This window comes from Paracoccus jeotgali, assembly GCF_002865605.1.
Taxonomy (GTDB): domain Bacteria; phylum Pseudomonadota; class Alphaproteobacteria; order Rhodobacterales; family Rhodobacteraceae; genus Paracoccus; species Paracoccus jeotgali.
The window spans coordinates 375870-490021 of sequence record NZ_CP025583.1; the positions used below are offsets into that span (position 1 = coordinate 375870).

Annotated in this window: 106 protein-coding genes, 3 tRNA genes and 1 pseudogene (2 of these 110 cut by a window edge); 63 read left to right on the forward strand and 47 right to left on the reverse strand. The window is 66.9% G+C overall.

Features of this window, described 5'->3' with window-relative positions; genetic code table 11:
* Window positions 1-889: the 5' end (the start) of an SLC13 family permease gene (locus CYR75_RS01905; RefSeq protein WP_318778992.1), read on the reverse strand. The gene continues 920 nt to the left of window position 1, outside the view; only the first 889 of its 1809 coding nucleotides appear in the window; its start codon is at window positions 887-889; the stop codon falls past the left edge of the window.
* Between the two features lie 82 nt (window positions 890-971).
* On the opposite strand from CYR75_RS01905, the gene trmB reads away from it, so the two are divergent.
* Complete coding sequence (gene trmB / locus CYR75_RS01910; RefSeq protein ID WP_101498594.1) at window positions 972-1676, forward strand: tRNA (guanine(46)-N(7))-methyltransferase TrmB; 705 nt, start codon at window positions 972-974, stop codon at window positions 1674-1676.
* A 51-nt stretch (window positions 1677-1727) separates the two neighbouring features.
* Here trmB and mazG read toward each other — a convergent pair whose 3' ends face one another.
* Window positions 1728-2564: a nucleoside triphosphate pyrophosphohydrolase gene (gene mazG, locus CYR75_RS01915; protein ID WP_101498595.1), complete on the reverse strand. Its 837-nt coding sequence runs from the start codon at window positions 2562-2564 to the stop codon at window positions 1728-1730.
* A gap of 192 nt (window positions 2565-2756) precedes the next feature.
* Here mazG and yajC point away from each other — a divergent pair, with 192 nt between their 5' ends.
* Genes yajC through CYR75_RS01960 form a run of 9 tightly spaced genes read left to right on the forward strand, consistent with a single transcriptional unit; the run spans window position 2757 to window position 8846 of the window.
* Complete coding sequence (gene yajC, locus CYR75_RS01920) at window positions 2757-3089, forward strand: preprotein translocase subunit YajC (RefSeq protein WP_101498596.1); 333 nt, start codon at window positions 2757-2759, stop codon at window positions 3087-3089.
* 12 nt (window positions 3090-3101) lie between these two features.
* Window positions 3102-4766, forward strand: a complete 1665-nt coding sequence (gene secD / locus CYR75_RS01925; RefSeq protein ID WP_101498597.1) for a protein translocase subunit SecD — start codon at window positions 3102-3104, stop codon at window positions 4764-4766.
* A gap of 9 nt (window positions 4767-4775) precedes the next feature.
* Window positions 4776-5750, forward strand: coding sequence for a protein translocase subunit SecF (gene secF, locus CYR75_RS01930; RefSeq protein ID WP_101498598.1), 975 nt, complete (start codon window positions 4776-4778; stop codon window positions 5748-5750).
* Window positions 5751-5752: 2 nt separating this feature from the next.
* Window positions 5753-6109 (forward strand): Mth938-like domain-containing protein, encoded by a 357-nt coding sequence (locus CYR75_RS01935; protein WP_101498599.1) that lies wholly within the window; start codon window positions 5753-5755, stop codon window positions 6107-6109.
* Window positions 6106-6738 carry a heme ABC exporter ATP-binding protein CcmA gene (ccmA, locus tag CYR75_RS01940; protein WP_101498600.1) on the forward strand — a complete coding sequence of 211 codons (633 nt, stop codon included), beginning with the start codon at window positions 6106-6108 and terminating at the stop codon, window positions 6736-6738. Before CYR75_RS01935 ends, ccmA begins: the two co-directional genes overlap by 4 nt.
* On the forward strand, window positions 6735-7391 hold the full coding sequence (ccmB, locus tag CYR75_RS01945) for a heme exporter protein CcmB (RefSeq protein ID WP_101498601.1): 657 nt from the start codon (window positions 6735-6737) through the stop codon (window positions 7389-7391). The genes ccmA and ccmB overlap by 4 nt, the downstream gene beginning before the upstream one ends.
* Before the next feature lie 39 nt (window positions 7392-7430).
* Complete coding sequence (locus CYR75_RS01950) at window positions 7431-8156, forward strand: heme ABC transporter permease (protein WP_101498602.1); 726 nt, start codon at window positions 7431-7433, stop codon at window positions 8154-8156.
* On the forward strand, window positions 8153-8317 hold the full coding sequence (gene ccmD, locus CYR75_RS01955; RefSeq protein ID WP_101498603.1) for a heme exporter protein CcmD: 165 nt from the start codon (window positions 8153-8155) through the stop codon (window positions 8315-8317). The genes CYR75_RS01950 and ccmD overlap by 4 nt, the downstream gene beginning before the upstream one ends.
* On the forward strand, window positions 8307-8846 hold the full coding sequence (locus CYR75_RS01960) for a DsbE family thiol:disulfide interchange protein (RefSeq protein ID WP_225972799.1): 540 nt from the start codon (window positions 8307-8309) through the stop codon (window positions 8844-8846). Before ccmD ends, CYR75_RS01960 begins: the two co-directional genes overlap by 11 nt.
* Before the next feature lie 6 nt (window positions 8847-8852).
* Here the strand turns inward: CYR75_RS01960 and CYR75_RS01965 are convergent, their stop codons facing one another.
* From CYR75_RS01965 to CYR75_RS01990, 6 genes are all read right to left on the reverse strand, one after another.
* Window positions 8853-11237, reverse strand: a complete 2385-nt coding sequence (locus CYR75_RS01965; RefSeq protein WP_101498604.1) for an ATP-dependent helicase — start codon at window positions 11235-11237, stop codon at window positions 8853-8855.
* Window positions 11238-11313: 76 nt separating this feature from the next.
* Window positions 11314-12312, reverse strand: a complete 999-nt coding sequence (gene folE2, locus CYR75_RS01970; protein WP_225972902.1) for a GTP cyclohydrolase FolE2 — start codon at window positions 12310-12312, stop codon at window positions 11314-11316.
* Between the two features lie 74 nt (window positions 12313-12386).
* Window positions 12387-13562 carry an O-succinylhomoserine sulfhydrylase gene (gene metZ / locus CYR75_RS01975; RefSeq protein ID WP_101498606.1) on the reverse strand — a complete coding sequence of 392 codons (1176 nt, stop codon included), beginning with the start codon at window positions 13560-13562 and terminating at the stop codon, window positions 12387-12389.
* Window positions 13563-13630: 68 nt separating this feature from the next.
* On the reverse strand, window positions 13631-14236 hold the full coding sequence (locus tag CYR75_RS01980; RefSeq protein ID WP_101498607.1) for an inner membrane-spanning protein YciB: 606 nt from the start codon (window positions 14234-14236) through the stop codon (window positions 13631-13633).
* A gap of 20 nt (window positions 14237-14256) precedes the next feature.
* The gene (locus tag CYR75_RS01985) at window positions 14257-15159 is read right to left on the reverse strand and encodes a DMT family transporter (RefSeq protein ID WP_101498608.1); all 903 of its coding nucleotides are present in this window, start codon (window positions 15157-15159) and stop codon (window positions 14257-14259) included.
* A 57-nt stretch (window positions 15160-15216) separates the two neighbouring features.
* The gene (locus CYR75_RS01990) at window positions 15217-16218 is read right to left on the reverse strand and encodes a DUF1223 domain-containing protein (RefSeq protein ID WP_101498609.1); all 1002 of its coding nucleotides are present in this window, start codon (window positions 16216-16218) and stop codon (window positions 15217-15219) included.
* 228 nt (window positions 16219-16446) lie between these two features.
* Here CYR75_RS01990 and acnA point away from each other — a divergent pair, with 228 nt between their 5' ends.
* Window positions 16447-19215 (forward strand): aconitate hydratase AcnA, encoded by a 2769-nt coding sequence (gene acnA, locus CYR75_RS01995; protein ID WP_101498610.1) that lies wholly within the window; start codon window positions 16447-16449, stop codon window positions 19213-19215.
* Between the two features lie 86 nt (window positions 19216-19301).
* Here acnA and CYR75_RS02000 read toward each other — a convergent pair whose 3' ends face one another.
* Both CYR75_RS02000 and CYR75_RS02005 read right to left on the reverse strand, forming a co-directional pair.
* Window positions 19302-20090: a 23S rRNA (adenine(2030)-N(6))-methyltransferase RlmJ gene (locus CYR75_RS02000; protein WP_101498611.1), complete on the reverse strand. Its 789-nt coding sequence runs from the start codon at window positions 20088-20090 to the stop codon at window positions 19302-19304.
* A gap of 413 nt (window positions 20091-20503) precedes the next feature.
* Window positions 20504-20728, reverse strand: coding sequence for a DUF1127 domain-containing protein (locus CYR75_RS02005; protein WP_376780373.1), 225 nt, complete (start codon window positions 20726-20728; stop codon window positions 20504-20506).
* 965 nt (window positions 20729-21693) lie between these two features.
* Between CYR75_RS02005 and mraZ the strand changes: the two genes are divergently transcribed.
* From mraZ to murD, 8 genes are read left to right on the forward strand one after another with little or no spacing between them, the layout of a single operon-like run.
* On the forward strand, window positions 21694-22209 hold the full coding sequence (gene mraZ, locus CYR75_RS02010) for a division/cell wall cluster transcriptional repressor MraZ (protein WP_158644554.1): 516 nt from the start codon (window positions 21694-21696) through the stop codon (window positions 22207-22209).
* Between the two features lie 3 nt (window positions 22210-22212).
* A complete protein-coding gene (gene rsmH, locus CYR75_RS02015) occupies window positions 22213-23199 on the forward strand; it encodes a 16S rRNA (cytosine(1402)-N(4))-methyltransferase RsmH (protein WP_101498613.1) in 987 nt (328 codons plus the stop codon).
* Window positions 23196-23585 (forward strand): cell division protein FtsL, encoded by a 390-nt coding sequence (gene ftsL / locus CYR75_RS02020; protein ID WP_101498614.1) that lies wholly within the window; start codon window positions 23196-23198, stop codon window positions 23583-23585. The genes rsmH and ftsL overlap by 4 nt, the downstream gene beginning before the upstream one ends.
* A complete protein-coding gene (locus tag CYR75_RS02025) occupies window positions 23585-25393 on the forward strand; it encodes a peptidoglycan D,D-transpeptidase FtsI family protein (RefSeq protein WP_101498615.1) in 1809 nt (602 codons plus the stop codon). The genes ftsL and CYR75_RS02025 overlap by 1 nt, the downstream gene beginning before the upstream one ends.
* A gap of 10 nt (window positions 25394-25403) precedes the next feature.
* Window positions 25404-26888: a UDP-N-acetylmuramoyl-L-alanyl-D-glutamate--2,6-diaminopimelate ligase gene (locus CYR75_RS02030; RefSeq protein ID WP_101498616.1), complete on the forward strand. Its 1485-nt coding sequence runs from the start codon at window positions 25404-25406 to the stop codon at window positions 26886-26888.
* Window positions 26888-28279, forward strand: coding sequence for a UDP-N-acetylmuramoyl-tripeptide--D-alanyl-D-alanine ligase (locus CYR75_RS02035; RefSeq protein ID WP_101498617.1), 1392 nt, complete (start codon window positions 26888-26890; stop codon window positions 28277-28279). The genes CYR75_RS02030 and CYR75_RS02035 overlap by 1 nt, the downstream gene beginning before the upstream one ends.
* Window positions 28280-28282: 3 nt before the next feature.
* Entirely contained in the window at window positions 28283-29365 is a 1083-nt protein-coding gene (mraY, locus tag CYR75_RS02040) for a phospho-N-acetylmuramoyl-pentapeptide-transferase (RefSeq protein ID WP_101498618.1), read from the forward strand.
* A 33-nt stretch (window positions 29366-29398) separates the two neighbouring features.
* Entirely contained in the window at window positions 29399-30793 is a 1395-nt protein-coding gene (murD, locus tag CYR75_RS02045; RefSeq protein WP_101498619.1) for a UDP-N-acetylmuramoyl-L-alanine--D-glutamate ligase, read from the forward strand.
* Between the two features lie 84 nt (window positions 30794-30877).
* On the opposite strand, the gene CYR75_RS02050 is transcribed toward murD, so the two are convergent.
* On the reverse strand, window positions 30878-31441 hold the full coding sequence (locus CYR75_RS02050) for an SH3 domain-containing protein (RefSeq protein ID WP_101498620.1): 564 nt from the start codon (window positions 31439-31441) through the stop codon (window positions 30878-30880).
* 188 nt (window positions 31442-31629) lie between these two features.
* Here CYR75_RS02050 and parC point away from each other — a divergent pair, with 188 nt between their 5' ends.
* Entirely contained in the window at window positions 31630-33888 is a 2259-nt protein-coding gene (gene parC, locus CYR75_RS02055) for a DNA topoisomerase IV subunit A (protein WP_101498621.1), read from the forward strand.
* A gap of 75 nt (window positions 33889-33963) precedes the next feature.
* On the opposite strand, the gene CYR75_RS02060 is transcribed toward parC, so the two are convergent.
* The 3 genes from CYR75_RS02060 to CYR75_RS02070 all read right to left on the reverse strand — a co-directional run bounded on the left by CYR75_RS02060 (window position 33964) and on the right by CYR75_RS02070 (window position 36086).
* Window positions 33964-34575, reverse strand: a complete 612-nt coding sequence (locus tag CYR75_RS02060; RefSeq protein WP_101498622.1) for a cytochrome b/b6 domain-containing protein — start codon at window positions 34573-34575, stop codon at window positions 33964-33966.
* Window positions 34572-35033 (reverse strand): c-type cytochrome, encoded by a 462-nt coding sequence (locus CYR75_RS02065; protein WP_101498623.1) that lies wholly within the window; start codon window positions 35031-35033, stop codon window positions 34572-34574. Before CYR75_RS02065 ends, CYR75_RS02060 begins: the two co-directional genes overlap by 4 nt.
* A gap of 81 nt (window positions 35034-35114) precedes the next feature.
* The gene (locus CYR75_RS02070; RefSeq protein ID WP_101500818.1) at window positions 35115-36086 is read right to left on the reverse strand and encodes a tellurite resistance TerB family protein; all 972 of its coding nucleotides are present in this window, start codon (window positions 36084-36086) and stop codon (window positions 35115-35117) included.
* 207 nt (window positions 36087-36293) lie between these two features.
* Here CYR75_RS02070 and tuf point away from each other — a divergent pair, with 207 nt between their 5' ends.
* From tuf to CYR75_RS02140, 14 genes are all read left to right on the forward strand, one after another.
* A complete protein-coding gene (tuf, locus tag CYR75_RS02075; protein ID WP_101498624.1) occupies window positions 36294-37469 on the forward strand; it encodes an elongation factor Tu in 1176 nt (391 codons plus the stop codon).
* 321 nt (window positions 37470-37790) lie between these two features.
* The gene (locus CYR75_RS02080; protein WP_101498625.1) at window positions 37791-39716 is read left to right on the forward strand and encodes an ABC transporter ATP-binding protein; all 1926 of its coding nucleotides are present in this window, start codon (window positions 37791-37793) and stop codon (window positions 39714-39716) included.
* Between the two features lie 76 nt (window positions 39717-39792).
* Window positions 39793-39868: transfer RNA gene (locus CYR75_RS02085), tRNA-Trp, on the forward strand.
* A 120-nt stretch (window positions 39869-39988) separates the two neighbouring features.
* The gene (locus CYR75_RS02090) at window positions 39989-40849 is read left to right on the forward strand and encodes a hypothetical protein (protein ID WP_101498626.1); all 861 of its coding nucleotides are present in this window, start codon (window positions 39989-39991) and stop codon (window positions 40847-40849) included.
* A gap of 51 nt (window positions 40850-40900) precedes the next feature.
* Complete coding sequence (gene secE, locus CYR75_RS02095; RefSeq protein WP_101498627.1) at window positions 40901-41092, forward strand: preprotein translocase subunit SecE; 192 nt, start codon at window positions 40901-40903, stop codon at window positions 41090-41092.
* Window positions 41093-41244: 152 nt separating this feature from the next.
* On the forward strand, window positions 41245-41784 hold the full coding sequence (gene nusG / locus CYR75_RS02100) for a transcription termination/antitermination protein NusG (RefSeq protein ID WP_101498628.1): 540 nt from the start codon (window positions 41245-41247) through the stop codon (window positions 41782-41784).
* A 76-nt stretch (window positions 41785-41860) separates the two neighbouring features.
* Complete coding sequence (gene rplK / locus CYR75_RS02105) at window positions 41861-42313, forward strand: 50S ribosomal protein L11 (protein WP_101498629.1); 453 nt, start codon at window positions 41861-41863, stop codon at window positions 42311-42313.
* Window positions 42314-42317: 4 nt separating this feature from the next.
* Window positions 42318-43019, forward strand: a complete 702-nt coding sequence (gene rplA / locus CYR75_RS02110) for a 50S ribosomal protein L1 (protein ID WP_101498630.1) — start codon at window positions 42318-42320, stop codon at window positions 43017-43019.
* A gap of 380 nt (window positions 43020-43399) precedes the next feature.
* Complete coding sequence (gene rplJ, locus CYR75_RS02115; RefSeq protein WP_101498631.1) at window positions 43400-43915, forward strand: 50S ribosomal protein L10; 516 nt, start codon at window positions 43400-43402, stop codon at window positions 43913-43915.
* 66 nt (window positions 43916-43981) lie between these two features.
* Window positions 43982-44356 (forward strand): 50S ribosomal protein L7/L12, encoded by a 375-nt coding sequence (rplL, locus tag CYR75_RS02120; RefSeq protein WP_101498632.1) that lies wholly within the window; start codon window positions 43982-43984, stop codon window positions 44354-44356.
* Window positions 44357-44596: 240 nt separating this feature from the next.
* Window positions 44597-48748 carry a DNA-directed RNA polymerase subunit beta gene (gene rpoB, locus CYR75_RS02125; RefSeq protein ID WP_101498633.1) on the forward strand — a complete coding sequence of 1384 codons (4152 nt, stop codon included), beginning with the start codon at window positions 44597-44599 and terminating at the stop codon, window positions 48746-48748.
* A gap of 143 nt (window positions 48749-48891) precedes the next feature.
* Window positions 48892-53112 (forward strand): DNA-directed RNA polymerase subunit beta', encoded by a 4221-nt coding sequence (rpoC, locus tag CYR75_RS02130; protein WP_101498634.1) that lies wholly within the window; start codon window positions 48892-48894, stop codon window positions 53110-53112.
* 184 nt (window positions 53113-53296) lie between these two features.
* On the forward strand, window positions 53297-55711 hold the full coding sequence (gene lon / locus CYR75_RS02135; RefSeq protein WP_101498635.1) for an endopeptidase La: 2415 nt from the start codon (window positions 53297-53299) through the stop codon (window positions 55709-55711).
* A 117-nt stretch (window positions 55712-55828) separates the two neighbouring features.
* Window positions 55829-55903, forward strand: a tRNA-Val gene (locus tag CYR75_RS02140).
* 38 nt (window positions 55904-55941) lie between these two features.
* Here CYR75_RS02140 and CYR75_RS02145 read toward each other — a convergent pair.
* From CYR75_RS02145 to CYR75_RS02175, 7 genes and pseudogenes are all read right to left on the reverse strand, one after another.
* The gene (locus CYR75_RS02145) at window positions 55942-56994 is read right to left on the reverse strand and encodes a lysine-2,3-aminomutase-like protein (RefSeq protein ID WP_101498636.1); all 1053 of its coding nucleotides are present in this window, start codon (window positions 56992-56994) and stop codon (window positions 55942-55944) included.
* An 11-nt stretch (window positions 56995-57005) separates the two neighbouring features.
* A complete protein-coding gene (gene hspQ, locus CYR75_RS02150) occupies window positions 57006-57332 on the reverse strand; it encodes a heat shock protein HspQ (protein WP_101498637.1) in 327 nt (108 codons plus the stop codon).
* 86 nt (window positions 57333-57418) lie between these two features.
* Window positions 57419-58773: pseudogene (locus CYR75_RS16725) on the reverse strand (AI-2E family transporter).
* Between the two features lie 62 nt (window positions 58774-58835).
* On the reverse strand, window positions 58836-60059 hold the full coding sequence (locus CYR75_RS02160; protein WP_101500819.1) for a saccharopine dehydrogenase family protein: 1224 nt from the start codon (window positions 60057-60059) through the stop codon (window positions 58836-58838).
* Between the two features lie 17 nt (window positions 60060-60076).
* On the reverse strand, window positions 60077-61174 hold the full coding sequence (locus CYR75_RS02165; RefSeq protein WP_101498638.1) for a carboxynorspermidine decarboxylase: 1098 nt from the start codon (window positions 61172-61174) through the stop codon (window positions 60077-60079).
* Window positions 61175-61282: 108 nt separating this feature from the next.
* Window positions 61283-61765 carry an ATP-binding protein gene (locus CYR75_RS02170; protein WP_101498639.1) on the reverse strand — a complete coding sequence of 161 codons (483 nt, stop codon included), beginning with the start codon at window positions 61763-61765 and terminating at the stop codon, window positions 61283-61285.
* Entirely contained in the window at window positions 61762-62088 is a 327-nt protein-coding gene (locus CYR75_RS02175) for an STAS domain-containing protein (protein ID WP_101498640.1), read from the reverse strand. Before CYR75_RS02175 ends, CYR75_RS02170 begins: the two co-directional genes overlap by 4 nt.
* A gap of 78 nt (window positions 62089-62166) precedes the next feature.
* On the opposite strand from CYR75_RS02175, the gene CYR75_RS02180 reads away from it, so the two are divergent.
* Window positions 62167-63474, forward strand: a complete 1308-nt coding sequence (locus CYR75_RS02180) for a carboxylesterase family protein (RefSeq protein ID WP_101498641.1) — start codon at window positions 62167-62169, stop codon at window positions 63472-63474.
* Window positions 63475-63544: 70 nt separating this feature from the next.
* Here the strand turns inward: CYR75_RS02180 and rplT are convergent, their stop codons facing one another.
* The 4 genes from rplT to pyk form a co-directional block, all read right to left on the reverse strand.
* A complete protein-coding gene (gene rplT / locus CYR75_RS02185) occupies window positions 63545-63904 on the reverse strand; it encodes a 50S ribosomal protein L20 (RefSeq protein ID WP_101498642.1) in 360 nt (119 codons plus the stop codon).
* Window positions 63905-63919: 15 nt separating this feature from the next.
* Window positions 63920-64120, reverse strand: a complete 201-nt coding sequence (rpmI, locus tag CYR75_RS02190; protein WP_101498643.1) for a 50S ribosomal protein L35 — start codon at window positions 64118-64120, stop codon at window positions 63920-63922.
* Between the two features lie 110 nt (window positions 64121-64230).
* Window positions 64231-64440, reverse strand: a complete 210-nt coding sequence (locus CYR75_RS02195; RefSeq protein WP_101498644.1) for a hypothetical protein — start codon at window positions 64438-64440, stop codon at window positions 64231-64233.
* Between the two features lie 44 nt (window positions 64441-64484).
* Window positions 64485-65930 (reverse strand): pyruvate kinase, encoded by a 1446-nt coding sequence (pyk, locus tag CYR75_RS02200; RefSeq protein ID WP_101498645.1) that lies wholly within the window; start codon window positions 65928-65930, stop codon window positions 64485-64487.
* Between the two features lie 132 nt (window positions 65931-66062).
* Between pyk and CYR75_RS02205 the strand changes: the two genes are divergently transcribed.
* The gene (locus CYR75_RS02205) at window positions 66063-66833 is read left to right on the forward strand and encodes an N-formylglutamate amidohydrolase (protein WP_101498646.1); all 771 of its coding nucleotides are present in this window, start codon (window positions 66063-66065) and stop codon (window positions 66831-66833) included.
* 21 nt (window positions 66834-66854) lie between these two features.
* Here the strand turns inward: CYR75_RS02205 and CYR75_RS02210 are convergent, their stop codons facing one another.
* From CYR75_RS02210 to CYR75_RS02220, 3 genes are read right to left on the reverse strand one after another with little or no spacing between them, the layout of a single operon-like run.
* Window positions 66855-67991: a GNAT family N-acetyltransferase gene (locus CYR75_RS02210; protein ID WP_101498647.1), complete on the reverse strand. Its 1137-nt coding sequence runs from the start codon at window positions 67989-67991 to the stop codon at window positions 66855-66857.
* On the reverse strand, window positions 67988-68719 hold the full coding sequence (locus CYR75_RS02215) for an LrgB family protein (protein WP_101498648.1): 732 nt from the start codon (window positions 68717-68719) through the stop codon (window positions 67988-67990). Before CYR75_RS02215 ends, CYR75_RS02210 begins: the two co-directional genes overlap by 4 nt.
* The gene (locus tag CYR75_RS02220) at window positions 68709-69101 is read right to left on the reverse strand and encodes a CidA/LrgA family protein (protein ID WP_101498649.1); all 393 of its coding nucleotides are present in this window, start codon (window positions 69099-69101) and stop codon (window positions 68709-68711) included. The genes CYR75_RS02215 and CYR75_RS02220 overlap by 11 nt, the downstream gene beginning before the upstream one ends.
* 234 nt (window positions 69102-69335) lie before the next feature.
* Here CYR75_RS02220 and CYR75_RS02225 point away from each other — a divergent pair, with 234 nt between their 5' ends.
* Window positions 69336-72785: a chromosome segregation SMC family protein gene (locus tag CYR75_RS02225; protein WP_101498650.1), complete on the forward strand. Its 3450-nt coding sequence runs from the start codon at window positions 69336-69338 to the stop codon at window positions 72783-72785.
* Window positions 72786-72930: 145 nt separating this feature from the next.
* Here the strand turns inward: CYR75_RS02225 and CYR75_RS02230 are convergent.
* Window positions 72931-73004, reverse strand: a tRNA-Gly gene (locus tag CYR75_RS02230).
* A gap of 41 nt (window positions 73005-73045) precedes the next feature.
* Window positions 73046-73468 (reverse strand): DUF1489 family protein, encoded by a 423-nt coding sequence (locus CYR75_RS02235; RefSeq protein ID WP_101500820.1) that lies wholly within the window; start codon window positions 73466-73468, stop codon window positions 73046-73048.
* Here CYR75_RS02235 and CYR75_RS02240 point away from each other — a divergent pair.
* The 4 genes from CYR75_RS02240 (at window position 73457) to CYR75_RS02255 (ending at window position 79450) form a co-directional block, all read left to right on the forward strand.
* Entirely contained in the window at window positions 73457-74707 is a 1251-nt protein-coding gene (locus tag CYR75_RS02240; protein WP_225972800.1) for an AI-2E family transporter, read from the forward strand. The two genes, CYR75_RS02235 and CYR75_RS02240, sit on opposite strands and share 12 nt — an antisense overlap.
* A 3-nt stretch (window positions 74708-74710) precedes the next feature.
* Window positions 74711-75619: a P-loop NTPase family protein gene (locus CYR75_RS02245; RefSeq protein WP_318778993.1), complete on the forward strand. Its 909-nt coding sequence runs from the start codon at window positions 74711-74713 to the stop codon at window positions 75617-75619.
* A gap of 72 nt (window positions 75620-75691) precedes the next feature.
* On the forward strand, window positions 75692-77857 hold the full coding sequence (locus CYR75_RS02250; RefSeq protein WP_101498652.1) for an RNA degradosome polyphosphate kinase: 2166 nt from the start codon (window positions 75692-75694) through the stop codon (window positions 77855-77857).
* Window positions 77858-77923: 66 nt separating this feature from the next.
* Window positions 77924-79450, forward strand: coding sequence for a Ppx/GppA family phosphatase (locus CYR75_RS02255; RefSeq protein ID WP_101498653.1), 1527 nt, complete (start codon window positions 77924-77926; stop codon window positions 79448-79450).
* Window positions 79451-79804: 354 nt separating this feature from the next.
* On the opposite strand, the gene groL is transcribed toward CYR75_RS02255, so the two are convergent.
* Window positions 79805-81454, reverse strand: a complete 1650-nt coding sequence (gene groL, locus CYR75_RS02260; RefSeq protein ID WP_101498654.1) for a chaperonin GroEL — start codon at window positions 81452-81454, stop codon at window positions 79805-79807.
* Window positions 81455-81508: 54 nt separating this feature from the next.
* Window positions 81509-81796: a co-chaperone GroES gene (gene groES / locus CYR75_RS02265; RefSeq protein ID WP_101498655.1), complete on the reverse strand. Its 288-nt coding sequence runs from the start codon at window positions 81794-81796 to the stop codon at window positions 81509-81511.
* A gap of 193 nt (window positions 81797-81989) precedes the next feature.
* Between groES and CYR75_RS02270 the strand changes: the two genes are divergently transcribed.
* The 6 genes from CYR75_RS02270 to CYR75_RS02295 all read left to right on the forward strand — a co-directional run bounded on the left by CYR75_RS02270 (window position 81990) and on the right by CYR75_RS02295 (window position 87546).
* Window positions 81990-83036, forward strand: a complete 1047-nt coding sequence (locus CYR75_RS02270) for a TraB/GumN family protein (RefSeq protein ID WP_225972801.1) — start codon at window positions 81990-81992, stop codon at window positions 83034-83036.
* A gap of 103 nt (window positions 83037-83139) precedes the next feature.
* A complete protein-coding gene (locus tag CYR75_RS02275; protein ID WP_101498656.1) occupies window positions 83140-84057 on the forward strand; it encodes a manganese-dependent inorganic pyrophosphatase in 918 nt (305 codons plus the stop codon).
* A 75-nt stretch (window positions 84058-84132) separates the two neighbouring features.
* A complete protein-coding gene (locus CYR75_RS02280) occupies window positions 84133-84999 on the forward strand; it encodes a TIGR01459 family HAD-type hydrolase (RefSeq protein WP_101498657.1) in 867 nt (288 codons plus the stop codon).
* A gap of 131 nt (window positions 85000-85130) precedes the next feature.
* Window positions 85131-86060, forward strand: a complete 930-nt coding sequence (locus CYR75_RS02285; protein ID WP_101498658.1) for a bifunctional riboflavin kinase/FAD synthetase — start codon at window positions 85131-85133, stop codon at window positions 86058-86060.
* Window positions 86060-86500 carry a YcgN family cysteine cluster protein gene (locus tag CYR75_RS02290; RefSeq protein WP_101498659.1) on the forward strand — a complete coding sequence of 147 codons (441 nt, stop codon included), beginning with the start codon at window positions 86060-86062 and terminating at the stop codon, window positions 86498-86500. Before CYR75_RS02285 ends, CYR75_RS02290 begins: the two co-directional genes overlap by 1 nt.
* Window positions 86497-87546 (forward strand): threonine aldolase family protein, encoded by a 1050-nt coding sequence (locus CYR75_RS02295; protein ID WP_101498660.1) that lies wholly within the window; start codon window positions 86497-86499, stop codon window positions 87544-87546. Before CYR75_RS02290 ends, CYR75_RS02295 begins: the two co-directional genes overlap by 4 nt.
* A gap of 3 nt (window positions 87547-87549) precedes the next feature.
* On the opposite strand, the gene CYR75_RS02300 is transcribed toward CYR75_RS02295, so the two are convergent.
* Window positions 87550-88335, reverse strand: coding sequence for an alpha/beta fold hydrolase (locus CYR75_RS02300; RefSeq protein WP_225972802.1), 786 nt, complete (start codon window positions 88333-88335; stop codon window positions 87550-87552).
* The gene (locus tag CYR75_RS02305) at window positions 88332-88928 is read right to left on the reverse strand and encodes a 2-hydroxychromene-2-carboxylate isomerase (protein ID WP_101498661.1); all 597 of its coding nucleotides are present in this window, start codon (window positions 88926-88928) and stop codon (window positions 88332-88334) included. Before CYR75_RS02305 ends, CYR75_RS02300 begins: the two co-directional genes overlap by 4 nt.
* Before the next feature lie 96 nt (window positions 88929-89024).
* Here CYR75_RS02305 and CYR75_RS02310 point away from each other — a divergent pair, with 96 nt between their 5' ends.
* Window positions 89025-90044, forward strand: a complete 1020-nt coding sequence (locus tag CYR75_RS02310; protein WP_101498662.1) for a ribose-phosphate pyrophosphokinase — start codon at window positions 89025-89027, stop codon at window positions 90042-90044.
* A 36-nt stretch (window positions 90045-90080) separates the two neighbouring features.
* Here CYR75_RS02310 and CYR75_RS02315 read toward each other — a convergent pair whose 3' ends face one another.
* The 9 genes from CYR75_RS02315 to CYR75_RS15930 all read right to left on the reverse strand — a co-directional run bounded on the left by CYR75_RS02315 (window position 90081) and on the right by CYR75_RS15930 (window position 96495).
* A complete protein-coding gene (locus CYR75_RS02315) occupies window positions 90081-90596 on the reverse strand; it encodes a SixA phosphatase family protein (protein ID WP_101498663.1) in 516 nt (171 codons plus the stop codon).
* A gap of 151 nt (window positions 90597-90747) precedes the next feature.
* Entirely contained in the window at window positions 90748-91647 is a 900-nt protein-coding gene (gene argB / locus CYR75_RS02320; protein ID WP_101498664.1) for an acetylglutamate kinase, read from the reverse strand.
* A 128-nt stretch (window positions 91648-91775) separates the two neighbouring features.
* Window positions 91776-92129: a hypothetical protein gene (locus CYR75_RS02325; RefSeq protein WP_101498665.1), complete on the reverse strand. Its 354-nt coding sequence runs from the start codon at window positions 92127-92129 to the stop codon at window positions 91776-91778.
* Window positions 92126-92512, reverse strand: coding sequence for a response regulator (locus CYR75_RS02330; protein ID WP_101498666.1), 387 nt, complete (start codon window positions 92510-92512; stop codon window positions 92126-92128). The genes CYR75_RS02325 and CYR75_RS02330 overlap by 4 nt, the downstream gene beginning before the upstream one ends.
* Complete coding sequence (locus tag CYR75_RS02335) at window positions 92509-93366, reverse strand: CheR family methyltransferase (RefSeq protein ID WP_101498667.1); 858 nt, start codon at window positions 93364-93366, stop codon at window positions 92509-92511. Before CYR75_RS02335 ends, CYR75_RS02330 begins: the two co-directional genes overlap by 4 nt.
* Window positions 93363-93830: a chemotaxis protein CheW gene (locus CYR75_RS02340; protein WP_101498668.1), complete on the reverse strand. Its 468-nt coding sequence runs from the start codon at window positions 93828-93830 to the stop codon at window positions 93363-93365. The genes CYR75_RS02335 and CYR75_RS02340 overlap by 4 nt, the downstream gene beginning before the upstream one ends.
* Window positions 93831-93834: 4 nt before the next feature.
* The gene (locus CYR75_RS02345; protein WP_101498669.1) at window positions 93835-95850 is read right to left on the reverse strand and encodes a chemotaxis protein CheA; all 2016 of its coding nucleotides are present in this window, start codon (window positions 95848-95850) and stop codon (window positions 93835-93837) included.
* Window positions 95851-95857: 7 nt separating this feature from the next.
* A complete protein-coding gene (locus tag CYR75_RS02350) occupies window positions 95858-96223 on the reverse strand; it encodes a response regulator (protein ID WP_101498670.1) in 366 nt (121 codons plus the stop codon).
* Window positions 96220-96495: an STAS domain-containing protein gene (locus tag CYR75_RS15930; protein WP_158644555.1), complete on the reverse strand. Its 276-nt coding sequence runs from the start codon at window positions 96493-96495 to the stop codon at window positions 96220-96222. The genes CYR75_RS02350 and CYR75_RS15930 overlap by 4 nt, the downstream gene beginning before the upstream one ends.
* Window positions 96496-96816: 321 nt before the next feature.
* Here CYR75_RS15930 and rpsB point away from each other — a divergent pair, with 321 nt between their 5' ends.
* The 7 genes from rpsB (at window position 96817) to CYR75_RS02390 (ending at window position 102836) form a co-directional block, all read left to right on the forward strand.
* Window positions 96817-97593: a 30S ribosomal protein S2 gene (gene rpsB / locus CYR75_RS02360; protein ID WP_101498672.1), complete on the forward strand. Its 777-nt coding sequence runs from the start codon at window positions 96817-96819 to the stop codon at window positions 97591-97593.
* Between the two features lie 69 nt (window positions 97594-97662).
* Complete coding sequence (gene tsf / locus CYR75_RS02365; protein WP_101498673.1) at window positions 97663-98541, forward strand: translation elongation factor Ts; 879 nt, start codon at window positions 97663-97665, stop codon at window positions 98539-98541.
* 152 nt (window positions 98542-98693) lie between these two features.
* The gene (locus CYR75_RS02370) at window positions 98694-99296 is read left to right on the forward strand and encodes a (d)CMP kinase (RefSeq protein WP_101498674.1); all 603 of its coding nucleotides are present in this window, start codon (window positions 98694-98696) and stop codon (window positions 99294-99296) included.
* Between the two features lie 195 nt (window positions 99297-99491).
* Window positions 99492-101168, forward strand: coding sequence for a 30S ribosomal protein S1 (rpsA, locus tag CYR75_RS02375; RefSeq protein WP_101498675.1), 1677 nt, complete (start codon window positions 99492-99494; stop codon window positions 101166-101168).
* Window positions 101169-101408: 240 nt separating this feature from the next.
* Entirely contained in the window at window positions 101409-101693 is a 285-nt protein-coding gene (gene ihfB / locus CYR75_RS02380; RefSeq protein ID WP_101498676.1) for an integration host factor subunit beta, read from the forward strand.
* 45 nt (window positions 101694-101738) lie between these two features.
* Complete coding sequence (locus tag CYR75_RS02385) at window positions 101739-102167, forward strand: DUF1049 domain-containing protein (RefSeq protein ID WP_192876673.1); 429 nt, start codon at window positions 101739-101741, stop codon at window positions 102165-102167.
* A gap of 18 nt (window positions 102168-102185) precedes the next feature.
* On the forward strand, window positions 102186-102836 hold the full coding sequence (locus CYR75_RS02390) for a phosphoribosylanthranilate isomerase (protein ID WP_101498677.1): 651 nt from the start codon (window positions 102186-102188) through the stop codon (window positions 102834-102836).
* On the opposite strand, the gene CYR75_RS02395 is transcribed toward CYR75_RS02390, so the two are convergent.
* On the reverse strand, window positions 102833-103345 hold the full coding sequence (locus CYR75_RS02395) for a hypothetical protein (RefSeq protein ID WP_101498678.1): 513 nt from the start codon (window positions 103343-103345) through the stop codon (window positions 102833-102835). The two genes, CYR75_RS02390 and CYR75_RS02395, sit on opposite strands and share 4 nt — an antisense overlap.
* Before the next feature lie 120 nt (window positions 103346-103465).
* Between CYR75_RS02395 and CYR75_RS02400 the strand changes: the two genes are divergently transcribed.
* On the forward strand, window positions 103466-103876 hold the full coding sequence (locus CYR75_RS02400) for a SufE family protein (protein ID WP_101498679.1): 411 nt from the start codon (window positions 103466-103468) through the stop codon (window positions 103874-103876).
* Here CYR75_RS02400 and CYR75_RS02405 read toward each other — a convergent pair.
* From CYR75_RS02405 to CYR75_RS02415, 3 genes are all read right to left on the reverse strand, one after another.
* Complete coding sequence (locus tag CYR75_RS02405) at window positions 103873-104619, reverse strand: sulfite exporter TauE/SafE family protein (RefSeq protein WP_101498680.1); 747 nt, start codon at window positions 104617-104619, stop codon at window positions 103873-103875. The two genes, CYR75_RS02400 and CYR75_RS02405, sit on opposite strands and share 4 nt — an antisense overlap.
* Before the next feature lie 46 nt (window positions 104620-104665).
* Window positions 104666-104944, reverse strand: coding sequence for a hypothetical protein (locus CYR75_RS02410; protein WP_225972803.1), 279 nt, complete (start codon window positions 104942-104944; stop codon window positions 104666-104668).
* 85 nt (window positions 104945-105029) lie between these two features.
* The gene (locus CYR75_RS02415) at window positions 105030-106895 is read right to left on the reverse strand and encodes a nitrite reductase (protein WP_101498681.1); all 1866 of its coding nucleotides are present in this window, start codon (window positions 106893-106895) and stop codon (window positions 105030-105032) included.
* Between the two features lie 180 nt (window positions 106896-107075).
* On the opposite strand from CYR75_RS02415, the gene CYR75_RS02420 reads away from it, so the two are divergent.
* The 7 genes from CYR75_RS02420 to CYR75_RS02450 all read left to right on the forward strand — a co-directional run.
* Window positions 107076-109217 (forward strand): NosR/NirI family protein, encoded by a 2142-nt coding sequence (locus tag CYR75_RS02420; protein WP_101498682.1) that lies wholly within the window; start codon window positions 107076-107078, stop codon window positions 109215-109217.
* The gene (locus tag CYR75_RS02425; protein ID WP_101498683.1) at window positions 109214-110404 is read left to right on the forward strand and encodes an NnrS family protein; all 1191 of its coding nucleotides are present in this window, start codon (window positions 109214-109216) and stop codon (window positions 110402-110404) included. Before CYR75_RS02420 ends, CYR75_RS02425 begins: the two co-directional genes overlap by 4 nt.
* Window positions 110401-111282: an FAD:protein FMN transferase gene (locus CYR75_RS02430; RefSeq protein ID WP_101498684.1), complete on the forward strand. Its 882-nt coding sequence runs from the start codon at window positions 110401-110403 to the stop codon at window positions 111280-111282. The genes CYR75_RS02425 and CYR75_RS02430 overlap by 4 nt, the downstream gene beginning before the upstream one ends.
* Before the next feature lie 96 nt (window positions 111283-111378).
* Window positions 111379-111831: a c-type cytochrome gene (locus CYR75_RS02435; protein ID WP_101498685.1), complete on the forward strand. Its 453-nt coding sequence runs from the start codon at window positions 111379-111381 to the stop codon at window positions 111829-111831.
* A 13-nt stretch (window positions 111832-111844) separates the two neighbouring features.
* Window positions 111845-113233 carry a cbb3-type cytochrome c oxidase subunit I gene (locus CYR75_RS02440; RefSeq protein WP_101498686.1) on the forward strand — a complete coding sequence of 463 codons (1389 nt, stop codon included), beginning with the start codon at window positions 111845-111847 and terminating at the stop codon, window positions 113231-113233.
* A 3-nt stretch (window positions 113234-113236) separates the two neighbouring features.
* Complete coding sequence (locus CYR75_RS02445) at window positions 113237-114052, forward strand: CbbQ/NirQ/NorQ/GpvN family protein (protein WP_101498687.1); 816 nt, start codon at window positions 113237-113239, stop codon at window positions 114050-114052.
* A 37-nt stretch (window positions 114053-114089) separates the two neighbouring features.
* Window positions 114090-114152, forward strand: partial view of a nitric oxide reductase activation protein NorD gene (locus CYR75_RS02450; RefSeq protein ID WP_225972804.1) — the 5' end (the start) only. Its footprint extends 1902 nt past the window's final position; the window shows 63 of its 1965 coding nt (coding positions 1-63); its start codon is at window positions 114090-114092; its stop codon lies off the right edge, out of view.

Below are 114152 nucleotides of genomic sequence, written 5' to 3' on the forward strand. Positions count from 1 at the left end.
CGGGCGGGTAGGACAGGCCAAGGTCCAGCCGGAAATCCTCGATCGCTTCGGGCGGGGCCTCGATGATCAGCCGGTCGCCTTCATGCAGCACGATCATCCGTGAGGTGCGGTAATAGCGCGTGCCCTCGCGCTCGACGGCGAGGATGGTGACGGACTCGGAATCGGTGGCGATCTCGCCCAGGGTCTTGCCGACCGCGCTGCTGCCCTGCGGCAGCAAAAGCTGGGCCACATAGTCGCGCAGCGCGACCTGCCCGGCGGCCGCGCTGGTGTCGCTAGCGTGACGCGGGATCAGCCGCCAGCCGATCAGCGCGATGAACAGCACCCCCACCACCGCCACCGCGCCGCCGACCGGCAGGAACTGGAACATGCGGAACCCGGTGCCGGTCTCGGCCGCGCGGAACTGCGAGACGAGCAGGTTCGGCGGCGTCCCGATCAGCGTGGTCATGCCGCCCAGGATCGTCGCGAAAGCCAGCGGCATCAGGGTGGGCGACGCGCTGCGCCCGGCCTTGCGCGCGGTCTGCACGTCGATGGGCATCAGGATCGCCAGCGCCGCGACGTTGTTCATGAAGCCCGAAATCGCCGCGCCCACCGATCCCATGATCGCGATATGCACCGGGACCGACCGTTTCGCGCCCGACAGGATGCGCGTCAGCCGCGCCACCACGCCCGATCGCTGCAGCCCCGCCGTCACGATCAGGATCAGCGCGACGGTGACGGTGGCGGGGTTGGAAAAGCCGGAAAACGCCTGTTCGCTGGGCACGATGCCGGTCAGCACGCCGGCCACCAGCCCGGCAAAGGCCACCACGTCATAGCGCCACCGCCCCCAGATCATCAGCACGATCACGACCGCGAAGATGGCAAATAGCAGCAGTTGATCGGGGGTCATCATCGCTCCTGTCGGGGAATGGCGCGATCCTGTCATGCGCGCGCGGTCTTGACCAGAGCCCGCGCTTGCGGGCATGGGACCGGCCATGTCAGATCATGAATTCGACCCGAATCCCGCCCGCCGCAACTTTTACGGCCGCCGCCACGGCAAGACCCTGCGCCGCAGCCAAAAGGGCTATCTGGCCGAGGATCTGGGCGCGCTGCGTCCGCGCGGCGTGACCATGGACGACAACCCCGACCGCACGCCCATCGACCCCGGCGCGATCTTTGGCGATGCGCGGCCGCTCTGGCTCGAGATCGGCTTTGGCGGGGGCGAGCATATGGTCCATATGGCCGCCCGCTATCCGCAGGTCGGCATCATCGGCTGCGAGCCCTTCATCAACGGCGTCGCCATGCTGGTCGGCAAGATCCGGGCGGCGGGGGTGCAGAACGTCAGCGTCCATCCCGGCGATGCGCGCGATCTGATGGATGTGCTGCCCGATGCCAGCATCGCGCGGGCGTTTCTGAACTATCCTGACCCCTGGCCCAAGACCCGCCACCATCGCCGCCGCTTCGTTACGCCCGAGCATCTGCTGCCGCTGCACCGGGTCATGGCACCGGGGGCAGAGTTCCGGGTCGCGACCGACATTCCGTCCTATGTCCGGCAGACGCTGGTCGAGCTGCCCAAGGCCGGGTTCGAACTGATCAGCCACCGCGCCGAGGCTTGGCCCGACTGGCTGTCCACCCGCTATGAACAAAAAGCCCTGCGCGAGGGGCGGCTGCCGGCCTATCTCAGCTATCGTCGGGTCTGATCTCGCCGGGTTTGGTCTCGGCGGGTCAGGCGTTGGCGGGTCGCGGCGCGCTCAGCCGCGCTCGGCGGCCTTGGCGGCGTTCCACAGCGCGTCCATCTGGGCCAGGTCCGAATCCTCGGGGCGCTTGCCCTGCCGGGCAAGGGCGGATTCGATGGACTGGAAGCGGCGGGTAAACTTGGCATTGGCGTTACGCAGCGCCTCTTCGGGGTCGATCTCCAGATGCCGGGCCAGATTGGCCATGACGAACAGCAGATCGCCGAATTCCTCGGCCAGATGGGCGGGATCGGCGGCCTCGCGCGCCTCGACCAGCTCGGCGGTCTCCTCGGCCAGCTTCTCCAGCACATCGGCCGCGCCGGGCCAGTCGAAGCCGACCCGCGCCGCGCGGTTCTGCAGCTTGACCGCGCGGGTCAGCGCCGGCAGCCCCATCGCCACCCCGTCCAGCACGCCGCGTTCGGCTCGCTTGGCGCGTTCGGCGGCCTTGATCGTTTCCCAATCCTTGACCTGCTGGGCGGCGGATTTGTCACGCGACTCCGGGCCGAAGACATGGGGATGGCGGTCGATCAGCTTGTCGGAAATCCGCGCCGCGACATCGGCGAAATCGAACATTTGCCGTTCCTGCGCCATCTGCGCGTGGAAGACGACCTGCAGCAGCAGATCGCCCAGCTCGCCCGGAAACTCGTCCCAGGCCTCGCGCTGGATGGCGTCGGCGACCTCGTAGGCCTCTTCGATGGTATAGGGAGAGATCGAGGCGAAATCCTGTTCGATATCCCAGGGACAGCCGGTTGCCGGGTCGCGCAGCGCGGCCATGATCTCGATCAGGCGCGCGATCTCGGTCTGGTTGCGGTCGGACGCGGCGGCGGCAGAGGGGCGGGACAGGCTGTCTGGCATGGCGTTTCTCCTTGTCGGGAAAGCCGTGCCACAGGCAAAAGCCGGTGTCCACGCCGCGTCACGTCCTTGTGGGGCGACGGGGTGGACGCGGTTTCTTGCCATTGCCCGTGCCGGTCATTAGGTTGCGCCGCAATTCCGATGTGCGCGCGGCCCGCGCCGCTTCCCAGACCCGCCTTTCCGAAAGGACCGCAGATGTTCGTTTCCCCTGCCTATGCTCAAGCCGCCGGTGGTGCCGGTGGTGCCGGCGCGATTGCCCAGTTCATCCCGCTGATCCTGATCTTCGTCATCATGTATTTCCTGATTCTGCGCCCGCAGCAAAAGCGCGCGCGCGAACATCGGGACATGGTGGCGGCGCTGAAGCGGGGCGATCAGGTGGTCACCAATGGCGGGCTGATCGGCAAGATCACCGACGTCAAGGACGAGGAACTGACCGTCGAGGTCGCGCAGGGCGTCAAGGTGCGGATCGTGCGCGGTTCGGTCGCGCAGGTCGTCTCGACGGTCAAACCCGTCGCCGCCAACAGCTAAGGCAGGCAATTCATGCTGCACATCCCGCTTTGGAAGCGCGTCCTGATTCTGGCCGTCTTCGTCATCGGCCTGCTCTGGGCCGCGCCGAACCTGTTCTATGCAAGGGTCGAGGCGCATAACGACGCGCTGGTCGAGGCCGAAAAGGCGGGATTCGTCAGCGACGCCCAACAGGCCGCGATCAAGCTGTGGCCGAACTGGATGCCCAGCGGTCTGGTCAATCTGGGCCTCGATCTGCGCGGTGGCGCGCATCTGCTGGCCGAGGTCCATACCGAGGATGTGTACAAGGCGCGGATGAGCTCGCTGTGGCCGGAACTGCGCCGGGCGCTGGCCGATCAGCGCGAGGTGCTGGGCGCGGTCCGCCGGCTGCCCGGTCCCGCCGATCAATTGCAGGTCGAGATCGAGAACCCCGACCAGATGGCCAAGGCGGTCGAGATCGCCCGCAGCCTGTCGACGCCCGTGGTCACGCTGACCGGGGCAGGGCAGTCCGATCTGGCGATCTCTGCCTCGGGCAAGGTGCTGACGATCCAGCTTTCCGATGCCGAGAAAAGCGCCACCGACGACCGCACCATCCAGCAATCGCTGGAAATCGTGCGCCGCCGGGTGGACGAGGTCGGCACCCGCGAACCCACCATCCAGCGGCAGGGCGCCGACCGCATCCTGATCCAGGTGCCGGGGATCGGGTCCGCCGCCGAACTGAAAGAGCTGATCGGCACGACCGCGAAACTGACCTTCAACCCGGTCATCGGCCGCAGCAACGACGCCAATGCGCGGCCCGGCGTGGGCAATGTGCTGCTGCCCTCGCAGGACGAGCCGGGGGTCTATTACATCCTTGAAGACACCCCCGTCGTCAGCGGCGAGGAGTTGACCAACGCCCGCCCCAGCTTTGACCAGAACGGCCAGCCGGCGGTGGACTTCACCTTCAACCCGGCCGGCGCGCGCAAATTCGGGGCCTATACGGCGGCCAATATCGGCCAGCCCTTCGCCATCGTGCTGGATGACGAGGTGATCTCCGCCCCGGTCATCCGCGACGCGATCACCACCGGGTCGGGGCAGATCTCCGGCTCGATGGATGTCGCGGGATCGACCCAGCTGGCGGTTCTGCTGCGGGCAGGCGCCCTGCCGGCCGAGATGACCTTCCTGGAAGAGCGCACGATCGGCCCGGAACTGGGGCAGGACAGCATCGACGCCGGCCGCATCGCCTCGATCGTCGCGATCATCGCGGTGGTGGCCTATACCATCGCCAGCTATGGGCTGTTCGGGGTGTTCGCCTCGATCGCGGTGGTGACCAACGTGATCCTGCTGCTGGCCTGCATGTCGGCCATCGGGGCCACGCTGACCCTGCCGGGCATCGCGGGCATCGTGCTGACCGTGGGCACCGCCGTCGACGCCAACGTCATCATCTTTGAACGCATCCGCGAGGAATTGCGCCGCGGCCGCCGCGTCGCTGCCGCCATCGACAATGGTTTCCAAGAGGCCATGTCGGCGATCATCGACGCCAACGTGACCACCTTTATCGCCGGGCTGGTGATGTTCTTCATCGGCTCTGGCCCGGTCAAGGGCTTTGCCGTGACGCTGACCATCGGTCTGGTCACCTCGGTCTTTACGGCGATTTACCTGACCCGGTTGATGATTGTGGTGTGGTATGAATGGCGCAAGCCGAAGCAACTGGTTCTGTAAGGGGCACCCATGGCATTCCGTCTGAAGATCGTTCCCGACGTAACCAACTATAACTTCTTCCGCTGGCAGTCGCTGACCTTTGGCATCTCTGCGGTGGCGGTGACGATTTCGGTCGTGCTGCTGCTGACCATGGGGCTGAATTTCGGCATCGACTTCCGCGGCGGCACCACCATTCGCACCGAAAGCCCGACCGCCTTCGAAGTCAGCGATTACCGCACCGCGCTGAGCGATCTGGATCTGGGCGAGGTCTCGATCACCGAGGTCTTCGACCCCAGCTTCGGCGAGAACCGGCATGTGGCCCAGGTCCGCATCGGTGCGACCGAGGACACGCAGGCGATGACGCCCGAACAGATCGCCTCGGTCGAGGCGGCGCTGAAGACCGTCGATCCCGAGATCCGGTTTGCCGCCGTCGAATCGGTCGGGCCCAAGGTCTCGGGCGAACTGATACGGACCGCGATCTATGCGGTGGTGGCGGCCTCGGCGGGCATCCTGCTGTATATCTGGCTGCGCTTCGAATGGCAGTTCGCGGTCGGGGGCGTGGCGGCGATCGTCCATGACGTCGTGGTGACGATGGGGATTTTCTCGCTGCTGCAACTGCGCTTCGATCTGTCCACCATCGCGGCGCTGCTGACGATTCTGGGTTATTCCATCAACGATACCGTCGTCGTCTTCGACCGGCTGCGAGAGAACCTGATCAAGTTCAAGTCCATGCCGCTGATCGACGTCATGAACCTGTCGGTGAACGAGACGCTGTCGCGGACCGTGATGACCGCCGTGACCACCGCGCTGGCGCTGACCGCGCTGCTGGTGCTGGGCGGCGACGTGATCCGGGGCTTTGTCTTCGCGATGCTGTGGGGGGTGCTGATCGGAGCGTATTCGACCATGTATGTGGCCAAGAACATCGTGCTGTGGCTGGGCGTCAAGCGTGACTGGTCCAAGCCCGACCCCGACGCGCTGCCCGACCAGTTCACGACGCAGCCCTAGACATGAAACTGACCGAGGCCGCATATCCGTCGGGCCGGGTGCCGGTCGAAGGCTATGGGCCGGGATTTTTCCGCGTCGGCGGCACCGTGCATGAGGGCGGGATCATTCTGTCCGCGCGCGGGGTCAGCCCGTGGGCCGGGCCGCAGGACCGCGCCGCGCTGCTGGCGCTGGCCGATGATGCCGATGTGCTGCTGCTGGGCATGGGCGCGCAGATCGCGCTGCCGCCGGCCGAGTTGATTGCCGCACTGGCCGAAGGCGGGCTGATGGCCGAGGCGATGTCCTCGCCCTCGGCCGCACGCAGCTACAACGTGCTGCTCTCCGAAGGCCGGCGCGTGGCGGCGGCGCTGCTGCCGGTATGAGCCTGCTGTCCGTTGTCGATCTCGCCGTCGCCCGGGGCGGGCTGCGCACGGTCGAGGGCGTGTCCTTCACCGTCGACGCAGGCGCGGCGCTGATCCTGCGCGGCCCCAACGGCATCGGCAAGACGACGCTGCTGCGCTGCCTCGCGGGGCTGCAACCGCCGCTCGAGGGGCGGGTGATCGCAGCGCCGGACAGCATCGCCTATGCCGCCCATGCCGACGGGCTGAAGACGATGCTGAGCGTGGCCGAGAATCTGCGCTTCTGGGCGCGGGTCTTTGACCGGGACGAGATCGACGCGGCGCTGGAGGCGATGAACCTGCGCGATCTGGCCGAGCGCCCGGCAGGCGCGCTGTCGGCAGGGCAGAAGCGGCGGCTGGGGCTGGCGCGTCTGCTGGTCACCGGGCGCCCGGTCTGGCTGCTGGACGAACCGACGGTGTCGCTGGATGCGGATTCGGTCGCGCTGTTCGCGGCGGTTATTCGCGGCCATCTGGCGGCGGGCGGGGCGGCGGTCATGGCGACGCATATCGAACTCGCGCTGCCCGAGGCGGCGATCCTGGACCTTGGCGGCTATCGCGCCCGGCCGCGCGCCGCAGGGCTGCGGCCCGCCGGTTTCAACGAGGCCTTCGCATGACCGCGCTGCTGCTGCGCGACCTGCGGCTGGCCATCCGCGCCGGCGGCGGCTTCGGGCTGGGGCTGGCGTTTTTCCTGATCCTCTGCACGCTGGTGCCCTTTGGCGTCGGCTCGGACGGCGACATTCTGGGCCGCATCGCGCCGGGCATCCTGTGGGTGGGGGCGCTGCTGGCCTGCCTGCTGTCGCTGGACCGCATCTTTGCGCTGGATCACGAGGACGGCTCGCTGGACCTGCTGGCGACCGCCCCCATCCCGCTCGAGGGCGCGGTCGCGGCCAAGGCGGGCGCGCATTGGCTGACCACCGGTCTGCCGCTGGTCGTCGCTGCGCCGCTTTTCGGGCTGCTGCTGCATCTGCCGCTGCAGGCGGTGCCGAACCTGCTGATCTCGCTGCTGATCGGCACGCCCGCGCTGTCGATGCTGGGTGCCTTCGGGGCCGCGATCACGGTCGGGCTGCGGCGCGGCGGGCTGCTGCTGTCGCTGCTGGTCCTGCCCTTGTATGTGCCGACGCTGATCTTCGGGGCCGAGGCCGTGCGGCGCGGCGCGGCCGGGATGGACGCCACCACGCCGCTGATCTTTCAGGCCGCGATTTCGCTGTCGACGCTGGCGCTGATCCCCTTTGCCGCCGCTGCGGCATTACGTATCAATCTGCGCTGACCCCTTCACCCGCCGCCCGCCAACAGCTAGGAACGCGTCATGTCGATCTGGGAATATGCAAACCCCGTCAAGTTCATGCGCCTGTCGGGCGCGGTGCTGCCGTGGCTGGTCCCGCTGGCGGCGATCTGCCTGCTGGGCGGCTTGATCTGGGGCTATTCGACGCCGCCCGATTACCGGCAGGGCGCCTCGGTCAAGATCATGTTCCTGCATGTGCCGTCGGCCATGATGGCGATCAACATCTGGATCATGATGCTGGTCGCCTCGCTGATCTGGATCATCCGCCGCCACCATGTCAGCGCACTGGCCGCCAAGGCCGCGGCCCCCATCGGCGCGGTGATGACGCTGATCGCGCTGGTGACGGGCGCGGCCTGGGGGCAGCCCACCTGGGGGACGTGGTGGGAATGGGACCCGCGTCTGACCTCGTTTCTGGTGCTGTTCCTGTTCTATCTGGGCTATATCGCGCTGTGGGAGGCGGTCGAGAACCCTGACAGCGCCGCCGATCTGACCGGGGTGCTGTGCCTTGTCGGTTCGGTCTTTGCGCTGCTGTCGCGCTATGCGGCGCATTTCTGGACGCAGGGGCTGCATCAGGGCTCGTCGCTGTCCGTCGCCCCGGGAGAGCGGATGAGCGCGGTCTATCGCTACCCGCTTTACGTCTGCATGATCGGGTTTTTCCTGCTGTTCCTGATCCTGCTGCTGGTCCGCACCCGGACCGAGATCCGCATTCGCCGCACCGCCGCCCTGCAAGCCCGCGAGGCCCGCCCATGATGGAACTTGGCAAATACACGCAATCGGTGCTGACCGCTTACGGCGTGTCGGTCGTGGCCATTGTCGGGCTGATCGTGCAAAGCCTGTGGCGCAATGCCCGCGCCCGCGCGGCGCTGAACCGGCAGGAACAATCGACGAAAGGGGGTCGCGATGCGCGTTAAGCCGCTGATGCTGCTGCCGCCGGTGCTGTTTCTGGCGCTGGCGCTGACCTTCTGGTGGGGGATGCAGCGCGAGGACCCGAACAACCTGCCCTCGACCATGATCGGGCGCGAAGCGCCGAGCCTGCCCGAAACCGCGCTGAACGACAACGAACTGCTGACCGCCGAGATGCTGCGCCAGCCGGGCGTCAAGCTGGTCAATTTCTGGGCCAGCTGGTGCCCGCCCTGCCGGGCCGAGCATCCGACGCTGATGGCGCTGGCCCGCGACATGCCGGTCTACGGCGTCGATCTGAAGGACAATCCCGACGACGCGCAGCGCTTTCTGGACAAGGACGGCAACCCCTATGCCGCGATCGCCGCCGATCCGCGTGGTCGCGCCGCGATCGACTGGGGCGTGACCGCCCCGCCCGAGACCTTCATCATCGACGGCAAGGGCCGCATCCTGCACCGCCATGCCGGCCCGCTGATCCGCGAGGATTACACCAACCGCTTCCTGCCCGAGCTGCAAAAGGCGCTGGCCGCCGAGAAGTGACGCCGCCTAGAACGGCACGTCATCCACGCCGCCCGCGGGCTGGACATAGCCGGCCTTGACGTTCTTGAAGCCGGCCTCGAACTGGATCGTCAGCGTATCCTCGGCAATGCCCATGATCGTGCCATCGCCGAACTTGGCGTGGGTCACGGTGTCGCCGACGCTGAATCCCACCGCCTCGGCATCGATGACCACGGCGGCCGGCGTCCGCGGCTTGGCCCGCTGATCCCCGCGCGAGGCCATGCGCTTCCAGCCGGGCGAGTTATAGACATCCGCCGTCGCCGCCCGGTCCTGCATCGCCGCGCCGAAATCGGCGCCGCCCATCATCGCCGCCGCCCCGAAGCCCTGCCCGTAAAGGCCGGGCGCGGTCAGCACCTCGACATGTTCCTCGGGCAGTTCATCGACGAAACGCGACGGCAGCGAGCTTTGCCACTGCCCATACATCCGCCGGTTTCCGGCAAAGCTGATCGTGGCCAGCGTCTCGGCCCGGGTCAGGCCGACATAGGCAAGGCGGCGCTCTTCCTCGAGGCCCTTCATGCCCGATTCGTCCATGCTGCGCTGGCTGGGGAACAGCCCGTCCTCCCACCCCGGCAGGAAGACGATGGGGTATTCCAGCCCCTTGGCGGCGTGCAGGGTCATGATGCTGACCGCGTCCTGCGCCTCGTCATTGTCGCGGTCCATGACCAGCGCCACATGTTCCAGAAAGCCCTGCAGATTGTCGAATTCCTCAAGCGCCTTGACCAGTTCCTTGAGGTTTTCCAGCCGGCCCGGCGCTTCGGGCGATTTGTCGTTCTGCCACATCGCGGTATAGCCGGTCTCGTCCAGAATCCGCTCGGCCAGTTCGACATGGTTGACGCGGCTGTCCAGCACATCGGCGTGGAACCGGCCCATCGCATCGACGAATTCGCGCAGCTTCGCCGCCCCCTTGCCGCCCAGCAAGGCGTTGGCGACCACCGACTGCGCGCCGATCAGCAGGGGCTGGCCCAACTGCCGCGCCTCGGTCTGGATGGTCTGCACGGCCTTGTCGCCAAGGCCGCGCTTGGGCGTGTTGACGATGCGTTCAAAGGCCAGATCGTCGGTGGGCGAGACGGCCAGCCGGAAATAGGCCATGGCGTCGCGGATTTCCTGCCGCTCGTAGAAGCGCGGGCCGCCGATGACGCGATAGGGCAGGCCGATGGTCAGGAAACGGTCCTCGAAGGCGCGCATCTGGTGGCTGGCGCGGACCAGGATGGCGATGTCGTTCAGCTCTCGCCGGCCGATGCTGCGGCGGGTGCCGGCGTGGAAATCCTCGATCTCTTCGCCGATCCAGCGGGCCTCGGCCTCGCTGTCCCAATGCCCGATCAGCCGCACCGGGTGCCCGGCCTCGGCCTCGGTCCACAGGGTCTTGCCCAGCCGGCCCTTGTTGGCCGCGATCAGCCCCGAGGCCGCGCCCAGGATCTGCGGGGTCGAGCGGTAGTTCTGTTCCAGCCGGATCACCTGCGCGCCCGGAAAATCGCTTTCAAAGCGCAGGATGTTGCCCACCTCGGCCCCGCGCCAGCCATAGATCGACTGGTCGTCATCGCCCACGCAGCAGATGTTGCGGTGCCCCTGCGCCAGTAGCCGCAGCCACAGATATTGGGCGACGTTGGTGTCCTGATATTCGTCGACGAGGATATAGCGGAAGCGGTCCTGCCACAGTTTCAGGATGTCGGGATGGGCCTGGAACAGCGTCACGCAATGCAGCAGCAGATCGCCGAAATCGACGGCGTTCAGCTCCAGCAGGCGGCGCTGATAGGCGCGGTACAGCGCCACCCCGCGGCTGTCGAAAGCGGCGCTGTCGGCGCGCGGCACCCGATCGGGCGTCAGCGCGCTGTTCTTCCAGCCGTCGATCAGCCCGGCAAGCTGTCGCGCGGGCCAGCGCTTTTCGTCGATATTCTCGGCCTGGATCAGCTGCCGCAGCAGGCGCAGCTGGTCATCGGTGTCGAGGATGGTGAAGCTGGGTTTCAGATGCAGGTGATCGGCGCCGATCAGTTCGGCATGGCGGCGCAGGATCTTGACGCTGATCGAGTGGAAGGTGCCCAGCCACGGCATCCCCTCGACCGTCTCGCCCAGCAGCCGCGCGATGCGTTCGCGCATCTCGCGCGCGGCCTTGTTGGTGAAGGTGACGGCCAGGATCTGGCGCGGCGCGGCGCGGCCGGTGGCGATCAGATGGGCGATTCGCGTGGTCAGCGCCCGCGTCTTGCCGGTCCCGGCCCCGGCCAGCATCAGCACCGGCCCGTCCAGATGTTCGACCGCCCGCCGCTGCGGCGCGTTCAGCCCGTCCATATAGGGCAGGTTCTGCATGGTCACGCCCATGGCGCGCTGCGAGAGGCTGGGCTTGCGTTCGGCCAGCTCGAAGGGATCGTCGTCACTCATGCCGCGATCCTAGCGCCGAATTGCGGCGCGCAAAAGGGGTTGTTCCATGATTGTTCTATAGTTGCTTAACACCCGCCTAGGCCCGGTGCTGCAGACCCGAGAACAGCGCCGGATCAAGACTGTCGCTGGCGAATGTCGGCCCCTGCACCAGCATGCTGACAGCGTCGTGGGAATGCAGCGATTCCTGATGGCTGGCCATGACCCGGAAATCGCCGATGCGGGGATCGGACAGCAGTTGTTCGGCGAAGCTGCGGACCGCATCCTCGACAAAGACCGGGTTGGCGGCGTTCAGTTCCGCAAAGGCCTGCTCGTCCTCGCGCTTGACCATGACCTGCGTTTCGGTCGGCACGGCGCGGCGGCAGAGGTCGATCATGTCCTCGAACCACAGCCGTTCGCCGGGCTGCATCACCACCGACAGCCGCGCCACCGAGCGCTGCGAATGTGGCGTCGCGAGCCGGCCCCGGCCCTGGCGGGCATGTTCGGCCAGCTCCAGCGAGCAGGGGCAGGTCGAGGAATAGACGTAATCGACATGCATGATGCGCCGCTGCCGGCCCTGATGTTCGATCAGCTCCAGCGCGATGTCGTAATACTGCCAGCCAGACAGGCCCGAGCGCAGCGACGAGACCCGGATCGGATAGGAGAACCGCATCTGGATGCGCGCATCCATGCTGTCGAGATCCTGTTTGTAATCGTCCAGCGCGGCGGCCAGCACCTCGATGCTGAAATGCTTGTCGGAATGGGTGTAGAAGCTGCGCATGATCCGCGACATGTTGATGCCCTTGCGGTCGGCCTCCAGGCTGACGGTGCCGGTGACGCTGGTTTCCAGCGTGACCTCGCCCCCGTCCTTGGTCCGATAGCGGATCGGCAGGCGGAAATTCGAGATCCCGACATGCTGGATGGCGACATTCGCGCCCACGATCAGGCTCGCCGGACCGTTCTGCAGGTCGGGCATGCTGGCGCGGTAGGCCGCGTCCACCGTGAAATCGGCATCATAGCTGCGGTCGAGGACCGGATAGGCAGTCGGGCTGAGCGGCGAGTTCAAGGCATGCTCCTGTTCTGGCGGCCTGGCACCGATATAGGCGGTTCCGCCGAAAACGAAAGGGCGAGGGGGCTTTAGCCGGCGGACAGCCGCCCGCCCGCCGCTGGCGGTCAGTCCAGGGCCTGCCGCAGATCCGCGATCAGGTCGTCGGGATGTTCCAGCCCGACCGACAGCCGGATCAGCCCCGGCGTGATGCCCAGCCGGGCGCGGTCTTCCTCGGACAGGCGCTGATGGGTGGTGGTCGCGGGATGGGTGACGATGCTTTTCGCGTCGCCCAGATTGTTCGAGATCAGGATCAGCCGCAGCCGATCCAGCATCCGGAACGCGCCGTCCTGACCGCCTGCCACCTCGAGCGCCAGCATGGTGCCGCCCTCGGCCATCTGCCGGACCGCCAGATCGTGCTGAGGGTGATCGGTCAGGCCGGGATAGATCACGCGGGTCAGGCCGGGATGGGATTGCAGCGCCGTGGCAATGGCCAGCGCGCTGCGCGACATCTCGCGCACGCGCAGGTCCAGCGTGGTCAGGCCGGTCAGCAGCAGCCAGCTGTTGAACGGGCTGATCGCCCCGCCGGAATGCTTGACGTAAGGCTCGACCGTCTCGCGGATGAACTGGCGCGTGCCGCAGATGACGCCGCCCAGACCGCGCCCGGCACCGTCCATGTGCTTGGTCGTGGAATAGATCACCACATCGGCGCCCTGCGCTGCGGCCTGCGAAAAGACCGGCGTGGCAAAGACGTTGTCCACCATCACGATGGCGTCATGGGCGTGGGCGATGCGGGCGACCGCCTGAATGTCGATGATCTCGAGCGTCGGGTTCGAGACGGATTCGAAGAACACCGCCGTCGTGCCGGGGCGGACGGCGCGGCGCCACTGGTCCAGATCGGTGCCGTCGACCAGCGTGACCTCGACCCCGAAACGGGTCAGCAGGTCCAGCAGATACAGGTTCGACCCGAACAGCGCCCGCGCCGCGACGATGTGGCTGCCGGCGCGGCAGACCGACATCAGCGCGCCATTGACCGCCGACATGCCGGAATTGGTGGCGAAGGCGTCCTCGGTCCCTTCCAACGCCGCGATGCGGTCCTCGAACATGCGGTTGGTGGGGTTGCCATAGCGGGCATAGATGAACTCGTCCGGGCCGGATTTCTGGAAGCGGGCGGCGGCTTGCTCGGCGCTGTCATAGACAAAGCCCTGGGTCATGAACATCGCCTCGGCCATCTCGCCATACTGGCTGCGGCGGGTGCCGGCGTGGATGGCGAGGCTGCGCTTATGCAGGGGACGTTCGGTCATGATCGGGCCTGTCTGCTGGGGCTTTCGCGTTACGCCCGGCCGGGCGGAATTTCAAGCGCCCGCCGCGCCTAGTCCTGCCGGTCGGTGCCGTAATGCGAGAACAGCCGGGCATTGGCCATGAAGAAGACGAACATGATGATCGGCAGGCCGAAGGTCTTGAAGTTGACCCAGGCGGTGTCGGTCATCGTCCGCCACACCACCTCGTTCGCGACGGCGAGGCCCAGAAACAGCAGCGCCAGCCGCTGCGTCAGCTTCATCCAGCCCTCGTGGCGCATCGGCAGCACCTCGCCCATCACCAGTTCCAGCCAGTTGCGCCGCAGGGCGAGGCCAAGGCCAAGGATGCCGGCGAAGATCGCATAGATGAAGGTGGGCTTCATCTTGAAGAACCGCTCGTCATTCAGCCAGACGGTCAGCCCGCCGAAGGTGACCACCAGCACCAGCGTCAGCAGTTGCATCACCGACAGCTTGCCGGTCAGCCGCCACATCAGCAGGTTCGACAGCGCCAGCACCGGCACGAAGACCATCGTCGCCACGATGAAGCCGCCATATTCGCGCCCGCCCAGCGTCACCATCCGGTCGCGCATGACCATGAAGGCCAGGAAGAACACGATCAGCGGCCCATATTCGAGCGCGATCTTCAGGCCGGGCGACAGGGGTTTGGGGGTTTGAGGCATCGGGTCTTTCGCTTTCTGGGCTAGTGGGCGCCGAATTCCATGATGACGGCCCCCGCGGCGATCAGCGCCATCAGCGCGGCACGGCGCGGCCCCACCTTTTCGCCCAGCACGAGCCAGCCGACAAGGGCCGCGAAGACGGTCGAGGTCTCGCGCAGCACAGCGGCGCGTCCGACCTCGTCGATGCGGGTGGCGAGCATGATCGAGCCGAAGCTGGCAAACGCCACCACCGCGCCGATGATCCCGCGCAGGGCCAGGCCGCGCCACTCCGCCATCGGCAGGGCGCGCAGGCGGTGGCGGGCCAGGATCGGCATGAACAGCCCGTCGAACAGGAAGAACCAGACGAGGAAGGTGAACGGGTCCTGCGCCTGCCGGATGCCCCAGGCGTCAAAGGTCGTATAGCCGGCGACGAACACGCCGGTCAGCACCGCCCAGCCAAGCGCCGGCACCAGCGTCGCCCGCCCGGTTTCCAGCTTGCGATAGTTGTAGACGCCAAGCCCAAGAATGCCCGCCACTAGCGTCGCCACGCCCAGCCATTGCGTCAGGTTGTAACGCTCGCCAAAGACCACACCCGCCGCCAGCACCGTGACCAGCGGCCCGGTGCCGCGCACGACCGGATAGACCACGGTATAGGCGCCGCGCTGATAGGTCTGCGCCTGCGACCATTTATAGGCCATGTGAATCGCCATGACGCCCAGAAAGATCGGCCACAGCGCCGGTTCCGGCCAGGGCACGACGAACAGCGCCAGCGGCAAGGCCAGCACCAGCACCGAGATGTCGATCGCCGCCCGGCTGATCCAGGGATCGTGGCGGCCCTTTTGCAGCGCGCCGAAGATCGCGTGCAGCACCGCCGCCGACAGGGCCAGCATCGAGGCGATGCGCGCGCCTTCGGGGGTGCCGGCGATGCTGTTGATCCATTCGGTCATCCGCGCTTCATAGCCCGACGGCGCGCGGGGTCCAGCCTTGAACGCGGCGCGGTCTGGTCAGTCGAGGATCAGCGCCGCGAAGATCTCGCCCGGATGGTTGCCATGCATCTGCTGGACCAGCAGCGCGTGGCGCGTGTCCTCGGGCAGGTCGCCGGCCGCACCCGCCCCCAGCGTCACCCGCAACCGCAGCGGCGCCTTGCCGTTCCAGCTGGCCAGCACCTCGCTGGCAGCGACGACGTTGCGCAGCTTCAGATGCCGGCCGCGATTCTCGCCCGCGGTGACCAGCACCTCGCGCCGGGGGACGAATCGGACCAGCTGCACGACCATGCCGGCGGGCAGGGGGCCGCGGGGGGTCAACTCCATCGCCAGCTGCGCGCCGTCCTGCTGGCGGGTGATGGTCAGGCGGTCGGGTTCGGCCAGATCGTGCTTGACCGCGCGCATCACCTCGGCCGGGGCCGGGCGGGCGATGGCGGTCTTCCCGCCGATGACGAATTGCGGCGTGAACAGCGACCGCGCCCCGCGCAGCAGGTTATAGCCGCGCTGCCGGGCGCTGAACTCCGGCCGGGCCAGATCGTCCGGCCAGCCGAGGTAATCCCAGTAATCGACATGCCAGCTGAGGGCGAGGACATCGCTGCGCTGCGCTAAATCGGACAGCATGTCCTCGGCCGCGACGCAATCGGCGCAGCCCTGCGCGGTGAACAGTTCGACCACCACGGGCGAGGGGATATGCGGCCCGGCCCGGTCGCGGCTGCGCGTGGCGCGTTCGCCGCCAGTCGTGGCGCGGGCGGGATCGGGCGCACCCTCGCTGCGGGGGGCGGGCGTGGTCTCGGCAGCCTCGGGCGGGGTCTCTGCGTGCTCGCGCAGTTCGGTCATGCCGATGGCGTCGAGGACCGCGTTCACATCCTCCATCACCTCGCCCATATCGACCTGCGCCACGCGGTCATGGCTGTCCTCGGCCGCGACATGCGACGCATCGCCCGCGACCGGATCGGCGTGGACGGCAGGGGCCAACAGCGAAAGGCCAAGCAGGATGAGGGCAAGATGTCTGATGTTCGGCATCCCGGAATGTCTGACAACGGATCGGTTGATACGGGATCGGGCCGGGAAACCCAAATCAAGGCCGCGTGACGGGCCGATGCGGCAATGGGCGTTGCTCTTGCGCCACAAGGCCGGTTGCGGTATACGTTCGCATACAAAGCGTGGCCCTCCCCCTTGAAAGGGTGGCCCGAATGGGGCATCTGGTCCCCGACGCCCCGCCATACCCATCCAACCGACAGGGAGGCCCCTATGCCCATCGTAACCGGAACCGACAACGCCAAGACGCGCCGCAGCCTGAGCGCCGCCGGTCAGAGCGTGGACTATTATTCGATCCCCGCCGCGACCGAAGCCGGTCTTGGCGATTTCTCGAAGCTGCCCGCCTCGCTGAAGGTGGTGCTTGAGAACATGCTGCGTTTCGAGGATGGCGGCCGCACCGTTTCCGTCGATGACATCAACGCATTCGCCGAATGGGCGCAGAATGGCGGCCGCAACCCGCGCGAGATCGCCTATCGTCCGGCCCGCGTGCTGATGCAGGACTTCACCGGCGTCCCGGCGGTGGTCGATCTGGCGGCGATGCGCGACGGCATCATGGCGCTGGGCGGCGACCCGCAGATGATCAACCCGCTGAACCCGGTCGATCTGGTCATCGACCACTCGGTCATGGTCGATGAATTCGGCACGCCGCGCGCCTTCCAGTTCAACGTCGAGCGGGAATACGAGCGCAATATCGAACGCTACACCTTCCTGAAATGGGGGCAAAGCGCCTTCAACAACTTCCGCGTGGTGCCGCCCGGCACCGGCATCTGCCATCAGGTGAACCTGGAATATCTGGCCCAGACCGTCTGGACCGACGAGGATCAGACCGGCAAGCAGGTGGCTTACCCCGACACGCTGGTCGGCACCGACAGCCACACCACCATGGTCAACGGTCTGGCCGTTCTGGGCTGGGGCGTCGGCGGGATCGAGGCCGAGGCCGCGATGCTGGGTCAGCCGATCTCGATGCTGATCCCCGAGGTCGTCGGCTTCAAGATCAGCGGCGCGCTGCGCGAGGGCGTCACCGCCACCGACCTGGTGCTGAAGGTCGTCCAGATGCTGCGCCAGCACGGCGTCGTCGGCAAGTTCGTCGAGTTCTACGGCGAGGGTCTTGACCACATGCCGCTGCCCGATCGCGCCACCATCGCCAACATGGCCCCGGAATACGGCGCCACCTGCGGCTTCTTCCCCGTCGATGACGAGACCCTGCGCTATCTGCGCCAGACCGGCCGGGACGAGGACCGCATCGCGCTGGTCGAAGCCTATGCCAAGGCCAACGGCATGTGGCGCGACAAGGATTATGCGCCGGTCTATACCTCGACGCTGGAACTCGACCAGTCGAGCGTCGTGCCCGCGATCTCGGGCCCGTCGCGCCCGCAGGATCACGTCGCGCTGACCGAGGCGGCGTATGAGTTCAGCAAATACGTCTCGGGCGACCGCGAACTGCCCGAACCCTCGCGCACCGAACGCAAGGTGTGGAAGGCCGAAGGCGGCGCACCGGCGCCGGACCATCTGCCCGGTCACCTGAACGGCTTCAAGGAAGCGGCCGTCGAGGGCGAGAACTACAAGCTGCATGACGGCTCGGTCGTGATCGCGGCGATCACGTCCTGCACCAACACCTCGAACCCCTATGTGATGATGGCGGCGGGTCTGGTGGCGCGCAAGGCGCGTGCGCTGGGCGTCACCCGCAAGCCCTGGGTCAAAAGCTCGCTGGCCCCCGGTTCGCAGGTGGTCGAGGCCTATCTGAACGCCGCCGGCCTGCAAGAGGATCTGGACGCGCTGGGCTTTGATCTGGTCGGCTTCGGCTGCACCACCTGCATCGGCAACTCGGGTCCGCTGGAACCGGCGATCTCGAAGGCGATCAACGACAACGACCTGATCGCGACCGCCGTGCTGTCCGGCAACCGCAACTTTGAAGGGCGGATCAGCCCCGATGTGCGCGCCAACTATCTGGCCAGCCCGCCCCTGGTCGTGGCCTATGCCATCGCCGGCGACATGAACATCGACGTGACCAAGGACCCGCTGGCCTTCACCGACGAAGGCAAGCCGGTCTATCTGAAGGACATCTGGCCGACCTCGAAAGAGGTCTCGGACATGGTCGAAAGCGTCGTCACGCGCGAGATGTTCCAAGAGAAATACGCCGACGTCTTCAAGGGCGACGAGCGTTGGCAGGCGGTCGAGACCACCGACAGCGAGGTCTATGACTGGCCGGCCAGTTCGACCTATATCCAGAACCCGCCCTATTTCCAGAACATGTCCAAAGAGCCGGGCGTGATCGAGGACATCAAGGGCGCGCGGGTGCTGGCGATGCTGGGCGACATGATCACCACCGACCACATCAGCCCCGCCGGTTCCTTCAAGCCGACCACGCCGGCCGGGAAATACCTGATCGAACGTCAGGTCGCGCCCAAGGATTTCAACAGCTATGGCTCGCGCCGTGGCAACCACGAGATCATGATGCGCGGCACCTTCGCCAATATCCGCATCCGCAACGAGATGCTGGACGGGGTCGAGGGCGGCTATACCAAGGGTCCGGATGGCGAGCAGCTGCCGATCTATGACGCGGCGATGCAGTATCAGGCGCAGGGCACCCCCACCGTCGTCGTCGGCGGCAAGGAATACGGCGCCGGTTCGTCGCGCGACTGGGCGGCCAAGGGCACCAACCTGCTGGGCATCAAGGCGGTCATCGCCGAAAGCTTCGAGCGTATCCACCGCTCGAACCTGATCGGGATGGGCGTCATCCCGTTCGAGTTCACCGGCGGCGACACCCGCAAATCGCTGAACCTCAGCGGCGACGAGGAAATCACCATCGAGGGTCTGGCCGATGTGCAGCCCCTTCAGGTGGTCGATGCGACGGTGAAATACCCCGACGGGACCGAGCATGTCATCAAGCTGAAGGCGCGGATCGATACCGAGGTCGAGATCGACTACCTCAAGAACGGCGGCGTGCTGCATTACGTGCTGCGCAACCTCGCCGCGGCCTGATCGCCGTCACAGCCTGAACCGAAAACCCCCGACCGCAAGGCCGGGGGTTTTTTCATGTCAGCGGGTTTCGGGGCGATTCTGGCCTGTCAGCCCGCTGTCGATGCGCCCGCGAACAGCGCCGCGATCCGCTCGGCCTCTGCCGCAAGACCAAAGGGCGGGTTGACCACGAACATGCCGGACCCGACCATGCCATGCCCCGCGCGCGCGGGCGGAAAGCGCGCCTCGGCACGCAGGGCGTCGGGAAAGGCCTGCTCGAGCCGCGCCAGCATGGGTGCGTGGCGGCGATCGGGCAGGATCGGATACCACAGCGCCAGAATCCCGACATTCCATTTCCGCGCCACCTCTTGCAGGAAGGCGGGGATGCGGGCGTAGTCCTCTTTCACCTCATAGCTGGGATCGACCAGCATCAGCCCCCGGCGCGGGGTCGGCGGGGCCACGGCCAGCGCCATCTGGAAGCCGTCCCGAGGATAAAGCGTCGCCCGGGGCAGGGCCGATTGCAGCGCCTGATATTCGCCCGGATGCAGCTCGGCCAGATGGATACTGTCACCCCGGCGCAGCAGGTTGGCCGCGATCAGCGGCGATCCGCCATAGGCGCCGTCGCCATGGCGGGTGCGGATCTGCGTCAGAACGCGGCGCAGCGGGTGGTCGGGAGACAGCCAGTCCTCTGCCTCGGCGCGCAGGATGCCGGCGCGGGCCTCGTCGGTCTTTTTCGCCTCTGCCGCGGTCAGGTCATACAGACCCCGCCCGGCATGGGTTTCCAGATAGCTCAGCGGCTTGGGCTTGGCGGTCAGGTAATCCAGCATCCACGCCAGCAGCGTGTGCTTGTGCAGGTCGGCCGCGTTTCCGGCGTGATAGATGTGCTGATAGGACAACATGCGGGTTTATCGCGCGCCTGCCCCGAAAAGGAAAGCGGCGGCGCCCAGGGAGGAGGGGGCGCCGCCGCATCAACGCTGGCCCAGGGAGGAGGAGGGGCCGCGTATGGGGTGCGGTGCCGGCAGGGAGGAGGACGCCTGCACCGCAAACACGGACCCCGAGGGAGGAGGAGGGGGCCGCGTATTGTCTGCGCCATTCCGGTTCGGAACGCACAGGCCGGCCCTTTGCGAAGGTCCGGCGGTCATCTGTTATGCGGCGACCCCACAGGGAGGAGGAGGCAGGGTCGCCGCAGCACCAACGAAGCAAGGGAGGAGAGAGCTTCGTTGTATTCAGCGGTGACGCCCCAAGGGAGGAGGAGGAGGGGCGTCACCTGAACCCTGACCCGAGGGAGGAGGAGGGTCGGGGATGGGAATTCTTACTTGCCCCAGGCGGCTTCGGTTGCGATCCTGGTGATCATGCTGCGATGAATGCCGAGATCGGCGAGTTCACGGTTCGACAGATGCGACAGCTCGGTCACGGTCTGGCGATAGACGGCACGACGTGCGCGGGCTTCCTGCAGGCGCATGATCATCCCCAGGATACCGGTTCCGGCGTCACGCTGGGTGCGAGCGGTTTGGTGAAGGGTGTCGGTTGCGGCCATAATACTAACTGTTCTTCTTTTTCTGGTTCATCTGGTCGGTGCGGGGTTCCGCGCCGTTGGGATAAAGATGGGGCAAATGCTGCGGGTGCACAACGCATATTCCCTCAATGCTGCCATGCGGCATCTGCAAGCCGCCCCGAAGATGAGCCGATAAGTTAACGGGTTTGTTACATAAAATTTCAGCGTTTCCGTGTTAGCGCCTGACAAATGATGGGATTTGTCGGTTGTTCGGGGCTTTGGCCGCTGTCAGATGCGGACAAATGTCGCAGTGCAGCATTTGACGCTGCGTTACACCCTTGAATCCGCAACCGGGATGGAACCCTCGATTTAGGGGCGCGGGAAAGGGTGGGACTGGGACGGCCCGCCACCGCGCTGAAGATCTGGGAGAGCATGGGAATGACTCGGAACAGGCGAATCACCGGCCCGTGATCGGGTGTGAGTCGAGGGTGTAAAACCGCTCGACGGACAACCTTGGCGGAGGGTGGGGCGGGCCTGCGGACGGTTTTGGGAAAACTGGGGATTTTGTGCCACGCTTGGCAGGAACGCTATATCTGGTGGGTCGTGCCGGAAAATTCCCCAGACCTGCGCCTGCCCACGGCGAGGTCAGCCGACGTTCACAGGATGTTCGCCGCAACTCGCCTTTAGATTGTTTTTGCCGACCCAAGAATATCCATTGCTTCCCATGAATTCCCATGCCATCAGGGGTTCACGGAGACGGGCTTCAAGGGGCGACCAAGACCCCGAAGGCGAAAAGCAGGCTTCATACAGGCACCCGCTTCCGAAAGACGATCCCGGACGTGCGAGCAGCACCTCCCCCAAGGTGGCACAAGGGATCTGCCCGCCAACGATGCGGGCCCCAGCGATGGGAACGAGGGCGGCGGATCGGGCGGTGGCAGCGGCCCGGTCCGCCTTTCTTTTCCGGTCAGGCCGGAGGGGAAAGACAGGATCGGAAAAGGGGCGGGCCCGTGGCGCGCAAGTTCAGAGGCTCGGAAGAGGTCAAGGTGGATAGCAAGGGTCGCATGTCGATCCCGGCCCGCTTTCGCCGAGTCTTCGAAGCCGGTGACCCCGATTGGAGCCCTGCCGAACGCACCCATATCGTCATCGTCTATGGCCCCGCGGACTGGAAGCGGCTGGAGATTTACACCGTCGCCGCCACCGAGCGCATCGACGCCGAGATCGACCAGCTTCCCCGCGCGACCTTCCAGCGGCAGTGGCTTGAAACCCTGATGAACGGTCACGCCACCGACGCCGAGATCGACACCGAGGGCCGCCTGGTCCTGCCGCAGAAGCTGCGCGACAAGATCGGCCTGCAGAACGAGGCGTTTCTGACCTCGAAAGGCGATTACATCGAGGTTTGGAGCCCGGACAACTATTCCGAGGCCAGCGGCTCGCTGCAGGACTTCATGTCGCAATATCCCCCGGATTTCGACCCGCGCAGCTTCCTTGGCCAGCCGATCGCGCCAGAGCAGGGCAAGGTCTAGGCCATGCCCGCAGCCGATCCCAATGCCCCGCATCTTCCGGTCCTGATCGACCCGCTGATCCGCGCCGTCGGGCCGGTGGGCGGCGTCTGGGTCGATGGCACCTTCGGCGCGGGCGGCTATGCCCGCCGGCTGCTGGATGCGGGGGCCGCGCAGGTCATCGGCATCGACCGCGATCCCAGCGTGTTTCGCATGGCTGAAGACTGGGCCGGCGCCTATGGCGACCAGCTGCGACTGGTCGAGGGGCGGTTTTCGGACCTTGACGCGCTGGCCGGCCAGCCGGTCGACGGGGTGGTGCTGGATCTGGGCGTCAGCTCGATGCAGCTCGATCAGGCAGAGCGGGGGTTCTCCTTCCTGCGCGACGGGCCGCTGGACATGCGGATGGGCGAGACCGGCCCGACCGCCGCCGAACTGCTGGACGCCGCGACCGAGGCGCAGATCGCCGATGTGCTGTATCACTTCGGCGAGGAACGCGCCGCCCGCCGCATCGCGCGGGCCATCGTCGCCGCGCGCCCGCTGGACACCACGGCTCAACTGGCCGAGGTGGTGGCCAGCCAGCTTCCCCGTCCCAAGCCGGGGCAGAGCCACCCCGCGACGCGCAGCTTTCAGGCCATCCGCATCTGGGTGAACGACGAATTCGGCGAGCTGGCACAGGGTCTCGCCGCTGCCGAACGCGCGCTGAAACCGGGCGGCAAGCTTGCCGTGGTCAGCTTTCACTCGCTGGAAGACCGGGTGGTGAAACGCTTTCTGCAATCGCGGGCGGCGACGGCGGGGGGCGGTTCGCGCCACGCGCCGGTGGCCGAGATGGACCCGCCAACCTTCACCCTGCCGTTCCGCCGCGCCATCGGCGCCGACGAGGCGGAACTGGCCGTCAACCCGCGCTCGCGCAGCGCCTTTCTGCGCGTCGGCATCCGCACCGACGCCCCCGCCCGGCCCATCGACGGCGACAGCCTGGCCCTGCCGCGCCTGCCGCAAAAGGGGGTGGGGCGATGAAATCGCTGTTCTACCTGCTGGTCGCGATGACGGTCATGTCGCTGGCCTTCTGGGCCTATCGCGAGAACTATCGCACCCAGGACGCGCTGAGCGAGATGGAGGCGGTGCAGCGCGACATCGCCGGTCTGCGCGAAGAGCTGTTCGTGCTGCGCGCGGAATGGGCCTATCTGAACCGGCCCGAGCGTCTGCGCGAGCTGGTCGGGCTGAACGCCGAGCGCCTGAATCTTAACCCCATCACCGGCGAGCAATTCGTCGGCGCCGCCAAGATCCCCTATCCGCCACCGCCCGTCCGCCACCCGCCCCGCCGCCCCGACGACTTCGTGCCGCCCACCGACGGCGCGATCACCGATCAGGACCCTACCCCGTCCGAACAGGAGCCTCAGTGATGATCCGCAAGCCGCTTCGTCCCCTTGCCCGTATCCTGCGCGCCCGCGAAACCGGGCAGGACCCCGACGCCATCGAGGCCGAGAACCGCGCCGAACGTCAGGCCGCCATTCAGGACCGCGCCCGCAAGCGCGCCGAAGGGCGGCTGCTGTTCATGGCGATGGGCTTCATCTTCGCCTTTGCGCTGGTGGGGCTGCGGATGGGGGCGCTGGCCGCGTCCGAACCGGCCGAGCCGCGCGCCCATGCCAGCGGCACCCAGATCCTCAGCCAGCGGGCCGACATCACCGACCGGCGCGGGCGGGTGCTGGCGACGAACATGCTGACCCACTCGCTTTACGCGCAGCCCAACCAGATGGTCGATGGCGCGGGCGCGGCCGAGGCGCTGGCGCGGATCTTCCCCGATCTCGACGGGGCGCGGCTGAAGAAGGATTTCACCGATCCGGCCCGCAAGTTCCTGTGGGTCAAGAAGAAACTCAGCCCCGAACAGATGCAGGCGGTTCATGACATCGGAGAGCCGGGGCTGCTGTTCGGCCCGCGCGAGATGCGGCTTTATCCCAACGGCCATATCGCCAGCCACATCCTGGGCGGGTCGGCCTTTGGCGCCGAGGGCGTCAACAGCGCCGAGGTGATCGGGACCGCGGGCGTGGAGAAAGCCTTTGACGGCTGGCTGCGCAACCCGGCGAATGAAGGCGCGCCGCTGACGCTGTCCATCGACCTGACCGCCCAGACCGCGATGGAAGAGGTGCTGTCCGCCGGCAAGCGCCGCATGAACGCCAAGGGTGCCGCCGGCGTCCTGCTGGAAATCGAGACCGGCGAGATCGTCGCCATGGCGAGCCTGCCCGATTTCGACCCCAACGACCGCCCGCGCCCGGCGCTCAAGGGCGATCCCTCTGACAGCCCGCTGTTCAACCGCGCGGTGCAGGGGCAGTATGAACTCGGCTCGACCTTCAAGATCTTCCCGGTCGCGCAGGCGATGGACCTGAAGCTGGTCAACCCCAACACCCATATCAACACCACCACGCCGATGAAGATCGGCAAATACTCGATCCGCGATTACCACAATTACGGCGCCAGCCTGTCCGTGTCGGACATCATCGTGAAATCCTCGAACGTCGGCACGGTGCGGATCGCGCAGATGATCGGGGTCGAGCGGCAAAAGGCGTTTCTGGAACGTCTGGGCCTGTTCGACCCGACCCCGGTCGAGATGGTCGAGGCATCGACCGGGCGGCCCATCGTGCCGCAGCGCTGGCCCGCGGTGACGGCGGCCACGGTCAGCTTCGGCCACGGTCTCGCGGCCAGCCCGCTGCATCTGGCGGCGGCCTATGCGACGCTGGCCAATGGCGGCCACAAGGTCACGCCGACGCTGGTCCACGGCAAAAGCCGCGCCCGGGGCGAGCGTGTGGTGTCGGAACAGGCCGCCAAGCTGGCGCTGTCCATGTTGCGCGAGGTGGTGCTGCGCGGCACCGCGCGGGCGGGCAATGTCGAGGGCTATCAGGTCGCCGGCAAGACCGGCACCGCCGACAAGCCGCGTCCGGGCGGCGGGTATTACCAGAACAAGGTGGTCGCGAACTTTGCCGCCGTCTTCCCCTATGACGCGCCGAAATATGTGCTGGTCGTGACGCTGGACGAACCCAGCATCAATGCCGGCGGCGGCGAAAGCCGCGTGGCCGGTCTGACCGCCGTGCCGGTCGCCGCCGATGTGATCCGCCGCCTCGCGCCGGTGCTGGGCGTGCGTCCGGTCGATGACAAACCGCTGCCGGACATTGATGCGCCCCCGAAAAGCAGGCTAAAGGTCGCCGCGAACGACTGACGGAGCAAACATGACCGAGGCTGTCAAACCGCTGTCCCGCTTGGGGCTGGGCGCAATCGGCGGGCGCGACCCTGACATCACCGGCATCTCGGTCGACAGCCGGACGGTGCGGCCGGGGCATCTGTTCGCGGCGCTGCCCGGCTCGGCCCTGCATGGCGGCGAGTTCATCCAGTATGCGCTGCGCATGGACGCGGCGGCGGTGCTGACCGATGCCGCCGGGGCCGCGCTGGCCGCCGATGTGCTGCGCGGCTGGCCCGGCGCGCTGATCGTGGCCGAAGACCCGCGTCAGGCGCTGGCCGGCGCGGCGGCGCTGTTCTATGAACGCCAGCCCGAGAAGGTGGTGGCGGTGACCGGCACCTCGGGCAAGACCTCGGTCGCGACCTTCACCCGCCAGATCTGGCAGACGCTGGGGCATCAGGCGATCAGCCTCGGCACCATGGGGGTCGAGGGCGATTACGAGGCGCGGCTGGCCCACACCACCCCAGAACCCGTCACCCTGCACCGCATCCTTGCCGCCGCCGCGCAGGCGGGCGTCACCCATGCCGCGATGGAGGCGTCGTCCCACGGCCTCGATCAGCGGCGGCTGGACGGGGTCCGGGTCATGGCGGCGGCCTTTACGAATTTCAGCCAGGACCATCTGGATTATCACGCGGGCTTCGACGAATATTTCGCCGCCAAGGCGCTGCTCTTTACCCATATCCTGTCGGCGGGCGATGCCGCTATCATCAACGTCGACGGCGAACGCGGCCGCCAGATGGCCGATATCGCGCGCGAGGCGGAACTGCTGGTCACCACCATCGGCACCGATGCCGCCTGCGATTTCCGCATCCTCGCCCAGCGCTATGACGCGACCGGGCAAGAGCTGCGCTTTGCCCATGCCGGGCAGTCGCATCTGATCCGGCTGAACCTGATCGGCGGCTTTCAGGCGGAAAACGTGCTGGCGGCGGCGGGGCTGGCGATGGCCGCGGGCGATCAGGCGGGGCCGGTGATCGCGGCGCTGCCTTCGCTGCAGACGGTGCGCGGGCGGATGCAGCTTGTGGCGCAGCGGGCCAACGGCGCGGCGGTGTTCGTCGATTACGCCCACAAGCCCGGCGCGGTGATCGCGGCGCTGCAATCGCTGCGTCCGCATGTCATGGGGCGCATCATCGTGGTGCTGGGCGCGGGCGGCGACCGCGACCGGGGCAAGCGTCCGCTGATGGGGCAGGCGGCGCGCGAGAATGCGGATCTGGTCTATGTCACCGACGACAACCCCCGCACCGAGGACCCGGCCGCGATCCGGGCCGAGGTCATGGCCGGCGCCGGTCCCGAGGCGATCGAGGTCGGCGACCGGGCCGAGGCGATCCTGCGCGCGGTCGATTCGCTGGAACCGGGCGACGCGCTGCTGATCGCGGGCAAGGGTCACGAGACCGGGCAGATCATCGGCGGCGACGTGTTTCCCTTTGACGATGCCGAACAGGCCTCGGTCGCGGTCGCGGCGCTGGACGGCAAGATCTGATGCCGCTCTGGATCGACAGCGAGGCCGGGCGGGCGACCGGCGGACGCAGCACCGGGCCGTGGCAGGCCCACGGCGTCAGCATCGACACGCGGACCATCCAGCCCGGCGATCTGTTCGTGGCGCTGCAGGCGGCGCGGGACGGGCATGATTTCGTGGCCCAGGCGCTGGCCAAGGGCGCGGCGGCCGCGCTCGTCAGCCGGGTGCCGGACGACGTGGCCCCCGACGCGCCGCTGCTGATCGTCGATGACGTTCTGGCGGGGTTGCAGGCGCTGGGTCAGGCCGGGCGGGCGCGCATGACGGGCAAGGTGATCGCGGTCACCGGCTCGGTCGGCAAGACCTCGACCAAGGAAATGTTCCGCAGCGCCCTGTCCGGGCAGGGCCGCATCCACGCCGCCGAGGCGTCCTATAACAACCATTGGGGCGTGCCGCTGACGCTGGCGCGGATGCCCGCCGACACCGACCATGCGGTGATCGAGATCGGCATGAGCAACCCCGGCGAGATCGCGCCGCTTGCCGTGCTCGCTCGCCCCGACGCCGCGTTGATCACCACCATCGCCCCGGCCCATATCGGCGCCTTTGACGGTCTGGACGGGATCGCGCATGAAAAAGCCGCGATCTTTCAGGGGCTCGTGCCCGGCGGCGCGGCGATAATTCCGACCGGGCTGACGACGACGCCGATCCTGCTGGATGCCGCGCAGGCGGCGGGCGCGCGTGTGTTGGGCTTCGGGACCGAGGGCGACGCGGCGCTGGTCGCCTCTGACCCGCGGAGCATGGACACCGGCGAGGTGCTTGAGGTGCAGGGCCGGATCGACGGCCGCTACCTGCGATTCACCCTGCGCTCGGTCGGGCCGCATTTTGCGCTCAACGCCATTGGCGTTCTGGCGACGCTGTCGGCGCTTGGCGCGGATCTGGAACTCGCGGCCGAACGCTTGGCCAACTGGACGCCCCCCGCCGGGCGCGGCGCGGTCGAGGCGTTGGGCGCGCTGCGGCTGATCGACGACGCCTTCAACGCCAACCCGGCCTCGATGCGGGCCGGGCTGGGGACGCTGGCCCGGCTGACCGGGACGCGGCGGGTGGCCATTCTGGGCGACATGCTGGAACTGGGGCAGGGCGAGGTGCAGGCCCATGCCGATCTTGCCCGCGATCCCGCCATGGCGCGGATCGACCTGGTCCATTGCGCCGGGCCGTTGATGCGGCATCTGCATGACGCGCTGCCGCCCGAAAAGCGCGGGCTGTGGTCACAATCCGCCGATGGGCTGACCGACCGACTGGACGAGATGCTTCGTCCCGGCGATACGGTGCTGGTCAAGGGGTCCAAGGGGTCGCATGTCAGCCGCGTGGTGGACGCGCTGCGAAACACCGGGAATATGGCCCGCTTCACGGGGACATGACGCATGCTATACTGGCTATATGAACTGACCGGCGGGCAGGGTCCGTTCAACCTGTTTCGCTATATCACCTTTCGCGCGGGGGCGGCGTTCTTCACGGCGCTGATCTTTGCCTTCCTGTTCGGCCGGCCGCTGATCGCCTATCTGCGGCGGGTTCAGAAAAAGGGCCAGCCGATCCGCGATGACGGCCCAGAGGGGCATTTCGTCAAGGCCGGCACCCCCACCATGGGCGGCATCCTGATCCTGTCGGCCCTGCTGGCCGGGACGCTGCTGTGGGCGCGGCTGTCGAACCCCTATGTCTGGATCGTGCTGATGGTCACCTATGGCTATGCCGCGATCGGCTTTGCGGATGACTATGCCAAGGTCTCCAAGCACAACACCAACGGCGTCTCGGGGCGCATCCGCATGGGGCTGGGGCTGCTGCTGGCGCTGATCGCCTCGGCCTGGACGATGTATCTGCATCCTCCGGCGCTGTCGGGGCAGCTGGCGTTTCCGGTGTTCAAGGACGCGCTGCTGAACCTGTCGCTGTTCTTCATCCCCTTTGCCATGATCGTGATCGTGGGCGCGGCCAATGCGGTGAACCTGACCGACGGGCTGGACGGGCTGGCGATCATGCCGGTGATGATCGCGACCGCGACCTTCGGCGTCATCGCCTATATGGTCGGCAACGCCAATTTCGCCGATTATCTAGGCCTGCATGGTGTGCCGGGGACGGGCGAGCTGGTGATCTTTGTCGCGGCCCTGATCGGGGGCGGGCTGGGGTTTCTGTGGTATAACGCTCCGCCGGCCGCCGTCTTCATGGGCGACACCGGCAGCCTGGCCCTTGGCGGCGCCTTGGGTGCCATCGCCGTGGTCACCAAGCACGAGATCGTGCTGGCCATCGTCGGCGGGCTGTTCGTGGTCGAGGCGCTGTCGGTCATCATCCAGGTGCTCTACTTCAAGCGCACCGGCAAGCGGGTCTTCCTGATGGCCCCGATCCACCACCATTTCGAGAAGAAGGGCTGGAAGGAAAGCCAGATCGTCATCCGCTTCTGGATCATCGCCCTTGTGCTGGCCCTGATCGGGCTGTCGACGCTGAAGCTGCGCTAGCCCCCTGTCCGACCTGCTGAAAGGTATCCCCACATGATCCCCGTACAAGGCGTCAACGGCCAGACCATCGCGGTTCTGGGGCTGGGCAGGTCCGGGCGCGCCACGGCGGCGGCGCTGGCGGCGGGCGGGGCGCGGGTGGTCGTCTGGGATGACGGCCACGACGCCCGGCTGAATGCCGAGGCCGAGGGGCTGGAACTGCGCGACCTGACCGGCGCGGCGGGCTGGGACGACATCGCGGCGCTGATCACCTCGCCCGGAATCCCGCATCTCTATCCGCATCCGAACCCGGTGATCGCGGCGGCGCTGCAGCGCGGGATTCCGGTGGATAACGATATCGGCCTGTTCTTCCGCAGCTTCGCCACCCCGGAGTGGCAGGATTTCGATGTGACGCCGCGGGTGATCGCGGTCACCGGCTCGAACGGGAAATCCACCACCACGGCGCTGATCCACCATGTGCTCGACAGCGCCGGGCGGCCCTGCCAGATGGGCGGGAATATCGGGACCGGGGTGCTGTCGCTCGACCCCGCGCAGGATGGCGAGGTGGTGGTGATCGAGCTGTCATCCTATCAGACCGAGCTTGCGCGCGCGCTGACGCCGGATGTGGCGGTGTTCACCAACCTCTCGCCCGACCATCTGGACCGCCACGGCGGCCCCGGCGGCTATTTCGCGGCCAAGCGGCGGCTGTTTTCCGAAGGCGGGCCGGATCGCTGCGTCATCGGCGTGGACGAGGTCGAGGGGCGGTTTTTGGCCAACCAGATGGGGCAGGGGCCGGGCGATGACCGCGTCATCCGCATCTCGTCGGGGCAGAAGCTGGACGGCTTCGGCTGGTCGGTCTTTGCCCGCAAGGGGTTCCTGACCGAGACCCGCAAGGGGCGGCAGATGGCCTCGGTCGATCTGCGCCAGATCGCGGGGCTGCCGGGGGCGCATAACCACCAGAACGCCTGCGCGGCCTGGGCGGCATGCCGGGGCGTGGGCCTGGCCCCGCGCCAGATCGAGGCGGGCTTTCGCACCTTCGCCGGGCTGCCGCATCGCAGCCAGACGGTGCGAGAGCTGAACGGCGTGCGCTATGTCAATGACAGCAAGGCCACCAATGTCGACGCCGCACGGCAGGCGCTGCAGGCGTTCACGCGCATCCGCTGGATCGCCGGGGGTCTCGGCAAGGAAGGCGGGCTGACCGATCTGGCCGGGCAGATGGGGAATGTCGTCAAGGCCTATCTGATCGGCCATTCGGCCCGCGAGTTCGCCCTGCAACTGGGCGCCATCCCGCATGAGGTGGTCGAGACCATGGCCGAGGCCGTCGCCCGCGCCCATGCCGAGGCGGAACCGGGTGAGACCGTGCTGCTGGCCCCCGCCGCTGCCAGCTTTGACCAGTATCCCGATTTCGAGAAGCGGGGCGATGATTTCGTCGCGCGGGTCAACACGCTGTAGGGGATTGGCGGGATCGGCCTCGCCCGAGGGTGTGACCATGCGGCCGCTAGCCCTACCGGACGCCTTTACCACCAGCCCCGCAGGTCAGGGCGCGTCAGGTGACAGGAACTGCGCCGAGATGAAGCCGCGTCGCCCCTGGGCGTCCCTGATTTCGACCCAATCGCCGTCGAGCGGGCCAAGCGGCGTCACCTCGGCCCCGCGCCGCAGGGCACCTATCACGCTGTCCGAGGTCGAGGGACCGGCGCGGAAATTGACCGAATTGCCGGTGACATAAAGCGTGTCGCCCGGTTCGGCGGCGCTGGCCTCGGCCAGAGGCTCGGGCGCGGGCGTGTCGGCATATTGCGGCGACGGGCGCAGGGGCGGGCCCGGCATGTCGGGCTGATCGGCCTCGGTCGTGGTTGGGGCGTCGGGGGCGGTGCCGGGCACGATCCCGGCCTGACCTTCCGGGTCCACCTCATCGCGCAGCAGCTCGGGCGCGGGTTCGGGCGTCTCGGCTGGCGCCGCGCTGGCGGGCGTGGGTGGCGCCGCGCTGGGGGGCGTCGGCGGCGCGACGGTGGCGCGGGTCGGTTCGGGCGCATCGCCGGTCACGGCCAGCACGGCCATGATGACCAGAAACGCGGCCGCGGTCAGGATTATCAGTCGGATCATGTCGCCCCGTGGCTCGCCCTGTGGTCGGTTTCGTCCGGCCGTTGCCAGGACCTGCAACCAAGGGAACGCCGCCGGTGCGTGGCTGTTCCCGATCATCTGCCCCGTCGCCGCTTTCCGGCCCCGGCAATTTCCGCCGGCGCAATTTTTACCGCTGGACCGGGGCGCGGGCAGGGCCTAAGTCCGGTGCCATGTCAGACGATCCCATTCCCGAGCCGACCGAAAACCTCAGCCTCGAACCGCTGTCGCGCGCCATCGGCGAGCGCTACCTGACCTATGCGCTGTCGACGATCATGAACCGCGCGCTGCCCGATGCGCGCGACGGGTTGAAGCCGGTGCATCGCCGGATCCTTTACGCCATGCGGGAATTGCGGCTGGCGCCGAATGGCCCGTTCCGAAAATCGGCCAAGATCTCGGGCGATGTGATGGGGAATTATCACCCGCATGGCGATTCCGCGATTTATGACGCCATGGCGCGGCTCGCGCAGGATTTCGCGATGCGCTATCCGCTGGTCGACGGGCAGGGCAATTTCGGCAATATCGACGGCGACAGCCCCGCCGCCCCCCGCTATACCGAGGCCCGGCTTGCCAGCCCCGGCGAGGCGCTGATGGTCGGTCTGGCCGAGGACTCGGTCGAGTTCCGGCCCAATTACGACGGCACGCTGACCGAACCTGTGGTGCTGCCGGCGGCGTTTCCGAACCTGCTCTGCAATGGCTCGTCGGGGATCGCGGTCGGCATGGCGACCAACATCCCGCCCCATAACCTGCACGAGGTCGTGGACGCCTGCCTGCATCTGATCAAGACCCCCGACGCGCGGGACGAGACGCTGCTGAACTTTGTCCAGGGCCCCGATTTCCCCACCGGCGGCGTGCTGGTCGAGGATGCCGAGACGCTGCGCGAGGTCTATCGCACCGGGCGCGGCAGCCTGCGCCTGCGCGCGCGCTGGCAGCAAGAGGATCTGGGCCGCGGCACCTGGCAGATCGTCGTCACCGAAATCCCCTATCAGGTGCAGAAATCGCGCCTGATCGAGCGGCTGGCCGAGCTGATCCAGACCCGCAAGCTGCCGGTGCTGGCCGATGTCCGCGACGAATCCGCCGAGGATGTGCGGATCGTGCTAGAACCGCGCACCCGCAGCGTCGATCCGGCGCAGCTGATGGGGGCGCTGTTCAAGGCGTCCGATCTGGAAATCCGCTTCGGCGTCAACATGAACGTGCTGCTCGACGGGCGGGTGCCCAAGGTGTGCTCGCTGAAAGAGATGCTGCGCGCCTTTCTGGACCACCGACGCGACGTGCTGCTGCGCCGCTCGCAGTTCCGGCTGGGCAAGATCGCCAGCCGGCTCGAGGTGCTGGACGGCTATATCATCGCCTTCCTGAACCTCGACCGGGTGATCGAGATCATCCGCTATGACGACGACCCCAAGGCCGGGCTGCTGGCCGAGGACTGGGCCGCGCCCGGCGATCCCGCCCCGGTCCACCTGACCGAAGTGCAGGCCGAGGCGATCCTGAACATGCGCCTGCGCGCCCTGCGCCGGCTGGAAGAGATCGAGCTGCGCGCCGAACGCGACGCGCTGCTGGCCGAGCAGTCAGAGCTTGTCGCGCTGGTCGCCGATGAGGGGCTGCAATGGACCCGGATCAAGGAAGAGCTGCGCGAGGTCCGCGACCGCTTCGGCAAATCCGCCCCCGGCGGGGCGCGGCGGACCGATATCTCGGCCCGCGTCGATGTGCAGCCGCTGGACATGGATTCGATGATCGAGCGCGAGCCGGTGACGGTGATCCTGTCGCAGATGGGCTGGATTCGGGCGCTGAAGGGCCATCAGCCGCTGGATGCCGAGGTCAAGTTCCGCGACGGCGACGGCCCCTTCATGTCGCTGCATGCCGAGACGACGGACAAGCTGATGCTCTTCGGCTCGAACGGGCGGTTCTATACGCTCAACGCCCATGAACTGCCCGGCGGCAGGGGTCTGGGCGAGCCGGTCCGGCTGCTGGTCGATCTGCCCAATGACGCCGCCATCGTCGATCTGTTCCCGTGGCGCGAGGGGCGGAAATACCTGATCGCCTCGCGCCCCGGCGACGGGTTCATCGTCAATGCAGGCGATATTCTGGCGCAGACCAAATCCGGCAAGCAGGTTCTGAACGGCGAGGCGCTGCTGTGCCGCAAGGTCGAGGGCGACCACGTCGCCTGCGTGGGCCAGAACCGCAAGATGCTGGTCTTTGCCCTGTCCGAGCTGCCCGAAATGGCGCGCGGCAAGGGCGTGCGGCTGCAAAAATTCAAGGATGGCGGGCTGTCGGATGCCGTCTGCCTGACGCTGGCCGAGGGGCTGCGCTGGCGCGAATCCGGTGGGCGCACGCGGACCGAGCCGGACCTGACCGAATGGCTGGGCAAGCGCGCCACCGCTGGCCGCATGGCGCCGCGCGGTTTCCCCCGCGACAACCGCTTCGATCCGGTCTAGGGCGCGGTGTAGCCAAGGCATCCGCGATCTGAAACGCAGCAAAGCCGAGCCTGACAGCGCGGCTTTGCGGTTCGCTCAACGTTCGTCGCGGCGACGCACCAGCTTGGCGCCGGTCAGCATCGGGCGCACCAGATCCTCGCGCTTCCACCAGCGGTAAAAGGCGATGATCCCGACATGCAGGACGGTCAGGATCAGGATCGCCAGCGCGCCCAGATGATGCCAACCCACTGCGGCCCGACTGGTCGAGCGGCTGACCTCGGACGCGAGGGGGCCGACATTGATATAGTCGTCGGGGTCCGAGACCAGCCCCGTCGCGGCCTGCAGGATCAGCACCGCCAGCATCGCGATCACCGACAGCGCACCAAGCGGGTTGTGGCCTGGCCAGTAGCTGGGCTCGCGGCGGAACATGTGGCCCAGATAGGACCGCACCGCCCCCGGCCCGCGAATGAAGCTGGTAAAGCGGGCATGGCGCGGCCCGACCAGACCCCAGATCAGCCGGAACACCACCAGCCCGATGATCGCGTAGCCGAACCAGAAATGCAGCCACATGTTCGCCGGGCCGAATTTGCCCAGCAACCATGTGGTGACGACGCAGAAGGCGAGCAGCCAGTGGAACGTCCGTAGCAGCGGGTCCCAGACCGGCTGAACCTCGACCCCTGCGGGCAGATCGGGGTCAGGCCGGGTCATTTCTTGCGGTAGTTGTCGTGGCAGGCCTTGCACGCGCCGCCAAGCTGCTGGACCACCGGCCCGACATTCTGCTGGCCGCCCTTGACCGCCTCGCCCACGCCGACGGCGGCCTGCTGCAGGCCAGCGAATTTTTCCTTCACGCCGTCCAGATCGTCCCAGATCTTGGGCAGCGCGCCGGTGTTTTCCATGTCATCGGTCGAGGTGCCGGGCACGAAATGGATGGGCAGGTAATAGCGGGTCAGGGATTCGATGTTCGAGGCGTGCAACACAGCGGTCGCCTCGTCATAGGGCATGTCGCCCTTGGCCATCGCGGCCAGCGGACCCATGTTCAGCGACAGCATTTCAAAGAACCCCTGCCGCGCCTTGACGTTCAGTTCTTCGGGCGTCGGATCGGCGAAAGCGGTCGCGGGGATAAGGGGAACGGCGGCAAGAAGGCTGGCGAGAATAAGCTTGCGCATGTCTGTCTCCGGTCGATGAAAGGGCACCGCAGGCTGTGCGGCATGGCTGCCTGCGCAGACTGCGGTCCCTTGGCCGTGACGTCAACCATACAGGTTCTGCGCGCCCACCTGTTCATGGATGCCGTTGACCGACTGCTTGGGCAGGCCAAGCGCCTGCGCCAGCTTGTGCAGATATTGCGCCTCTTCCGCGCTGTCGAAGTCGATGGCCAGCAGCGACATCAGATAGACCTGCGCTTCCAGCCCCTTGGGGACATCGCGAGCCAGTGCCTCGGCATCGACCGGGGCGGCCATCTGCTCGCGGATGAAGCTGCGTTCCTGGTCGTCAAGATCGCCCAGTTCCGACATCAGGCGCTGCCGCTCGGCGTCGTCAATCTTGCCGTCGGCCTTGGCGGCCTGGATCATCGCCCGCAGCATCAGCCCGGCCACGGCGTTCTGTTCGGGCGTGGGCGCGACCTCGGGCTCTCCGCCCCGGGTCAGCGAATCGTTCAGCAATTCGCCAAAGGACGCGTCGTTGCTGGCCTGCGCGCCCTTGCTGGCCAGCGTTCCGCCAGCCGCGCCACCCAGCAGCCCGCCCAGCAGATCGCCCAGTCCGCCCGAGGACTGCCCGGCCTGGCTTGTCTTGGTCCCGCCGCGAAGCTGGTCGAGGATCGAGCCGAGCCCGCCGCCGCCCGACTGCCCGCGCGCGCTGTTGGTCAGTTGGTCGAGAATGCCGCCCAGACCGCCGCTGGCGCCCGCCGAGTTCGGCCCGCCGTAAGGGCGCCCGGTGCCGGCGCCGCGCGTTGTGCCGCCGGTGTTCGAGCCGCCGCCCAGCACCTGCCCCAGAATGTCGCCGATCCCGCCGCCCGAGCCTGTACCGCCTGAGCCTGTACCGCCCGAGCCTGTGCCGCCGCTGCGGCCCTGCGTCGCCTGCCGGATCTGGTCCAGCAGACCGCCGCCGCCGCGGGTATCGGTCCGGGTGTCGGGGCGTTGCTGGCGGTTCTTCATCATCTCGCTCATGCCCTTGGCGACAAGGACGCCGGCCGCGACGCGGGCCAGGGATTTCATCAAGCTCATCTGTTCGGCCTTCCGTTCAAAATGCGCCGCCATCGGGGGCGGCGCGGGTCCAGCAGGGAACGTGTCGCAGCGGTCGCGGTTCCGCCGCGGGCACATTTGGCCAACCCCTCCGGCTGCCCTTGATTTTTACCGATTCTGAATCTATCTCCGCCCCCGATACGAAAACCGGGGAACGGACCGCCATCTGCCCCGATCAAGGAGGCCCCTATGGCAAAAGCAAAGTTTGAACGGAACAAGCCGCACGTCAACATCGGCACGATTGGCCATGTCGACCACGGCAAGACGACGCTGACCGCTGCGATCACGAAGTATTTCGGCGATTTCAAGGCCTATGACGCGATCGACGGGGCGCCCGAGGAAAAGGCGCGCGGCATCACCATCTCGACCAGCCATGTCGAGTACGAGACCGAGAACCGCCACTACGCCCATGTCGACTGCCCCGGCCACGCCGACTACGTCAAGAACATGATCACCGGCGCGGCGCAGATGGACGGCGCGATCCTGGTCGTGAACGCCGCCGACGGTCCGATGCCGCAGACCCGCGAGCACATCCTGCTCGGCCGTCAGGTCGGCATCCCCTACATGGTCGTCTACCTCAACAAGGTCGACCAGGTGGATGACGAGGAACTGCTCGAGCTGGTCGAGATGGAGGTCCGCGAGCTGCTGTCCTCCTACGACTACCCCGGCGACGACATCCCGATCATCAAGGGCTCGGCGCTGGCCGCCCTGGAAGGCCGCGACCCGGAAATCGGCGAGAACTCGATCCGCGAGCTGCTGAAGGCGGTGGATGAATACATCCCGACGCCCGAGCGCGCCGTCGACCTGCCCTTCCTGATGCCGATCGAGGACGTGTTCTCGATCTCGGGCCGAGGCACCGTGGTCACCGGCCGGGTCGAGCGTGGCGCGGTCAACGTGGGTGACGAGCTGGAAATCGTCGGCATCCGCCCGACGAAAAAGACCATCTGCACCGGCGTCGAGATGTTCCGCAAGCTGCTCGACCGCGGGGAAGCGGGCGACAACATCGGCGCGCTGCTGCGCGGCATCGACCGTGACGGCGTCGAGCGTGGCCAGGTGCTGTGCAAGCCCGGCTCGGTCAAGCCGCACACCAAGTTCGAAGCCGAGGCCTATATCCTGACCAAGGAAGAGGGCGGCCGCCACACCCCGTTCTTCGCCAACTACCGCCCGCAGTTCTACTTCCGCACCACGGACGTGACCGGCACGGTGATGCTGCCCGAGGGCACCGAAATGGTGATGCCGGGCGACAACCTGAAGTTCGAGGTCGAGCTGATCGCCCCGATCGCGATGGAAGAAAAGCTGCGCTTCGCCATCCGCGAAGGCGGCCGCACCGTCGGCGCCGGCGTGGTTGCCAAGATCATCGAGTGATGACCCCCTCCCGCGCCGCATCACGCGGCGCGGGAAGGTGAAATAGCAAGGGCCGGCCCCAGGGTCGGCCCTTTTGCTTTTGTCGGCTGGGTGCGTCGTGGCCGGGTGTGGCAGGCGGCGGTCAAGCAAGGCACGCTGTCCCTCGCCGTGGCGGCTAGGTGACGGCTTAACCGGCTCGTCACTTATGCCGCGAGGCACGGCTGGACAGGGCGCTTTCGTCATGCGACAACCTGCCGCAGGCCGGGCTGGCCAGCGGGCAATCGGCAGACGCGCCGGGGGCCTTTGCTGGCGTTTCCGGCAGCAACAGTTCAAGTATCTTCAATGGCTTTCGTCAATTTCCTTCGCCACTGGGCGCATTGGTTCGAATCACGGGTCGCGCCCTATCCGCAGGCCGCGCCCGAGATGCCTCCGTCGCGGTTCTGGCCGTTTCTGTGGCATTATGCGCGGCCCTTTGCGCCCTGGCTGATCCTGCTGGCCGTGACCGTCGCCATCGTCGCGGTGATCGAGGTGGCGCTGTTCGGCTATCTGGGCACGCTCGTTGACCAGCTTGCCGCAACCCCGCGCGAGGGCTTCTGGGCGGCCGAGGGGCGGCGCCTGACGGGTATGGCGGTGCTGTTTCTGGTCGTGCTGCCGCTGGTCAACCTGCTGGCCTCGATGGTGCTGCATCAGGTGTTGATGGGCAACTTCCCGCAGCGCATCCGCTGGCAGGGGCATCGCTGGCTGATGGCGCAGTCGATGGGCTTCTTTCAGGACGAATTTGCCGGCCGGATCGCCGCCAAGCTGATGCAGACCGCGCTGGCGCTGCGCGAGGTGGTGCTGAAGATGACCGATGTCGCGGTCTATGTCGGCGTCTATGTGGTTGGCGCGCTGGCGCTGGCGGCCTCGCAGGATTGGCGGCTGGCGCTGCCCTTCATGGTGTGGCTGGGGCTTTACGCGGTGCTGCTGCGGCTGATCGTGCCGCGGCTGGGGCAGGTGGCGCAGGCGCAGGCCGATGCGCGCTCGGCGCTGACCGGGCAGGTGGTCGACAGCTATACCAACGTCTCGACGGTCAAGCTGTTCTCGCATTCCGCGCGCGAGGAAAGCTGGCTGCTGCGCGGGATGGAGCGGTTTCTTGGCACCGTCCACGGACAGATGCGGCTGTCGGCGCTGCAGGACGTGCTGCTGAACCTGCTGAACGTCATGCTGGTCGCGGTGGTGACCGGGCTGGGGCTGATGTTGTGGCACACCGGCCAGGTCGAGGTCGGCGCGTTGGCCGTCTGCGTGCCGCTGGCGCTGCGGCTGAACAACATGTCGCACTGGATCACATGGGAGTTCGCCGCGCTGTTCGAGAATATCGGCACCGTCCGCGACGGGATCGAGACGATGTCACGCCCCGCGCTGGTCACCGATGCGCCCGGCGCCAAGCCGCTGCAGGTCGCGCAGGGGCGGGTGCGGTTCGACCGCGTCACCTTCCGCTATGACGGGCAGCCATCGGGACGGCAGCTTGCGGTGCTGGACGACCTCAGCCTCGACATTGCACCGGGGGAACGGGTCGGGCTGATCGGGCGGTCGGGGGCGGGCAAATCGACGCTGGTGAACCTGCTGCTGCGCTTTCACGACGTCGAATCGGGCCGGATCACCATTGACGGACAGGACATTGCGCAGGTGACGCAGGACAGTCTGCGCGCGCAGATCGGGGTGGTGACGCAGGATAACAGCCTGCTGCACCGCTCGCTGCGCGAAAACATCGCCTATGGCCGCCCCGACGCGACCGAGCAACAGATCGCCCGCGCCGTCGAGATGGCCGAGGCGCAGGGCTTCATCGACGATCTGGCCGACGCCAACGGCCGCAGCGGGCTCGAGGCGCATGTGGGCGAGCGGGGCGTCAAGCTGTCGGGCGGCCAGCGCCAGCGGATCGCCATTGCGCGGGTGGCGCTGAAGGACGCGCCGATCCTGGTGCTGGACGAGGCGACTTCGGCGCTGGACAGCGAGGTCGAGGCGGCGATCCAGTCGCGGCTGGACCTGCTGATGCAGGGCAAGACCGTCATCGCCATCGCGCACCGGCTGTCCACCATTGCCGCGATGGACCGGCTGATCGTGCTGGATCAGGGCCGCATCGTCGAGGTCGGCACCCATGCCGAACTGCTGGGGCAGGGCGGGCTGTATGCGCGGCTGTGGTCGCGCCAGTCGGGCGGGTTTCTGGCCCCCGACGAACCCGAAACCGCACCGGCCCAAGCCCCGGCCCCCGCCCCGGCACGCGCCATTTAAGCCGCCGCGATTTCGCGAAACCGCGCGCTGCCCCCTTGCGCCGCGCCCGGTTCCGCACTAATCAGGCGCGCGGCCTAGGGGTATAGCTCAGTTGGTAGAGCATCGGTCTCCAAAACCGAGGGTCGTGGGTTCGAGTCCCTCTGCCCCTGCCAGCCGCATCTGACGACGCCCGCGCGGCGTCGCGCCGTCCCTGCCACAGATCGTGCCGTTCCGGGGGTTCCAACATCAGCGTCAGCCTGCATATCGGGGTCCACAAGACCGCGACCACGGAAGTGCAATGGGCGCTGGACAAGGCGCGCACGCGGCTGGAGCAGGGCGGGCTGACCTATCTGGGCCCCGAAAGCCTGCGCGGCCAGCGGCTTGACCTGCATCTGTATCTGCGGACCCTTGGCGGTCATCTGGCCGACCGGATCGCTGGTGATCTGCGCGGGCTGATGGACGGCCGGCCGGACCTGCTGCTGTCGGATGAGAACATGATCGGCACCACGGCGCGGGGCGCGGTGATCGGGCCGGACGGCGCGCTTTATCCCCGCGCGGATGAGGGGCTGGGCCGCGTGCTGGCGGTGCTGCCCGAAGGGCCGAAGGTGCAGGTCTTCATGGCCGTGCGCGATTTTGCCAGCTTCATCACCTCGACCTATTCCCAGCAGCTTCGCAAACCCCTGCCTTTGCATCACGAGGTCTATCTGCGCGATTTCCGGCTGGACGCGATGTCCTGGGCCGCCCTGGCGCGGCGGGTGCTGTCGCATCCGCGCGTCGGCCGGCTGATCTGCTGGCGGTATGAGGATCACGGCGCGATCCGCCCGGCGCTGCTGGACCGGATGCTGGGGCCGGAACTGGCGGCGATCGTGCCGCACTCGCGCCGGATGAACGCCGGGATCTCGCAGGCCGCCTATGACGCCTTTGTCGCCGCCGCGATGGCCGATGACGAGGCGCCGACCCAGGACCTGCTGCGCGCCGCCTGCAAGGCCCACCCCAAGGGCGAGGGCGTGCCCGCGATGCGGGTGCTGCCGCCGCAGACCCACCGCGACAGCCTGATCCGCTATGACGCCGACCTCAGCGATCTGGCCGCGCTGGACCGGGTCGAGATGCTGACGCCGGACCCGGCCCCGCCCGAGGCTGCCGGTTCGGCTTGAAACCCGGCGCCGCCCGGTATATTCGACCGGCTGCAACACAAAGGGAAGTTCATGGCCAATCCCGTCCAGTTCATGTCTCAGGTCCGTGCCGAGGTCGCCAAGATCACCTGGCCCACGCGGCGCGAGGTGGTGACGACCACGATTATGGTCTTCATCATGGCGACGCTGGCGGCGCTGTTCTTCTTTGCCGTCGATCTGGGCATCCGCAGCGGGCTGGCCTGGCTGCTGGGCGCCGTCGGCTGACGGGGTTGCATTTTCAGGGTCGGGGCTGTATCGACGCCCGACCTGCCCGGATGACGGCGTGCACGAATCGTTGCACGCCGGTTTCATTTCGGGCCGAACGGAACACCAGGACGGCGCGCCGTCCCGCTAGCGAATCAGAGGTCGGACGGAACATGGCAAAGCGTTGGTATTCGGTCAGCGTCCTGTCGAACTTCGAAAAGAAGGTCGCCGAGGCGATCCGTCAGGCCGTGGCCGAGAAGTCGCTGGAAGACGAGATCGAGGAAGTCCTGGTCCCGACCGAGGAAGTGATCGAGATCCGCCGCGGCAAGAAGGTGACGTCCGAGCGCCGCTTCATGCCCGGCTATGTGCTGGTGCGGATGGAGATGAACGACCGCACCCAGCATCTGGTCAGCTCGATCAACCGCGTCACCGGCTTTCTGGGCCAGCAGGGCAAGCCCTCGCCCATGCGTGACGAGGAAGTGAACCTGATCCTGCACCGCACCGGCGAGGGCGGGGCCGAGATCGCGCCGCGCAACCTGATCCGCTTTGAGGTGGGTGAGACGGTGAACGTGACCGACGGCCCCTTCGAGGGCTTCTCGGGTTCGGTCGAGGAAGTCGACGAGGCCACCAACCGCATCAAGGTCACGGTCTCGATCTTTGGCCGGCCGACGCCGGTCGAACTGGAATTCACGCAGGTCGCCAAGACCTCGTGATATCGCCGCGGAAGGCTTGTCGCCGTACCGCTATGTCGGCCCGTGAACCGGGCGTGATGAACAAGGAGAAGGCCAGATGGCCAAGAAAGTAGTCGGGCAGCTCAAGCTGCAGATCAAGGCGCAGGAAGCTACGCCTTCGCCGCCCGTCGGCCCCGCATTGGGTCAGCGCGGCATCAACATCATGGAATTCTGCAAGGCCTTCAACGCCAAGACGCAGGACGTCCAGAAGGGCGCGCCCGTGCCGGTGGTGATCACCTATTACGCGGACAAGTCGTTCACCTTCGAAACCAAAAGCGCCCCCGCTGCCTTCCTGCTCAAGCAGGCTGCCGGCCTGAAGCCGCAGGGCAAGCGCAACCGGGCCAAGGGCTCGGAAAAGCCCGGTCGCTCGAATGCCGGTTCGGTGACGCTCAAGCAGGTCCGCGAGATCGCCGAGCAGAAGATGGGTGATCTGTCCGCGAACACTGTCGACGAGGCGATGAAGATCATCGTCGGTTCGGCCCGTTCGATCGGTATCGAGGTGAAGGGCTGAGATCATGGCAAAGATTGCAAAAAAGAAAGCCGCGGCCCGCGCCGCCTTTGAAGGCAAGGCCAACCTCTCGGTCGCCGAGGCGGTCGAGCTGGTGAAGAACGCCGCGTCGGCGAAGTTCGACGAGACCGTCGAGATCGCGATGAACCTGGGCGTCGATCCGCGCCACGCCGACCAGATGGTTCGCGGCGTCGTGCAACTGCCCGCGGGCACCGGCAAGGACGTCCGCGTGGCCGTCTTCGCCCGCGGCCCCAAGGCAGACGAGGCCCGCGAGGCCGGTGCCGAAGTCGTCGGCGCCGAGGATCTGGTGGAATCGATTCAGGGCGGCAAGATCGACTTCGATCGCGTCATCGCCACTCCGGACATGATGCCGCTGGTCGGTCGTCTGGGCAAGATCCTGGGCCCGCGCAACCTGATGCCGAACCCCAAGGTCGGCACGGTGACGATGGATGTCGGTCAGGCCGTCGCCGCCGCCAAGGGCGGTGAGGTCCAGTTCAAGGCCGAGAAGGCCGGGGTCGTCCATGCCGGGATCGGCAAGGTCAGCTTCGACGCCGACAAGATCGCCGAGAACGTCCGCGCCTTTGTCGAGGCGGTGAACCGCGCCAAGCCGACCGGCGCCAAGGGCACTTATCTCAAGAAGGTGTCGATCAGCTCGACCATGGGTCCGGGCGTCTCGATCGACGTGGCCGACGCGGTCGCCGCGCAGTAAGCGCAGCCAGCGTTTCAGAACCTTCGGCCCCGGCGTCCGCGTCGGGGCCGTTTTCGTTTCAGCCCCGCGCGGGCAGGGCGGGACACCCCAGGCCAGACCCGGCCACGCGGGCAGGTCCCGCCCCGCTTGCAATCCCGTCGCCGAGGGGCTAGTTACGGCGCTTCAGACGGGTGCGTGATTCGCGCACTCTGTCTGTTCCTGTCCGAGACGGAGGGTGCCGCTTGCGGCTTAATATCCTTCCCGAGATGGAAATCGAGACCATTTTTCCGGGGCTCTCCTCGGGTGTTCTCGGGTCCATCGTCAACGGACCCGACCCGCGGCCGGAACAAGGCCGGGGGAAACTGAGAGCCGGGGGCTTGCCCCCAAACTTGGAGTAAACCGTGGATAGAGCACAAAAAGAACAGGTGGTCGAGGAACTCGGCCAGATCTTTGACAGCTCTGGCGTCGTGGTGGTTGCCCGCTACGAGGGGATGACGGTTGCACAAATGCAGGACCTGCGCGCGCGGATGCGTGACGAAGGCGGGTCCGTTCGCGTTGCCAAGAACAGGCTCGCCAAGATCGCCCTGGATGGAAAGGCCTGCGAAAGCATCGCCGAATACCTGACGGGCATGACCGTGCTGTCCTATTCGGAAGACCCCGTGGCTGCGGCCAAGGTCGCCGATAAATACGCCAAGGATAACGAGAAATTCGTCATCCTCGGCGGTGCCATGGGCGACACGGCCTTGGATCCGGCTGGTGTGAAAGCCGTCGCCGCTATGCCGTCGCGTGAAGAGCTTATCGCTTCGATCGTGGGCTGCATCGGTGCGCCTGCTTCTAACATTGCCGGTGCGATTGGCGCCCCTGCTTCGAACATCGCGGGCATTCTTTCGACGCTCGAAGAGCGCGAAGCCGCCTGATGCAATCTTCTCCTGTCGTGGCATCGAAACCCGACGTTGGAACACCAAAACTGAAAGAACGGAAAAATGGCTGATCTGAAAAAACTCGCCGAAGACATCGTGGGCCTGACCCTGCTGGAAGCCCAGGAACTGAAGACCATCCTCAAGGATGAATACGGCATCGAGCCCGCTGCTGGCGGCGCCGTCATGATGGCCGGCCCCGCCGCCGGTGCGGCCGAAGCGGTCGAGGAAAAGACCGAATTCGACGTCGTCCTGCTGGAAGCCGGCGCCAACAAGATCAACGTGATCAAGGAAGTGCGCGGCATCACCGGTCTGGGCCTGAAAGAAGCCAAGGACCTGGTCGAAGCCGGTGGCAAGGTGAAAGAAGCCGCCGCCAAGGACGAAGCCGAAGAAATCAAGAAGAAGCTCGAAGCGGCTGGCGCCAAGGTCGAGCTGAAGTAATCCGATCTTCGGATGCGAGATCAGGCAGGGTCCGGGTATTTCCTGGTCCCTGCCGAACCTGTCTTGAAGGGCGCTGAGCGGATGCTTAGGTGCCATCAGCTTCCTTCAGGGCATGTTCAGATTCGGGAGCCGCGCGGTGGGACGGGCGGCAGGTATTGAATCGGAAACCCTGACATTCGCAGGCCGCGCGTTCCGGGCCCCGACGGTGCGCGCGCGTCAAGACGAAAGGTGCAATACCCCATGGCGCAGTCCTATGTCGGCCAGAAGCGCATTCGGCGCAGCTACGGTGAAATCCGCGAAGTTTTGAAGATGCCGAACCTGATCGAGGTTCAGAGATCTTCCTATGACCTGTTTCTGAACTCGGGCGAAGACGTCACGCATACCGATGGCGAGGGCCTTCAGGGTGTGTTCCAGTCGGTCTTCCCGATCAAGGACTTCAACGAGACCGCGACGCTGGAATTCGTCAAATACGAGCTGGAAAAGCCGAAATACGACGTCGAGGAGTGCCAGGCCCGCGACATGACCTATGCCGCGCCGCTCAAGGTGACGCTGCGCCTGATCGTGTTCGATGTTGATGAAAACACCGGCGCGAAATCGGTCAAGGACATCAAGGAACAGGATGTCTTCATGGGCGACATGCCCCTGATGACCCAGAACGGCACGTTCATCGTGAACGGGACCGAGCGCGTGGTCGTCAGCCAGATGCACCGCAGCCCCGGCGTGTTCTTCGACCATGACCGCGGCAAGACGCACAGCTCGGGCAAGCTGCTGTTCGCCTGCCGGATCATCCCCTATCGCGGCTCGTGGCTGGATTTCGAATTCGACGCCAAGGATCTGGTGTTCGCGCGCATCGACCGTCGCCGCAAACTGCCGGTGACGACGCTGCTCTATGCGCTTGGCATGGATCAGGAAGGCATCATGGACGCCTTCTACAGCACCGTGTCCTTCCGCCTGAAAAAGGGCAAGGGCAGCGAAGCCGGCTGGGTCACGCGCTTTTTCCCCGAGCGGATGCGCGGCTCGCGTCCGGCCTTCGATCTGGTCAATGCCGAAACCGGCGAGATCATCACCGAGGCCGGCGACAAGGTCACCCCGCGTCAGGTCAAGCAGCTTGTCGAAGGCGGCAAGGACATCAACCTGCTGGTGCCTTTCGACCAGATTCTGGGCCGCTATGTCGCCAAGGACATCATCAACGAACAGACCGGCCTGATCTATGCCGAGGCGGGTGACGAGATCACCGCCGAATACGACAAGGACGGTGAATTGACCGGCGGCCTGCTCAAGGTGCTGCTGGACAATGACGTGACCGACGTGCCGGTTCTGGACATCGACAACATCAATGTCGGCGCCTATATCCGCAACACCATGGCCGCGGACAAGAACATGAACCGCGACCAGGCGCTGATGGACATTTACCGTGTCATGCGCCCCGGCGAGCCGCCGACGGTGGACGCCGCCAGCACCATGTTCCAGAACCTGTTCTTTGACCCGGAACGCTATGACCTGTCCGCCGTGGGCCGGGTCAAGATGAACATGCGTCTCGATCTGGATGCCCCGGACACGCAGCGCACGCTGCGCCCCGAGGACATCGTGGCCTGCATCAAGGGTCTGGTCGAACTGCGCGACGGCAAGGGCGAGATCGACGACATCGACCACCTCGGCAACCGCCGGGTGCGCTCGGTCGGCGAGCTGATGGAGAACCAGTATCGCGTCGGCCTGCTGCGCATGGAGCGCGCCATCCGCGAGCGCATGTCCGGCGTCGAGATCGACACCGTCATGCCGCAGGACCTGATCAACGCCAAGCCCGCCGCGGCCGCGGTGCGCGAGTTCTTCGGCTCGTCGCAGCTGTCGCAGTTCATGGACCAGACCAACCCGCTGTCCGAGGTGACGCACAAGCGCCGCCTGTCGGCCCTCGGGCCGGGCGGTCTGACCCGAGAACGCGCCGGGTTCGAGGTGCGCGACGTGCACCCGACCCATTACGGCCGGATGTGCCCGATCGAGACGCCGGAAGGCCAGAACATCGGCCTGATCAACAGCCTCGCCACCTTTGCGCGGGTGAACAAATACGGCTTCATCGAAACGCCCTATCGCAAGGTCGTCGACGGTCAGGTGACTGATGATGTGGTCTATATGTCCGCGACCGAGGAAATGCGCCACACCGTCGCCCAGGCGAACGCCGAACTGGACGCCGATGGCCGCTTTGTGCAGGAACTGGTCAGCACCCGTCAGGCGGGCGATTTCATGCTGAACCCGGTCGAGGCCGTCGATCTGATCGACGTCTCGCCGAAGCAGCTGGTCTCGGTCGCCGCGGCGCTGATCCCGTTTCTGGAAAACGACGACGCCAACCGCGCGCTGATGGGCGCCAACATGCAGCGTCAGGCGGTTCCGCTGCTGCGGGCCGAGGCGCCCTTTGTCGGCACCGGCATGGAAGGCACCGTGGCGCGGGATTCGGGCGCGGCCATCATGGCGCGGCGTTCGGGCGTGGTCGATCAGGTCGACGCGCAACGGATCGTTGTGCGCGCGACCGAAGATCTGGGCGCGGGCGATGCTGGCGTCGATATCTATCGGCTGCGCAAGTTCAAGCGTTCGAACCAGTCCTCGACCATCAACCAGCGTCCGCTGGTCAAGGTAGGCGAAAAGGTGGTCAAGTCGCAGGTCATCGCCGACGGTCCCTCGACCGATCAGGGTGAGCTGGCCATCGGCCGGAACGTGATCGTCGCGTTCATGCCGTGGAACGGCTACAACTACGAGGACTCGGTCCTGATCTCCGAGCGGATTCACCGCGACGACGTCTATACCTCGATCCATATCGACGAATACGAGGTCGCGGCCCGCGACACCAAGCTCGGCCCGGAAGAGATCACCCGCGACATCCCGAACGTGGGCGAAGAGGCGCTGCGCAACCTCGACGAGGCCGGCATCGTCTATATCGGCGCGGAAGTCGGCCCGGGCGACATTCTGGTGGGCAAGATAACCCCCAAGGGCGAAAGCCCGATGACGCCCGAGGAAAAGCTGCTGCGCGCGATCTTCGGCGAAAAGGCGAGCGACGTGCGCGACACCTCGCTGCGGCTGCCGCCGGGGGCCTATGGCACGATCGTCGAGGTCCGCGTCTTCAACCGTCACGGCGTCGACAAGGACGAACGCGCCCTGCAGATCGAGCGGGAAGAGGTCGAGCGCCTGTCCCGCGACCGCGACGACGAGTTGGCGATCCTCGAGCGCAACATCTATGCGCGCCTCAGGACGCTGATCATGGGCAAGACCGTGGTCAAGGGTCCGAAAGGCATCAAGTCCGGCAGCACCGTGGACGCGGATCTGCTCGGCTCGATCTCGCGCGGGTTGTGGTGGCAGCTGGCCATCGGCGACGAGGACACCGCCAAGGAACTCGAGGCGCTGCACGACCAGTTCAACGCGCAAAAGAAGGCGCTGGACAACCGGTTCGAGGACAAGGTCGAGAAGGTCCGTCAGGGCGACGACCTGCCTCCGGGCGTGATGAAGATGGTCAAGGTCTTTGTCGCGGTGAAGCGCAAGCTGCAGGCCGGCGACAAGATGGCCGGACGTCACGGCAACAAGGGTGTGGTGTCCAAGGTCGTTCCGATCGAGGACATGCCGTTCCTGGCCGACGGCACCGCGGTCGACATCGTGCTGAACCCGCTGGGCGTGCCCTCGCGGATGAACGTGGGCCAGATTCTGGAAACCCATATGGGCTGGGCTGCGCGCAGCTTGGGCATCCAGATCGACGAGGCGCTGCAGGCGTTCCGCGACGGGTCGGGCGACATTTCGGGCGTGCGCGACGCGATGAAGAACGGCTATGGCGACGAGATGTATGTCGACACCTTTGCCGACATGCCGGACGAGCAGATGCTGGAACATGCCGGCGCCGTGCGCGGCGGTGTGCCCATCGCGACGCCGGTCTTCGACGGGGCCAAAGAGGTCGATGTCGACGACGCGCTGCGCCGGGCCGGCTTTGACACCTCGGGTCAGTCGATCGTCTATGACGGCCGCACCGGCGAGGCGTTTGCGCGTCCGGTCACGGTGGGGGTGAAGTATTACCTCAAGCTGCACCACCTGGTGGACGACAAGATGCACGCCCGCTCGACCGGTCCCTATAGCCTCGTGACCCAGCAACCGCTGGGCGGCAAGGCGCAGTTCGGCGGTCAGCGTCTGGGTGAGATGGAGGTCTGGGCACTGGAAGCCTATGGCGCCGCCTATACCCTGCAAGAGATGCTGACGGTCAAGTCGGACGACGTCGCAGGCCGCACCAAGGTCTATGAATCCATCGTCAAGGGCGAGGACAACTTCGAGGCCGGCGTGCCGGAATCGTTCAACGTCCTGGTCAAGGAGGTCCGGGGTCTGGGCCTCAATATGGAACTGCTGGACACGGAGGACGAGGATTGACCCCACGGACCCGGACCCGACCCGGTCCGACGGCCCCTGCCATGATTGCGGGCCGGTGCCGCGCGGCTGATGCCGCGCCCACCGGCCCGATCCCAGCCTTTGCCGCACCCCGCTGGCGGTCACCTCAGTCAAGAGGAATCTAGATGAACCAGGAACTTGCCACCAATCCGCTGAACCCGCTGGCACAGCCGCGGCAGTTCAACGAAATCAAGATCTCGCTGGCCTCGCCCGAAGAAATTCTGGCCTGGTCCTATGGCGAGGTGAAGAAGCCCGAAACCATCAACTACCGCACGTTCAAGCCCGAGCGTGACGGGCTGTTCTGCGCGCGCATCTTCGGTCCGATCAAGGACTACGAATGCCTGTGCGGCAAATACAAGCGCATGAAGTATCGCGGCCTCGTCTGCGAGAAATGCGGTGTCGAGGTGACGCTGCAGAAGGTCCGGCGCGAGCGCATGGGCCATATCGAACTGGCCGCGCCGGTCGCCCATATCTGGTTCCTCAAGTCGCTGCCCTCGCGCATCGGCCTGATGCTGGACATGACGCTGCGCGATCTGGAGCGGATCCTCTATTTCGAAAACTACGTCGTCATCGAACCCGGCCTGACCGACCTGACCTATGGTCAGCTGATGTCGGAAGAAGAGTTCATGGACGCGCAGGACCAGTTCGGCGCCGACGCCTTCCAGGCCGATATCGGGGCCGAGGCGATCCGCGCCATGCTGGCCAATATCGATCTGGACGCCACCGCCGAGCAGCTTCGCGAGGAGCTGAAGGAGGCCACGGGCGAGCTGAAGCCGAAGAAGATCATCAAGCGGCTGAAGATCGTCGAAAGCTTCCTCGAATCCGGCAACCGTCCGGAATGGATGGTGATGACGGTGATCCCGGTCATCCCGCCGGAACTGCGCCCGCTGGTGCCGCTGGATGGCGGCCGCTTTGCGACCTCGGACCTGAACGACCTGTATCGCCGGGTCATCAACCGCAACAACCGCCTCAAGCGGCTGATCGAGCTGCGCGCGCCCGACATCATCGTGCGCAACGAAAAGCGGATGCTGCAGGAATCGGTCGACGCGCTGTTCGACAACGGCCGTCGTGGCCGCGTGATCACGGGCAACAACCGTCGCCCGCTGAAATCGCTGTCCGACATGCTGAAGGGCAAGCAGGGCCGCTTCCGGCAGAACCTGCTGGGCAAGCGGGTCGACTTCTCGGGCCGGTCGGTCATCGTGACCGGGCCGGAACTGAAGCTGCACCAGTGCGGCCTGCCGAAGAAGATGGCGCTCGAACTGTTCAAGCCGTTCATCTATTCGCGCCTCGACGCCAAGGGTTATTCGACCACCGTCAAGCAGTCCAAGAAGCTGGTCGAAAAGGAACGCCCCGAGGTCTGGGACATCCTGGACGAGGTCATTCGCGAGCATCCGGTTCTGCTGAACCGGGCGCCGACGCTGCACCGTCTGGGCATTCAGGCGTTCGAGCCGATCCTGATCGAGGGCAAGGCGATCCAGCTTCACCCGCTGGTCTGCTCGGCCTTCAACGCCGACTTCGACGGCGACCAGATGGCCGTTCACGTCCCGCTGTCGCTGGAAGCGCAGCTGGAAGCGCGCGTCCTGATGATGTCGACCAACAACGTGCTGTCGCCGGCGAACGGCTCGCCGATCATCGTGCCGTCTCAGGACATGGTTCTGGGGCTGTACTACACCACGATGATGCGTGACGGCATGGTGGGCGAGGGCATGTCCTTCGCCAGCGTCGACGAGGTCGAGCACGCCCTTGCCGCCGGCGAGGTGCATCTGCACGCCAAGGTCACCGCCCGTCTCAAGCAGGTGGATGATGACGGCAAGGAGATCACCCAGCGTTTCGAGACCACGCCGGGCCGCGTCCGGCTGGGCGCGCTGCTGCCGCTGAACAGCAAGGCACCGTTCGAGCTGGTGAACCGCCTGCTGCGCAAGAAGGACGTGCAGCACGTCATCGACACGGTGTATCGTTATTGCGGCCAGAAAGAGGCGGTGATCTTCAGCGACAAGATCATGGGTCTCGGCTTCCGCGAGGCGTTCCGCGCCGGCATCTCGTTCGGCAAGAACGACATGGTGATCCCCGACAACAAGTGGGACATCGTGGGCCGCGTCGAGGATCAGGTGAAAGAGTTCGAACAGCAGTATCTGGACGGCCTCATCACCCAGGGCGAGAAGTACAACAAGGTCGTGGACGCCTGGTCGAAGTGCAACGACGAGGTGACGACGGCGATGATGGACACCATCTCGGCGCGCAAATTCGTCGACGGTGCCGAGCAGGAACCGAACAGCGTCTACATGATGGCGCACTCCGGTGCTCGTGGCTCGGTCACGCAGATGAAGCAGCTGGGCGGGATGCGCGGTCTGATGGCCAAGCCGAATGGCGAGATCATCGAGACGCCGATCATCTCGAACTTCAAGGAAGGTCTGACCGTTCTTGAATACTTCAACTCGACCCACGGGGCGCGGAAAGGTCTGTCGGATACGGCGCTCAAGACCGCGAACTCTGGCTATCTGACGCGGCGTCTGGTGGACGTGGCGCAGGACTGCATCGTGCGGGAATATGATTGCGGCACCGAACAGGCGATCACCGCCACCGCCGCGGTCAATGACGGCGAGATCATCGCCCCGCTGAGCGAGCGCATCCTGGGCCGCACCGCGGCCGAGGACGTGCTGGTTCCCGGCACGGACGAGGTCATCCTGCGCAGCGGCGAGCTGATCGGCGAGCGCAAGGCGGACGAGATCGAAACCGCCGGCGTGCAGACCGTTCGCATCCGCTCGGCTCTGACCTGCGAAAGCGACGACGGGGTCTGCGCGATGTGCTATGGTCGCGATCTGGCCCGTGGCACGCTGGTCAATATCGGCGAGGCTGTCGGCATCATCGCCGCGCAGTCCATCGGCGAACCCGGCACCCAGCTGACGATGCGGACCTTCCACATCGGCGGCGTGGCGCAGGGCGGTCAGCAGAGCTTCATCGCCGCGAACCAGGAAGGCACCGTTGCCTTTGAAAACGAGGCGCTGATCGTGAACGAGGCGGGCGAGCAGATCGTCATGTCCCGCAACATGGTCGTGATCCTGCTGAACCGTCAGAACGAGCCGGTGGCGACGCACAAGCTGTTCTATGGCTCGAAGCTGATGGTGAAGGCGGGCGAAGAGGTCACGCGCGGACAGAAGCTGTTCGAATGGGACCCCTACACCCTGCCGATCATCGCCGAAAAGCCGGGCATCGCCAAATTCGTTGATCTGGTGGCGGGCATTTCCGTCCGGGACGAGACCGACGACGCGACCGGGATGACGCAGAAGATCGTGACCGACTGGCGCTCGACGCCGAAGGGTGGCGATCTGAAGCCGGAGATCCTGATCATGGGCGCCGATGGCGAGCCGGTCCGGAACGACCAGGGCAACCCGGTCATCTATCCGATGTCGGTGGATGCGGTTCTGTCGATCGAGGACGGGCAAGAGATCAAGGCAGGCGACGTGGTCGCGCGGATCCCGCGCGAGGGTGCGCGCACCAAGGACATCACCGGGGGTCTTCCCCGCGTGGCCGAACTGTTCGAGGCGCGCCGTCCCAAGGATCACGCCATCATCGCCGAGATTGACGGCTATGTCCGCTTTGGCAAGGACTACAAGAACAAGCGTCGCATCTCGATCGAGCCGGCAGCGGAAGGTGTCGATCCGGTCGAATACATGGTGCCGAAAGGCAAGCACATCCCGGTGCAGGAAGGCGACTTCGTGCAGAAGGGTGAGTATATCATGGACGGCAACCCGGCCCCGCATGACATCCTGCGGATCATGGGGATCGAGGCGCTCGCCGATTATCTGATCGACGAGGTTCAGGACGTCTATCGTCTGCAAGGCGTGAAGATCAACGACAAGCACATCGAGGTGATCGTTCGCCAGATGCTGCAGAAGATCGAGATCCTCGACAGCGGCGACACCACGCTGCTGAAGGGCGAGCATGTCGAGCGTGACGAGTTCGAGGAAGAGAACGCCAAGATCACCGCCAAGGGCGGCCGCCCCGCCACGGGCGAGCCGGTCCTGCTGGGGATCACCAAGGCATCGCTGCAGACCCGCAGCTTCATCAGCGCCGCCTCCTTCCAGGAGACGACGCGCGTGCTGACCGAGGCCGCCGTTCAGGGCAAGCGCGACAAGCTCGTGGGCCTGAAGGAAAACGTCATCGTCGGCCGGCTGATCCCAGCGGGCACCGGCGGGGCGACGATGCGGATGCGCAAGATCGCGTCGGACCGCGACGCCGAGGTGATCGAGTCGCGCCGGGCCGAGGCGGAGGCGGCAGCCGCCGCGCTCGAGCCGCCGGCCCCGACCGAGGCCGCCGAGCCGGCACCGGTCCCGTCGGACGAGTGATCGCCAACACGAAATCGAAAGGGGCCGGGCCGCAATGCCCGGCCCTTTTCATGCCGACACGACGGCACCGCTCTGGTTGACTGCGGCATTGAAACGCAGCCCTGCCATGCCTAAATCTGGGCCATGCAGGGGGTCCGTGCCGCCAAAACTTGGGTCGCGCACCCTCGGGCTTGAAAGGAAGAAGATGACCGAACTTACTCATTCGCATCCCGTGCTGCCGCTGCGTGATATCGTGGCGTTCCCGCATATGGTCGTGCCGCTGTTCGTCGGTCGCGACAAATCCGTGCGCGCGCTCGAAGCGGTCATGGCGGCGGATCGTCCGATCCTGCTGGCGACGCAGAAGGACGCCTCGGTCGATGAACCGGTGGCGGACGGAATCTATCGCATCGGCGTCCTCGCCAATGTGCTGCAACTGCTGAAACTGCCGGACGGCACCGTGAAGGTGCTGGTCGAGGGGCAGCGCCGCGTGCAGATCACCCGTTTCCTTGACAATGCCGATTACTTCGAGGCCGAAGCCACCCCGCTTCTGGAAGAAGAGGGCGATGCCGACACCGTCGCCGCGCTGACCAACACGGTCGCCGAAGAATTCGAGAAATACGTCAAGGTTCGCAAGAACATTCCCGACGAAGTCGTTGCCACCGTGGCCGAAACCACGGATGCCGACCGGCTGTCCGATCTGGTCGCCGGCCATCTGGGCATCGACATCGTCCGCAAGCAGGACCTGCTGGAAACGCTGGTCGTGGCCGAGCGTCTGGAAAAGGTCTATGGCCTGATGCAGGGCGAAATGTCCGTGCTGCAGGTCGAGAAGAAGATCAAGTCGCGCGTCAAGACCCAGATGGAGAAGACGCAGCGCGAGTACTATCTGAATGAGCAGATGAAGGCCATTCAGAAGGAACTCGGCGACGGCGACGAAGGCGGCAACGAGCTGGCCGAGCTGGAAGAGCGCATTGCCGCCACCAAGTTCAGCAAGGAAGCCCGCGAAAAGGCCGAGAGCGAACTGAAAAAGCTGAAGTCGATGTCGCCGATGTCGGCGGAGGCCACGGTCAGCCGCAACTATCTCGACTGGCTGCTGGCGCTGCCCTGGGGCGTCAAGTCGCGCACCCGCAAGGATCTGACCAAGGCCGAGCAGGTGCTGGACGAGGATCACTATGGCCTCGAAAAGGTCAAGGAACGCATCGTCGAGTATCTTGCGGTGCAAAGCCGCTCGGCCAAGCTGAAGGGGCCGATCCTCAGCCTCGTCGGTCCTCCGGGCGTGGGCAAGACCTCGCTGGGGCGCTCGCTGGCGCGTGCAACGGGTCGGGAGTTCATCCGCATCTCGCTGGGCGGGGTGCGCGACGAATCCGAGATCCGCGGCCACCGCCGGACCTATATCGGCTCGATGCCCGGCAAGATCATCCAGGCGCTGAAAAAGGCCAAGACGACCAACCCGCTGATCCTGCTCGATGAAATCGACAAGATGGGGCAGGATTTCCGCGGCGACCCGGCCAGTGCGATGCTCGAGGTGCTGGACCCAGAACAGAACTCGACCTTCGTGGACCACTATCTCGAGGTGGAATACGACCTGTCGAACGTCATGTTCGTGACCACGGCCAACAGCTATAACATGCCCGGCCCGCTGCTCGACCGGATGGAGATCATTCCGCTCGCCGGCTATACCGAGGATGAAAAGCGCGAGATCGCGCGCCGCCACCTGCTGCCCAAGCAGATCAAGGCGAACGGTCTGCGCAAGGGTGAATTCAGCGTCACCGACGAGGCGTTGAACCACGTCATCCGCTATTACACCCGCGAAGCCGGGGTGCGGAGCCTGGAACGCGAGATCGCCAAGCTGGCACGGAAGGCCGTGACCGACATCCTGAAGGGCAAGACGAAATCCGTCGAGGTCGATGCGGCCAAGGCCGAGGAGTATCTGGGCGTGCGTCGTCACCGCTTTGGTCTTGCCGAGGCCGAGGATCAGGTCGGCGTCGTGACCGGGCTTGCCTGGACACAGGTCGGCGGCGATCTGCTGCAGATCGAGGCGCTGAAGCTGCCCGGCAAGGGTCGCATGAAGACGACCGGCAAGCTGGGTGACGTGATGAAGGAATCGATCGACGCGGCCTCCAGCTTCGTTCGGTCGATCGCGCCGGAACTGGGCATTCGTCCGCCCGAGTTCGAAAAGCGCGACATCCACGTCCACGTCCCCGAAGGGGCCACGCCCAAGGACGGCCCCTCGGCCGGTCTGGCGATGGTGACCTCGGTCGTGTCGGTGATGACGGGCATTCCGGTCCGCAAGGACGTCGCCATGACCGGCGAGGTCACGCTGCGCGGCAATGCGCTCGCCATTGGCGGGCTCAAGGAAAAGCTGCTCGCGGCGCTGCGCGGGGGGATCAAGACCGTCCTGATCCCGGCCGACAATGAAAAGGATCTGACCGAGATCCCGGCCAATGTGAAGGAAGGGATGGAGATCATCCCCGTCACCAACGTCCGCGAGGTGCTGAAGCACGCGCTGGCCCGGATGCCCGAGGCTGTCGAGTGGGACGAGGCCGCCGAAGAGGCAGCCGAAGCCGCCCGCCAGGCCGCGGCGCGCAAGGACGATCTGGGCACCGGCCGCACCGCCCACTGACCAGTGACACCACCGGGCGCAGGCATGACCTGCGCCCGGTTTTTGATTTCGGACGGCTGTTTTTCCCCGCGAAAACCTCTTGCACATAGGGGTTTCCGCGGCTATCTAGCCGCTCACGGGTGATTAGCTCAGCGGTAGAGCGCTTCGTTCACATCGAAGATGTCAGCGGTTCAAATCCGTTATCACCCACCATGATTTCAAAAGGCGTCGCAGATCTGCGGCGCCTTTTTTTATCGGACGGGGTCGCGGTAGTCGTGGCTGATTCCGCGCCAGTCGCGGATGCGCCATTGGCCGGGGCCGATGCGGGTGACGGCGGCGGAGTCGAGCGGCACCTTGCCGTGCCCGCCGGGCAGGTCGAGCACATAGCTGGGGATCGCCACCCCCGACAGATGCCCGCGCAGCGCGGCGATGATCGCCAGCCCCTCGTCGATGCTGGTGCGGAAATGGCTGGTGCCGCGGGCGAGGTCGCAGTGGTGCAGGTAATAGGGCGTGACCCGCAACGCAGTCAGGGCGCGGAACAGGCGCGCCAGCACGTCGGGATCGTCGTTGACGCCGCGCAGCAGCACGCTCTGCGACAGCAGCGCGACGCCATGATCGGCAAGCCGGGCGATGGCGGCGCCGGCCTGCGGCGTCAGCTCATCGGGGTGGTTGGTGTGGATCACCAGATAGACGGCGGCGCGGCGGCGCAGCAGGGGCGCAAGGGATGCGATGCGGTCGGGCGAGACGACCGGCACGCGGCTGTGCAGGCGGATGACCTCGACATGCGGGATCGCGTCCAGCCGGTCCAGCACCGCGCCCAGACGGCGCGGCGAGAGGGTCAGGGGGTCGCCGCCGGTCAGGATGATCTCGCGCAGCGCGGGGGTGGCGGCGATATGGGCCAGCACCGCGTCGAGCTGCGGCTGGGGCAGGGGACCGGCGGCGCCCACCACCTCGCGCCGGAAGCAGAACCGGCAATAGACATCGCAGGTCTGGGTCAGATGCAGGATCGCGCGGTCGGGATAGCGATGCGTCAGCCCCGGCACCGGGCTGTGGGCGGCGTCGCCGATGGGGTCGGCGAGCTCTTCGGGGCGGATCGTCAGCTCTTGCGGGTCGGGCACGAATTGACGCGCGATGCCGGGGGCGGGCGACTGCATGGTGGGGGTGATGCGGATGCGGAACTCTGCCGCGACGGTGTCCAGATCGGGCGCATCAGCTGCCTGCGCAAGCCCCGCCGACACCAGATCCGCGACGCTGGTCAGCGCCCGCGACGGGCCGGCCGTCGGCTGCGAAGGCTTGCCGGACATGGGTGGTGCGATCAGTTCAGCGCGATCTGGCTGGTGTAATAGCCGTCCTGAAACTCGCCGAACAGCTCGGCCAGTTCGGGATGCTCGATCGGCTCGCCAGAGCGGTCGGCGACCAGATTCTGCTCGGACACATAGGCGACGTAATAGGTCGCCTCGGTCTCGGCATAGAGGTGATAGAAGGGCTGGTCGCGATCCGGACGGCTGTCCTCGGGGATCGATTCATACCATTCCTCGGTATTGGCGAATTCGGGATCGACGTCGAACACCACCCCGCGAAACGGGTGCAGCCGATGCCGGACGACCTGGCCGATCGTGTATTTCGCCGTTCTCGTTTGCATGTCGAACCGATGTGTCATTGGCAGTTTCTACGCCAGATTTCGCGAACTGTCCATGAACAGATCGGCCCCGCAAGTCAAGCCGGACGTCAGCTTTCGGTTAAGGCGACACTGGCAGGGCCGGGCGGCGGGGCGGGGTCCGGGGACGCGGCCTCGCCTGCATCGACGACGACATGCGCCTCGGCCTCGTCCTCATCCTCGAGCGCGGGTGGGGCCTCGCCGGCGAGGAAATTGCCGAATTTCTCAAGCCCCGGAATGTGATCGGCCAGCACCTTCATCACCACCAGGATCGGCACCGCGACGATCATCCCCAGCACCGACCACAGCCAGGCCCACATCGCCACCGTGACGAACACAACCACGGTGTTCAGTTGCAAACGGCGCGAGACGAAATAGGGCGTGATCAGCTGCCCTTCCAGCGAGGTCAGCGCGAAATAGGTCAGGGCGACCATCAGATGGGTGTAGAAATCGGGGAAGGTCAGCAGCGCCACGATGAAGGCCGCGGCAATCCCCGCGACCGAGCCGAGATAGGGGATGAAGTTCACGATGAACGCCCCCACCCCCACAGGATCGGCTGCGGCATCCCCCAGAACCACATCGCCAGCCCGACGCAGACGCCCAGCCCGGCATTGATGATGGTGATCGAGCCGAGATAGGAGCCGATGGCGGCCTCGATCTCGCGCAGCGCCATATAGGCGGCGCGTTTCTCGCTGAGCGTGTCGAAGCTTTGCACGATCTTCAGATACATCAGATCGCCGGACGCGAGCAGGAAGAACAGCAGGAACAGGGTAAAGATGATCTGGCTGGCGACTGACGGCCCCGCCGCCATCAGCGATTGCAGGGTCGAGGGCGTGTCGTTCTTGACCTCGACCTTGATCGGCTGATCCTCGGCCGCTTGGGTGGCGGCACTGGGCGCGATCAGGTCGGCAGCCGCCCCGGTCGCGGCCTCGGGCGGGGCTTCGGTCGGGGTGTCGACGGTGGTGACCTCATCGAGCCGCGCGGCGGCGCGTTCCAGCGGGGCCACGCTTTCGCGCAGTTCCTGCACCCGCTGTTCCAGCCGGGCCGAAATGCTGGAGCCGTTGTCGATGATGTCGCTGACCGGGCCCGAGATGAAATAGCCCAGCACCACGACAAGCGCGACCAGCCCCAGCGTCACCATCCCGGCCGAGGCGGTGGCGTTCACGCCGAACCGCCCCATCATGCGCCGGAAGGGGACGAAGACGAAGAACAGCAGCAGCGCCAGCGAGACCGGCATCAGGAAATCCCGCGCCTCGGTGACGAAATAGAACAGGATCATCAGGAAGATGCCGACCACAGCCCAACGCGGGACCGGCGCCGCGCGGACGCCTTCCTCGCCCCGGAACGATGGGAACCGATGCTGCGGCGTGTAGCGGGTGGGGGGCGGCATGGACGACTCCGGCAGGGGGGCTGCATGACAACGCATCAGGCGGCGTTGCAGGTTCCGCTGCCGGGTCGATTAAGGCTGCATGGGCGGCGACCCCCGCGTCAGAGCGGGTGGTCGCCGGTCGAATCGATGATGCGGGTGGGCAGGCCCATCTGGCCCAGCAGTTCCAGAAACGGGCGGGCGGGCAGGTCTTCGACATTGACCATGCGCTTGACGTCCCATTCGCCCCGCGCGATCAGCACCGCCGCCGCGACCGGCGGGACGCCCGCGGTATAGCTGATGCCCTGGCTGCCGACCTCGGCAAAGGCGTCCTCGTGGTCCGAGACGTTGTAGATGAAGACCTCGCCCGGCTTGCCGTCGCGGCTGCCCTTGACCAGATCGCCGATGCAGGTCTTGCCGGTATAACCGGGCGCGAGGCTGGCCGGGTCGGGCAGCACCGCCTTGACGACCTTCAGCGGCACGACCTCGTCGCCTTCGGCGGTGGTGACCGGCTGTTCGGACAGAAGCCCCAGCGATTTCAACACGGTGAACACGTTGATGTAATGCTCGCCAAAGCCCATCCAGAAGCGCACATCGGCGTCCTTGTAGCGTTGGGCCAGCGAATGCACCTCGTCATGGCCGGAAAGATAGGCGGTCTGCTTGCCGACCACCGGCAGATCCCACTCTCGCCCGACCTCGAACATGCGGTTTTCGGTCCACTCGCCGCCCTGCCAGGCATAGACGGTGCCGGTGAACTCGCGGAAGTTGATCTCGGGGTCGAAATTGGTGGCGAAATAGCGGCCGTGGCTGCCGGCGTTGATGTCGACGATGTCGATGCTGTCGATCCTGTCGAAATACTCATCCTCGGCCAGCCTCGCATAGGCGTTGACCACGCCGGGATCGAAGCCCGCGCCCAGGATCGCGGTCATCCCGGCCTTCTCGACATCCTCGCGGCGCTTCCATTCGTAATTCGCATACCAGGGCGGCGTCTCGCAGATCTTGTCGGGGTCTTCATGGATCGCGGTGTCGATATAGGCGCAGCCGGTGTCGATGCAGCCTTGCAGCACCGTCATGTTGATGAAGGCCGAGCCGACATTGATGCAGATCCCGGCGTCGATCTGGCGGATCAGATCGGCAACGGCTTGGCTGTCCATCGCGTCCAGCGTGTGGCTTGTCACCTCGACGTCGAGACCCTTGTCGCGCAGGGTCTCGATGATCGCATCGGCCTTGGACCGGGTGCGCGAGGCGATGTGGATCGCGCCGAATTCATCGGCCCATTGCGCGACCTTGTGCGCCGTGACCTGAGCGACGCCGCCGGCGCCGATGATGAGAACGTTCTTTTTCAACATTTCCCCCTTCGGTGTCAGGACAGGCTGTCCCGATAGTCGTCATAAGTGAAGCTGCGGACGAGGCGGATCGTTCCGTCCTCGTCGCGAATGGCGATAGACGGCATGTTCACGCCGTTGAACCAGTTTTTCTTGACCATGGTATAGCCGGCGGCGTCCGCGATGCTGATCCGGTCGCCGATCGTCAGCGGTTTGGGGAAGCGCCCCTCGCCGAAAATGTCGCCGGCGAGGCAGGTCTTGCCGGCGATCTGATAGGCGTGCGCGCCGGTCTGCGGCAGCTTGGCTGTCTCGCGATAGATCAGCAGATCCAGCATATGCGCCTCGATGCTGCTGTCGACGATGGCGATCTGCTTGCCGACGTCGAGGATGTCCAGCACGCTGACCTCAAGCGTGGCGGTCCCGGTGATCGAGGCCTCGCCCGGTTCCAGATAGACCTGCCCGCCCAAGCGGTCGCTGAACGCCTTGAGCCGGTCGGCGAGGCGGTCCAGCGGATAGCCCTCGCCGGTGAAGTGGATGCCGCCGCCCAGCGAGACCCAGTCGAGTTGCTTCAGAAAGGCGCCAAAATCACCCTCGATCCGGTCGAGCTGGGTCGAGAACAGGTCGAAATCGCTGTTCTCGCAGTTGTAATGGATCATCACCCCGTCGATCCGGTCGCGTGCCGCGGACAGCCGGTCCATGTCCCACTCTCCCAGGCGCGAGAAGGGCCGCGCCGGGTCGGCCAGATCAAACCCCGAGGTCGAGAAGCGGGGATTGAGACGCAGCCCGCGCCCGATATGCGCCGCGCGCTCACCGAACCGGTCGAGCTGGCTCAGCGAGTTGAAGATGATCTTGTCGGCGTAACCGATGGCCTCGTCGATCTCGTGATCGGCCCAGGCGACGGAATAGGCATGGGTCTCCTTGCCGAATTTCTCGCGCCCCAGCCGCAATTCGTAAAGCGAGGACGAAGTGGTGCCGTCCATATAGTCGCGCATCAGGTCAAACACGGACCACGTGGCAAAGCATTTCAGCGCCAGCAGCGCCTTGGCGCCCGACATCTCGCGCAGACGGGCGACGGTTTCCATGTTCCGGCGCAGCGCGGCCATGTCCATCAGATAATAGGGCGTCTGTATCGTCATGGCTTCCCCGAACGGCGATCAAGGGAAGCGGTATAGGCATTTCCCCGCCGCTTCGCAAGGAAGCCCGCAGGCAGGCCACGCCCGAACCGTCCGCCCGGGCCCGGGCAGTCAGCTTGGCCGGGGCGCGTCGGTGGGCACGGTAAAGGCCAGATAGTTCCGCTCTCCCTCGCGGAAATAGATCAGCGACTGGGTGAGATGGCCGATCAGATACCAGCCGAACCCGCCCTCGGGGTAGTCCTGCGGATCGGGGGCGGGCGCGCGCAGGCAGAGGCGCGGCAGCAGCCCGCCATCGTCGCTGACCGAGCAGACCAGCCCCTGCGGCTGGACCACGACGCCCAGGTGGATAAAGGGCGCCGGCCCCGCGCCCATGCCGCGCCCGTGCTGGGTGACGTTGTTCAGCAGTTCCGCCAGCACCAGCTCGGTCCGGCCCAGATGTTCGGGGCTGGTGGCACGGGCCAGGGCGGTGGTCATCGCCTGCAGCACCTCGCGCACCAGACGCGGGCGGGCGACGAAGCTGCGGTTGAAGGCTGCGGGCAGGGGAGAGGGATGGCTGGTCAGGGTCACCGGGCACCGGTCCTTGTCTGCGATCATGGCTGCGCCCCGAAACCGGCGTCGATGATGTCAAAGATCTGGTCCATGCGGGTCAGGCGAAACACCCGCGTCACATTGGGCGTCAAGCCGCGAAGCCGCATCCGACGCCCCTCGGGCAGGGCCTTGCGCAGGGCGATCACCGCGCCCAGGCCAGAACTGTCCAGAAACTCGACCTCGGACAGGTCGAGAATCGCATCGGGACCGGGGGCCGCCAGATGCGGCCGGACCAGATCCTTGAACTCGCCCGCGATGACCGCATCCAGACGCTTTTCCAGCATCCGGATGACGACCAGCCCGTCTTCATCTTCGACTGTCAGGTTCATTTCGCCCTCGTTACAATTGACCCTGCTCGCTTCTCTAGCGCACATTCCTTACCACCCCTTTAACGGCAGAGGCGAAGCGTGCAGACGGTCATCCTTCCCGCCCGCGCCGGGCCGATCCACGCGCGGCTCGCGGACGGGCTGCTGCGCGCGACGGGCATCCCCTATGCGCAGGCCGGGCGCTGGCAGCCGCCCAGGCCGCTGCCGCCCGGCCCGATCGACGCCCGCCACCCGGCGCCGGCCTGCCCGCAGCTTGCGGTCGAGCGGCTGGACGCGATCATGCCCCACCCGTTCCGGGGGCTGAGCTTCAGCGAGGACTGTCTGCATCTGTCGGTCACAGCCCCGCCGCAGGCGCAGGCCGCGCCGGTCATGGTCTGGCTGCATGGCGGCAGCTACGAATCGGCGGCGGGGGATATGGCGGTGTTCGACCCTGCCGCCCTGGTGCGCGAGCAGGGGGTCGTGGTGGTGGCGGCGACGCATCGGCTGGGGCTGCTGGGGTGGCTGGCGCATGACGGGCGGCCCGCCAATCTGGGGGCGCTGGACGTCATCGCGGCGCTGGCGTGGATCGCGGGGAACATCGCCGCATTCGGTGGCGATCCGCAGCGGGTGACGCTGTTCGGGCAATCCTCGGGCGGCGATCTGATCGCGCGTTTGCTGACCGCGACGGCGGCGCGGGGGCTGTTTCATCGCGCCATCATCCAAAGTGCGCCGGTGCATCTGGGCCTGCGCAACACGGCGATGAAGCCTGTCATGCGCCGCAAGGCCGCCGGGCTGGCCCATGACGCGCCGCTGCCTGCGATCCTGTCGCGGCAGGCGCGCATCCGCCGCGCGGTGCGGCGGTTCGGGCTGGCCGGGCAGATGCCCTTTGGCCCCGAATTCGGCGCCGCGCCCTTTCCGCCCGAAGCGGACCTGCCCCGCGCCCATGCCGAGGCCGCGCCGGGACTGCCCCTGCTGATCGGCCATGTCCGGGCCGAGGCGCAGCTGTTCCTGCCGCCGCAGCCGCGACCCGCCATCGAGCCGCTGCGGCGCGGGATGGTGCGGCTGCTGACCCGCCGCCTTTATGCGCGGCCGGCGCGGCAGTTCGCGGCGCATCACCACGCCGCGGGCGGCGCGGTCGGGCGCTATGTGATCGACTGGGGCGCGGGGCCGTGGGGCGGGACGCATCTGGCCGAGCTGCCGCTGCTGTTTCCCGGTCCGGACTGGCTGCAGACGCCCCTGCTGCCGGTGGGGATGGATCTGGACCGGCTGACCGCGCTCGGCGCGCCCTTGCGGCGGATCTGGGCCGAGTTCGCGCGGACCGGCCAGCCGCAACCGCAGCGCATCGGCGGGGTGCTCCGGCTGGTGACGGGCGCACAGGCGGGGCAGGCCATGCCACCGCGCAAGCGCTGAACGCAAAAACCCGCGCCGGGGCGCGGGTTTTCGATAGGTTGGGCCATGATGGCCCTCAAGGGGCAGCCGATCAGGCGGCAGCCTTGGCCTTTTCCACGATCGCGCCGAAGGCTTCGGGCTCGTGCACGGCCAGATCGGCCAGAACCTTGCGGTCGACCTCGATCCCGGCCTTGGACAGCGCGTTGATGAAGCGCGAATAGGTCATGTCGGCGTCGATGGCGCGGACAGCGGCGTTGATCCGCTGAATCCACAGCGCGCGGAAATTGCGCTTGCGATTCTTGCGGTCGCGGGTGGCGTACTGGTTCGCCTTGTCGACCGCCTGGGTGGCGGTGCGGAAGTTGCGCGAACGGTTGCCGTAATAGCCCTTGGCAGCTTCAAGGACCTTCTTGTGGCGGGCGTGGGTGACCTTGCCAGATTTAACTCGTGCCATGTCTCAGTCCTCGGATCAGCGGTTATAGGGCATGTATTTCTTGACGATCTTGGCATCCGCGTCACAAAGGATCGTGGTGCCGCGCGCATCGCGAATGAACTTCGTGCTGCGCTTGATCATGCCGTGTCGCTTGCCGGCCTGGCCGGCCTTGACCTTGCCGGTCGCCGTGAACGAGAACCGCTTTTTTGCGGCCGCTTTGGTCTTCATCTTCGGCATTTTACTCTCCTTGTCAGAGGTTTACGCGCGACTCGGCAATGCCAGAAGGGCCGGCCGCGCGGCTTTGAAGTCGCCCCAATAAGGCGGTTGGGCGCAAAAGGCAAGCCGGATCAGGGCAGAACCCGGTCCATCGCCTGCGGGATGCGGTCGAAACCGACGCTGCCGGGTTCCACCCACGCGGCGAGCGCCAGCGACAATATCCCCGCCACCAGCAGGATCGCCGCCCCGCGCGGCGCCCGCGTCATCAGGACCGAGACGATTGCCGCAACCAGCGACAGCGCGCACAGCGCGACACCCAGCAAAAGAAGAAAGTCGCTCATTCAGTCCATCCTGTCGCGAAGCGTTCGATTATGCGGGGCAAGGGTTATTCCGGGTCCACGCGGTTGATCAAGCGCTCATCGCAGGTGGCGACGCGCAGGATGTTGGTCGTGCCGGGGATGTTGAAGGGCACGCCGGCGGTGATGACGATCTGCTGCGTCTTGTCGGCAAAGCCGAAATCGCGGGCCACGCGGGCGGCGCTGATGACCGCCTCGCGGAAGCGGGTCAGCGGGTCGGTCAGCACGCAATGGGTGCCCCAGGTCAGGCACAGCCGGCGCAGGACGCGCATCTCGGGCGACATGGCGATGATCGGCGTGCGCGGGCGCTCGCGGGCGACAAGGCCCACGGTGGTGCCCGACTGCGTGTGGGCGCAGATGGCGGCGATGTCGGTCGTCTCGGCGATTTCGCGGGCGGCGGCGACGATGCCATCTGCGACCGAGGTGCGGTCGGCCTTGCGCGACGCCTCGATCACCTCGCGATAGGTGGGGTCGCTTTCGACGGACCGGGCGACGCTGTCCATCGTTCTGACCGCGTCGATGGGATAATGCCCGGCGGCCGATTCCGCCGAGAGCATCACCGCATCCGCGCCCTCATAGATCGCGTTGGCCACGTCCGAGACCTCGGCCCGGGTGGGCATCGGGCTTTCGATCATCGATTCCAGCATCTGGGTCGCGACGATCACCGGCTTGGCGGCGGCCCGGCACTGGCGGACCAGGCGTTTCTGGATCGGCGGCACCGACTGCACCGGCAGTTCCACGCCCAGATCGCCCCGCGCCACCATGATCCCGTCCGAGGCGGCGAGGATTTCGGCAAAGGCGCGCACGGCGGCGGGCTTTTCGATCTTGGACAGAATCGCGGCGCGGCCGCGTGCCAGCTCGCGCGCCTCGGTCACGTCAGCGGCGCGCTGCACGAAGGACAGCGCCAGCCAGTCGACACCCAGTTCGCAGGCGAATTCCAGATCGTCGCGGTCCTTTTCCGACAAGGCGGCCAGCGGCAGCACGACGTCGGGCACGTTCACGCCCTTGCGGTCCGAGATGGTGCCGCCCACGGTCACGGTGCAGTCGGCGAAATCGCTGCCGCAGCGTTCGACCTTCAGGCGGATCTTGCCGTCATTGACGAGCAACTCGCTGCCGGGTTCAAGCGCGGCGAAGATCTCGGGGTGGGGCAGTTGCACGCGCGTCCCATCGCCCGGCGCGGGGTCGAGGTCAAAGCGGAACGCCTGCCCGTCTTCCAGATCATGCGCGCCCGAGCCGAACTGCCCGACCCGCAATTTCGGCCCCTGAAGATCGGCGAGGATGGCGATGGGGCGGTCCAGCTCCGCCTCGATCCGGCGGATGATGTCGTGGCGTTCGCGGTGGTCGGCATGATCGCCATGGCTCATGTTCAGGCGGAACACATCGGCCCCGGCCTCGAACAGGGCGCGGATGGTGGCCTCGTCCGATGACGCCGGTCCCAGCGTCGCCACGATCTTGATATTGCGGTGGCGTCTCATATCGGTGTCCCTGCCTGCGTCAAGAATGTTTGTGCCGAAGAATGTCTGCGTCACGAATGTTTGCGCCATCATGGCGGAATTGTCCCCGCCCTACAACTGGAACAGGCAAAGGTTTTGACGTATTCCAACGGCATGAAGGACGAAAGCCGCTTGCCCCCGACCCCCTATGCCGACGCGTTCTGGACCGATGGCGAGACGCGCGACAATCGCTGGCTGATCACCTGCGACCATGCCACCAACCGCGTGCCGGAATGGGTCGGCGGCGGCAGCCTGGGCATCGCGCCCGAGGATATGGCCCGCCACATCGCCTATGATGTCGGCGCCGCCGGGGTGGCGCGGCATCTGGGCGCGGCGATGGGCGCGACCGTCATTGGTTCTGACTTCTCGCGTCTGGTGATCGACCCGAACCGGGGCGAGGATGACCCGACGCTGCTGATGCGGCTGTATGACGGGACGGTGATCCCCGCCAACCGCGACGCCGACGCGGCCGAGCGTGAGCGGCGGCTGACGGCGCTGCACCGGCCCTATCACGCCGCCATCGAGGCGCTGGCCGGCACCCGTCCCGACCGCGCCATCTGCGCGATCCACAGCTTTACCCCGCAGCTTCGCGGCCGCATGGCCCGCCCGTGGGAGGTCGCGGTCCTGTATTCCCTCGACGACCAGATCCTGTCGCCCCTGCTGATCGAGCGCTGCCGCAGCCACGGCTGGGTCACCGGCGACAACCAGCCCTATATCGGCCATCTGGCGGGCGATTCCATCGACCGCCACGCCCTGTCCAAGGGCCGCCCCAACGTGCTGATCGAGGTCCGCAACGACCTGATCCGCGACGATGCCGGGCAAAAGCTGTGGGCCGGGCGGCTGGCGATGGTGCTGGACGGGTTGCTCGAGGAAGCGGGGCTTTAGCGAGCGACCCTTACGCCCGCATCACGACGGCTCGCCGCGCCGGAACGGACCCCAGTCGCGCAGGACGGCGATCTGTTCCTCCATCGCCTCGCCCTCGCGGTCCAGATAATCGGCCACCGCACCGTGAAAGCCCGGATCGGCGAGCCAGTGCAGCGAGTGGGTGGCGACCGGCAGATAGCCCCGCGCCAGCTTGTGCTCGCCCTGCGCCCCGGCCTCGACCCGCGACAGGCCATGCGCGATCGCGAAGTCGATGGCTTGGTGATAGCACAGCTCGAAATGCAGGAAGGGGTGATCCTCGATGGCGCCCCAATAGCGGCCATAGATCGCCTGGGGCCCGATCAGGTTCAGGGCGCCGGCGATGGGCTGGCCATCGCGTTCGGCCAGCACCAGCAGGCAGTCGTCGCGCATGGTCTGGTGCAGCAGGTCAAAGAATGCGCGGGTCAGATAGGGCCGGCCCCATTTCCGCGCCCCGGTGTCCTGGTAAAACCGCCAGAAGGCGTCCCAATGCGCGGGCAGGATCTCGTCGCCGCGCAATTGCCGGATGGTCCCGCCAAAGCCTTGCGCCCGGGCGCGTTCCTTGCGCAGATCCTTGCGTTTGCGCGAAGAAAGCTGCGCGAGGAAATCGTCATAGCTGGCGTAGCCGTCATTCAGCCAGTGGAATTGCTGGCTCTTGCGCGCCAGAAAGCCTGCGGCCTCGCCATCCGCGACCTCGTCCGGCTCGCAGAATGTGACATGCGCGCCCGACAGCCCGTTCTGGCGGCAGATCTGCATCATCGCCGCCAGCAGGGCGCGACGAACCTCGGGCTCGGGCGCGATCAGGCGCGGCCCGGTGACGGGCGTGAAGGGGACGGCGCATTGCAGTTTCGGATAATAGCGCCCGCCCGCCCGCTGGAAGGCGTCGGCCCAGGCGTGGTCAAAGATGTATTCGCCCTGGCTGTTGGTCTTGGCATAGCAGGGCGCGACGCCGCGCAGCACCTCGCCCTGACGCGCGCAAAGATGCGCCGGCTGCCAGCCCGTATCCTTGCCGACCGAGCCGGACTGTTCCAGCGCCAGCAGGAAACGATGCGTGGTAAAGGGGTTGCGTCCCGCCCCGGTCGCGTCCCAGTCGGCGGCGGGAATGTCCGCCAGCCCGTCGTGGATGGTGACCGTCAGGCTCATCCCGACACCAGCCGCAAGACCAGCGGCGCCAGCACCGCCGTCAGCACCGCGTTCAGCCCCATGCCGATCCCGGCAAAGGCGCCCGCAGTCTCGTTCACCTGAAAGGCGCGGGCGGTGCCGATGCCATGCGCGGCGACACCAAGCGCAAAGCCGCGCGCCCGCCAGTCCTTGATCCGCAGCAGGTTAAGCACCGGCGTCGCCACCACCGCGCCGAAGATCCCGGTCAGCAGCACCAGCACGGCGGTCAGCGTCGGCTGCCCGCCAAGCGCCTCGGCAATGCCGATGGCGACGGGCGCGGTGGTCGATTTCGGCGCCAGCGAGGCCAGCTGGTCGTGGTTCAGCCCGAAGGCGCGCCCGATCAGCAGGGCCGAGACCACCGCCGTCAGCGACCCCGCCACCAGCGCCGCCAGCACCGGCAGCAGCGCCTGCCGCACCCGGCTGAGATTGTCGTAAAGCGGCAGCCCTAGACAGACCGTCGCCGGGCCCAGCATGAAATGCACGAACTGCGCGCCGTCGAAATACGTCGGATAGCTCGTCCCGCTCAGCGCAAGGACGGTGCCGAGGATGATGACCGCGATCAGCACCGGATTGGCGAGGCTGCTGCGCCCCGAGGCGCGAAACAGCCTGTCGCCCAGCCAGTACGCCGCCAGCGTGGCAGTCAGCCACAACAGCGGCTGGCTGGCCAGATAGGACCAGATCAGCGCGGCATCGGCGACGCTAGTCGGCATGATCGACCCCGGCCTCGCGCAAATCCTCGGCAACCGTCACGCCGCCGATCATGCGCTTGACGGCGACAAAGACCGCCGCGCCGACCCCGATGGCCAACACGGTCGAGATCGTCACCGCCAGCGCCAGCCCCACCCCATGCTGCGCCAGCGTCGGCAGATGCGCGATGACACCCACGCCCGCGGGCACGAAGAACAGCGACAGATGCCCCAGCAGGCTGTTGGCGGCCGGCCGCAGGATCTCGGCCAAGGCGGGCCAGATCAGGCAGCCCGCGACCAGCAGGATCAGCCCGACCACCGGGCCGGGCAGGGGCAAGCCGATGCTGTGCGAGGCAATCTCGCCCAATAGCTGCAGGATCAGGATAAGGGTCAGGGCAGGGATCATGGACCGGAACCTAGGCGCGATCCGCCGGCCTGACCAGAGGGGGCGGCATCGCGTTTTTGCGAAAACTGTTGCAGGCGGCGGCTGAGGGTGCGGGCATGACGCGCGCCTGACCGCCCGCGCCGCACCCATTGTAGAAGGCGGCCCGAAACGGCCCAGATCTTGCGGTAATGGTTGACTTGTCGCGCTGCCGCCCGGAAAATCGCGCCGCAGGCAGGACCGCATCCGGGGCAGCGCGTGAAATTTGACCGACTCAGGCTGAACGGCTTCAAATCCTTTGTCGATCCGACGGATCTGGTGATCCGCGAGGGGCTGACCGGCGTCGTCGGCCCCAATGGCTGCGGCAAGTCCAACCTGCTCGAGGCGCTGCGCTGGGTCATGGGCGAGAACCGCCCCACCGCCATGCGCGGCGAGGGGATGGAGGATGTGATCTTCGCCGGCACCTCGCGGCGCGGTGCCCGCGCCCATGCCGAGGTGACGCTGACCATCGACAACCGCGAAAGGCTGGCGCCGGCCTCGGTCAATGACGCCGACGGTATCGACATCGTGCGGCGGATCACCCGCGACGCCGGCTCGGCCTATCGGATCAACGGCAAGGATGCGCGGGCGCGCGATGTGCAGATGCTGTTCGCGGATGCCTCGACAGGGGCGCATTCGCCGGCGCTGGTGCGTCAGGGGCAGATCTCGGAACTGATCAACGCGCGGCCGAAATCGCGTCGTCGGATTCTGGAAGAGGCGGCGGGGATATCCGGCCTCTACGCCCGCCGGCACGAAGCCGAGTTGAAGCTGAACAGCGCCGAGGCCAACCTGTCCCGCGTCGACGATACGCTGGACCAGCTGGCGACGCAGGCGGCGGCCCTTACCCGTCAGGCCCGCGCCGCCGCCCGCTATCGCGAGATCGGCGCCTCCCTGCGCGAGGCCGAGGCGCTGGCTCTCTATCGCCGCTGGGCCGAGGCTGACGCGGCCAGCCGGGCCGCCGCCGAAGCCCTGGCCGCCGCGACATCCGCCGCCGCCGGTGCCGAGGCCGCCGCCCGCCGCGCCGCCGCCACCCGCGAGGCCGCCGAGGCCGCGCTGCCCCCGCTGCGGGACGAGGAGCAGATCGCCGCCGCCCTGTCCTCGCGCACGACCGTCGAACGCGAGGCGCTGCAGGCCGCCGAGGCACGGGCCGAGGCCGAGGCGACGGCCCTTGCAGCCCGCATCGCCCAGCTTGACCGCGACCTCGACCGAGAGGATCAGTTGAACCGCGACGCCGCCCAGATGGTGCAGCGTCTCGCGGCGGAACAGCAGGCGCTGGAACAGGCCGCTGAGGGGTATGAGGCGCGGCTTTCTGCCGCCCAAGCCGCCGCGACCGAAGCCGCCGAGGCGCTGCTGCAGATCGAAGAGCGGCTGCGGACGCTCAGCGCGGATCAGGCGCGGCTGACCGCGCAGGCGCAATCGGCGCAGCGGCTGGCGGCGGATCTGACCGCGCAGCGCGACCGCGCCGAACGCGCCGCGGCGCAAGCGGCCGGGGCGGCCGAGGCCGCCGACCGCGCCGGGCAGGCCGCCGAACAGGCCCTTGCCGCCGCCGAGGCCGCGCAGGCCGACGCCTCGGCCCGCGCCGCGGCCGCCGAGGCGCGGCTGGCGCAAGCCGAAACCGCGCGCACCGCCGCCGAGGGGGCCGAGGCCAGGGCCCGCAGCTTGCGCGCGCAGGCCGAGGGCGAGGCGCGGGCGCTGCAGGCCGAACTCGCGGCGCTGGAAAAGATGGTGGCGCGGGGGCTGGCGGATGATGCTGGGCTGCTGTCGCAGATCAGCGTGGCCAAGGGATACGAGGCCGCGCTGGGCGCAGCTTGCGGCGACGACCTGTCGCTGCCGCTGGCCGATGACGGTTCTGGCTGGGCGACATTGCCCGGATATGACGCGACCGCGCCCTTGCCCGAGGGTGCAGAGCCGCTGGCCCCGCAGGTCAGGGCGCCGGATGCGCTGGCCCGGCGGCTGTCGCAGATCGGCGTTGCGCCCGATGCGGCTGCGGCGCAGGCCATGCAACCCGCGCTGCGTCCGGGGCAATGCGCGGTGACACTCGATGGCGGGCTGTGGCGCTGGGACGGCATCTGCGCAGCGCCCGGCGATGCGGCCTCGGCCGCCGCGCGGCATCTGGCGCAGGTCAACCGCCTGACCGAGATGCGGGTGCTGGCCGAGGCGACCGGGCAGCAGGCGGCCCAAGCCATCGCCGCCCATGACACCGCCCGCGCAACCCTGACCGAGGCCGCATCCGCCGAACGGTCCGCGCGCGAGGCCGGACGAGAGGCCGAACGCGCGCTCTCCGACGCCGCCCGCCAGTCCACCCGCGCCGAAAGCGAGCTGTCCCTCGCCCACGCCCGCGCCGACTCTGCCCGCGCGGAACTGGCCCGTCACCGCGAGGATGCGGGCGACGCCTCCGCAAGGCTGGCCGAGGCGCAGGCGGCGCTGTCGGCGCTGCCCGACGGCGCGGCGCTGGCCGCCGCTGTCGAGGCGGCCAAGACCGGCGTCGAGGCGGCGCGGGTCGCCACCATGTCACGCCGCGCGGCGCAGGATGAGCTGCAGCGCGACGCCACCGCCCGCAACCGCCGCCTGCAAGAGATCGCGCGCGAGGAACAGGGCTGGTCGCAGCGACTCGTGCAGGCCGGCGCGCGCGCCGCCGAACTGACCGCCCGCCGCGATGCCAGCCGTCGAGAGCTGGACGCGGCGGCTTCCCGGCCCGCCGAACTCGCCGCCGAACGCGACCGCCTGCACAAGGCCGAGGCCGAGGCCAATGCCCGCCAGTCGCGGGTCCGCGCCGCGCTGGCCGCTGCCGAAGCCAGCCTGCGCGACGCCGCCACGGCCGAGCGTGACGCCGAACGCGCCGCCTCGGACGCGCGCGAGGGTCGCGCCGCCGCTGCCGCCCGCGCCGACGCCGCCCGCGCGCAGGAAGCCGCCGCGCAGGAGCGGATTCAGGACGAGATCGGCGCCACCCCGCAGGCATTGCGCGAGGCCATCGGCGACAGCGCGCCGGACCTGACCGCCGACGCGCTGGACGCCAGGATCGCGCGGCTGCGCGCCAGCCGCGACGCGCTGGGCGCCGTCAACCTGCGCGCCGACGAGGACAAGCGCGCGCTGGAGGCCGAGCGCGAGACGCTGGCGACCGAGAAAGCCGATCTGGAAACCGCCATCCGCAAGCTGCGCGCCGGCATCGGCAGCCTGAACCGCGAGGGGCGCGAGCGGCTGCTGGCCGCCTTCGACACCGTAAACGCCAACTTCGCCACGCTGTTCACGCATCTGTTCGGCGGCGGCGAGGCGCGGCTGGTGCTGGTCGAATCGGACGATCCGCTGGAAGCCGGGCTGGAAATCATGTGCCAGCCGCCGGGCAAGAAGCTGGCCACCCTGTCGCTGCTGTCGGGGGGCGAACAGACGCTGACCGCGCTGGCGCTGATCTTTGCCGTCTTCCTCGCCAATCCGGCCCCGATCTGCGTGCTGGACGAGGTCGACGCACCGCTCGACGACGCCAATGTCAGCCGCTTCTGCGACCTGCTGGACGAGATGACCCGGCGCACGGACACGCGCTTTCTGATCATCACCCACCACGCCGTGACCATGTCGCGCATGGACCGGCTGTTCGGCGTGACCATGGTCGAACAGGGGGTCAGTCAGTTGGTCAGCGTGGATCTGAAACGGGCCGAGCAGTTGGTGGCGTGAGGGGATCGGGGCGAATCCGTAAACGCGCAAAGCAGGTCGCGCGGTGACGCTGATAACGCCGCTTTCACCCTCGAAACCACATGAGAAACGCCGGCTAACCGCCGGAAGACGCAGCCAGATAGGGGAATCGACAAATTCGGATGATTGGAGCGGGTGAAGGGAATCGAACCCTCGTCGTAAGCTTGGGAAGCTTCTGCTCTACCATTGAGCTACACCCGCGACCCGTTTCCGCTATCGCAGCCGGGCGGCGGCGTCAAGTCTTAGCGCAGCCCCATCTCGGCCAGTTCGGCGGCCAGCGCCGGGGGCAGCGCGTCGTCGGTGTCGCGGCCGGGGGGCAGGTCGGGGGGCGCGTCCTCGGGCGCCAGATAGCGCCAGCCCTGAAATGGGCGCCGAGGCGCGGCGGCGGTGCGAATCAGCGTCTTGTCGAGCAGCAGCGCGCAGCGGCGGATGTTGTCCTCGCCGATCCGCTCTTCCAGCCCCAGCACCAGTTGCCGGGCCAGGATGGTGCCGCGAAACACCCAATAGATCGAGCCGCCGGCCAGCAGCTCGGCCTCTCGCCGGGGCCACATGCGAGTGACATGGCTGACCTGCCCGGCGCAGAAGCGCTTGCTTTGCCAGCCCGACAGATCGTCGGGGCTGTCCGCGCCGACACAGAGCTTCACAAGATTGACGTGCTTGATCATGAAGTCGATATAGGCGACGGCGACGCCTCGCAAAAGGGGCCGCAGGCGGGGGGATGGCGGATGACGGCACGAAAGCAGCTGATCTGGTGGGGCGCGGTCGGGGTGGCCCTGCTGCTGGCCCTGTGGCTGCTGGGGCAGGCGATCCTGCCCTTCGTCATCGGGGCGGGCATCGCTTATCTGCTGGACCCGCTGGCCGACCGGCTGGAACGCGCGGGCCTTAGCCGCACGCTGGCCGTCGTTGCGATCACGCTGGCGGCGGTGCTGGCCTTTGCGGCCTTCGTGCTGTTCATCGCGCCCATCGTGATCCGCCAGACCGTGCAACTGGTCGAGGCGCTGCCCGGCATGATCGCGCGGCTGCAGATCGGTCTGACGCAGCGCTTTCCGGGGATTCTGGCCGAACACGGGCCGCTGGATCAAGGGCTGCGCGATCTGGCCTCGATGATCGGGGACAAGGGCGGCAAGCTGCTGGGGTCGGTGCTGAACTCGGTTGCGAGCGTTGTCGGCGTGCTGGCGCTGCTGGTGATCGTGCCGGTGGTGGCGTTCTACCTGCTGCTCGACTGGGATCATCTGGTGGCGCGGGTTGACGCGCTGCTGCCCCGCGCCCACGCGCCGGTGATCCGCCACCTCGCGCGCGAGATCGACCGGACGCTGTCGGGCTTTGTGCGCGGGCAGGGGACGGTGATGCTGATCCAGGGCAGCTTCTATTCGCTGGGGCTGATGGCGGTGGGGCTGCCCTATGGGCTGGCCATCGGCATGGGCGCGGCGCTGCTGGGGATCATCCCCTATGTCGGCACGGTGATCGGCGGGGCGACGGCGCTGGGCGTGGCGATGTACAGCTTCTGGAACGATCCGATCTGGATCGCGGTGGTCGCGGCGATCTTCGTCGTCGGGCAGGTGGTCGAGGGCAATTACCTGCAGCCCCGCATCGTCGGTAACCATGTCGGGCTGCATCCGGTCTGGCTGCTGCTGGCGCTGTCGGTCTTTGGCGCGCTGTTCGGCTTTGTCGGGCTGATCATCGCGGTGCCGCTGGCGGCGGCGCTGGGGGTGCTGGTCCGGTTCGCGACGCAGCGCTATGTGGAAAGCCCACTTTATACCGGGCGCGATCCGGCGCAGGGATTGCCAGAGCCGATCCTGGTCGAACTGGCCGCGCCCGGCACGCTGCTGGCCCGGCGCGCGCCGCCGGTGGTGGCTGCGGTCGGCCCCGCCGCGCCCGATGCAGACCGCCCGCTGGACCGCTAGCCGATGGCGCGGCAGCTGACGCTTGATCTGGGGCACACGCCGGCGCTGGGGCGGTCGGATTTTCTGGTCACGCCGGCCAATGCGCTGGCGATGACGACGCTGGACCGGCCCGAGACATGGCCGCAGGGCCGGATGCTGCTGATCGGGCCCGAGGGCGCGGGCAAGACCCATCTGGCGACGATCTGGTCGGCCGAGACCGGCGCGGCGCGGATGCCCGCGCGGGCGCTGCGGCCCGATCTGGTCGATCATCTGGCCGCCGAGGACGGCGCGGTGGTGATCGAGGACGCCAACCGCATCGGCGCGTCGGCCGGGGCCGAACAGGCGCTGTTTCACCTGTGGAACCTCTGCGCCGCGCGGGGCTGCTGGCTGCTGCTGACCGCCCGCAGCGCGCCGCGCGACTGGGATATGGTGCTGCCCGACCTGCGCAGCCGCATGGCCGCGATGCCGCAGACCCGCATCGAGGCGCCGGACGAATCGCTGCTGGCGGCGGTGCTGGTGAAGCTGATGGCCGACCGCCAACTGGTCACGCCGCCGGGGCTGATCGAGTGGCTGGTGCCGCGCATGGACCGCGATCTGGGGCTGGCGCGGCGGCTGGTTGATGCGCTTGACCGGCAGACGATGGCGGAACGCCGCGGCCTGACGCGGAGCCTTGCGGCGGATATTCTGGCGACGCTGACCGACGGGGATGGGGTGAACTCGCCTGACCGGGGCGCAGAGCTTGAGGTCGCGACGGAGGCCGAGGCGCGGGCGGAGTCGTCCGGGAGTCGGGATACGCAGTCAGAGGGGGAGGGTGTCATCAGGCCCGAGCCAACCTCTACCAACCCGCCACCGACCGCCGATCAACACAACGCTGATCCCGCGACCGACCCCGACCCCTCGGACCCGCCCCCGGACCGCGAACCCCAGCGCTGACCCGGCCCCGCCCGCTGGACATCCGGGGCCGCCGCGTCGCATCATCCCGCACCGTCCAGACAGGCACGCCCCATGACTCAGGCCGACTTTCTCAAGCATCCTGCCCCGCCGCCACGGGCGATTCCCGGCCTGTCGCCCACCGGGCCCGAGCGGTTCTTCAACCGCGAGCTCAGCTGGCTCAGCTTCAACTGGCGGGTGCTGGACGAGGCGCGGAACAGGCGGGTGCCTCTGCTGGAAAGGCTAAGGTTTCTGGCTATTTCCGCGACAAACCTCGACGAATTCTATACCGTGCGCGTGGCCGGATTGCGGGAACTGGTGCGCGAGGGGCGCAGCAAGCCCTCGCATGACGGGTTGACTCCGGCCGAGCAGTTGCGCCTGATCAACGCCGATGCGCGGCGGCTGATGGGTGCGCAGCAGGCGGTCTGGAACACCCTGCGCAAAGAGATGGAGGCCGAGGACATCACCATCCTCTCGCGCGCCCGTCTGGGCCGGGCCGAGGCTGAATATCTGAACCGCTATTTTCTCGATCAGGTCTTTCCGGTGCTGTCGCCGCTGGCCATCGACCCGGCGCACCCATTTCCCTTCATTCCCAATACCGGCTTTTCGCTGGCGCTAGAACTGGCGCGGGAATCGGATGGGCGGCGGATGCAGGCGCTGCTGCCGATCCCGGCGCAGCTGCCGCGCTTTCTGCGGCTGCCCGGCACCTCGCGCTTTCTGCGGCTGGAAGAGCTGCTGCTGATGAACCTTGCCAGCCTCTTTCCCGGCTATCGCGACACCGGCTCGTGCACGTTCCGGGTGCTGCGCGACAGCGATCTCGAGCTTGAGGAAGAGGCCGAGGATCTGGTTCGCGAATTCGAGACCGCGCTGAAACGCCGCCGCCGGGGCAGCGTCATCCGGCTGAAGATCACCGAAGGCGCGCCCGATGCGCTGCGCCGCGTCATCATGCAGGAACTGCACGTCCACCCCGAAGAGGTGGTCGAGGTCGCCGGCCTGCTGGGCGTGGCCGATCTGTCGGAACTGGTGCTGGACGATCGGCCCGACCTGCAATGGCCGGTCTTTACCCCCCGCGTGCCCGAGCGGGTGCAGGACCATGACGGCGACATGTTCGCGGCGATCCGGCAAAAGGACATGCTGCTGCATCACCCCTATGAGACCTTTGACATGGTGGTGCGCTTTCTGGCGCAGGCGGCGCGCGATCCCGATGTGCTGGCGATCAAGCAGACGCTTTACCGCACCAGCCGCGACAGCCCGATTGTCGAGGCGCTGTGCGAGGCCGCCGAATCCGGCAAATCCGTCACCGCGCTGGTCGAGCTGAAGGCGCGGTTCGACGAGGCCGCGAATATCCGACAGTCGCGGCGGCTGGAACGGGCCGGGGCGCATGTCGTCTATGGATTCGTGAACTACAAGACCCATGCCAAGCTGAGCACCGTCGTCCGTCGCGAGGGCGACCGGCTGGTGACCTATACCCATTTCGGGACCGGCAATTACCACCCGATCACGGCGCGGATCTATACCGACCTGTCGCTGTTCACCTGCGACCCGGCACTGGGGCGGGACGCGACCAAGGTGTTCAACTTCCTGTCCGGCTATGTGCAGCCCGAGGGGCTGGAGAATATCTCGATCTCGCCCATCTCGCTCAAGGAACGCTTGCTTGAACTGATCGGGCGCGAGGCCGATTACGCCCGCGCCGGCCGCCCGGCGGCGATCTGGGCCAAGCTGAACGCGCTGATCGAACCCGACGTCATCGACGCGCTTTACGCCGCCAGCGGCGCCGGCGTCAGGATCGATCTGGCGATCCGGGGCATCTGCGGCTTGCGGCCCGGCGTGGCGGGGCTGTCGGAAAACATCCGCGTCAAATCCATCGTCGGGCGGTTTCTGGAACATTCGCGCATCGTCTGCTTTGGCGCGGGCTTCGGGCTGCCGTCGCGCAAGGCGCGGGTGTTTCTGTCCTCGGCCGACTGGATGGGGCGCAACCTGACGCGCCGGGTCGAGGCGCTGGTCGAATGTCTGAACGACACCGTCAAGGCGCAGATCGTCAGCCAGATCATGGCCGCCAACATGGCCGACGAGGCGCAAAGCTGGCTTCTGCAGCCCGATGGCCGCTATCTGCGTCACCTGCCGGCGGGACGCGACGACCTGTTCTGCTGCCACCGCTTCTTCATGGAAAATCCCTCGCTGTCCGGGCGCGGCCGGGCAGGGGCGGGCGACGTCCCGGCCTTGACCCACAGCCCCGATTAGGAAACAAGCTCGCGGTGACGACAGCCGCGCCCGCAGCGCCGCGCGATCGCCAGGCAGGAGTGCGCCATGAATGGCAAACCCGGAACGACCGACCCCTTTGAAGGACTGTTCGAGGATGCGTCGGCCCGCGCCCTGTCGCGGGTCGGGGTGGTCGATGTCGGATCGAACTCGGTCCGGATGGTGATTTTCGACGGGGCGGCGCGCTCGCCCGCCTATTTCTACAATGAAAAGGTCATGGCCGGGCTGGGCCGCGATCTGGCCACCACCGGCCGGCTGAACCCCGACGGCGTGCGCCGGGCCTTTGCCGCGCTGACCCGTTTCGCCGCGCTGGCCGACGCGATGAAGGTGCGCCCGATGACCGTGGTCGCCACCGCCGCCATGCGCGATTCGCTCGACGGGCCGGAATTCTGCGCCCGCGTCGAGGCCGAGACCGGGCTGCGGATCAACGTCGTCGATGGCGAGGACGAGGCGCGGCTGTCGGCGCAGGGCGTGCTGCTGGGCTGGCCCGATGCGCGCGGGCTGGTCTGCGACATCGGCGGCAACTCGATGGAGATGGCGGTTCTGGACGGCGCGGGGGGGATCGGGGCGCGGGCCAGCGCCCAGCTTGGCCCGTTCCGGCTGCAGCAGATCGCTGGCGGGGATGAGGGGCGGCGCGACTATGTCCGCAAGGTTATGCGCGATCTGGCCGAAATCGTCGGCACCGATCACGAGGTGATCTATCTGGTCGGCGGGTCGTGGCGGGCCATCGCGCGGCTGGACATGACCCGGCGCGCCTATCCGATGCCGGTGCTGCATGAATATCGCATGACGCCGACCGACGTGACCGAGACGGTGAAATGGCTGCGCGACGCGGATCTGCCGGCCCTGCGCGCGCGCAGCGGCATGTCCAGCGCGCGGATGGATCTGGTGCCCTTGGCCAGCATCGTGCTGCGGCAACTGGTCGAGACCTTCGGCCCGCGTCAACTGGCGGTGTCGTCCTTTGGCATCCGCGAGGGGCTGCTGTATGACCACATGTCGGCCAGCCTGCGCGCCCGCGATCCGCTGCTGGAATCGGCGCGCTTCACGGAAAAGAAGATGGCGCGTATGCCGGGCTTCGGCAAGAAGCTGTTCCAGTTCCTGACCCCGCTGTTCGAGGGCGCCCCGCCCGAGCGAGAGCGGCTGATCCGCGCCGCCTGCCTGCTGCATGACACAAGCTGGCGGACCCATCCCGATTATCGCGCGCAGGCCTGTTTCGACAACGTGACCCGCGCCAACATGGCCGCGCTGTCCCACCCCGAGCGGGTGTTTCTGGGGGTGGCGCTGCTGCACCGCTACAAGAACTCGCGCGATGGCTCGCCCCTGGCGCCGCTGTTCGCCATGCTCGCGCCCGAGGATCTGCAGGCGGCCGAGATCCTGGGCAAGGCCATGCGCTTCGGGGCGATGTTCTCGATCAAAGACCCGACCGAGGCGGGCGAACTGAAGCTGTCACCGAAACGCAAGCGGCTGGAGCTGCGGCTGACCCCCACCGGCACCGCGCTGTTCGGCGAGGTCGCGCTGTCGCGGTTCCAGTCGCTGTGCAAGGCGATGGGGATCGAAGGGGTGGTGAAGTCGTGAGCGGTCGGTGTTCCGCCATCTGACGCGGCAGATCCGAACCGAACTGCGAGACTGACGCAGCGTATTGCCTGCGGAAGTCGCCCGCGCGATTTTTCTCGCGTCGGCTGTCGATGTCCGACCGGACCCGACTCGAGGCGCAGCCCTGCCGCCGCATTCCATGACCCGCACCGCAGGCGCGACCCCTGAAGATTGGCCGGGTGGCGAAGGCGCCCATTCGCCTAAGCCTCACCCGGCAAGCCCTGGCTGCCGCGACTTGCCAACCCACCTCCTGCGACACCCCCTCACCAACGAAAAAGGGCGCCCCGAGGGACGCCCTTTCCTGTCTGCCAAAGACGGCAGGCGAGGCTGGGGGGATTACATCATCCCCATGCCGCCCATGCCACCCATGCCGCCCATGTCGGCGCCGCCGCCCTGGCCCTTCGGCTCGGGCTTTTCGGCGATCATGGCTTCGGTGGTGATCAGCAGGCCAGCGACCGAGGCTGCGTCTTCCAGCGCGGTGCGGACGACCTTGGCCGGGTCGATGACGCCGAACTTGAACATGTCGCCATATTCTTCGGTCTGCGCGTTGAAGCCAAAGGTCTTGTCGTCGGATTCGCGGATCTTGCCCGCAACCACCGCACCGTCGACGCCGGCGTTGTCGGCGATCTGGCGCATCGGCGCCTCGAGCGCGCGGCGGATGATGGCGATACCGGCGTCCTGATCGGCGTTCTCGCCGGTCAGACCTTCCAGCACCTTGCCGGCCTGGACCAGAGCGACGCCGCCACCGACGACGACACCTTCCTGAACCGCGGCGCGGGTCGCGTTCAGCGCGTCGTCGACGCGGTCCTTACGCTCCTTGACCTCGATCTCGGTGTTGCCACCGACGCGGATCACGGCAACACCGCCGGCCAGCTTGGCCACGCGTTCCTGCAGCTTTTCCTTGTCGTAGTCGCTGGTGGTTTCCTCGATCTGCTGGCGGATCTGGGACACGCGGGCCTCGATCTCGGCCTTGTCGCCGGCGCCGTCAACAATGGTCGTGTTGTCCTTGTTGATGGTCACTTTCTTGGCAGTGCCCAGCATGTCGATGGTCACGTTTTCCAGCTTCATGCCCAGGTCTTCGCTGATGACCTGACCGCCGGTCAGGATCGCGATGTCCTGCAGCATCGCCTTGCGACGATCGCCGAAGCCCGGTGCCTTGACGGCCGCGATCTTCAGACCGCCGCGCAGCTTGTTGACGACCAGGGTCGCCAGCGCTTCGCCTTCGACGTCCTCGGCCACGATGACCAGCGGCTTGCCCGACTGGATAACCGATTCCAGCAGCGGAACCATCGGCTGCAGCGAGGACAGCTTCTTCTCGTGCAGCAGGATGTAGGCGTCTTCCAGCTCAGCGACCATCTTGTCGGGGTTGGTCACGAAATAGGGCGACAGGTAGCCACGGTCGAACTGCATGCCTTCGACGACTTCGACCTCGGTCTCCATCCCCTTGTTCTCTTCGACGGTGATGACACCCTCGTTGCCGACCTTCTGCATGGCTTCGGCGATCATGGTGCCGATGCCGGCCTCGCCATTGGCCGAGATGGTGCCGACCTGAGCGACTTCGTCGCTGTCGTTGACGGGACGCGAGGCGGCCTTGATGGCCTCGACGACCTTGGTGGTGGCCTGGTCGATGCCGCGCTTGAGGTCCATCGGGTTCAGACCGGCCGCAACCGACTTGAGACCCTCGCGGACGATGGCCTGGGCCAGAACCGTCGCGGTGGTGGTGCCGTCGCCGGCCTCGTCATTGGTGCGCGAGGCAACTTCGCGGACCATCTGCGCGCCCATGTTCTCGAACTTGTCGGACAGTTCGATTTCCTTGGCGACCGTCACACCGTCCTTGGTGATGCGCGGCGCGCCGAACGAGCGGTCGATGACCACGTTGCGGCCTTTCGGGCCCAGGGTCACTTTGACCGCATCGGCCAGAATGTTGACACCCTTGAGCATACGGTCACGGGCATCGGTGCTGAACTTGACGTCCTTGCCAGCCATGTTGTTCTCCTGAAAAATCTTGTCGTTGTAAGGTGCGTGTCAGGGGCGCGGCGTTCAGCCGATGATGCCCATGATGTCGCTTTCCTTCATGATGAGCAGCTCTTCGCCGTCCAGCGTGACTTCGGTGCCCGACCATTTGCCGAACAGGACGCGGTCGCCGGCCTTGACCGCCGGTGCGATCAGCTCGCCCGAATCCTTGCGCGCACCGTCACCCACGGCGACGACTTCGCCCTCGGCCGGTTTTTCCTTGGCGCTGTCGGGGATGATGAGGCCGCCCTTGGTCTTTTCGTCGGATTCGACGCGCTTGACCAGGACGCGGTCGTGCAGCGGTTTGAAAGCCATGTTACCACTCCGGTGTTTCAGGTTGCAGTGTCAGATTGTTGGCACTCTGACTTGGCGAGTGCCAGTGCGCTCGATCTAGGCCGCATGGCGGGGGCTGTCAACGGCCCGGCGGATAAATATTTTGCTTGTATTCCGACCTTTGCGCGGATCGCCTTGGGACGGGCAGGCGCGGGGACGGCAAGGAGAGATGGCGATGAAATGTCTTTTGCTGGACTGGATGCGCGGGGCTGCGGTGATCGGCGCGGCGCTGCTGGCCTTGGCCGGGACGCCCACCCAGGCCGAGGAATGTGTCGGCCACAACCTGATCGCGCAGCTGCCGCAGGATGAACGCGACGCCATCCGGCAGGCGGTCGCGCAGGTGCCTTATCACGACGGGCTGTTCTGGCGCGCCCGGAGCGGCGCGGCGCAGATCACGCTGATCGGCACCTATCACTTCGACGACCCGCGCCACGCGCCGACCCTTGCCCGCTTTGCCCCCGAAATCGCGCAGGCGGACAGGCTGCTGGTCGAGATGGGCCCGCAAGAGCAGGACCGGCTGCAGGCGGAACTGGCCCGCGACCCGACGCTGATCGTGCAGCCCGACGGCCCGACCCTGCCCGAGCGGCTGACCGCGGCGCAATGGCAGGAACTGTCGGCCGCGATGCGCGAACGCGGGATGCCTGCGGTCATGGTCTCGCGGATGCGGCCCTGGTATGTCGCGACGCTGCTGGGGATCTCGCCCTGCATGATGCGCCAGATCGCCAAGCAGGGGGCGGAATCGGGCCTCGATTTCCGGCTGATTGCGGCGGCGGAAAAGGCCGGGGTCCCGGTGCAGGCGCTTGAGCCGTGGGATACGGCCTTCCAGATGTTCAGCGATCTGTCGCCGCAAGAAGAGCTCGACATGATCCTGTATGGCCTGCCCGCCGCGCGCCATGCCGATGACTATGCCACCACGCTGACCGATGCCTATTTCGCCGGCGATGTCTGGTCGATCTGGGAATTCGGGCGCATCGACGGCTATCGCAATTCCGACCTGCCGCCCGACCAGATCGACCGGCTGACGGATGAGGCGCGCGAGATGCTGATGGACCGCCGCAACGCAAGCTGGATCGCGCCGCTGACCAGGGCGGCCGAACAGGCCGCCGGGCGCGGCAAGCCGGTCGTCGCGGCCTTCGGCGCGCTGCATCTGCCGGGCGAGGGCGGCGTGCTGCGCCTGCTGGAACGCGAGGGCTGGCAGATCGAGCGGCTGCCCATGCGCTGACGCAGGGCCGCGCCACGCGGCGGGCGATGGACTTTGCCGGCGGGCAGGGTTAGGAACGCTGCGAAATCCGCCGATGCCGCAACGCCGCGAACAAGGAGCCGCGATGATCACCGTTCTTGCCCATAAATCGCCCGATACCGACGCCACCGGCTCGCCCCTCATCTGGGCCTGGTATCTGAACGAGATCCGCAAGACGCCCGCGCGCGCCGTGCTGCAGGGCACGCCGAACACCGAAGCGGCCTGGATGCTGACCCGCTGGGACCGCGACATGCCCGAAATCGTGACCGACATCGCGGCGGGCGAGCAGGTGGTGATCTGCGACACCAACAACCCCGCCGAACTGCCCCCCGGCATCAACGACACCGAGATCCTCGAGATCATTGACCATCACATGCTGGTCGGCGGCCTGAAGACCCGGACCCCCATCAACATCACCATCCGCCCGCTGGCCTGCACCGCGACGATCATGCACGACCTGATCGGCGACGACATGTCGGCCGCGCCGGACTGGGTTCGCGGCGTCATGCTGACCTGCATCCTGTCCGACACGCTGCAGTTCCGCAGCCCGACCACCACCGACCATGACCGCGCCGTGGCCGAAGGTCTGGCGGCGGGTCTGGACATCGACATCGACCAATACGCGACCGAGATGTTCGCCGCGAAATCCGACGTCTCGGCCTATGGCGACGAGGATCTGCTTCGCATGGACAGCAAGGAGTTCGAGCTGCAGGGCAAGAAGCTGCGCGTCTCGGTTCTAGAAACCACCGCGCCGCAGGTGCTGCTGGACCGCAAGCTGGCGCTGCTGGAAGCGATGCCCGGCGTGGCCCGCGCCGATGGCGCCGACGAGGTGCTGCTGTTCGTCGTCGACATCCTGAACGAGGAAGCGACGCTGCTGGTCCCCAACGACTATGTCCGTCAGGTGGCCGAGGCGTCTTTTGGCGTGCCGGTCGCGGGCGATCACGTCGTCCTGCCCGGCATCATGTCCCGCAAAAAGCAGATCATTCCGTCGCTGAAGCTGTAGGCGCGGCACACTCTCCGGCCGGGCGGCTTGGCGTTGCGCCTTGCGGACCGGCCAAGGCTCGCTTTGGGGAAAGACATGGCTCGTATCATCAACTCGCTGGCCGAGGTTTCGGCCGATTACGACGTGCTGTTCTGCGATTTGTGGGGCTGCGTGCATAACGGGCTGACCGCCTGGCCCGCCGCCGTGACCGCGCTGCAGGCGTTTCGCGCCCAGGGCGGCAAGGTCTGCTTGATGACCAACGCGCCGCGTCCCGCCGCGCAGGTGGTGGCAGGGTTTCCGCGCATGGGCATCCCCCGCGACGCCTGGGACGAGATCGTGACCTCGGGCGATGCCGCGCAGGATGCCATGTTCGCGGGCGTCGTCGGGCGCGATGTCTGGCATTGCGGCCCGGCCAAGGATGACGCCTTTTTCGACGTCCCGGCCGAGTGGCAGGACGCGCCCCCGATCCGCCGCGTCCCGCTGGACGAGGCGCAGGGGATCGTCTGCACCGGGCTGATCGACGAGGACAGCGAGAACCCCGAGGATTACCGCGAGCCGCTGCAACAGGCGCTGGCTGCCGGGTTGCCGCTGCTTTGCGCCAATCCGGACATCGTCGTGGACATGGGCGAACGCCGCCTGTGGTGCGCGGGTGCGCTGGCGCAGATGTATCGCGAGATGGGCGGCACGTCGCTGTATTTCGGCAAGCCGCATGCGCCCATCTATGACCTCGCCCGGCGGCGGCTGGCGCTGGCGCCGGATGCGCGGGAACTGGCGGTGGGCGACGGCATCCACACCGACATCGCGGGCGCGGTCGATCAGGGGATCGATTCGATCTTCATCAGCGGCGGGCTGGCGGCGGCCGATCTGGGCAATGACGTGGAAACCCCCGACCCGGAGCTGCTGGAAGGCTGGCTCAAGGCAGAGGGCGTCTCGCCCACCTATGTCATCGGGCGGCTGCGCTAGGCGCGCATCGCCGGATCAGCGTCGGTCTTGCAACCGGCCGGTCGCTGCGCGATATGCAGGAAAAGGGCAGCGCCTGCCGCGGCCCATCCATCAACCGCCGGGCCGCGACCTGAGATCGAAAAGGGGGCGCAGTGCACATCCACCATGACTGGACGGGGCTGCCGGCATCCGCCTGCGGGACCACCGTGGCGATGGGCAATTTCGACGGCGTCCACAAGGGCCACCGCGCCGTGATCGACTGCGCGCGCAAGGCAATGGACGCGCCCCTTGGCGTCATCACCTTCGAGCCGCACCCGCGCGAGTTCTTCGCCCCCGACGCACCACCCTTTCGCCTGATGAACCCGCAGGCCCGCGCCAATCGCCTGCGACGGCTGGGGGTCGAGCATCTGTTCGAACTTCCCTTCGGCCCGGTCATGGCCGGTCTGACGCCCGAGGGTTTTGCCCGCGAGGTGCTGCGCGACGGGCTGGGGGTGGCGCATGTCTGCGTCGGGCAGGATTTCCGGTTCGGCAAGGACCGGGCCGGCGACGCGGCCATGCTGTCGGCGCTGGGCAGCACCTTCGGCTTTGGCGTGACCATCGCGCCGCTGGTGGGGACCGACGGGCGCGAGTTCTCGTCGACCGCCATCCGGCAGGCGCTGACCGAGGGCCGCACCCGCGATGCCGAGCAGATGCTGGGCCACTGGCACCGGATCGAAGGCGAGGTGCAGCACGGCGCCAAGCGCGGCCGCGAGCTGGGCTATCCCACCGCCAACATGTCCGTCGCCGGGCTGCATCTGCCGCGGCTGGGCGTCTATGCGGTGATCGCGGATGTCCTCGACGGCCCGCACAAGGGCAGTTGGCCGGGCGTCGCCAGCCTTGGCGTCAGGCCGATGTTCGGGGAAAACCAGCCCAACCTCGAAACCCACCTGTTCGATTTCGACGGCGATCTGTATGGCAGTCACCTGTCGGTCGCGCTGATCGAGTTCCTGCGCCCGGAAGCGCATTTTGACAGCGTCGGCGCGCTGGTCACGCAGATGGATCGGGACAGCGCGCAGGCCCGCGCGATCCTGTCGGCGCAGTGATGCGCCCGCGCTTCTGGGAACTGCCGCTGCGCGACCTGACCACCCCGGAATGGGAGGCGCTGTGCGACGGCTGCGGCAAATGCTGCCTCAACAAGCTGGAATTCGAGGATACCGACGAACTGGCCTTTACCCGCATCGCCTGCCGCTTGCTGGACGGGCAGACCTGCCGCTGCACACGCTATGAAACCCGGCACCGCTATGTGCCGGAATGCGTCACCCTGACGCCCGACAAGATCGCCTCGATCAGCTATTGGCTGCCCGCGACCTGCGCCTATCGCCTGCGCCACGAGGGCAAGCCGCTGGAGGCCTGGCACCACCTGATCTGCGGCGACCCCGAGGAAGTCCACCGCGCCGGCATCTCGATGCGCGGCCGCACCCTGTCCGAGGCCCAGATCCCCGAAGAGGATTGGGAGGACCATATCATCGAGGATCTGTCATGAATTTCGCCTCCGACAACACCTCTGGCGTGCATCCCGCGGTGATGGCGGCGCTGGCCGCGGCGAATGAGGGGCATGTCGCCTCCTATGGCAGCGACGCCCTGACCCGCGCGGCCGAGGATATGGTCCGCAAGGTGCTGGACGCGCCCGACGCGGCGGTCATGTTCACCGCCACCGGCACGGCGGCCAATGCGCTGTCGCTGGCGGGCATGGCCGATCCGTGGCAGCGGATTTTCTGCCACAACGAGGCGCATGTCGAGATGTCGGAATGTGGCGCGCCCGAGATGTTCACCGGCGGCGCCAAGCTGACGCTGATTGCGGCCGATGGCGGCGTGCTGGACGCCGACGCGCTGGATCACGCGGCGTCCTATTGGGCGGGCGAGGGGTTGGGCGGCGGCAAGCCGGGTGCGATCTCGATTTCCAACACGACCGAGGCGGGGCGGGTCTGGTCGCCCGATCAGGTGGCCGAAATCGGCGCCGTCGCCCGCCAGCACGGGCTGTCGCTGCATATGGACGGGGCGCGCTTTGCCAATGCGGTCGCGGCCTCGGGCGCGTCGCCGGCCGAGCTGACGCATCTGGCGGGGGTGGACCTGCTGTCCTTCGGCGGCACCAAGAACGGCGCGATGGGGGTCGAGGCGGTGGTGGCCTTTGACTCCGCGCTGGCCGAGCGGCTGGCCTATATGCGCAAGCGCAGCGGGCATCTGCTGTCCAAGCACCGCTTCCTGTCGGCGCAGTTCTATGCGCTGCTGGACGGCGGGCTGTGGCTGCAGCTTGGCGCCCATGCCAACCGCATGGCCGCGCGTCTGGCCGAAGGTCTGGCCGGGGTCGAGGGCGCCAGCCTTGTCCGCCCGGCCGAATCGAACCAGCTGTTCGTGCGGCTGTCGCCCGACGCCCATGACCGCGCGCGCGGCGCGGGCGCGGTCTATCGCGGCTGGCCCAGCCTCAGCGACGATGACGCCGATGCCGAGGGCTTTGTCGTGCGGCTGGTGTGCAGCTGGAACACGACCGAGACCGAGGTGCAGGAGCTGATCGCGGCGCTTAAAGGCTAGCGTTCAGGCCCGCTCGAGATTCATCCGGGTCAGATCGGCGAAGGCAGCCGCATGGGTCAGCGGCAGCATGTGGCCGGCATCGGGAATGGTGGCGCGGGCGACGTCGGGCAGGCGGGCGGCAAGGGCATCGGCGATCTCGTGCACGATGGGCGGCGAGTCCGCGCCCGCGATCAGCATGACCGGCGCCTCGATCTGTTCCAGCCCGCCCTCGCGCAGGATGCGGGCGCGGTCCTGCATCAGCGCCTCATTCGTGTCCACGACCATCCGCATCTGCTGGCGCAACCGCGCGGCACGCGGGCCGTCGGTCGGGATCTCGGCCCCCGGGCTGCCCCAGTCGGACAGAAAGCGCCGCAACATCCCGTCCCAGTCGCCCGACGCCTCGAAGGGCGCAAGCCGCGCGGTCTGCGCCTGTTGCGCGGGCGTGCTGGCGGCGGCGAACAGCACCGGCTCGACCAGGGTCAGGCTGCGAATGGCGTGGGGCGCGCCGACCGCGATCCGCAGCGCCACGGTCGCGCCGAAGCTGTGGCCGATCAGGTCCAACGGCCGGTCGATCAGGCTGGCGGCGTGGCGGGTGACGACGCCGTGCAGATCGTCGCCCTGCCAGTCCGGGCTGCGGCCATGGCCGGGATAGTCGAAGGCGCGCAGGTCGATCAGCCCATCCAGATGCTCGGCCAGCGGCTGAAACAGCCCCGAGGCGCCCATCATGCAATGCAGTCCGAGCGCCGGCCGGTCCGGGTCGCCGGGGAAATGGCGGCTGGCCAGCGGCGGAAGGGTCGCGGCCTCGGTCACAGGCTGGCCAAATGCGCGTCGAGGAAGTCGAGCCGGTCCTGCCCCCAGAACTTCTGCCCGGTCTCGCGCACGATATAAAAGGGCACGCCAAAGACCCCGGCCGCGACCGCGTCTTCAAGATTGCGGCCATATTGCTCGGCCCCGGTGAACAGGCCGCGATCGGCAAGGGCGGGGTCGTGCCCGGTCGCCGACAGGATCTCGCGGATGGTGGCGTCGTCGGCGATGTCGCGCTCCTCTGCCCAGACGGCGCGCAGAAAGGCACGGACCAGCCCGGCCACGTCGCCGCCCTCGGCCTGCGCGGCGATCACGGCATAGGATGAGGGCGCCATGTTCACCGGAAAATGCGCCGGCCGCAGGGTCAGCGGCATCTCCAGATGCGCCGACCACCGCGTCAGCTCTTGCAGGCGATAGTCCTGCCGCGACTCGTGGCGCTGCGGCAGGGGCAGCCCGCCGGTGCGCCCGAACAGTTGCGGCATGTCGAGCGGGCGATAGGCGATGGTCGCGCCGTGGCGTTCGGCGATGCGCTCCAGCCGGTCGCCCGCCAGATAGCACCACGGGCTTGCCGTCGCGAGGAAGTAATCGATCTGGGCCATTACCGCTCTCCGGTGACGGTTGAGGTTTGCGGGCAGGCTATCCCGGTGGTAAGTCCGCTGCAATCGCCCGAATCCCGGCTGCCGAAGGATGAACCCATGCCCGCGATGACCGAACCCAAGCTGATTTCCGGTAACTCGAATCGGCCCCTGGCCCATGCCATCGCCCGCCGCATGTCGATGCATCGCGGCATGAATGTGTCCCCGGTGGATGCGCGGGTCGAGCGGTTCAACGATCAGGAGATTTTCGTCGAGGTGTTCGACAACGTCCGTGGCGAGGACATGTACATCATCCAGTCGACCTCGAACCCGGCCAACGACAACCTGATGGAGTTGCTGATCATGACCGATGCGCTGCGGCGGTCATCGGCCAGCCGGATTACTGCGGTCATCCCCTATTTCGGCTATGCCCGGCAGGACCGCCGGGCCAAGGCGCGCACGCCGATCTCGGCCAAGCTGGTGGCCAATCTGCTGACCGAGGCCGGCGTCGACCGGGTGCTGACGCTGGATCTGCACGCGACGCAAATTCAGGGTTTCTTCGACATTCCCGTCGACAACCTTTATGCCGCGCCGATCTTTGCGCTGGATATCAAGCACAATTTCAAGGGCCGGATGGATGACGTCATGGTCGTCTCGCCAGATGTCGGCGGCGTCGCCCGCGCCCGCGAGATCGCGCAGCGCATCGGCGCGCCCATGGCCATCGTCGACAAGCGCCGCGAAAAGGCGGGCGAGATCGCCGAGATGACGGTGATCGGCGAGGTGTCGGGCAAGACCTGCATCATCGTGGACGATATCTGCGACACCGCCGGGACGCTGGTCAAAGCCGCGCAACTGCTGGTCGACCACGGCGCGACCGAGGTTCACGCCTATATCACCCATGGCGTGCTGTCCGGCCCGGCGGTCGAGCGGGTGTCGAAATCGGTGATGAAATCGCTGGTGATCACTGACTCCATCGGCCAGACCGAGGCCGTCCGCGCCTGCGACGGCATCCGCATCGTGCCCACCGCGCCGATGTTTGCGCAGGCGATCCTGAACATCTGGAACGGCACCTCGGTCAGTTCGCTGTTCGAGTTGGACACGCTGGGGCCGATCTACGAAGGGCTGTATTCCGGCGGCTGAGATCGGCGGCGCGGGCCGATCCGCGCTGGCCCGTCCCTATCTGCCGTCGATGCGCAGGAAATCCTGCACGCTGCCGCTTTTCGGCTGCAGATCGGCCCAGTTGTCGATCTGGAAATCCACGACCAGCGTGGCGCCGGTGGGATAGCGACCGAACTCGGGATCGTTCGGCGGATTGGCCGGCAGGCTGGCGGCGAAATCGCCGATCCCCGGATTGTGGCCGATCAGCATGACGGTAGGTTCGGTCGCCGTCCGCAGCACCTCGAGCATGATCTCGGGCGTGGCGTGAAACAGACGCGGCTCCATCCGCAGGCGGGGCCGGACCTCGAGCGGGGCCGAGGCCACACGCTCCCACGTCTCGACGGTGCGGCGGGCGGGCGAGCAGATGACCTCTTCCGGCTCATATCCGCGCGAGGCCATGAAATCCCCCAGCTCGATCGCCGCGCGACGGCCCCGCGCGTTCAGCGGCCGGTCAAAATCCTCAAGCTCGGGATCGTCCCATGCCGATTTGGCGTGCCGGGTCAGGATCAGGCGTCGGTATCCGGTGGGGGTCATCTGATTTCGGCCTATTCTGTCGGGCGGGGTCGGGGGAAGCCTGCCACAGTTCCCGCGACAAGGGCAAGCGCAGTTCAGACAGCAGGCGGCGAGAAAATGCCTAGGGCATCAAGGGGCTGCGCGAGGGGCGGATGGTGACCGAACCGGCCTTCTACAGGCCGCTGTCGCCCTGCCGCAAACCGCGCGGCTTGACCCGCGGCGCGGTCGAGCGGATCAGGCTGCCGGCACCATGTTCGGTGAACAATTCCAGCAGGCAGGCATTGGGAACCCGCCCGTCGAGGATCACCACCGCCCGCACCCCGTCCTGCAACGCCTTCAGCGCGGTCTCGGTCTTGGGGATCATGCCGCCGGCGATGGTGCCGTCGGCGATCATGTCGCGCACCTGTTCGGGCGTCATCTGCGTCATCACCTGGCCGCTGGCATCCTTGACGCCCGAGACATCGGTCAGCAGCAGCAGCCGGTCGGCCTGCAAGGCCCCGGCGACCGCGCCCGCGGCGGTGTCGCCATTGACGTTGAAGGTCTCGTTATCGGCCATGCCGGTGGCGACCGGCGCGATCACCGGGATCAGCCCGGCCAGATAGAGGTCGCGGATGATCTGGACGTTCATCTCGACCGGGCGGCCGACAAATCCCAGTTCCGGGTCGTCGGCCTCGCAGACGATCAGATCGTCATCCTTGCCCGAAATGCCGATGGCGCGGCCGCCGGCATCGTTGATCGCCTGCACGATGCGCTTGTTGACCAGCCCGGCCAGCACCATCTCGACCACTTCGACGGTTTCCTTGGTGGTGACGCGCTTGCCGCGGACAAACCGGCTTTCGATGCCCAACTTGCCCAGCATGTCGTTGATCATCGGGCCGCCGCCATGGACCACGACCGGATGGATGCCGACCTGCTTCATCAGCACCATGTCCGAGGCGAACTTGGCCATTTCCGCATCGTCGCCCATCGCGTTGCCACCGAATTTGACCACCACGACGGCGCCCGAATAGCGCTGCATATAGGGCAGGGCTTCGGACAGGGTGGCGGCGGCGGTGGCAAAATCTCGGGTCATGTCCTGTTGTCTCATCGCTGGTCCCTGAGGCGTCGGCGCAGGTTAGGCGCGGCCGCCGCCAAGGTCCAGAGCGGCTGCGACGCGGGCAGGGAGTGCGCAGAGGCGGCCGGACGGCGATCTGCCTGGTGTCAGAAGATTTCGTCGATCCCGCCCTCCGCCTGCGCGCCGCCACCCGATTGCAGCGTCTGGACCACCTGTCCCAGCCCCAGCCGCGCCGCGATCTGAGGCCAGTTTTGAAGGGTCTGCCCACCGACCTCTGCCGCCGCCCCGTCCAGCGCGGCCGCCACATCGCCCAGAACCTGCGTCATCCGGTCCAGCGATTGCAGCAGCACCAGATCGGGCGGATGAGGCATCGAGGCACCGCACTCCATCGCCTGCCCCAGATGCGCCTGCAGCAGCGCCGCATCCGCCGCCGCCTGCGCGATCAGCAGCGCGGCGTTCTGCAGAAAGCGGTCCAGTGCGGGATCAGGGCCGGGCGTCATAGACGCCCCGTCACGGCTTCGAGGCAGGATTTCAGTTCTTGCGTGCCGAAGGGCTTGCGCAGGAAATTGTTCATCCCCCAGCTTTTGCCCTGCTCGAGGATGCTCTGATCGGCCCGCCCGGTGATGAGGATGAAGCCGATGCCCTGCGTGGTGGCGCAGCCGCGCAGCTGTTTCAGCAGGTCGATTCCCGTCATGTCGGGCATGTTATAGTCCGAGATCACCAGATGCGCGGGCCGTTGCGCCAGCGTCCGCATCGCCTCGGGCCCGCTGGCGGCCAGCTGGATCTGGCTGATGCCAATGGATTCCAGCGACTGGACGATCAGCCCGCGGCTGGTCGACATGTCATCGACGACCAGGATCTTCAGACGGTCTTTCAGGCTCATGGGACGGCCTCACAATTCTGATCGGGCCGGCGATAGGCGGTCAGGCCCGCCGGCCGCAACAGGTGCTGCAGATCCGCCGGCACCCGTTCCGCATGACCGATCAGCAGCCACCCCCCCGGCCGCAGCTGGTCGTGGAAGCGCTGCCACAGCCTGCGCTGCGCTGGCGGGTCGAAATAGATCGAGACATTGCGGAAAAAGATCACGTCGAAGGCCGGAAGTCCCGGCCAGACGTCATGCAGGTTCAACTGCCGGAACTCGACCATCCCGCGCAGAGGTGGGGCGACGCGCCAGCGGCGCAGCGGGCCGTCGCCGCAGGCACAGAAATGGCGGTTGATCTGCGCGGCGCTTAACCCGGTCACCTCGTCTGCGCCATAGCATCCTGAACGTGCCTTGTGCAGGACCGCCGCGTCGATGTCGCAGGCGAGGATGCGCGTCCGGCGGGCCATTGCGGCGCAATGCCCTTGCAGCGTCATGGCGATCGACCACGGCTCTGGCCCGCTGCTGCATCCCGCCGACCAGATGTTGATCCGGCGACCGATCCGGTCCAGCCCCGGCATGATCTGTCGCGCGAGCAGGTCGAAATGATGGGCCTCGCGGAAAAACCCGGTGACATTCGTCGTCAGCAGCGAGATGAACCGGTCGCGCTCTTCCGAGGCACCCGCGATCAGGTCGAAATAAGCCGCCAGCGTCTTCAGCCCCAGCAGCCGGGCGCGGCGCTGAAAGCGAGCGCGCAGGATGTCGCCCTTGTCGGGGCCGATGACGATTCCCGAGAGGTCATGGACCATGCGCGCGATCTGGTCCGGCGCACCATCCAGACAGCAGTCGCGACAGGGGCAGGCACGGGGCGCGGTCATGCCGCGGCGCCGGCGGCGGGCGGCAGAACCGCGCCCAGATCAAGGATCCGGATCAGCTTGCCCTCGATCATCAGCAGCGCTTTCAGGCAGCTGTCGCTGGGGTCGATACCGTATTCCGGCGCGGGCTGGATCTGGTCGGGCGCGGCGGTCAAAATGTCCGACACAGCGTCGACCAGCAGCCCTGCCGTCAGCTTGCCCAGACTGACCACGACGATGACCTTGTGCTCATCGGGTTCGACCGGCGGCCCGCCCAGCCGCAGGCCCAGATCGATGACCGGCAGCACCGTCCCGCGCATGTTGATGACGCCTTTCAGATGCGGCGGCGCGTGCGGCAGGGGCGTCGCGCGGGTCCAGCCGCGGATTTCCCGGACATGGGCGATGTCCAGACAATATTCCTGATCGTCGAGGCGAAAGCTCAGCACCTCGATATCCGGCTGAGAGGCGGGGTCCGACGGCGTGCTCATGCGGCTAACCTGCTGCTTTCAGTAGAGGGAGGGGCGGGACGGCGGGGCCGACCAGATCGGCGGGATCGAGGATCAGCGCGATCTGGCCGTCGCCGAGAATGGTCGCCGCCGCCACGCCGGGGATGCGGCCGTGGATCTCGCTGAGGCCTTTGATCACCACCTGGCGCTGCTCCATGATCCTGTCGACGATCAGCGCGGCGCGGCGGCCATCCTCTTGCGCGATGAGAATCACGATGCCCGCGGCCCCGGTCTCGCGCCGCGGGTGGAAGCCCAGCTTCTCGCCCAGATCGAACAGCGGCACGCAGTCCTGACGGATCATCATCACGGCGCGCCCGCTGCCGAGTTGGTGAACCCGCTCGGGCAGCAGCATGGCGGTTTCGATGATCGCCGAAAGCGGCACGACAAGGGTCTGGCCGCCCGCCGACACGACCATTCCGTCCAGCACCGCCAGCGTCAGCGGCAGCGAGATCGAGAACCGCGTGCCCGCGCCGGGGCTGCTGGCAATGGCGATGCGGCCCCCCAGCAGCGACAGCGCCGAGCGCACCACATCCATCCCGACCCCGCGACCGGAAAGCGAGGACAGCTGCGCGGCGGTGCTGAAACCGGGCGAGAACAGCAGGTTGTCGATCTCGGCATCACATAACTGCGCGTCCGGGGCGATCAGCCCGCGCTGGATGGCCGCCGCGCGCACCTTGTTCCGGTCGATCCCCGCGCCGTCATCCGCGATCTCGATCAGCACCCGGCCGGCGCGATGGCTGGCCGAGAGGGTGATGCTGCCCTCTGCCGGTTTGCCGGCGGCGAGGCGCTGCGCGGCGGGCTCTATCCCGTGGCTGACGGCGTTGCGGACCATGTGGGTCAGCGGGTCCGAGAGGCGTTCCAGCACGGTCTTGTCGATCTCGGTCGCGTCGCCCTCGGTCCTGAAGCGGATCTGCTTGCCGCTGTTCGCCGAGGCCTCGCGGGCGATGCGGGCCATGCGCTGGAACAGCAATTTGACCGGCTGGGCGCGGATCATCATGACGCTTTCCTGAATGTCGCGGGTCAGCATCATGAAGGAATCGAGCCCGCTGGTGATGCTTGCGTGCTGGCTCAGACCCGCCTCGGCGATCGACTGTGCCAGCATCGCCTGATTGATCACCAGCTCACCCACCTGGTTCATCAGCCGGTCGATCCGGTCCAGATCGACGCGCACCGTGGGCGAGACGTCGCCGGGATGGCTGGTCGGTGGGGTGGGGGGCGAGGTATCGGCTTCGGCGGCCACGTTCGGTCCGGGCTGCCACGCCAGAGGGGCGTCAGTCTGGGTGACGTCGAGGCGGCAGACATCGGCGACAAAGTCGAAGACCTGAGCGATATCCTCGCGCGTCACATCGCCCTGCAGCCTTACCTCCCACTCCAGCAGCGGCGTTTCGGCATTGTCCGGGGACGGGGGCGGCAGATCGTCGGGCAGGATGCAGCGGGTGGTGGTGGGGCCAAGGGCCGACAGCGCGCGCAAAATCCACAAGCTCTCGTTGCCGCTGCGATACAGCCCCTCGGCCGGGGCAAAGCGGATCAGCCAGATCGGCGGATGGGCGCGGGTGTCGTCCTCGGCCAGATCGAGTGCAAGCGGCGTCGGCGTGAAGTCGATCTCATCCTCGGGCGAGGGCAGGCCGCTCGCGGGCTCGCCACCGACAAGATCAGGCGCGACCGCAAGCGGCGCGCCGGTCTGCGCCAGCGCGACCAGATCCTGCAGACGGTCGGCGGCCGAGATGAACAGGCGGACCGATTCGGGCGTGATCGGCACCCGGCCCGCCCGCACCTCTTCCATCGCGCTCTCGAAGCCGTGGGCGAAATCGACCAGCTCTTGCAGACCGAAGGCGCCGGCATTGCCCTTGATCGAATGGACGGCGCGGAACACCGTGTTGACGGTTTCGGGGTCGGTGCAGCCGTCCTGCAGGCGTTGCAGCGCGTCGTGCAGCCCCTCGATCAGCTCCTCGCATTCCGCGAAGAAGGTGGCGCGCAACTCGATCATGGGGTCGTGGGTCATGGCGCGATCATCCGGTCACCATCTGGATCGAGCTGACCAGCTTCTGCGGATCGAAGGGCTTGACGATCCAGCCCGTGGCGCCGGCGTTGCGGGCGCGGGCCTTCAGCTCTGGCGCGCTTTCGGTGGTCAGGATCAGGATCGGGACGGCGCGCAGACGCTCGATCTTGCGGATCGCGGCGATGAAGCCAAAGCCGTTCAGGCGCGGCATGTTCACATCCGAAATGATGGCGTCGGGCTGCATGGTCTCGAGCAGCTCGAGCCCGTGGACGCCGTCCTCGGCGGTGGTCACGGTCATGCCCGCATTGGTCAGCGACAGACGCAGCATGTCGCGCATGGTCCGGCTGTCATCGACAGCGAGGATATTCAGGCTCATCCCCGGCTCCTTTCCGCGAGATCGCAGGGGTCGACGCCGAACTGGCGCAGCGCGGCCTCGAACCCGTCCGAGCGGTCACGGATGACGAATCCCCGCCCCTCGACACGGCATTGGCGGGCGGCGGCCAGCAGGATCTGCAGGCACAGCCCGCCCAGATGCGCGACCTGGCTCGCGTCCAGGATCAGATCGCCGGTCGTGGCCGCGATCTGCCCGGCCAGCGGGCGCGCTGCCGTCAGGTCCAGCCGCGGCGCGAGCGTCAGCGGCGCGTCCATCGCCCGTCCTTCATGTCGCACAAGATCATCGTCACATTCCCGATCCGCATGGCTCCTTGCGCCTTCTTGCCACCCGGATGTTAAGTTTGGGTTTATCGCGCCCAAGGATCGGTCGCCGAGGTTGCGCGTGCACGCGCAAAGCCCATAAAACTTGAACGAACGCGCGCGCCATGTGCGAAAAGGGTTGCGTTTGCGCGGGGATTGACCTATGCGCCACCCACTTCTCAGGCAGAGGCGGGCCTTCCGGACAGACATCCCGGACAGGTCCACCGGTTGGGGGCGACCCTGAAATCCTCTGCCCAGGCGCAAACCGGAAAGGAAATGGACATGGCGCTTCCCGATTTCTCGATGCGTCAGCTGCTTGAAGCTGGCGTTCACTATGGTCACCAGACGCAGCGCTGGAACCCCCGCATGTCGCAATATATCTATGGCGACCGCAACGGCATCCACATCGTCGATTTGACCCAGACCGTTCCAATGCTGGAACAGGCGCTGAAGGTCATCCGCGACACCGTCGCCAAGGGCGGCCGCGTGCTGTTCGTCGGCACCAAGCGTCAGGCGCAGAAGCCGGTCGCGGACGCGGCCGAACGCTCGGCGCAGTTCTACATGAACCACCGCTGGCTGGGTGGCACGCTGACCAACTGGAAGACCGTCTCGCAGTCGATCAGCCGCCTCAAGGCCATCGACGAGACGATGAGCCAGGGCGCCGAGGGCCTGACCAAGAAAGAGCGTCTGCAGCTCGAGCGCGAGCAGACCAAGCTGCAAGCCTCGCTGGGCGGCATCCGCGAGATGGGCGGCCTGCCCGACCTGCTGTTCGTGATTGACGTGAACAAGGAAGATCTGGCGATTCTGGAAGCCAAGAAGCTGGGCATCCCGGTCGTCGCCGTCGTCGACACCAACTGCTCGCCCGAGGGTGTGGACTATATCATCCCCGGCAATGACGACGCGGCCCGGGCCATCGCGCTGTACTGCGACCTGGCCAGCCGTGCGGCGCTGGAAGGCATGTCGGCACAGATGGGCGCGGCTGGCGTCGATCTGGGCGCGCTGGCCGAAGCCCCGGCCGAGGTTCTGGACGAACCCGCCGCCGCCGAAGCCTGATCCCGCGTCAGCGAATTGTCACCGGGCTGGGCCTTGCCCCGTCCGACCCCATTGTTAAGGAGAGGCCAAATGGCGATTACCGCCCAGATGGTGAAGGAACTGCGCGAATCGACCGGCGCAGGCATGATGGACGCCAAGAAGGCGCTGACCGAAACCGACGGCAACATTGAAGCCGCCGTTGACTGGCTGCGCACCAAGGGTCTGGCCAAGGCGGCCAAGAAATCCGATCGCGTCGCGGCCGAAGGTCTGGTTGCGGTCGCGGTTCGCGACGGCAAGGGCGTGGCGGTCGAGGTGAACTCGGAAACCGATTTCGTCGGCAAGAACGCCGAGTTCCAGGACATGGTCGGCAACATCGCCCAGACCGCGCTGTCGGTCGATTCGGTCGATGAGCTGCGCAACGCCGAAATGAACGGCAAGACCGTGGCCGAGGTCGTCACCGACGCCGTCGCCAAGATCGGCGAAAAGATGGACCTGCGCCGCATGGAAACCGTGCAGGGCGACACCGTCGTGTCCTATGTCCACAATGCCGCCGCCGAAGGCATGGGCCGGATCGGTGTTCTGGTCGCGCTCAAGGGCGACAATGCCGAGATCGGCAAGCAGATCGCGATGCATGTCGCCGCGACCAGCCCCGCCTCGCTGTCCGAGGCCGATCTGGACCCGGCGCTGGTCGAGCGCGAAAAGACCGTGCTGACCGAACAGGCGCGCGAATCGGGCAAGCCCGACGCGGTGATCGAGAAGATGATCGCCGGCCGCATGTCGAAATACTTCGAGGAAGTGACCCTGCTGGGCCAGAAATTCGTGATCAACCCCGATGTCACCGTGGCGCAGGCCGCCAAGGATGCGGGCGTCGAGGTGCTGGCATTCGTCCGCATGGCCGTCGGCGAAGGCATCGAGAAGAGGGAAGAGGATTTCGCAGCCGAGGTCGCCAAGACTCGCGGCGCCAGCTGATCCTTCCATGATTTCGGCGCCTTGGCGCCCCTGTTCAGCGCCGGTCCCGGCTTCGGGGCCGGCGCTTTCGCTTGCGTCCGGGCGCGGTGCCGTGGCAGATCGGGCCAACCTTCCGGGGGCCGCGGCCCCACGCCGCTATCGCCGGGGATACCATGTCGTTCACCATCGCCATTGACGGACCCGCCGCCTCGGGCAAGGGCACCATCGCGCGGGCGATTGCACGGCGCTTCGGCTTTCACCACCTCGACACCGGGCTGCTCTATCGTGCCGTAGGCGCGCGCGGCGGCGATCCGGTCGCGGCGGCGCGGGCGCTGACCGGGGCCGACCTGACCCGCGACGATCTGCGCAGCAACGAGGCCGGGCAGGCCGCCAGCCGCGTCGCCGCCATCCCCGAGGTGCGCGACGCGCTGACCGATTTCCAGCGCCGATTTGCCGCACAGGAACCGGGCGCGGTGCTGGACGGGCGCGACATCGGGACGGTGATCTGCCCCGACGCGGATCTGAAGCTGTATGTCATCGCCTCGGACGAGGTGCGCGCGCAGCGCCGCGCGGCCGAGATCGGGGCCGATCCCGCAGCCACGCTGGCCGCGCTGCGCGAACGCGACGCCCGCGACAGCGCCCGCAGCGCCGCGCCCCTGCGCCCGGCCGCGGACGCGGTGATCCTCGACACCACGGAAATGAGCGTGACCGACGCCGTCACCCGCGCCATCGCCGAGGTCAGGGCGCGCCTGCGCGCCCCCGCAACCCGCCGCTGAACCGCCCCCGGACTTGCCAAGCCCGGCATTTGCAGCTATATCGCGCGCAGGTTGACGTAATGACATGGCCAGAACAGGCCGCTTTGGACGGGTCGGGCGTGTGCCGCGACCCTTTGTCGTTCCCGATGACCACTATAAAGACCGGCGGAGCCAACCGTCAGGCCAGCATATCATTGAAAAGGAAATCGCAAGCTTATGGCTGAACGCGCAAGCATGGAAGAATTCGAGGCGCTGCTGAATGAAAGCCTCGAGATCGACACCCCGGACGAAGGTTCGGTTGTCAAAGGTCGGGTCATTGCCATCGAGGCAGGACAGGCCATCATCGATGTCGGCTACAAGATGGAAGGCCGCGTCGATCTGAAAGAATTTGCAAATCCGGGCGAAGACGCGGCGCTGAGCGTCGGCGACGAGGTCGAGGTTTATCTGGACCGTGTGGAAAACGCGCGCGGCGAAGCCTCGATCAGCCGTGAAAAGGCCCGCCGCGAGGAAGCCTGGGATCGTCTGGAAAAAGCCTATGCCGCGGAAGAGCGCGTCGAAGGCGCCATCTTTGGCCGCGTCAAGGGCGGCTTCACCGTCGATCTGGGCGGCGCCGTGGCGTTCCTGCCCGGCAGCCAGGTCGATGTCCGCCCGGTCCGCGATGCCGGCCCGCTGATGGGTCTGAAGCAGCCGTTCCAGATCCTGAAAATGGACCGCCGCCGCGGCAATATCGTCGTGTCGCGCCGCGCCATTCTGGAAGAGAGCCGCGCCGAACAGCGCGCCGAGGTCATCTCGAACCTGTCCGAGGGTCAGGTCGTTGACGGTGTCGTCAAGAACATCACCGAATACGGCGCCTTCGTCGATCTGGGCGGTGTTGACGGGCTGCTGCACGTCACCGACATGGCCTGGCGTCGCGTCAACCACCCGTCCGAGATCCTCGCCATCGGCGAGACCGTCAAGGTTCAGGTCATCAAGATCAACCGCGACAGCCACCGCATCAGCCTGGGCATGAAGCAGCTGCAGGCCGATCCGTGGGATACCGTGGCCGAGAAGTTCCCGATCGGTTCGGTCCATGCCGGCCGCGTGACCAACATCACCGATTACGGCGCCTTCGTGGAACTGGAAGCGGGCATCGAGGGTCTGGTCCACGTCTCGGAAATGAGCTGGACCAAGAAGAACGTCCACCCCGGCAAGATCGTCTCGACCAGCCAGGAAGTCGAAGTGATGGTGCTGGAAATCGACGAAGCCAAGCGCCGCGTGTCGCTGGGTCTCAAGCAGACCATGCGCAACCCGTGGGAGGTCTTTGCCGAAACCCACCCCGCCGGCACCGTGATCGAGGGCGAGGTCAAGAACATCACCGAATTCGGCCTGTTCGTGGGTCTGGAAGGCGATATCGACGGCATGGTCCACCTGTCGGACATCTCGTGGGATGCCCGTGGCGAGGACGCGATCCAGGACTTTCGCAAGGGCGACGTCGTCAAGGCGGTCGTGCAGGAAGTCGACATCGAGAAAGAGCGTATCTCGCTGTCGATCAAGGCGCTCGAAAACGAAGCCATGGCCGAAGCGGTCGAGGGCGTGCGCCGTGGCGACGTCATCACCGTGGCCGTCACCGCGATCGAGGATGGCGGGATCGAGGTCGAATATAACGGCGCCAAGTCGTTCATTCGCCGCAGCGATCTGGCCCGCGACCGTCAGGACCAGCGTCCCGAGCGTTTCGGCGTCGGTGACAAGATCGACGTCCGCGTGACCAACGTCGACTCGAAATCGCGCCGTCTGGGCCTGTCGATCAAGGCCCGCGAGATCGCCGAGGAAAAGGAAGCCGTGGAACAGTATGGCAGCTCGGATTCGGGCGCCTCGCTGGGCGACATCCTGGGCGCCGCGCTGAAGAACCGCTGATATCGGCACCCGGCTGACCGCTTGGGGTCGGCCACAGCATCGACCCGCCGCCGGACGTGTTCCGGCGGCGGGTTTTTTCGTCTGCCGGGCCGTTTTCGCGCCGTGACCTCAGCCCTGGCCGCTGGTGCCCTGACAGAAAAGGGAAATTTCCTGCAACCGAATGATTATTTTCGCGTTCCCTCTTTTACACCATGGCCGCTTGGCCTTATCCTTTCAGATGCGCATGGCTTTGGGGGCAGCATGATCCGGTCGGAACTCATCCAGAAGATCGCCGAGGAAAACCCGCATCTTGTGCAACGGGACGTCGAGCGGATCGTGGCCACGATCTTTGACGAGATCATCGATGCCATGGCGCGCGGCGAACGGGTCGAGCTGCGCGGCTTCGGCGCGTTCTCGGTCAAGAAGCGCGAGGCGCGGATGGGCCGCAACCCGCGCACCGGCGAATCCGTCCCGGTCGAGGAAAAGCACGTTCCCTTCTTCAAGACCGGCAAGTTGCTGCGCGACAGGTTGAACGACGAGGCGTGATCTGTCACATCCTGTCCCGGCTAGGTTCAGTTCAGAGGGTCGCTGATGCGCTTCATCCGCTTGCTATTCATCCTGGGGCTTGCCGTCATCCTGCTGACCGTCGCGCTGGCGAACCGGGGCATGGCGACGCTGCGCCTGCTGCCCGCGAGCCTTGACCAGTATTTCGGGACGCAGCTGACCGTCACCCTGCCGATGTTCATGATCCTGCTGCTGGCGGTGCTGTTCGGCATCGTGGTGGGCTTCATCTGGGAATATCTGCGCGAGGCGCATATCCGCAGCATCGCCGCCCGCCGCACCTTCGAGGTGCAGCGTCTCGAACGCGAGGTCGGCGCCCTGCGTCAGCAGCATCACGCGCCGCGTGACGAGGTGCTGGCGATCATCGACCGGCCCAAGACCGCACCGGCGGCCGCCCCGGTGGGCACGGTGCCGGCGACAAACTCGCCGCGCACGCCGGCCCTTCCGGTCCGCCGCTAGACGCCGCAGGTTTCACGCATGGCACAGGTCAAGATCTGCGGGCTGAGCCAGCCCGAGCATGTCGATGCCGCGATCCGGGCCGGGGCGGGATTTCTGGGCTTTGTCTTCTTTCCGAAATCCCCCCGCAATGTCAGCGCCGAGACGGCGGCCGCCCTGACCGCCGAGGTGCCGCCCGGCATCGCGCGGGTGGGGCTGTTCGTGAACCCGGACGACGCGCTGCTGGACCGGGTGCTGGGCCTCGTGCCGCTCGATATCCTGCAACTGCACGGGGCCGAGACGCCCGAGCGGGTCTCGCAGATCCGCGCCCGCACCGGGCTGCCGGTGATGAAGGCGGTGGGCGTCTCGACCCCTGCCGATCTGGATGCGCTGTGGGATTACGGGCTGGTTGCGGACATGCTGCTGGTCGACGCCAAGCCGCCGCCGGACGCGGTGCTGCCGGGCGGAAACGGGCTGGCCTTCGACTGGCGGCTGCTGGTCGGGCGCAAATGGCTGAAGCCATGGGTGCTGGCCGGCGGGCTGAATCACGACAACGTGGCCGAGGCGGTTCATCTGACCGGCGCGCGGATCGTCGATGTCTCGTCCGGTGTCGAATCCGCGCCGGGTCACAAGGACGCCGCGCTGATCCGCCGCTTCATCGCCGCCGCCGGGGGCAGCGGGCCGGGCGTCTAGGGCCGCAGCGAGACGCCACCGGTCGCCGAGCGCACCTCGATCCCGCGCAGCCGCAAGAGCTGCACGTTCGAGATCGGCAGCGCCACGTTCAACCGGTCGACCTGCGGATTGGCCCGCATCGCGGCCGCGGGGCTGCCGGGCAGGGGCGGGCTGCCGACCAGCACCAGCCGCAGGATGCCGTCATCATCGGGGCGCAACTGTTTCGCCGGCTGCACGCGCTCGGTTTTGATCTCGAGGTCATACCAGCCCTTGACCGGGGCAAAGCCGGTGACGATCAGCAGCTTGCCCTCGTTGATCGGCTCGAAACCGGCCGACAGGATCTGCGGCACCAGCGGGCGGTAATCCTGATCCTGCGTCACCCAGCCGCCGCGCGGCTCTAGCGTGGTGGGCTGCGAGGACCCGCTGCGGAACCAGCCCAGTGGGTTCAGCCCGCTATCGCTGCCAAATCGCGAGCACCCCGAAACGCCAAGGGCCACGGTCAGGGTCAGGGCGAGGGTGGCGAAGCGCATGATCTGTCTCATCTGTCGTTTTCGCGTCAGTGATAGGCGATTGGGGCGGGCGGCGCAAAGCCTCTTTGACGACGCCGTCAGGGCGCGATAGCAGAGGGGTAGATCAGAAAGGGCAGCAGCATGGCGACCGAGGCATTCGAGGAACTCGTCGAAACCTTCTCATTCCTGGACGAGTGGGAGGACCGCTATCGGCACCTGATCGAAATCGGCAAGGACATGCCGCCGATGGACCCGGCGCTGCAGACCCCGGCCAGCAAGGTCGATGGCTGCGCCAGCCAGGTCTGGATCGTGCCGCGCACCCAGGACGGACGCTTTGACTTTATCGGCGACAGCGACGCGCTGATCGTGCGCGGGCTGGTGGCGGTGGTCCATTCGCTGTTCGCGGGCCTGCCGCTGGACGAGGTGGGGCAGGTCGATGCCGCCGCCGAACTGGGTCGGCTGGGCCTGCAAGAGCATCTGTCGGCGCAGCGGTCGAACGGCCTGCGCGCGATGGTGGCGCGCATCCAGCAGCACGCGGCGGCGGCCCGCTAGAACAGCCGGACCAGAAACACCGCCGACATCCCGAAACCCACCGCCCCGATCAGCGCGCGCAGCACCGGGACCGGGATGCGCCGCGCGACCGGCGCACCGGCGATGCCGCCCAGCAGCGTGCCGATGGCCATGGCAAACCCCTCGGCCCAGACGATCTGCCCGCCAGCGGCGAAGATCGCGAAGGAAATCACCGACAGCGCAAAGCTGAGCCAGCATTTCAGCCCGTTCATCGCGTGCAGGTTGGTCATCCCCCACATGGCGAACAGCGCCAGCAGCACGATCCCCAGCCCGCCGTTGAAGAACCCGCCATAGATGGCAACCGGGATCAGCGTCCCGATGCCGAAGGGGGTGACCGCGCCGCGTTGCCGAGCGGCCCATTCGCGGATCTGCGGGCCGCGCAGGAACACCAGCGTCGCCCCCAAAAGCAGGAAGGGGATCAGCAGCGCGAATGCCTCGTTCGACGAAATCAGCAGCAGGCCCGAACCGATCGACCCGCCCAGCATCCCCCACAGGGTCAGGCGCAGCAGCAGCGGCCGCTCGATTTCGGCGATGTCGCGGCGAAAGCCGATGGCGGCGGAGAGATATCCCGGCATCGCGGCCACGGTCGAGGTCGCGTTGGCGGCGATGACCGGCACGCCGATAAAGACCAGCGCCGGAAAGGTGATGAAGGTGCCCCCGCCCGCAATCGCGTTCAGCAGCCCCCCGAAAAACCCAGCGAAAAGAACGAGAATCAGTTCGAACATGCGGCGCAGGCTGGCACGGACCGCGCCCCCGCGGAAGAGCGGAACGTCAGTCCTCGGCGGCGCGATCCAGCAGCCGGCGCACCCACCGCGCCGACAGCCAGCAGGCGGGCAGCGCCACGAGGATCGAGACCAGCAGCGATTCCGCCGTCGTCAGGCTGCGCAGCCCGACAAAGGTGCCGATCAGGGCCAGCATGAACAGGTTGATCCACACCACCAGAAACACGAAGGGATAAAGCAGCAGCCCCAGCTTCCACAGCGACCAGGGCGCGTCATCGGCGCCGGGCTGACTGTCCTGCGGGGGCGGGTGATGGGAGTCGTGGGTCATGCGGTCATGTCCTGTCCTGCCGGGGCAAAAAAGGCAAGGGCGCGCGGGATGTAACCCGCGCGCCCCCTGTGTCGTTCCTGGACGATCAGTAGATGTCGCCCATGGTGTTCGTGACGTTGAACTTGCCGGTCGGCGTCACAAGGCGCTCGTCCTTGATGACATGCTTGAGTTCCAGCGTCTTGTCATCGACCACGACGATGGCCGATTCCTGATCCTTGCCGTTCCAGACCGAGAACCAGACTTCGGTGCCGTCCTTGTTGAACTCACCCTGCACCACGCGCGGCTGACCGTCGGTGATCTCGGCCCATTCCACGATCGGAAGGGTCGTGAATTCGGGGTCGGTGCCGTCGCCGGTCATCTTGTCGATGTCGAACACCGCGACCGAGGCAGAGATCTCGGCATCGGGGTTCAGCGTCGCGTCGACATACAGGTGGTTGCTGCCCGGATAGGTCTTGACGAACAGCGAGCCGCCGCCAAGCGCCGGGAAGCTGTCCACGATCTTCCAGGCCTGGTCGGCATGGCCTTCGGGGTCGGTGCCGATCAGCGCCACCGAATCGTCGCCAAGGTGCGAGGTCGCCCAGACCGGCCCGAAGGTCGGGTGTTCGAAGTTCGCGCCACGGCCCGGATGCGGGGTCTCGCCGCCGGTATCGGTCACGGCTTCCAGCGTGCCTTCCTTGGTGTCGATGACGACCAGCTTGCCACGCGCGTTCGCCGCGGTGATGAAGTAGCGGTGGCTGCTGTCCAGACCGCCATCATGCAGGAAGCGTTCGGCCTCGATCTCGGTGATCTTGAGGTTCTTCAGGTCGGTATAGTCGACCAGATGAATCTTGCCGGTTTCCTTGATGTTGACGATGAATTCCGGGCGATAGTGGCTGCCCAGGATCGCCGCCACGCGCGGTTCGGGGTGGTAGGTCTGCTCGTCATAGATCATGCCGCGGGTCGAGACGATCTTCAGCGGCTCGAGCGTGGCGCCATCCATGATGACATATTGGGGCGGCCAATAGGCGCCGGCGATGGCGTATTTGTCCTCCCAGCCCTCCATCTTCGAGGTCTCGACCGAACGCGCTTCCGAGCCGACCTTGATCGTGGCGACGACCGAAGGGTCTTCCATCCACAGGTCGATCATGTCCACCTTGGCGTCGCGGCCAATGACCATCAGATAACGGCCCGAGGCCGACATCCGGCTGATATGGACGGCATAGCCGGTGTCGATGATCTTCTTGATCTCGTAGCTGCCGCCGTCGATCAGCGCGATCTGGCCCGCGTCGCGCAGCGTGACGCTGAACAGGTTGCCCAGATCCCAGTCGTTCATCTTTTCGGTCGGACGATCTTCCGGCGCGACGATGACCTCCCAGGTCTCTTTCATCTTGTCCATGCCCCATTCCGGCGGCACGGCGGGTTCCAGCATGACGTATTTCGCCATGATATCGACCTGTTCGGGGGTCAGCTGGCCCGAGGTTCCCCAGTTCGGCATACCCGCCGGAGAGCCGTATTCGATGAAGCTGTGCAGATAGTCGTAACCCAGCTCGCGCGTCAGGTCGGGGGTCAGGGCCTTGCCCGTCGCACCCTTGCGCAGCACGCCGTGGCAGCCTGCGCAACGCTCGAAATAGATCTTGTTGGCCTCGTCGAACTCGGCCTGCGAAAGGGCCTCGACGCCTTCGGGGGCACCGGGGGCCTCAAGCTGTTCCTGCGCGAGGATGTCCAGAGACGGCTCGTAGCGGTCCTGGGGTTGGGTGGCGTGATCTTTCAGATCCGCCGTAGGGGCATCGCTGTCGGCCGGTGGCGGAAGCGCGTCCGCCGGAGCGGCGGTGGCTTCGGCTGGCGCCTCGGCCGGGGCTTCCGCGGGCGCCGTGGCGGCGTCCTGGGCATAGCCCGCACCTGCGCCAAGAACGAGCGCGAGCGCCGCCGAGGCCAGAAGCGAAGAGCGAGTTGGGATAAGCTGACGTAACATGCTGACTTTCTCCGTATGAAATTCAGGCTCGGAATCGCGCGTCTCAGTGGACAAGTTCACGCCTAGGTGAGCGTGCCGTGACCCGCCTTGACTGTTGTTAAGGCCTAACGCGCACATCGGATGCAGAAAAAGCGCATGAAACGGACCGCCGGATCCGATGGACAAAGGCGCTGAACCCCGATGAAGCCAGCATTTCCTGACCGCTTTCGCCCCGCCACGCTGCTGGCCGCGTTCCTGATCGCGGCGGCCGCGTTATTTGCGGGCGCGGGAATATGCGACGCCGCGCCGCAGCCCCTGGGCGAATCCCTTGCCAATGTCGCCCCGGCGCAGCCCGACGCGGCGCTTGCCGCCAGCCTGCTGGGCCATGATGCCGCCGGTCTGACCCTGTCGCGGCAGGACGCGCCGGTCCCGGCATGGCGGGCCAGCGATATCGCCGGCCAGCCCCTGGGCCTGATAGGTTCGACATGGGAACTTGCCGGCTCGACCGGTTATTCCGGGCGGCCCATCGACGTGCTGATCGCGGTGACGCCGGACGGGCATCTGGCCGGCGCGCGGCTGATGCGGCAAAGCGAGCCGGTGCTGACGCTGGGCATCTCGCCGCAGGATATCGCCGATTACGTGGACGGATTTGCCGGGATCGACCTGACCGGGCGTCTGCCGCAGGCGGGCGATCCGGGGATGCCGGACGTGATTTCCCGCGCCACCGTCTCGACCGGGGTGATCCGCGACGGGATCATGCGCAGCGGGCGCATCCTGGCGCAGGCGCAGGGCGTCGGGCAGGGGGCGGTCGACCGCCTGCTGTGGCGCGAGGCGGGCTGGGACGAGTTGACGCAGATGGGCGGTTTCGGCCATGTCACACTCAGCATGGCGCAGGCAGCCGAGGGGCTGGAGGGCGCGAGCCGCCCGCTGACGCCCTCCGACAAGCCCTTCATCGACATCTATGCCGGTCTGGTGGACACGCCAATCATGGGCCGCAACCTGCTGGGGCAGCGCGATTACAACGCCGCCATCGCCAGCCTCGGGCCGGGGCAGGGGCTGCTGGCGGTGATGTCGTCGGGGCTGCACTCGCATCGCGGCACCGACTGGAAGCGCAACGGCCAGTTCGAGCGGCTCGCCGTCGTTCAGGACCAGACCCGCCTGCAGCCGACCGCCGATGACGACATTCCGGTGACGGAGTTGCAGATCGACGGCGCGCCCGAGTTCCGCGAGATCAGCCTGTTCCGCGTCAATATTGACCCGGCCGAGGGCGGCATCGACCCGCGCCAGCCTTTCGCCGTGCAGGTCCGCGCCACCCGCCCCGCCGCGACCGAGGGTCAGGAGGTCGCGCTGACCGTCACCGTCCCCGTCACCGTGCCCGCCGCCTTTTTGACCCGACCGCAGGTGGACACGCCCCTGTGGCTCGAGTTCTGGCAGCAGAAGAAACTCGCCGTCGGCATCGTCGCGGTGATGCTGGCCGGGCTGGGGCTGATCCTGCTGGGGCAGGAATGGCTGGTGCGCCGGCCGACGGTCTGGCGCCGGGTGCGGATCGGCTATCTGCTGGTGACGCTGTTCGTCCTTGGCTGGGGGCTGAACGGGCAACTCTCGGTGGTGCAGGTGGTCGCTTTCCTGAACGCGCTGCTGTCCGGCTTCCGGTGGGAGACGTTCCTGATCGCGCCGGTCATCTTCCTTCTGTGGTCGGCGGTGGCCTTGGGGATGCTGTTCTGGGGCCGCGGCGTGTTCTGCGGCTGGCTCTGCCCCTTCGGCGCGCTGCAAGAGCTGTTGAACAACGCGGCCCAGGCGCTGAAGATCAAGCAGATCGCCGTGCCGCAGGCGCTGCATGAACGGCTGTGGGTGATCAAATACACGCTGTTCGTGGCGATTGTCGCGCTCAGCTTCTACAGCATGGAGCAGGCGCTGATCCTGGCCGAGGTGGAACCCTTCAAGACCGCCATTTCCATGCGCTTCATGCGGGCCTGGCCGTTCGTGCTGTTCGTGCTGGTGATCCTTGCTGGCGGGCTGTTCATCGAGCGGTTCTATTGCCGCTATCTCTGCCCGCTCGGCGCCGGGCTGGCGATCCCGGCCAAGCTGAAGATCTTCGACTGGCTCAAGCGCCGGCCGCAATGCGGGCGCGAGTGCCGGCTGTGCGAGACGAAATGCACCGTCGGCGCCATCGACCCGCTTGGCCGCATCAACGCCAATGAGTGCGTCTTGTGCCTGCGCTGTCAAGTCATCATGTATGACCCCAACACCTGCCCGGTCCTGAAACGCCGGGCGCGGACCGCACCGCCGCAACCGGCGGCCGCGCGGCCCGCACCATCCACTGTGCCCGAGGTGACGCCATGAAATCCGCAATCCTGTTCCGTGCCGGCTGGCGCGTCTTCTTCTGGGCCGCGGGGATCTGGGCGGTGCTGTCGATGGGCGTGTGGTCGATCTGGCTGGCGGTCAACGCCGCAGGTGGCGATGCCGGGCAGCTGGGCCTGACCATGTCGCCGCAGATGTGGCACGCGCATGAGATGATCTTTGGCTTTGCCACGGCGGCGCTTGGCGGGTTCTTCCTGACCGCAGTGCCGAACTGGACCGGCGCCAAGGCCGCGCCCGAGGCGTTCATCGCCGGCGTCTTCGCGATCTGGCTGGCCGGCCGCATCGCAGTGGCGCTGTCGGGGGTGCTGCCGCCCGCGCTGACGGCGCTGTTCGATTTGGCCTTCCTGCCGATCCTCGGCGCCAAGCTGCTGACCCAGTTGCTGCGCCGGCCCAAACCGCAGAACATGATGTTCCTGCTGCTGCTGTCGCTGGTCTGGCTCGGCGATCTGCTGGTCCATCTGCAATGGATGGGCCTGACCGGAACCGAGGCGCAGGGGCTGCGCGGCGGGCTGCTGGCGATCTGCGCCATGATCGCGACCCTTGGCGGGCGGGTGACGCCCGCCTTTACCCGCAACGCGCTGCTGCGGGCGGGGCGCGAGGATCGGCTGCCGGTGACGCGCGGGCCGCTGGAAAAGGCCGGGATCGCGCTGCCGATCCTGACCTCGGCCTCGGTGCTGTTCGGGCTGCCGGATCTGGTCTCGGGGCTGCTGGCGGTGGGCGCGGGGCTGGCGACGGCCGGGCGGCTGGCCGGCTGGCAGGGCTGGGTGCTGCGCGACCAGCCCATCGTCTGGGCGCTGCATACGGGTTACGGTCTGCTGGCGCTGGGGTTCCTGGTGTGGGGTCTGTCGCTGCTGGGTCTCGGGTCCGAGATCGGGGCGCTGCATATCCTGGGCATCGGGGCCGTGGGCGGCATGACGCTGGCGGTGATGAGCCGCGCGAGCCTTGGCCATTCGGGCCGCGCGCTGATCGCGCCGCGTGCCGTCGCCATCGGCTATGTGCTGGTGCCGGTGGCGGTGCTGCTGCGCTGGCTGGCCGCCAGCTTCCCCGGCTTTTACGATCTGGGCGTGCTGGCCTCGGCGGTGCTGTGGATCGTGGCCTTCGGGCTGTATGTCATGGCGCTGTCGCCGGTGTTCTTCAGCCCCCGCGCCGATGGAAAGGCCGAAGCATGAGCGTCTCGCGCCGCCGTTTCCTGATTCTCTCGGCCTGTGTGCTGGGTGCCGCCGGCACGGCGCAGGCGGGCGCGGTGCATGAATGGCAGGGCGTGGCGCTGGGCGCCCTGACGCGGCTGCGGATCGAGGGCGCGGCGCCGGGGCAGGCAAGCCGCTTCCTGACCGAGGCGCAGGCGCTGCTGCGGCGGGTCGAGGCGACATTCTCGCTGCATCGCGAATCGGAACTTGTGCGGCTGAATCGCAGCGGCATCCTGACCCACCCCAGCCCGGCGATGCTGGAATTGCTGGCGCTGACCGACCGTCTGCATGACGCGACCGGCGGCGCGTTCGATCCCAGCGTGCAGCCGCTATGGCTGGCCCGCGCCAGTGGGGCGGGCGGTGATCAGGCGCGGCGGCTGACGGGCTGGACGCAGGTCGAACATGATCCCGACCGGGTCCGGCTGCGGCCGGGAATGGCGTTGACCTTCAACGGCTTGGCGCAGGGATGGGCGGCGGATCAACTGGCCGCGCTGGCCGCCCGGCACGGACTGGGCGATGTGCTGATCGACAGCGGCGAGCAGCGCGGTCTGGGAAAGCGCGTCTGGGATGTGGCTATCGCCGGTCCGGACGGCGCGATGCTGCGCCGGCTGCGGCTGCAGGAACGGGCGCTCGCGACCTCGTCGGCGTTGGGGACGCGGATCGGGCCTGCGGGCGATCAGCCCCATATCCTCGACCCGCGCGGTCAGCGCCTTGCGCGCGGCACGGTTTCGGTCAGTGCCGCCACCGCCGCGCTGGCGGACGGGCTGTCGACGGCGCTGTGCGTGATGTCGGATCAGGACGCGGATGCGGCACTTCGTCGCTTTTCGGACGCCCGGCTCGAATGGCGCAGCCCAGCGTGACGGAAATGTGACCGGTGTTTGACATCCCTCAAGGTTTCAGAGAGGTCAGAGGTCCAATCGAATGTTATCCGCAATTTTCATGAAGGGACCGTCGGCATGAGCGACATCATGACCAAGAGCATGGCCCGGAACGTGTTTTACGGCGGGTCGCTGTTCTTCATAGCGATCTTTGGTGTCCTCACGGTGCATAGCCATCTTTATGCCCGGAACACCTCGACCGATAAGGCAGGGCTGACCGACAGCGTCGCCTCCGGCAAACATGTCTGGGAAAAACACGCCTGCATCAACTGTCATACGCTGCTGGGCGAGGGTGCGTATTTCGCGCCCGAACTGGGGAACATCATGGCCCGCTGGGGCGTGCAGGACGACCCCGAGGCTGCGACGGAATCGCTGAAGACCTGGATGGACGCGATGCCCACCGGGATCGAAGGGCGTCGGCAGATGCCGCAGTTCAACCTGAGCGACAAGGAATACGAAGACCTTGCCAATTTTCTTTTGTGGACCGGCCGGATCGACACGCAGGGCTGGCCGCCCAATGACGCGGGCTAAGGGGTAGCACGATATGAAATACCATTCGCAACGCATTGCGATGGCCTATTTCGTCACTGCGATGGCATTGTTTGCCGTGCAGGTGACGATGGGCCTGATCATGGGCTGGATCTATGTCAGCCCCAACTTCCTGTCCGAGCTGCTGCCGTTCAACATCGTCCGGATGCTGCACACCAACAGCCTGGTCGTCTGGCTGCTGCTGGGCTTCTTCGGCTCGGCCTATTACCTGATCCCGGAAGAGGCCGAGCGCGAGATCCACTCGCCGATGCTGGCCTATCTGCAACTGGGCATCCTGGTGCTGGGCACCGCGGGCGTCGTCGTCACCTATCTGTTCGACCTGTTTCAGGGCAGCTGGCTGTTCGGCACCCATGGCCGCGAGTTCCTTGAACAGCCGGGCTGGGTCAAGATCGGCATCGTCGCTGCGGCGCTGATCTTCCTGTATAACGTCAGCATGACCCTGCTGAAGGGCCGCAAGACCGCGATCTCGAACGTGCTGATGCTGGGCCTCTGGGGTCTGGCGCTGCTGTTCCTGTTCGCCTTCTACAACCCGGCCAACCTGGTGCTGGACAAGCAGTACTGGTGGTACGTGATCCACCTGTGGGTGGAAGGCGTCTGGGAACTGATCATGGCCGCGATCCTGGCCTTCCTGATGCTCAAGCTGACCGGCGTCGACCGTGAAGTGGTCGAAAAGTGGCTGTATGTCATCGTCGCGACCGCGCTGTTCTCGGGCATTCTGGGGACCGGGCACCATTATTACTGGATCGGGATGCCGGCATATTGGCAGTGGGTCGGTTCGATCTTCTCGAGCTTCGAGATCGTGCCCTTCTTCGCGATGATGTCGTTCGCCTTCGTGATGGTCTGGAAAGGCCGCCGCGACCACCCGAACAAGGCCGCGCTGCTGTGGTCGCTGGGGTGCACCGTGCTTGCGTTCTTCGGCGCCGGCGTCTGGGGCTTCCTGCACACGCTGCACGGGGTGAACTACTTTACCCACGGCACGCAGATCACCGCCGCCCATGGTCACCTGTCCTTCTATGGTGCCTATGTGTGTCTGGTGCTGGCCATCATCACCTATTCGATGCCGATCATGCGCAACCGCGATCCCTATAACCAGGTGCTGAACATGGCGTCCTTCTGGCTGATGTCGGGCGGGATGCTGTTCATGACCTTCGTGCTGACCTTTGCCGGCACGATCCAGACCCACCTGCAGCGGGTCGAGGGGGATTACTTCATGGATGTGCAGGACGCGCTGGCGCTGTTCTACTGGATGCGCTTCGGCGCCGGTGTGGCGGTCGTGCTGGGTGCGGTGCTGTTCATCTGGGCGGTTCTGGTCCCCGGCCGTGAAGTCGTCGATCCGGGCCCGGTGCAGCGTCACAAGGACGTCACCTATGAGCCGGCGGAGTAGGTGATGAACGCGTACTCAAACCCCGAACAGACAGGGGGGGCGGCCACCGCCCCCTTCTATCTTCCGCAATCCGACGAGATCGAGGTCTTCAAGGCGGCCGCCGCCGCCGACATGCCGGTGCTGCTGAAAGGTCCGACCGGCTGCGGCAAGACGCGCTTCGTCTCGCATATGGCCGACCGACTGGGGCGCAAGCTCTACACCGTCGCCTGCCATGACGACCTGTCGGCCGCCGACCTGATCGGGCGCTTTCTGCTGAAGGGCGGCGAGACGGTCTGGGTCGATGGCCCGCTGACCCGCGCCGTGCGCGAAGGCGCGATCTGCTATCTCGACGAGGTGGTCGAGGCCCGCAAGGACGTGACCGTCGTGCTGCACCCGCTGACCGACGACCGGCGCATCCTGCCCATCGACCGCACCGGCGAGGAATTGCAGGCGGCCCCCGGCTTCATGCTGGTGGCAAGCTATAACCCCGGCTACCAGAACATCCTCAAGACGCTGAAGCCTTCGACGCGTCAGCGCTTTCTGGCGATGGAGTTCGAGTTCCCCTCGGCCGAGCGCGAGATCGAGATCGTGACCCGGGAATCCGGGCTGGATGCCGACCGCACCGCCGGGCTGGTCCGTCTTGCCGGCAAGCTGCGCGGCCTGAAAGGGCAGGATCTGGAAGAGGGCGTCTCGACCCGGCTGGTGGTCTATGCCGCGACGCTGATCGCGAACGGGATGCCGCTGAACCGCGCCATCGAGGCCGCGATGATCGAGCCGCTGACCGACGATCCCGACGTCAAGCGCGGCTTGCTGGATCTGGTGGTGGCGGTCTTCGGCTGACACCCAGGGGCGCGGCAGGCTGTGCTGCCGCCGCCCGATGAACAACGGAAAGGGCATCAGGATGGGCGCGGATTGGCGCGGAATCGAGCCATGGGAGCCG

Coding starts and splice junctions, on each gene's coding strand:
- CYR75_RS02245 (WP_318778993.1), top strand. CDS start 74,711: ATGGCGCGGCAGCTGACGCTTGATCTGGGGCACACGCCGGCGCTGGGG.
- CYR75_RS02385 (WP_192876673.1), top strand. CDS start 101,739: ATGCGCTTCATCCGCTTGCTATTCATCCTGGGGCTTGCCGTCATCCTG.
- CYR75_RS02070 (WP_101500818.1), bottom strand. CDS start 36,086: ATGAGCTTGATGAAATCCCTGGCCCGCGTCGCGGCCGGCGTCCTTGTC.
- CYR75_RS02370 (WP_101498674.1), top strand. CDS start 98,694: ATGTCGTTCACCATCGCCATTGACGGACCCGCCGCCTCGGGCAAGGGC.
- CYR75_RS02220 (WP_101498649.1), bottom strand. CDS start 69,101: ATGATCCCTGCCCTGACCCTTATCCTGATCCTGCAGCTATTGGGCGAG.
- CYR75_RS02035 (WP_101498617.1), top strand. CDS start 26,888: ATGCCGCTCTGGATCGACAGCGAGGCCGGGCGGGCGACCGGCGGACGC.
- CYR75_RS01980 (WP_101498607.1), bottom strand. CDS start 14,236: ATGCCTCAAACCCCCAAACCCCTGTCGCCCGGCCTGAAGATCGCGCTC.
- rplK (WP_101498629.1), top strand. CDS start 41,861: ATGGCCAAGAAAGTAGTCGGGCAGCTCAAGCTGCAGATCAAGGCGCAG.
- CYR75_RS01935 (WP_101498599.1), top strand. CDS start 5,753: ATGAAACTGACCGAGGCCGCATATCCGTCGGGCCGGGTGCCGGTCGAA.
- CYR75_RS02335 (WP_101498667.1), bottom strand. CDS start 93,366: ATGACCGCGCCCCGTGCCTGCCCCTGTCGCGACTGCTGTCTGGATGGT.
- ccmB (WP_101498601.1), top strand. CDS start 6,735: ATGACCGCGCTGCTGCTGCGCGACCTGCGGCTGGCCATCCGCGCCGGC.
- CYR75_RS02295 (WP_101498660.1), top strand. CDS start 86,497: ATGAATTTCGCCTCCGACAACACCTCTGGCGTGCATCCCGCGGTGATG.
- argB (WP_101498664.1), bottom strand. CDS start 91,647: ATGACCCGAGATTTTGCCACCGCCGCCGCCACCCTGTCCGAAGCCCTG.
- CYR75_RS02270 (WP_225972801.1), top strand. CDS start 81,990: ATGAAATGTCTTTTGCTGGACTGGATGCGCGGGGCTGCGGTGATCGGC.
- CYR75_RS02065 (WP_101498623.1), bottom strand. CDS start 35,033: ATGCGCAAGCTTATTCTCGCCAGCCTTCTTGCCGCCGTTCCCCTTATC.
- secE (WP_101498627.1), top strand. CDS start 40,901: ATGGCCAATCCCGTCCAGTTCATGTCTCAGGTCCGTGCCGAGGTCGCC.
- CYR75_RS02210 (WP_101498647.1), bottom strand. CDS start 67,991: ATGAGCCTGACGGTCACCATCCACGACGGGCTGGCGGACATTCCCGCC.
- parC (WP_101498621.1), top strand. CDS start 31,630: ATGTCAGACGATCCCATTCCCGAGCCGACCGAAAACCTCAGCCTCGAA.
- CYR75_RS02390 (WP_101498677.1), top strand. CDS start 102,186: ATGGCACAGGTCAAGATCTGCGGGCTGAGCCAGCCCGAGCATGTCGAT.
- CYR75_RS02060 (WP_101498622.1), bottom strand. CDS start 34,575: ATGACCCGGCCTGACCCCGATCTGCCCGCAGGGGTCGAGGTTCAGCCG.
- CYR75_RS02425 (WP_101498683.1), top strand. CDS start 109,214: ATGAAATCCGCAATCCTGTTCCGTGCCGGCTGGCGCGTCTTCTTCTGG.
- mazG (WP_101498595.1), bottom strand. CDS start 2,564: ATGCCAGACAGCCTGTCCCGCCCCTCTGCCGCCGCCGCGTCCGACCGC.
- CYR75_RS02405 (WP_101498680.1), bottom strand. CDS start 104,619: ATGTTCGAACTGATTCTCGTTCTTTTCGCTGGGTTTTTCGGGGGGCTG.
- CYR75_RS15930 (WP_158644555.1), bottom strand. CDS start 96,495: ATGGACGCGCCGCTGACGCTCGCGCCGCGGCTGGACCTGACGGCAGCG.
- CYR75_RS02235 (WP_101500820.1), bottom strand. CDS start 73,468: ATGATCAAGCACGTCAATCTTGTGAAGCTCTGTGTCGGCGCGGACAGC.
- CYR75_RS02325 (WP_101498665.1), bottom strand. CDS start 92,129: ATGACGCCCGGCCCTGATCCCGCACTGGACCGCTTTCTGCAGAACGCC.
- CYR75_RS02205 (WP_101498646.1), top strand. CDS start 66,063: ATGAAGGACGAAAGCCGCTTGCCCCCGACCCCCTATGCCGACGCGTTC.
- CYR75_RS01960 (WP_225972799.1), top strand. CDS start 8,307: ATGCGCGTTAAGCCGCTGATGCTGCTGCCGCCGGTGCTGTTTCTGGCG.
- rplT (WP_101498642.1), bottom strand. CDS start 63,904: ATGGCACGAGTTAAATCTGGCAAGGTCACCCACGCCCGCCACAAGAAG.
- CYR75_RS02305 (WP_101498661.1), bottom strand. CDS start 88,928: ATGGCCCAGATCGATTACTTCCTCGCGACGGCAAGCCCGTGGTGCTAT.
- CYR75_RS02195 (WP_101498644.1), bottom strand. CDS start 64,440: ATGAGCGACTTTCTTCTTTTGCTGGGTGTCGCGCTGTGCGCGCTGTCG.
- CYR75_RS02005 (WP_376780373.1), bottom strand. CDS start 20,728: ATGGCCGCAACCGACACCCTTCACCAAACCGCTCGCACCCAGCGTGAC.
- CYR75_RS01990 (WP_101498609.1), bottom strand. CDS start 16,218: ATGCCGAACATCAGACATCTTGCCCTCATCCTGCTTGGCCTTTCGCTG.
- CYR75_RS02250 (WP_101498652.1), top strand. CDS start 75,692: ATGACTCAGGCCGACTTTCTCAAGCATCCTGCCCCGCCGCCACGGGCG.
- rpoC (WP_101498634.1), top strand. CDS start 48,892: ATGAACCAGGAACTTGCCACCAATCCGCTGAACCCGCTGGCACAGCCG.
- ccmD (WP_101498603.1), top strand. CDS start 8,153: ATGATGGAACTTGGCAAATACACGCAATCGGTGCTGACCGCTTACGGC.
- secD (WP_101498597.1), top strand. CDS start 3,102: ATGCTGCACATCCCGCTTTGGAAGCGCGTCCTGATTCTGGCCGTCTTC.
- rplL (WP_101498632.1), top strand. CDS start 43,982: ATGGCTGATCTGAAAAAACTCGCCGAAGACATCGTGGGCCTGACCCTG.
- CYR75_RS02145 (WP_101498636.1), bottom strand. CDS start 56,994: ATGTCCGGCAAGCCTTCGCAGCCGACGGCCGGCCCGTCGCGGGCGCTG.
- rpsA (WP_101498675.1), top strand. CDS start 99,492: ATGGCTGAACGCGCAAGCATGGAAGAATTCGAGGCGCTGCTGAATGAA.
- CYR75_RS02050 (WP_101498620.1), bottom strand. CDS start 31,441: ATGATCCGACTGATAATCCTGACCGCGGCCGCGTTTCTGGTCATCATG.
- pyk (WP_101498645.1), bottom strand. CDS start 65,930: ATGAGACGCCACCGCAATATCAAGATCGTGGCGACGCTGGGACCGGCG.
- CYR75_RS02440 (WP_101498686.1), top strand. CDS start 111,845: ATGAAATACCATTCGCAACGCATTGCGATGGCCTATTTCGTCACTGCG.
- CYR75_RS02290 (WP_101498659.1), top strand. CDS start 86,060: ATGCGCCCGCGCTTCTGGGAACTGCCGCTGCGCGACCTGACCACCCCG.
- CYR75_RS02025 (WP_101498615.1), top strand. CDS start 23,585: ATGATCCGCAAGCCGCTTCGTCCCCTTGCCCGTATCCTGCGCGCCCGC.
- CYR75_RS02030 (WP_101498616.1), top strand. CDS start 25,404: ATGACCGAGGCTGTCAAACCGCTGTCCCGCTTGGGGCTGGGCGCAATC.
- CYR75_RS02400 (WP_101498679.1), top strand. CDS start 103,466: ATGGCGACCGAGGCATTCGAGGAACTCGTCGAAACCTTCTCATTCCTG.
- trmB (WP_101498594.1), top strand. CDS start 972: ATGTCAGATCATGAATTCGACCCGAATCCCGCCCGCCGCAACTTTTAC.
- CYR75_RS02215 (WP_101498648.1), bottom strand. CDS start 68,719: ATGCCGACTAGCGTCGCCGATGCCGCGCTGATCTGGTCCTATCTGGCC.
- groL (WP_101498654.1), bottom strand. CDS start 81,454: ATGGCTGGCAAGGACGTCAAGTTCAGCACCGATGCCCGTGACCGTATG.
- secF (WP_101498598.1), top strand. CDS start 4,776: ATGGCATTCCGTCTGAAGATCGTTCCCGACGTAACCAACTATAACTTC.
- rplA (WP_101498630.1), top strand. CDS start 42,318: ATGGCAAAGATTGCAAAAAAGAAAGCCGCGGCCCGCGCCGCCTTTGAA.
- CYR75_RS02345 (WP_101498669.1), bottom strand. CDS start 95,850: ATGACCCACGACCCCATGATCGAGTTGCGCGCCACCTTCTTCGCGGAA.
- rpsB (WP_101498672.1), top strand. CDS start 96,817: ATGGACATGGCGCTTCCCGATTTCTCGATGCGTCAGCTGCTTGAAGCT.
- CYR75_RS02435 (WP_101498685.1), top strand. CDS start 111,379: ATGAGCGACATCATGACCAAGAGCATGGCCCGGAACGTGTTTTACGGC.
- mraY (WP_101498618.1), top strand. CDS start 28,283: ATGCTATACTGGCTATATGAACTGACCGGCGGGCAGGGTCCGTTCAAC.
- rpoB (WP_101498633.1), top strand. CDS start 44,597: ATGGCGCAGTCCTATGTCGGCCAGAAGCGCATTCGGCGCAGCTACGGT.
- tuf (WP_101498624.1), top strand. CDS start 36,294: ATGGCAAAAGCAAAGTTTGAACGGAACAAGCCGCACGTCAACATCGGC.
- groES (WP_101498655.1), bottom strand. CDS start 81,796: ATGGCTTTCAAACCGCTGCACGACCGCGTCCTGGTCAAGCGCGTCGAA.
- CYR75_RS02340 (WP_101498668.1), bottom strand. CDS start 93,830: ATGAGCACGCCGTCGGACCCCGCCTCTCAGCCGGATATCGAGGTGCTG.
- CYR75_RS02395 (WP_101498678.1), bottom strand. CDS start 103,345: ATGCGCTTCGCCACCCTCGCCCTGACCCTGACCGTGGCCCTTGGCGTT.
- acnA (WP_101498610.1), top strand. CDS start 16,447: ATGCCCATCGTAACCGGAACCGACAACGCCAAGACGCGCCGCAGCCTG.
- rpmI (WP_101498643.1), bottom strand. CDS start 64,120: ATGCCGAAGATGAAGACCAAAGCGGCCGCAAAAAAGCGGTTCTCGTTC.
- nusG (WP_101498628.1), top strand. CDS start 41,245: ATGGCAAAGCGTTGGTATTCGGTCAGCGTCCTGTCGAACTTCGAAAAG.
- CYR75_RS02080 (WP_101498625.1), top strand. CDS start 37,791: ATGGCTTTCGTCAATTTCCTTCGCCACTGGGCGCATTGGTTCGAATCA.
- CYR75_RS02165 (WP_101498638.1), bottom strand. CDS start 61,174: ATGACGATACAGACGCCCTATTATCTGATGGACATGGCCGCGCTGCGC.
- tsf (WP_101498673.1), top strand. CDS start 97,663: ATGGCGATTACCGCCCAGATGGTGAAGGAACTGCGCGAATCGACCGGC.
- CYR75_RS02420 (WP_101498682.1), top strand. CDS start 107,076: ATGAAGCCAGCATTTCCTGACCGCTTTCGCCCCGCCACGCTGCTGGCC.
- CYR75_RS02310 (WP_101498662.1), top strand. CDS start 89,025: ATGCCCGCGATGACCGAACCCAAGCTGATTTCCGGTAACTCGAATCGG.
- CYR75_RS01965 (WP_101498604.1), bottom strand. CDS start 11,237: ATGAGTGACGACGATCCCTTCGAGCTGGCCGAACGCAAGCCCAGCCTC.
- ihfB (WP_101498676.1), top strand. CDS start 101,409: ATGATCCGGTCGGAACTCATCCAGAAGATCGCCGAGGAAAACCCGCAT.
- CYR75_RS01985 (WP_101498608.1), bottom strand. CDS start 15,159: ATGACCGAATGGATCAACAGCATCGCCGGCACCCCCGAAGGCGCGCGC.
- CYR75_RS02430 (WP_101498684.1), top strand. CDS start 110,401: ATGAGCGTCTCGCGCCGCCGTTTCCTGATTCTCTCGGCCTGTGTGCTG.
- hspQ (WP_101498637.1), bottom strand. CDS start 57,332: ATGCAAACGAGAACGGCGAAATACACGATCGGCCAGGTCGTCCGGCAT.
- metZ (WP_101498606.1), bottom strand. CDS start 13,562: ATGACCGAACGTCCCCTGCATAAGCGCAGCCTCGCCATCCACGCCGGC.
- yajC (WP_101498596.1), top strand. CDS start 2,757: ATGTTCGTTTCCCCTGCCTATGCTCAAGCCGCCGGTGGTGCCGGTGGT.
- CYR75_RS01950 (WP_101498602.1), top strand. CDS start 7,431: ATGTCGATCTGGGAATATGCAAACCCCGTCAAGTTCATGCGCCTGTCG.
- lon (WP_101498635.1), top strand. CDS start 53,297: ATGACCGAACTTACTCATTCGCATCCCGTGCTGCCGCTGCGTGATATC.
- CYR75_RS02330 (WP_101498666.1), bottom strand. CDS start 92,512: ATGAGCCTGAAAGACCGTCTGAAGATCCTGGTCGTCGATGACATGTCG.
- CYR75_RS02275 (WP_101498656.1), top strand. CDS start 83,140: ATGATCACCGTTCTTGCCCATAAATCGCCCGATACCGACGCCACCGGC.
- rsmH (WP_101498613.1), top strand. CDS start 22,213: ATGCCCGCAGCCGATCCCAATGCCCCGCATCTTCCGGTCCTGATCGAC.
- CYR75_RS02410 (WP_225972803.1), bottom strand. CDS start 104,944: ATGACCCACGACTCCCATCACCCGCCCCCGCAGGACAGTCAGCCCGGC.
- CYR75_RS02175 (WP_101498640.1), bottom strand. CDS start 62,088: ATGAACCTGACAGTCGAAGATGAAGACGGGCTGGTCGTCATCCGGATG.
- CYR75_RS02000 (WP_101498611.1), bottom strand. CDS start 20,090: ATGTTGTCCTATCAGCACATCTATCACGCCGGAAACGCGGCCGACCTG.
- CYR75_RS02255 (WP_101498653.1), top strand. CDS start 77,924: ATGAATGGCAAACCCGGAACGACCGACCCCTTTGAAGGACTGTTCGAG.
- CYR75_RS02170 (WP_101498639.1), bottom strand. CDS start 61,765: ATGATCGCAGACAAGGACCGGTGCCCGGTGACCCTGACCAGCCATCCC.
- CYR75_RS02415 (WP_101498681.1), bottom strand. CDS start 106,895: ATGTTACGTCAGCTTATCCCAACTCGCTCTTCGCTTCTGGCCTCGGCG.
- ccmA (WP_101498600.1), top strand. CDS start 6,106: ATGAGCCTGCTGTCCGTTGTCGATCTCGCCGTCGCCCGGGGCGGGCTG.
- ftsL (WP_101498614.1), top strand. CDS start 23,196: ATGAAATCGCTGTTCTACCTGCTGGTCGCGATGACGGTCATGTCGCTG.
- CYR75_RS02350 (WP_101498670.1), bottom strand. CDS start 96,223: ATGAGCCTGAATATCCTCGCTGTCGATGACAGCCGGACCATGCGCGAC.
- CYR75_RS02445 (WP_101498687.1), top strand. CDS start 113,237: ATGAACGCGTACTCAAACCCCGAACAGACAGGGGGGGCGGCCACCGCC.
- murD (WP_101498619.1), top strand. CDS start 29,399: ATGATCCCCGTACAAGGCGTCAACGGCCAGACCATCGCGGTTCTGGGG.
- CYR75_RS02315 (WP_101498663.1), bottom strand. CDS start 90,596: ATGACCCCCACCGGATACCGACGCCTGATCCTGACCCGGCACGCCAAA.
- CYR75_RS02280 (WP_101498657.1), top strand. CDS start 84,133: ATGGCTCGTATCATCAACTCGCTGGCCGAGGTTTCGGCCGATTACGAC.